Annotated in this window: 108 protein-coding genes and 2 tRNA genes (2 of these 110 running past the window's edge); 45 read left to right on the plus strand and 65 right to left on the minus strand. The window is 68.6% G+C overall.

Annotated features, from left to right (window positions below; all coding sequences use genetic code 11):
- Positions 1 to 721: the 3' portion of an NUDIX hydrolase gene (locus tag NB3_RS05550; protein WP_067797481.1), read on the plus strand. The gene continues 245 nt to the left of window position 1, outside the view; 721 of the gene's 966 nt are visible here — the last part of the coding sequence; its start codon lies off the left edge, out of view; its stop codon occupies positions 719 to 721.
- Positions 722 to 904: 183 nt separating this feature from the next.
- On the opposite strand, the gene NB3_RS05555 is transcribed toward NB3_RS05550, so the two are convergent.
- The 3 genes from NB3_RS05555 to leuC form a co-directional block, all read right to left on the minus strand.
- Complete coding sequence (locus NB3_RS05555; protein ID WP_067797483.1) at positions 905 to 1,558, minus strand: HU family DNA-binding protein; 654 nt, start codon at positions 1,556 to 1,558, stop codon at positions 905 to 907.
- Between the two features lie 156 nt (positions 1,559 to 1,714).
- Positions 1,715 to 2,323: a 3-isopropylmalate dehydratase small subunit gene (gene leuD, locus NB3_RS05560; RefSeq protein ID WP_067797486.1), complete on the minus strand. Its 609-nt coding sequence runs from the start codon at positions 2,321 to 2,323 to the stop codon at positions 1,715 to 1,717.
- Positions 2,324 to 2,362: 39 nt separating this feature from the next.
- Positions 2,363 to 3,784 (minus strand): 3-isopropylmalate dehydratase large subunit, encoded by a 1,422-nt coding sequence (leuC, locus tag NB3_RS05565; protein ID WP_067797489.1) that lies wholly within the window; start codon positions 3,782 to 3,784, stop codon positions 2,363 to 2,365.
- 156 nt (positions 3,785 to 3,940) lie between these two features.
- Here leuC and NB3_RS05570 point away from each other — a divergent pair, with 156 nt between their 5' ends.
- The 3 genes from NB3_RS05570 to NB3_RS05580 all read left to right on the plus strand — a co-directional run bounded on the left by NB3_RS05570 (position 3,941) and on the right by NB3_RS05580 (position 5,501).
- Positions 3,941 to 4,642: an IclR family transcriptional regulator gene (locus NB3_RS05570; RefSeq protein WP_067797491.1), complete on the plus strand. Its 702-nt coding sequence runs from the start codon at positions 3,941 to 3,943 to the stop codon at positions 4,640 to 4,642.
- 33 nt (positions 4,643 to 4,675) lie between these two features.
- Positions 4,676 to 5,176 carry a pyridoxamine 5'-phosphate oxidase family protein gene (locus tag NB3_RS05575; RefSeq protein ID WP_067797494.1) on the plus strand — a complete coding sequence of 167 codons (501 nt, stop codon included), beginning with the start codon at positions 4,676 to 4,678 and terminating at the stop codon, positions 5,174 to 5,176.
- A gap of 145 nt (positions 5,177 to 5,321) precedes the next feature.
- Complete coding sequence (locus tag NB3_RS05580) at positions 5,322 to 5,501, plus strand: DUF5302 domain-containing protein (protein WP_067797498.1); 180 nt, start codon at positions 5,322 to 5,324, stop codon at positions 5,499 to 5,501.
- 566 nt (positions 5,502 to 6,067) lie between these two features.
- Here NB3_RS05580 and NB3_RS05585 read toward each other — a convergent pair.
- The 4 genes from NB3_RS05585 to NB3_RS05600 all read right to left on the minus strand — a co-directional run bounded on the left by NB3_RS05585 (position 6,068) and on the right by NB3_RS05600 (position 8,751).
- A tRNA-Glu gene (locus NB3_RS05585) sits at positions 6,068 to 6,140 on the minus strand.
- A 146-nt stretch (positions 6,141 to 6,286) separates the two neighbouring features.
- Positions 6,287 to 6,358 (minus strand) — tRNA-Gln (locus tag NB3_RS05590).
- 115 nt (positions 6,359 to 6,473) lie between these two features.
- On the minus strand, positions 6,474 to 7,964 hold the full coding sequence (gene gltX / locus NB3_RS05595) for a glutamate--tRNA ligase (RefSeq protein ID WP_067797501.1): 1,491 nt from the start codon (positions 7,962 to 7,964) through the stop codon (positions 6,474 to 6,476).
- Positions 7,965 to 7,977: 13 nt separating this feature from the next.
- Positions 7,978 to 8,751 carry a fumarylacetoacetate hydrolase family protein gene (locus NB3_RS05600; RefSeq protein ID WP_067797504.1) on the minus strand — a complete coding sequence of 258 codons (774 nt, stop codon included), beginning with the start codon at positions 8,749 to 8,751 and terminating at the stop codon, positions 7,978 to 7,980.
- Positions 8,752 to 8,955: 204 nt separating this feature from the next.
- Here NB3_RS05600 and NB3_RS05605 point away from each other — a divergent pair, with 204 nt between their 5' ends.
- Positions 8,956 to 10,137, plus strand: coding sequence for an MFS transporter (locus NB3_RS05605; protein WP_067797507.1), 1,182 nt, complete (start codon positions 8,956 to 8,958; stop codon positions 10,135 to 10,137).
- 555 nt (positions 10,138 to 10,692) lie between these two features.
- On the opposite strand, the gene NB3_RS05610 is transcribed toward NB3_RS05605, so the two are convergent.
- Entirely contained in the window at positions 10,693 to 11,700 is a 1,008-nt protein-coding gene (locus NB3_RS05610; RefSeq protein ID WP_067797509.1) for a 3-isopropylmalate dehydrogenase, read from the minus strand.
- Positions 11,701 to 11,953: 253 nt separating this feature from the next.
- Positions 11,954 to 13,552, minus strand: a complete 1,599-nt coding sequence (gene serA / locus NB3_RS05615; protein ID WP_067797512.1) for a phosphoglycerate dehydrogenase — start codon at positions 13,550 to 13,552, stop codon at positions 11,954 to 11,956.
- Between the two features lie 142 nt (positions 13,553 to 13,694).
- Here serA and NB3_RS05620 point away from each other — a divergent pair, with 142 nt between their 5' ends.
- Together NB3_RS05620 and NB3_RS05625 are read left to right on the plus strand one after the other, a co-directional pair.
- The gene (locus tag NB3_RS05620) at positions 13,695 to 14,249 is read left to right on the plus strand and encodes a TetR/AcrR family transcriptional regulator (RefSeq protein WP_067797515.1); all 555 of its coding nucleotides are present in this window, start codon (positions 13,695 to 13,697) and stop codon (positions 14,247 to 14,249) included.
- Between the two features lie 77 nt (positions 14,250 to 14,326).
- Entirely contained in the window at positions 14,327 to 16,036 is a 1,710-nt protein-coding gene (locus NB3_RS05625; RefSeq protein ID WP_067797518.1) for an alpha/beta fold hydrolase, read from the plus strand.
- Positions 16,037 to 16,879: 843 nt separating this feature from the next.
- Here the strand turns inward: NB3_RS05625 and NB3_RS05630 are convergent.
- On the minus strand, positions 16,880 to 17,821 hold the full coding sequence (locus NB3_RS05630) for a LysR family transcriptional regulator (protein WP_244891779.1): 942 nt from the start codon (positions 17,819 to 17,821) through the stop codon (positions 16,880 to 16,882).
- A 77-nt stretch (positions 17,822 to 17,898) separates the two neighbouring features.
- On the opposite strand from NB3_RS05630, the gene NB3_RS05635 reads away from it, so the two are divergent.
- Complete coding sequence (locus tag NB3_RS05635) at positions 17,899 to 19,086, plus strand: MFS transporter (protein WP_067798413.1); 1,188 nt, start codon at positions 17,899 to 17,901, stop codon at positions 19,084 to 19,086.
- Positions 19,087 to 19,138: 52 nt separating this feature from the next.
- Positions 19,139 to 19,990, plus strand: coding sequence for a nucleotidyltransferase domain-containing protein (locus tag NB3_RS05640; protein WP_067797521.1), 852 nt, complete (start codon positions 19,139 to 19,141; stop codon positions 19,988 to 19,990).
- On the opposite strand, the gene NB3_RS05645 is transcribed toward NB3_RS05640, so the two are convergent.
- Positions 19,945 to 20,457, minus strand: a complete 513-nt coding sequence (locus NB3_RS05645) for a winged helix-turn-helix transcriptional regulator (RefSeq protein ID WP_067797524.1) — start codon at positions 20,455 to 20,457, stop codon at positions 19,945 to 19,947. The genes NB3_RS05640 and NB3_RS05645 overlap by 46 nt on opposite strands.
- A 109-nt stretch (positions 20,458 to 20,566) precedes the next feature.
- On the opposite strand from NB3_RS05645, the gene NB3_RS05650 reads away from it, so the two are divergent.
- On the plus strand, positions 20,567 to 21,205 hold the full coding sequence (locus NB3_RS05650) for a dihydrofolate reductase family protein (RefSeq protein ID WP_067797527.1): 639 nt from the start codon (positions 20,567 to 20,569) through the stop codon (positions 21,203 to 21,205).
- Positions 21,206 to 21,274: 69 nt separating this feature from the next.
- Here NB3_RS05650 and NB3_RS05655 read toward each other — a convergent pair whose 3' ends face one another.
- From NB3_RS05655 to NB3_RS05695, 9 genes are all read right to left on the minus strand, one after another.
- Entirely contained in the window at positions 21,275 to 21,478 is a 204-nt protein-coding gene (locus NB3_RS05655; protein WP_054814460.1) for a cold-shock protein, read from the minus strand.
- A gap of 468 nt (positions 21,479 to 21,946) precedes the next feature.
- A complete protein-coding gene (gene iolD, locus NB3_RS05660; protein WP_174553172.1) occupies positions 21,947 to 23,788 on the minus strand; it encodes a 3D-(3,5/4)-trihydroxycyclohexane-1,2-dione acylhydrolase (decyclizing) in 1,842 nt (613 codons plus the stop codon).
- On the minus strand, positions 23,785 to 24,675 hold the full coding sequence (iolB, locus tag NB3_RS05665) for a 5-deoxy-glucuronate isomerase (RefSeq protein ID WP_067797531.1): 891 nt from the start codon (positions 24,673 to 24,675) through the stop codon (positions 23,785 to 23,787). Before iolB ends, iolD begins: the two co-directional genes overlap by 4 nt.
- 94 nt (positions 24,676 to 24,769) lie before the next feature.
- Positions 24,770 to 25,663, minus strand: a complete 894-nt coding sequence (locus NB3_RS05670) for a Cgl0159 family (beta/alpha)8-fold protein (protein WP_067797533.1) — start codon at positions 25,661 to 25,663, stop codon at positions 24,770 to 24,772.
- 56 nt (positions 25,664 to 25,719) lie between these two features.
- Positions 25,720 to 26,658, minus strand: coding sequence for a 5-dehydro-2-deoxygluconokinase (gene iolC, locus NB3_RS05675; protein ID WP_067797536.1), 939 nt, complete (start codon positions 26,656 to 26,658; stop codon positions 25,720 to 25,722).
- Between the two features lie 13 nt (positions 26,659 to 26,671).
- Positions 26,672 to 27,454, minus strand: a complete 783-nt coding sequence (locus NB3_RS05680; RefSeq protein WP_067797539.1) for an ATP-binding cassette domain-containing protein — start codon at positions 27,452 to 27,454, stop codon at positions 26,672 to 26,674.
- Positions 27,451 to 28,494 carry an ABC transporter permease gene (locus NB3_RS05685; RefSeq protein WP_067798420.1) on the minus strand — a complete coding sequence of 348 codons (1,044 nt, stop codon included), beginning with the start codon at positions 28,492 to 28,494 and terminating at the stop codon, positions 27,451 to 27,453. Before NB3_RS05685 ends, NB3_RS05680 begins: the two co-directional genes overlap by 4 nt.
- A gap of 10 nt (positions 28,495 to 28,504) precedes the next feature.
- Positions 28,505 to 29,512 carry a sugar ABC transporter substrate-binding protein gene (locus NB3_RS05690; RefSeq protein WP_157111548.1) on the minus strand — a complete coding sequence of 336 codons (1,008 nt, stop codon included), beginning with the start codon at positions 29,510 to 29,512 and terminating at the stop codon, positions 28,505 to 28,507.
- 17 nt (positions 29,513 to 29,529) lie between these two features.
- Positions 29,530 to 30,417: a TIM barrel protein gene (locus tag NB3_RS05695; RefSeq protein WP_067797545.1), complete on the minus strand. Its 888-nt coding sequence runs from the start codon at positions 30,415 to 30,417 to the stop codon at positions 29,530 to 29,532.
- Positions 30,418 to 30,674: 257 nt separating this feature from the next.
- Between NB3_RS05695 and NB3_RS05700 the strand changes: the two genes are divergently transcribed.
- Together NB3_RS05700 and NB3_RS05705 are read left to right on the plus strand one after the other, a co-directional pair.
- Positions 30,675 to 31,676 carry a LacI family DNA-binding transcriptional regulator gene (locus NB3_RS05700; RefSeq protein WP_067797548.1) on the plus strand — a complete coding sequence of 334 codons (1,002 nt, stop codon included), beginning with the start codon at positions 30,675 to 30,677 and terminating at the stop codon, positions 31,674 to 31,676.
- Positions 31,677 to 31,723: 47 nt separating this feature from the next.
- On the plus strand, positions 31,724 to 32,740 hold the full coding sequence (locus tag NB3_RS05705) for a Gfo/Idh/MocA family protein (protein WP_067797551.1): 1,017 nt from the start codon (positions 31,724 to 31,726) through the stop codon (positions 32,738 to 32,740).
- Positions 32,741 to 32,789: 49 nt separating this feature from the next.
- Here NB3_RS05705 and NB3_RS05710 read toward each other — a convergent pair whose 3' ends face one another.
- The 5 genes from NB3_RS05710 to NB3_RS05725 all read right to left on the minus strand — a co-directional run bounded on the left by NB3_RS05710 (position 32,790) and on the right by NB3_RS05725 (position 37,174).
- A complete protein-coding gene (locus NB3_RS05710) occupies positions 32,790 to 33,236 on the minus strand; it encodes an NUDIX hydrolase (RefSeq protein ID WP_218020530.1) in 447 nt (148 codons plus the stop codon).
- A 965-nt stretch (positions 33,237 to 34,201) separates the two neighbouring features.
- Positions 34,202 to 34,894: an McrC family protein gene (locus NB3_RS33960; protein ID WP_371855882.1), complete on the minus strand. Its 693-nt coding sequence runs from the start codon at positions 34,892 to 34,894 to the stop codon at positions 34,202 to 34,204.
- Positions 34,785 to 35,408, minus strand: coding sequence for a 5-methylcytosine restriction system specificity protein McrC (locus NB3_RS36770; RefSeq protein WP_084485824.1), 624 nt, complete (start codon positions 35,406 to 35,408; stop codon positions 34,785 to 34,787). The genes NB3_RS33960 and NB3_RS36770 overlap by 110 nt, the downstream gene beginning before the upstream one ends.
- Positions 35,395 to 36,555 (minus strand): McrB family protein, encoded by a 1,161-nt coding sequence (locus NB3_RS05720; RefSeq protein WP_067797557.1) that lies wholly within the window; start codon positions 36,553 to 36,555, stop codon positions 35,395 to 35,397. Before NB3_RS05720 ends, NB3_RS36770 begins: the two co-directional genes overlap by 14 nt.
- 268 nt (positions 36,556 to 36,823) lie before the next feature.
- Entirely contained in the window at positions 36,824 to 37,174 is a 351-nt protein-coding gene (locus NB3_RS05725; protein WP_244891780.1) for a DUF6463 family protein, read from the minus strand.
- A gap of 30 nt (positions 37,175 to 37,204) precedes the next feature.
- Between NB3_RS05725 and NB3_RS05730 the strand changes: the two genes are divergently transcribed.
- The 3 genes from NB3_RS05730 to NB3_RS05735 all read left to right on the plus strand — a co-directional run bounded on the left by NB3_RS05730 (position 37,205) and on the right by NB3_RS05735 (position 39,528).
- The gene (locus NB3_RS05730; protein ID WP_084485826.1) at positions 37,205 to 37,918 is read left to right on the plus strand and encodes a TetR/AcrR family transcriptional regulator; all 714 of its coding nucleotides are present in this window, start codon (positions 37,205 to 37,207) and stop codon (positions 37,916 to 37,918) included.
- A gap of 654 nt (positions 37,919 to 38,572) precedes the next feature.
- Positions 38,573 to 39,076 (plus strand): hypothetical protein, encoded by a 504-nt coding sequence (locus tag NB3_RS34810; RefSeq protein ID WP_157111552.1) that lies wholly within the window; start codon positions 38,573 to 38,575, stop codon positions 39,074 to 39,076.
- Positions 39,077 to 39,084: 8 nt separating this feature from the next.
- Positions 39,085 to 39,528 carry a hypothetical protein gene (locus NB3_RS05735; protein ID WP_157111554.1) on the plus strand — a complete coding sequence of 148 codons (444 nt, stop codon included), beginning with the start codon at positions 39,085 to 39,087 and terminating at the stop codon, positions 39,526 to 39,528.
- Positions 39,529 to 39,699: 171 nt separating this feature from the next.
- Here NB3_RS05735 and NB3_RS05740 read toward each other — a convergent pair whose 3' ends face one another.
- The 6 genes from NB3_RS05740 to NB3_RS05765 form a co-directional block, all read right to left on the minus strand.
- A complete protein-coding gene (locus tag NB3_RS05740) occupies positions 39,700 to 41,124 on the minus strand; it encodes a vWA domain-containing protein (protein WP_244891781.1) in 1,425 nt (474 codons plus the stop codon).
- 299 nt (positions 41,125 to 41,423) lie between these two features.
- Positions 41,424 to 42,308 (minus strand): AAA family ATPase, encoded by an 885-nt coding sequence (locus NB3_RS05745; RefSeq protein ID WP_067797569.1) that lies wholly within the window; start codon positions 42,306 to 42,308, stop codon positions 41,424 to 41,426.
- A 247-nt stretch (positions 42,309 to 42,555) separates the two neighbouring features.
- Complete coding sequence (locus NB3_RS05750) at positions 42,556 to 42,795, minus strand: DUF6400 family protein (protein ID WP_067797573.1); 240 nt, start codon at positions 42,793 to 42,795, stop codon at positions 42,556 to 42,558.
- Between the two features lie 435 nt (positions 42,796 to 43,230).
- Positions 43,231 to 44,232 (minus strand): ketol-acid reductoisomerase, encoded by a 1,002-nt coding sequence (gene ilvC / locus NB3_RS05755; protein WP_174372187.1) that lies wholly within the window; start codon positions 44,230 to 44,232, stop codon positions 43,231 to 43,233.
- Between the two features lie 227 nt (positions 44,233 to 44,459).
- Entirely contained in the window at positions 44,460 to 44,963 is a 504-nt protein-coding gene (ilvN, locus tag NB3_RS05760; protein WP_040780853.1) for an acetolactate synthase small subunit, read from the minus strand.
- Positions 44,960 to 46,894 (minus strand): acetolactate synthase large subunit, encoded by a 1,935-nt coding sequence (locus NB3_RS05765; RefSeq protein WP_067797575.1) that lies wholly within the window; start codon positions 46,892 to 46,894, stop codon positions 44,960 to 44,962. Before NB3_RS05765 ends, ilvN begins: the two co-directional genes overlap by 4 nt.
- 426 nt (positions 46,895 to 47,320) lie before the next feature.
- Between NB3_RS05765 and NB3_RS05770 the strand changes: the two genes are divergently transcribed.
- Complete coding sequence (locus NB3_RS05770; RefSeq protein ID WP_244891782.1) at positions 47,321 to 47,830, plus strand: PH domain-containing protein; 510 nt, start codon at positions 47,321 to 47,323, stop codon at positions 47,828 to 47,830.
- 349 nt (positions 47,831 to 48,179) lie between these two features.
- Positions 48,180 to 50,021: a dihydroxy-acid dehydratase gene (gene ilvD / locus NB3_RS05775; RefSeq protein ID WP_067797577.1), complete on the plus strand. Its 1,842-nt coding sequence runs from the start codon at positions 48,180 to 48,182 to the stop codon at positions 50,019 to 50,021.
- Between the two features lie 71 nt (positions 50,022 to 50,092).
- On the opposite strand, the gene NB3_RS05780 is transcribed toward ilvD, so the two are convergent.
- A complete protein-coding gene (locus NB3_RS05780; RefSeq protein WP_084485914.1) occupies positions 50,093 to 50,974 on the minus strand; it encodes a DoxX family protein in 882 nt (293 codons plus the stop codon).
- Between the two features lie 119 nt (positions 50,975 to 51,093).
- Between NB3_RS05780 and NB3_RS05785 the strand changes: the two genes are divergently transcribed.
- Positions 51,094 to 52,200 (plus strand): PQQ-dependent sugar dehydrogenase, encoded by a 1,107-nt coding sequence (locus tag NB3_RS05785; RefSeq protein ID WP_067797581.1) that lies wholly within the window; start codon positions 51,094 to 51,096, stop codon positions 52,198 to 52,200.
- 634 nt (positions 52,201 to 52,834) lie between these two features.
- Here NB3_RS05785 and NB3_RS05790 read toward each other — a convergent pair.
- Positions 52,835 to 53,722 carry a LysR family transcriptional regulator gene (locus NB3_RS05790; protein ID WP_067797584.1) on the minus strand — a complete coding sequence of 296 codons (888 nt, stop codon included), beginning with the start codon at positions 53,720 to 53,722 and terminating at the stop codon, positions 52,835 to 52,837.
- Positions 53,723 to 53,801: 79 nt separating this feature from the next.
- Between NB3_RS05790 and NB3_RS05795 the strand changes: the two genes are divergently transcribed.
- The 3 genes from NB3_RS05795 to NB3_RS05805 all read left to right on the plus strand — a co-directional run bounded on the left by NB3_RS05795 (position 53,802) and on the right by NB3_RS05805 (position 56,395).
- A complete protein-coding gene (locus NB3_RS05795) occupies positions 53,802 to 54,743 on the plus strand; it encodes an EamA family transporter (RefSeq protein ID WP_307693706.1) in 942 nt (313 codons plus the stop codon).
- Entirely contained in the window at positions 54,740 to 55,372 is a 633-nt protein-coding gene (locus tag NB3_RS05800; RefSeq protein WP_067797587.1) for an NAD(P)-dependent oxidoreductase, read from the plus strand. The genes NB3_RS05795 and NB3_RS05800 overlap by 4 nt, the downstream gene beginning before the upstream one ends.
- Positions 55,373 to 55,450: 78 nt before the next feature.
- Entirely contained in the window at positions 55,451 to 56,395 is a 945-nt protein-coding gene (locus NB3_RS05805; protein ID WP_067797590.1) for an SMP-30/gluconolactonase/LRE family protein, read from the plus strand.
- Here the strand turns inward: NB3_RS05805 and gatB are convergent.
- From gatB to NB3_RS05835, 6 genes are all read right to left on the minus strand, one after another.
- On the minus strand, positions 56,392 to 57,897 hold the full coding sequence (gatB, locus tag NB3_RS05810) for an Asp-tRNA(Asn)/Glu-tRNA(Gln) amidotransferase subunit GatB (RefSeq protein WP_084485917.1): 1,506 nt from the start codon (positions 57,895 to 57,897) through the stop codon (positions 56,392 to 56,394). The two genes, NB3_RS05805 and gatB, sit on opposite strands and share 4 nt — an antisense overlap.
- A gap of 54 nt (positions 57,898 to 57,951) precedes the next feature.
- A complete protein-coding gene (locus NB3_RS05815) occupies positions 57,952 to 59,328 on the minus strand; it encodes an alpha/beta hydrolase family protein (protein ID WP_067797595.1) in 1,377 nt (458 codons plus the stop codon).
- A gap of 96 nt (positions 59,329 to 59,424) precedes the next feature.
- On the minus strand, positions 59,425 to 59,832 hold the full coding sequence (locus NB3_RS05820) for a type II toxin-antitoxin system VapC family toxin (protein WP_067797598.1): 408 nt from the start codon (positions 59,830 to 59,832) through the stop codon (positions 59,425 to 59,427).
- Positions 59,822 to 60,079 carry a type II toxin-antitoxin system Phd/YefM family antitoxin gene (locus NB3_RS05825; RefSeq protein WP_039799673.1) on the minus strand — a complete coding sequence of 86 codons (258 nt, stop codon included), beginning with the start codon at positions 60,077 to 60,079 and terminating at the stop codon, positions 59,822 to 59,824. The genes NB3_RS05820 and NB3_RS05825 overlap by 11 nt, the downstream gene beginning before the upstream one ends.
- 57 nt (positions 60,080 to 60,136) lie before the next feature.
- Positions 60,137 to 61,171, minus strand: coding sequence for an ATP-dependent 6-phosphofructokinase (locus NB3_RS05830; RefSeq protein WP_067797600.1), 1,035 nt, complete (start codon positions 61,169 to 61,171; stop codon positions 60,137 to 60,139).
- An 82-nt stretch (positions 61,172 to 61,253) separates the two neighbouring features.
- Positions 61,254 to 62,141 carry a serine hydrolase gene (locus NB3_RS05835; RefSeq protein ID WP_067797603.1) on the minus strand — a complete coding sequence of 296 codons (888 nt, stop codon included), beginning with the start codon at positions 62,139 to 62,141 and terminating at the stop codon, positions 61,254 to 61,256.
- A 124-nt stretch (positions 62,142 to 62,265) separates the two neighbouring features.
- Between NB3_RS05835 and NB3_RS34815 the strand changes: the two genes are divergently transcribed.
- The 5 genes from NB3_RS34815 (at position 62,266) to NB3_RS05855 (ending at position 65,776) form a co-directional block, all read left to right on the plus strand.
- Positions 62,266 to 62,415 carry a hypothetical protein gene (locus NB3_RS34815; RefSeq protein ID WP_157111556.1) on the plus strand — a complete coding sequence of 50 codons (150 nt, stop codon included), beginning with the start codon at positions 62,266 to 62,268 and terminating at the stop codon, positions 62,413 to 62,415.
- A 367-nt stretch (positions 62,416 to 62,782) separates the two neighbouring features.
- A complete protein-coding gene (locus tag NB3_RS05840; protein ID WP_067797606.1) occupies positions 62,783 to 63,250 on the plus strand; it encodes an SRPBCC family protein in 468 nt (155 codons plus the stop codon).
- Between the two features lie 146 nt (positions 63,251 to 63,396).
- On the plus strand, positions 63,397 to 64,668 hold the full coding sequence (locus NB3_RS05845) for a cytochrome P450 (protein WP_067797608.1): 1,272 nt from the start codon (positions 63,397 to 63,399) through the stop codon (positions 64,666 to 64,668).
- Between the two features lie 164 nt (positions 64,669 to 64,832).
- Positions 64,833 to 65,378: a cysteine dioxygenase gene (locus NB3_RS05850; RefSeq protein ID WP_218020531.1), complete on the plus strand. Its 546-nt coding sequence runs from the start codon at positions 64,833 to 64,835 to the stop codon at positions 65,376 to 65,378.
- Positions 65,375 to 65,776: a rhodanese-like domain-containing protein gene (locus tag NB3_RS05855; RefSeq protein WP_067797611.1), complete on the plus strand. Its 402-nt coding sequence runs from the start codon at positions 65,375 to 65,377 to the stop codon at positions 65,774 to 65,776. Before NB3_RS05850 ends, NB3_RS05855 begins: the two co-directional genes overlap by 4 nt.
- Before the next feature lie 9 nt (positions 65,777 to 65,785).
- On the opposite strand, the gene NB3_RS05860 is transcribed toward NB3_RS05855, so the two are convergent.
- The 3 genes from NB3_RS05860 to NB3_RS05870 all read right to left on the minus strand — a co-directional run bounded on the left by NB3_RS05860 (position 65,786) and on the right by NB3_RS05870 (position 70,272).
- A complete protein-coding gene (locus NB3_RS05860; RefSeq protein WP_067797614.1) occupies positions 65,786 to 68,071 on the minus strand; it encodes a serine/threonine-protein kinase in 2,286 nt (761 codons plus the stop codon).
- 70 nt (positions 68,072 to 68,141) lie between these two features.
- Positions 68,142 to 68,795 carry a response regulator gene (locus NB3_RS05865; protein ID WP_067798433.1) on the minus strand — a complete coding sequence of 218 codons (654 nt, stop codon included), beginning with the start codon at positions 68,793 to 68,795 and terminating at the stop codon, positions 68,142 to 68,144.
- A 163-nt stretch (positions 68,796 to 68,958) separates the two neighbouring features.
- A complete protein-coding gene (locus NB3_RS05870) occupies positions 68,959 to 70,272 on the minus strand; it encodes a sensor histidine kinase (protein WP_067797616.1) in 1,314 nt (437 codons plus the stop codon).
- A gap of 157 nt (positions 70,273 to 70,429) precedes the next feature.
- Between NB3_RS05870 and NB3_RS05875 the strand changes: the two genes are divergently transcribed.
- The 3 genes from NB3_RS05875 to NB3_RS05885 are packed head-to-tail and all read left to right on the plus strand — an operon-like array spanning position 70,430 to position 74,035.
- Positions 70,430 to 70,738, plus strand: coding sequence for a hypothetical protein (locus NB3_RS05875; RefSeq protein ID WP_067798437.1), 309 nt, complete (start codon positions 70,430 to 70,432; stop codon positions 70,736 to 70,738).
- A 53-nt stretch (positions 70,739 to 70,791) separates the two neighbouring features.
- Positions 70,792 to 71,499, plus strand: coding sequence for an ABC transporter ATP-binding protein (locus tag NB3_RS05880; RefSeq protein WP_067797619.1), 708 nt, complete (start codon positions 70,792 to 70,794; stop codon positions 71,497 to 71,499).
- Positions 71,500 to 71,542: 43 nt separating this feature from the next.
- A complete protein-coding gene (locus NB3_RS05885; RefSeq protein WP_067797624.1) occupies positions 71,543 to 74,035 on the plus strand; it encodes an FtsX-like permease family protein in 2,493 nt (830 codons plus the stop codon).
- Between the two features lie 10 nt (positions 74,036 to 74,045).
- Here NB3_RS05885 and NB3_RS05890 read toward each other — a convergent pair whose 3' ends face one another.
- A complete protein-coding gene (locus NB3_RS05890) occupies positions 74,046 to 75,821 on the minus strand; it encodes a serine/threonine-protein kinase (RefSeq protein WP_084485922.1) in 1,776 nt (591 codons plus the stop codon).
- A gap of 297 nt (positions 75,822 to 76,118) precedes the next feature.
- On the opposite strand from NB3_RS05890, the gene NB3_RS05895 reads away from it, so the two are divergent.
- A complete protein-coding gene (locus NB3_RS05895) occupies positions 76,119 to 76,967 on the plus strand; it encodes a serine hydrolase (protein WP_067797630.1) in 849 nt (282 codons plus the stop codon).
- Positions 76,968 to 76,974: 7 nt separating this feature from the next.
- On the opposite strand, the gene NB3_RS05900 is transcribed toward NB3_RS05895, so the two are convergent.
- On the minus strand, positions 76,975 to 77,640 hold the full coding sequence (locus tag NB3_RS05900; protein ID WP_039799687.1) for a response regulator: 666 nt from the start codon (positions 77,638 to 77,640) through the stop codon (positions 76,975 to 76,977).
- 375 nt (positions 77,641 to 78,015) lie between these two features.
- A complete protein-coding gene (locus NB3_RS05905) occupies positions 78,016 to 79,242 on the minus strand; it encodes a sensor histidine kinase (RefSeq protein WP_067797633.1) in 1,227 nt (408 codons plus the stop codon).
- A gap of 168 nt (positions 79,243 to 79,410) precedes the next feature.
- Between NB3_RS05905 and NB3_RS05910 the strand changes: the two genes are divergently transcribed.
- From NB3_RS05910 to NB3_RS05925, 4 genes are all read left to right on the plus strand, one after another.
- Complete coding sequence (locus tag NB3_RS05910) at positions 79,411 to 80,202, plus strand: hypothetical protein (RefSeq protein WP_067797636.1); 792 nt, start codon at positions 79,411 to 79,413, stop codon at positions 80,200 to 80,202.
- Entirely contained in the window at positions 80,199 to 81,569 is a 1,371-nt protein-coding gene (locus NB3_RS05915; RefSeq protein ID WP_067797638.1) for an alpha/beta-hydrolase family protein, read from the plus strand. Before NB3_RS05910 ends, NB3_RS05915 begins: the two co-directional genes overlap by 4 nt.
- A 54-nt stretch (positions 81,570 to 81,623) precedes the next feature.
- Positions 81,624 to 82,070 (plus strand): SRPBCC domain-containing protein, encoded by a 447-nt coding sequence (locus NB3_RS05920; RefSeq protein WP_067797641.1) that lies wholly within the window; start codon positions 81,624 to 81,626, stop codon positions 82,068 to 82,070.
- A gap of 67 nt (positions 82,071 to 82,137) precedes the next feature.
- Positions 82,138 to 82,356, plus strand: coding sequence for a hypothetical protein (locus tag NB3_RS05925; RefSeq protein ID WP_067797645.1), 219 nt, complete (start codon positions 82,138 to 82,140; stop codon positions 82,354 to 82,356).
- Positions 82,357 to 82,368: 12 nt separating this feature from the next.
- Here NB3_RS05925 and NB3_RS05930 read toward each other — a convergent pair whose 3' ends face one another.
- Positions 82,369 to 82,956: a TetR/AcrR family transcriptional regulator gene (locus NB3_RS05930; RefSeq protein WP_067797648.1), complete on the minus strand. Its 588-nt coding sequence runs from the start codon at positions 82,954 to 82,956 to the stop codon at positions 82,369 to 82,371.
- A gap of 108 nt (positions 82,957 to 83,064) precedes the next feature.
- Here NB3_RS05930 and NB3_RS05935 point away from each other — a divergent pair, with 108 nt between their 5' ends.
- Entirely contained in the window at positions 83,065 to 83,958 is an 894-nt protein-coding gene (locus NB3_RS05935; RefSeq protein WP_067797651.1) for an SDR family NAD(P)-dependent oxidoreductase, read from the plus strand.
- Positions 83,959 to 84,019: 61 nt separating this feature from the next.
- On the opposite strand, the gene gatA is transcribed toward NB3_RS05935, so the two are convergent.
- The gene (gene gatA, locus NB3_RS05940; RefSeq protein WP_067797654.1) at positions 84,020 to 85,540 is read right to left on the minus strand and encodes an Asp-tRNA(Asn)/Glu-tRNA(Gln) amidotransferase subunit GatA; all 1,521 of its coding nucleotides are present in this window, start codon (positions 85,538 to 85,540) and stop codon (positions 84,020 to 84,022) included.
- Positions 85,537 to 85,836 carry an Asp-tRNA(Asn)/Glu-tRNA(Gln) amidotransferase subunit GatC gene (gene gatC, locus NB3_RS05945; RefSeq protein ID WP_067797657.1) on the minus strand — a complete coding sequence of 100 codons (300 nt, stop codon included), beginning with the start codon at positions 85,834 to 85,836 and terminating at the stop codon, positions 85,537 to 85,539. Before gatC ends, gatA begins: the two co-directional genes overlap by 4 nt.
- 315 nt (positions 85,837 to 86,151) lie before the next feature.
- Here gatC and NB3_RS05950 point away from each other — a divergent pair, with 315 nt between their 5' ends.
- Positions 86,152 to 86,802, plus strand: a complete 651-nt coding sequence (locus NB3_RS05950) for an ACT domain-containing protein (protein WP_067797660.1) — start codon at positions 86,152 to 86,154, stop codon at positions 86,800 to 86,802.
- A 93-nt stretch (positions 86,803 to 86,895) separates the two neighbouring features.
- Here the strand turns inward: NB3_RS05950 and NB3_RS05955 are convergent, their stop codons facing one another.
- The 3 genes from NB3_RS05955 to NB3_RS05965 form a co-directional block, all read right to left on the minus strand.
- Positions 86,896 to 87,420, minus strand: a complete 525-nt coding sequence (locus NB3_RS05955) for a GNAT family N-acetyltransferase (RefSeq protein ID WP_067797663.1) — start codon at positions 87,418 to 87,420, stop codon at positions 86,896 to 86,898.
- 225 nt (positions 87,421 to 87,645) lie between these two features.
- The gene (locus tag NB3_RS05960) at positions 87,646 to 87,969 is read right to left on the minus strand and encodes a hypothetical protein (RefSeq protein WP_067797666.1); all 324 of its coding nucleotides are present in this window, start codon (positions 87,967 to 87,969) and stop codon (positions 87,646 to 87,648) included.
- Between the two features lie 20 nt (positions 87,970 to 87,989).
- The gene (locus tag NB3_RS05965) at positions 87,990 to 89,234 is read right to left on the minus strand and encodes an AAA family ATPase (RefSeq protein ID WP_067797669.1); all 1,245 of its coding nucleotides are present in this window, start codon (positions 89,232 to 89,234) and stop codon (positions 87,990 to 87,992) included.
- A 336-nt stretch (positions 89,235 to 89,570) separates the two neighbouring features.
- Here NB3_RS05965 and NB3_RS05970 point away from each other — a divergent pair, with 336 nt between their 5' ends.
- On the plus strand, positions 89,571 to 89,924 hold the full coding sequence (locus NB3_RS05970) for a hypothetical protein (RefSeq protein ID WP_157111558.1): 354 nt from the start codon (positions 89,571 to 89,573) through the stop codon (positions 89,922 to 89,924).
- Here NB3_RS05970 and NB3_RS05975 read toward each other — a convergent pair.
- From NB3_RS05975 to NB3_RS06005, 7 genes are all read right to left on the minus strand, one after another.
- Positions 89,917 to 90,957, minus strand: a complete 1,041-nt coding sequence (locus tag NB3_RS05975) for an S-adenosylmethionine:tRNA ribosyltransferase-isomerase (protein ID WP_067797674.1) — start codon at positions 90,955 to 90,957, stop codon at positions 89,917 to 89,919. The genes NB3_RS05970 and NB3_RS05975 overlap by 8 nt on opposite strands.
- The gene (locus NB3_RS05980) at positions 90,954 to 91,649 is read right to left on the minus strand and encodes an SDR family oxidoreductase (protein ID WP_067797679.1); all 696 of its coding nucleotides are present in this window, start codon (positions 91,647 to 91,649) and stop codon (positions 90,954 to 90,956) included. Before NB3_RS05980 ends, NB3_RS05975 begins: the two co-directional genes overlap by 4 nt.
- A gap of 68 nt (positions 91,650 to 91,717) precedes the next feature.
- The gene (gene ligA, locus NB3_RS05985; protein WP_067797682.1) at positions 91,718 to 93,832 is read right to left on the minus strand and encodes an NAD-dependent DNA ligase LigA; all 2,115 of its coding nucleotides are present in this window, start codon (positions 93,830 to 93,832) and stop codon (positions 91,718 to 91,720) included.
- 186 nt (positions 93,833 to 94,018) lie between these two features.
- Positions 94,019 to 94,378 (minus strand): hypothetical protein, encoded by a 360-nt coding sequence (locus NB3_RS05990; protein WP_067797685.1) that lies wholly within the window; start codon positions 94,376 to 94,378, stop codon positions 94,019 to 94,021.
- A gap of 105 nt (positions 94,379 to 94,483) precedes the next feature.
- Entirely contained in the window at positions 94,484 to 95,545 is a 1,062-nt protein-coding gene (locus NB3_RS05995) for a methionine synthase (protein WP_067798440.1), read from the minus strand.
- A gap of 139 nt (positions 95,546 to 95,684) precedes the next feature.
- The gene (gene mnmA / locus NB3_RS06000; RefSeq protein ID WP_067797688.1) at positions 95,685 to 96,800 is read right to left on the minus strand and encodes a tRNA 2-thiouridine(34) synthase MnmA; all 1,116 of its coding nucleotides are present in this window, start codon (positions 96,798 to 96,800) and stop codon (positions 95,685 to 95,687) included.
- Positions 96,800 to 98,026 (minus strand): cysteine desulfurase family protein, encoded by a 1,227-nt coding sequence (locus tag NB3_RS06005; RefSeq protein ID WP_067797691.1) that lies wholly within the window; start codon positions 98,024 to 98,026, stop codon positions 96,800 to 96,802. The genes mnmA and NB3_RS06005 overlap by 1 nt, the downstream gene beginning before the upstream one ends.
- 262 nt (positions 98,027 to 98,288) lie before the next feature.
- Here NB3_RS06005 and NB3_RS06010 point away from each other — a divergent pair, with 262 nt between their 5' ends.
- Positions 98,289 to 98,597 carry a hypothetical protein gene (locus tag NB3_RS06010; RefSeq protein ID WP_157111560.1) on the plus strand — a complete coding sequence of 103 codons (309 nt, stop codon included), beginning with the start codon at positions 98,289 to 98,291 and terminating at the stop codon, positions 98,595 to 98,597.
- 71 nt (positions 98,598 to 98,668) lie between these two features.
- Here the strand turns inward: NB3_RS06010 and NB3_RS06015 are convergent, their stop codons facing one another.
- The 4 genes from NB3_RS06015 to NB3_RS06030 form a co-directional block, all read right to left on the minus strand.
- Positions 98,669 to 99,661, minus strand: a complete 993-nt coding sequence (locus NB3_RS06015; protein ID WP_067797696.1) for an isopenicillin N synthase family dioxygenase — start codon at positions 99,659 to 99,661, stop codon at positions 98,669 to 98,671.
- Between the two features lie 81 nt (positions 99,662 to 99,742).
- A complete protein-coding gene (locus NB3_RS06020) occupies positions 99,743 to 100,762 on the minus strand; it encodes a lysophospholipid acyltransferase family protein (RefSeq protein ID WP_443093669.1) in 1,020 nt (339 codons plus the stop codon).
- Positions 100,759 to 101,586: a GNAT family N-acetyltransferase gene (locus NB3_RS06025; RefSeq protein WP_067797699.1), complete on the minus strand. Its 828-nt coding sequence runs from the start codon at positions 101,584 to 101,586 to the stop codon at positions 100,759 to 100,761. The genes NB3_RS06020 and NB3_RS06025 overlap by 4 nt, the downstream gene beginning before the upstream one ends.
- A gap of 261 nt (positions 101,587 to 101,847) precedes the next feature.
- Positions 101,848 to 103,140, minus strand: coding sequence for an NAD(P)/FAD-dependent oxidoreductase (locus NB3_RS06030; protein WP_067797702.1), 1,293 nt, complete (start codon positions 103,138 to 103,140; stop codon positions 101,848 to 101,850).
- Between the two features lie 113 nt (positions 103,141 to 103,253).
- Here NB3_RS06030 and NB3_RS06035 point away from each other — a divergent pair, with 113 nt between their 5' ends.
- A complete protein-coding gene (locus NB3_RS06035; RefSeq protein WP_039799706.1) occupies positions 103,254 to 104,111 on the plus strand; it encodes a LysR family transcriptional regulator in 858 nt (285 codons plus the stop codon).
- 35 nt (positions 104,112 to 104,146) lie between these two features.
- On the opposite strand, the gene NB3_RS06040 is transcribed toward NB3_RS06035, so the two are convergent.
- Positions 104,147 to 104,413: a hypothetical protein gene (locus NB3_RS06040; protein ID WP_067797705.1), complete on the minus strand. Its 267-nt coding sequence runs from the start codon at positions 104,411 to 104,413 to the stop codon at positions 104,147 to 104,149.
- 6 nt (positions 104,414 to 104,419) lie between these two features.
- A complete protein-coding gene (locus NB3_RS06045) occupies positions 104,420 to 104,974 on the minus strand; it encodes a hypothetical protein (protein WP_067797707.1) in 555 nt (184 codons plus the stop codon).
- A 381-nt stretch (positions 104,975 to 105,355) separates the two neighbouring features.
- Between NB3_RS06045 and NB3_RS06050 the strand changes: the two genes are divergently transcribed.
- From NB3_RS06050 to NB3_RS06075, 6 genes are all read left to right on the plus strand, one after another.
- Positions 105,356 to 106,249, plus strand: a complete 894-nt coding sequence (locus NB3_RS06050; RefSeq protein ID WP_067797710.1) for a helix-turn-helix domain-containing protein — start codon at positions 105,356 to 105,358, stop codon at positions 106,247 to 106,249.
- A complete protein-coding gene (locus NB3_RS06055; protein ID WP_067797713.1) occupies positions 106,246 to 106,455 on the plus strand; it encodes a DUF397 domain-containing protein in 210 nt (69 codons plus the stop codon). The genes NB3_RS06050 and NB3_RS06055 overlap by 4 nt, the downstream gene beginning before the upstream one ends.
- A 228-nt stretch (positions 106,456 to 106,683) precedes the next feature.
- Positions 106,684 to 106,893 (plus strand): DUF397 domain-containing protein, encoded by a 210-nt coding sequence (locus NB3_RS06060; protein ID WP_067797716.1) that lies wholly within the window; start codon positions 106,684 to 106,686, stop codon positions 106,891 to 106,893.
- A gap of 75 nt (positions 106,894 to 106,968) precedes the next feature.
- Positions 106,969 to 109,569: an ATP-binding protein gene (locus NB3_RS06065; RefSeq protein WP_169810644.1), complete on the plus strand. Its 2,601-nt coding sequence runs from the start codon at positions 106,969 to 106,971 to the stop codon at positions 109,567 to 109,569.
- An 83-nt stretch (positions 109,570 to 109,652) separates the two neighbouring features.
- The gene (locus tag NB3_RS06070) at positions 109,653 to 110,696 is read left to right on the plus strand and encodes an aminotransferase class V-fold PLP-dependent enzyme (protein ID WP_218020532.1); all 1,044 of its coding nucleotides are present in this window, start codon (positions 109,653 to 109,655) and stop codon (positions 110,694 to 110,696) included.
- Positions 110,693 to 111,625, plus strand: a complete 933-nt coding sequence (locus NB3_RS06075; RefSeq protein WP_169810645.1) for an aminoglycoside phosphotransferase family protein — start codon at positions 110,693 to 110,695, stop codon at positions 111,623 to 111,625. The genes NB3_RS06070 and NB3_RS06075 overlap by 4 nt, the downstream gene beginning before the upstream one ends.
- A 187-nt stretch (positions 111,626 to 111,812) precedes the next feature.
- Here NB3_RS06075 and NB3_RS06080 read toward each other — a convergent pair whose 3' ends face one another.
- On the minus strand, positions 111,813 to 112,824 hold the 3' portion of the coding sequence (locus tag NB3_RS06080; RefSeq protein WP_067797727.1) for a cobalamin-independent methionine synthase II family protein. It continues 44 nt past the right edge of the window; 1,012 of the gene's 1,056 nt are visible here — the last part of the coding sequence; its start codon lies off the right edge, out of view; it ends in the stop codon at positions 111,813 to 111,815.

A 112,824-nucleotide genomic window follows, 5' to 3' on the forward strand; every position in this document is an offset into this window, starting at 1 on the left:
GCTCGGCCGCTACCTCGGCCATGTGACCTACCCGATCCCCGGTCATCGCAAGCTGAAGCGGGTCGACTACTGGGCCGCCGAACAGGTGGGCGGGGAATTCACGGTCAACTCCGAGGTGGACGCACTCAGCTGGCATCCGCTGGATCGGGTGATGGACCAGCTGTCGTATCCGATGGATCGGCAGGTGGTGCGCGCCTTCACCCGGCTGCCTGCGCGCACCGACACCCTGCTGTTGGTCCGGCATGCCAAAGCGGGCCGCAGGGACCGCTTCAACGGTCCGGACGACCAGCGTCCGCTCGACCGCGACGGCGAGGCGCAGGCGCAGGCGCTCACGTCGAATCTGTTGGCATTCGGCGCATCCGAGGTCTACTCGGCTCCCCCGCTGCGTTGCGTGCAGTCCGTGGCGCCGCTGGCGGAGAAGCTCGGTGTCGAAATCACCGAGGAGCCTTTGCTTTCCGAAAACGGGTACGCCGAAAACCCGGACGAGGCCCGGGAGCGCTTTCGAGCCCTGGTGTCGGACAACGCCATTCGCGTGGTCTGCAGTCAGGGCAAAGTGATCCCCGATCTGCTGGGATGGCTGGCCGAACGCGACGGGATCGCGCTGCCGTCGGCGCGCAATCGCAAGGGCAGTGTGTGGGTGCTGTCGTTCGTCGACCATCGCCTGGTGGCCGCCGACCATCTGGATCGATCGCTGTCAGCCTACGTGGTGCGGTCGGATTAGACCGGCAGCCTCCGCGTCACCGCGCGGGTCGGCGGGCGCCGATCGGCGTCCACGGCCGTGCGATGCCGGTAGGCGGACAGCCGAAAACGGCCCCGGGTGTCTCCCGGGGCCGTCTCGACGTTGAGGCGAATGGGCCCGGTCGTGGGGCCACGCATTCAGCGCCGATCCGGCGGTGGCTCGAGATCAGCGGGTGCCGCGAGCCGGGGCCTTCTTGGCCGCCGTCTTCTTCGCGGTGGTCTTCTTGGCGGCGGTGGTGGTGGTCTTCTTGGCCGCCGTGGCCTTGGTGGCCGTCTTCTTGGCCGGAGCCTTCTTCGCGACCGCGGTCTTCTTCGCGGGCGCCTTCTTCGCAGCGGTCTTGGTGGCGGTCGTCTTGCGCGCGGTGCTCTTCGCCGGGGCCTTGGCGGCGGCCTTGCGGGCCGTGGTCTTGGCGGGCGCCTTGGTCGGCGTCGACTTCTTGGCGGCGGTTTTCTTGGCCGCCGTCTTCTTGGCCGCCGCCTTCTTCGCCGACACCGGCGCATTCACCCCGCGCTTGACGGCGGGCCCGGTCGCGGCCAGTTTCTGCTTACCCGCGATCACCGCCTTGAACTGGGCTCCGGGGCGGAACGCGGGCACCGAAGTGGGCTTGACCTTCACCGTTTCGCCGGTACGCGGGTTCCGTGCGACGCGAGCCGCACGCTTACGCTGTTCGAACACACCGAAACCGGTGATGGTGACGCTCTGACCCTTGTGCACCGCGCGCACGATGGTGTCGACCACATGCTCGACTGCCGCGGTGGCCGTGCGCCTGTCCGTACCCAACTTTTCGGTCAGAACGTCGATCAGTTCCGCCTTGTTCATTGAATCCTCCGCAGACTAATGGCCCGTCGTCGGACCGACTAGGTACCACGGTAAACCCACTTTGGGCAAGAGTCTATGTGCCACGCCAAAATTCATGTGGTTTAGCACACGTCCAGCTACCACAACTCCGGCTGCCCAGCTAACCGGCGGGGGTGATTACGTCTGCGAAATATGTGCTGGCAGGGTAGTGGGTTTCCATGTTGGCCTTGCCTTTTCGAACCGGGCGATCGCGTCCTCCCGGCGCAGCGTCAGCCCGATGTCATCCAATCCCTCCAGCAGACGCCACCTGGTGTAGTCATCAATATCGAACGGCAACACGACGGTTGCGGCCGTCACCGTGCGCGCCTCGAGGTCCACAACCAATTCCAAGCCGGGCTGTTCCTCGAGCAACTTCCAGAGCATTTCGACATCGTTCTGTGACATCTGAGCGGCGACCAGACCGCCCTTGCCCGCATTGCCGCGGAAGATGTCGGCGAACCGGGATGAGATGACCACCCGAAAGCCGTAGTCCGACAGCGCCCAAACAGCGTGCTCACGCGACGATCCGGTACCGAAATCCGGACCCGCCACCAAGACACTACCCCTGTTGTATGGCGGGGTGTTCAGAATGAAGTCGGGATCGGTCCGCCATGCGGCGAACAAGCCGTCCTCGAATCCGGTCCGCGTCACCCGCTTGAGGTAGACCGCCGGGATGATCTGATCGGTATCGACATTGGAGCGGCGCAGCGGCACCCCGATGCCCTTGTGCACAGTGAAGGCTTCCATAACGAATCTCCTGGGTTTGATTGAGGGAATCGGGGGCGGTCAGTCCAGATCCGCAGGCGACGACAGTGTTCCGCGGACCGCCGTCGCGGCCGCCACGAGGGGAGAAACGAGGTGCGTACGGCCGCCTTTGCCCTGCCTGCCCTCGAAGTTGCGGTTCGAAGTCGACGCGCAACGCTGACCCGGCTCGAGCTGGTCCGGATTCATTCCCAGGCACATTGAGCAGCCCGCTTGCCGCCATTCGGCGCCGGCCGCGGTGAAAATCTCCCCGAGTCCTTCTTTTTCCGCCTGTGCGCGAACCCGCATCGACCCCGGTACAACCAGCATTCGCACCCCGTCGGCGACATGTCGTCCCTTCAAAATCCCGGCCACCGCACGCAAATCTTCAATGCGTCCGTTGGTGCACGAGCCGACGAATACGGTGTCGATCGGCACTTGTCGAAGCGGAGTACCCGGCTCCAAGTCCATGTAACGCAGAGCTTTCTCCGCCGACTCCCTGGCCACCTCGTCGGCGATGGCGGCGGGGTCGGGCACCGCCTCGCCCAGCGGGGCGCCCTGCCCCGGATTGGTGCCCCAAGTGACGAACGGGGTCAGCGCGGAGGCGTCGATGTGCACCTCGGCGTCGAAAACGGCACCCTCGTCGGTCTTCAGCGCCTCCCAGGCGGCCACCGCGGCGTCCCAGTCGGCTCCCTGCGGCGCGTGCGGCCGTCCTTTGAGGAATTCGTAGGTGGTCTCGTCCGGCGCGATCATGCCGGCCCGCGCGCCCGCTTCGATGGACATGTTGCAGATCGTCATTCGGGCCTCCATCGACATGGCCCTGATGGCCTCGCCGCGGTACTCCAGGACGTAGCCCTGGCCGCCGCCGGTGCCGATCTTCGCGATGACGGCCAGGATCAGGTCCTTGCTCGTCACGCCGGGGGGCATGACGCCGTCCACCGTGATCGCCATCGTCTTGAACGGGCGCAGCGAGAGGGTCTGGGTGGCAAGCACATGCTCGACCTCGGAGGTGCCGATGCCCATCGCCAGCGCGCCGAACGCGCCGTGCGTCGAGGTGTGGCTGTCGCCGCACACCACGGTCATGCCCGGCTGGGTCAGGCCGAGCTGCGGCCCGACCACGTGCACGATGCCCTGATCCAGGTCGCCCATCGGGTGCAGCCGCACACCGAATTCCGCGCAGTTGCGCCGCAGCGTCTCCACCTGGGTGCGCGAAATCGGGTCGGCGATCGGCTTGTCGATGTCGATCGTCGGGACGTTGTGGTCCTCGGTCGCGATCGTGAGATCGGGCCGCCGCACCGGCCTGCCCGCCGCGCGCAGCCCGTCGAAGGCCTGCGGGCTGGTCACCTCGTGGACGAGATGCAGGTCGATGTAGATCAGGTCCGGTTCGCGCGAGGCACCCTCGCCCTCCCCGCGAGCGACGACATGCTGGTCCCATACCTTCTCGGCCAGCGTGCGCGGTTCGGCCATTGTCGATCACCTTTCGGACGAAGCAGCCGTTTCCGCGATCTGGACTCCGATGCGGCGACGGTTGCACAAGTTGGGATAGCTGCGCCTGGTCCGAACGCCGAGAGAGGTAATCCGCGAAGGTGGATTTCTCAACATCCGAGACGCTAGTATCGTTCTATGAGACAGCATAGCGGCATCGGCGTCCTCGACAAAGCAGTGGCGGTCCTGTACGCCGTAGCCGAGCATCCCTCGGGTCTCAACGAGCTGTGCGCGCGCACCGGCCTACCCCGCGCCACCGCACACCGTCTCGCCGTCGGCTTGGAAGTGCACCGTCTGCTCGCGCGCGACAGCAACGGCACCTGGCGGCCGGGCCCGGCTCTCGCCGAGCTCGCGACCAGCGCCAACGACCCGTTGCTCGACGCGGCGTCGGCCATTCTCCCCCGGCTGCGCGAGATCACCGGGGAGAGCGTCCAGCTGTACTGCCGCGACGGCAATGCCCGCGTCTGCGTCGCGGCGCTGGAACCCCCCGTCGGACTGCGCGACACCGTACCGATCGGGGCGCGGCTGCCGCTCACCGCGGGCTCCGCGGCCAAAGTACTGCTGGCGTGGGCCGACCCGGAGCTGCAGCGCACCATCCTGGCCGACGCGGTGTTCGGCGAACGCGCGCTGGCCGAGGTGCGCAAGCGCGGGTGGGCCCAGAGCGCGGCCGAGCGCGCCGCGGGCGTGGCCAGCGTCTCGGCGCCGGTGCGCGACGCCGGAGGCACGGTGATCGCGGCGGTGTCGGTGTCGGGACCGATCGATCGGATGGGCCGCAGGCCGGGCGCCCGGTGGGCGGCGGATCTGGTCGCGGCGGCCGAGGCCCTGCACAAGCGCCTGTAACACGTTTCAGTACGAACTCTCTAGAGTTGGCCCATGGGAGTCAACCAACGGGCACAGATCGTGATGTCCGACACCGAGATCACCGAGTTCCTGCGGCGCAGCCGGATCGCGACGCTGGCAACCATCGGCCCGAAGGGCACGCCGCACCTGACCGCCATGTGGTACGCGCTGATCGACGGCGAGATCTGGTTCGAGACCAAAGCGAAATCGCAAAAGGCGGTGAACTTGCGCCGCGATCCCCGGGTCACCTGCATGATCGAGGCGGGCGACACCTACGACCAGCTCAGGGGCGTGTCGATCGAGGGCCGCGCCGAGATCGTCGATGACGCCGAGAAACTCTTCGCCGTCGGCGTGAGCGTGTGGGAGCGCTACACCGGCCCCTACAGCGAGGAACTGCGGCCGATGGTGGAGGCCATGCTGCACAAGCGGGTCGCCGTGCGCGTGGTGCCCGAACGCACGCGCAGCTGGGACCACCGCAAACTCGGACTCCCGGCGATGCCGCTCGGCGGCACCACCGCACAGCCGCTGGACTGACCGAGCGTGCCCGGGTAGCGCGACGCGCCCGAAAACCAACTGACACAACCACCCGCACGGGCTAGCGTCGGGTGTTCGACAGCAATCGGCCGGGCAGCGCCGCCCGCAAGGACGCGCCGCGCGGCCGCGACGACGAGGAGCAGCGATGGCGGATTCTGGTAAGGCCACCGGCGCCGACGAGGTGAAGCGCAAGTTCCGGGAAGCACTGGAGCGCAAGAACCAGCAGAACGCCCGCGCGGCCGACCACCTCGACGGACGGTCGAAGGCGTCCGCGGCGCAGTCCGCGGTCGGCCACAAGCGGGAATTCCGGCGCAAGAGCGGATAGTCCGCACAGTCGGCGAAGGCCCTCCAGCAAGGTCGCTGGAGGGCCTTTCTTTTGCCGCTCCCCCGCGACCGCGTCAGTCAGGGGGCCATCTCACCTCGGCGAGCGGAACCGAGGGCGGTACGCACACCCCGCAGGGGGCCGACGCTTCCGGATCGTGGCCAGCGACACCGACTCCTCCGCACAACCCGAATGCGCCGCACCGCCGCCGTCGCAGCGGGGCCGGCCGTCGAACCCACCGCGCCCGGCGTCACCTGGCGGTGGCGCGTTCGGCCTGGGGCACACCGGAGCGGAGCCCCTGGGTGAGATACGACACACAGCAGGCAGTACAGCCGATGACCGCTAGCCGTCGAGGCGAAGGCGAACTCTCGTAGGGGGCGCCCCCATGCGGGCAACGTCCAGATCCGCACCCGACAACCGCACCGGACCACCACCGCCAGGCGGGGCGAAGCCCTCGCCGGGGGGTCCGGGGGCGAAGCCCTCCGGGCGGGGTGTGGGGGTTGCACCCCCACAAAACACTGCGAAACGAGAAAGGCCCATGCTCCATGAGCATGGGCCTTCCACTCGTGTAGCCCCGACGGGATTCGAACCCGCGCTACCGCCTTGAGAGGGCGGCGTCCTAGGCCGCTAGACGACGGGGCCAGGACTGCTTCTCGCTGTCGCGAGGAGCGCCATGGTTGATCTTTCGATCAGGAGGCTCGGCTAGCTTATCTGGCCGAGGCCCGGCGACCAAATCGCCAGGTGCTGAGTGATTTCGGCCGCGAACCGAAGTCGTACAACACTCTCCGCTGGGGTACCAGGACTCGAACCTAGAATGGCTGAACCAGAATCAGCTGTGTTGCCAATTACACCATACCCCAATGACCAGGTCTTTCCGCCTCGCGTCTGGGTGACTCGAGACCGTGTTCCGGGCCGAGAAGAAGAGTACCAAACGGCTACGGGTCAACTACAAATCGCCTGGTCAAAGCCATATTTTCAGGCTTCGGAGCCGGTCTGGGCCGCCTCCCGCCAGTCCAGCGCCGCGCGCAGCCGGTCCAAGGTGACGCCGCGACCGAGCAGTTCCAGGGACTCGTACAGCGGGGGGCTGATATGCGATCCGGTGACCGCGACCCGCACCGGGGCGAAGGCTTTGCGCGGTTTCAGCCCGAGATCATCGATCAGCGCCTTTTTCAGCGCCGTTTCGATCGCCTCGGTGGTCCACTCGGTCAGCGGTTCCACCGCGGTAATAGCGGCTTGCAATACCTCGGTCGCGTCGGGACCCAGATTCTTGGCTCCGGCGGCGGGGTCGATCGCGAACTCTTCCGCGGGCGCGAACAAGAAACGCAAGAGCTCCCAAGCGTCGGACAACACGACAATCCTGGTCTGCACGAGTTCCGCCGCCGCGGCGAACACCTTCTCATCGATTTCGGCGCCGATATGGCCCTGTCCGGTGAGATACTCCCGCAGTCGGTGGGCAAAATCACCCGGTGCCAGCAATCGGATGTGCTCAGCATTGAGCGCGTCCGCCTTCTTCTGGTCGAAACGGGCCGGATTCGAATTCACTTTCGAAATGTCGAAGGCCGCGACCATCTCCGCCATGGAGAACACGTCACGGTCCTCGGACAGGCCCCAGCCGAGTAGCGCGAGATAATTCAGCAAACCCTCGGGGATGAACCCGCGGTCGCGATGGGCGAACAGATTCGACTCCGGATCACGCTTGGACAACTTCTTGTTGCCCTGACCCATCACGAACGGCAGGTGACCGAACTCGGGAGTGAAATCGGCGACCCCGATCCTGCGCAGCGCGGCGTACAGGGCGAGCTGGCGCGGGGTCGAGGAGAGCAGGTCCTCGCCGCGCAGCACGTGGGTGATCCGCATCAGCGCGTCGTCGACCGGGTTGACCAGCGTGTACAGCGGCTGGCCGTTGCCTCGGGTGAGCGCGAAGTCCGGGACGCTGCCCGCCTTGAAGACGGTCTCCCCGCGCACCAGATCGTGCCAGGACAGGTCTTCGGCCGGCATCCGCAGCCGGACCACGGCGGGGCGGCCCTCGGCCCGGTAGGCCTCGATCTGTTCGGGGGTCAGGTCCCGATCGTAGTTGTCGTAACCGAGCTTCGGGTCGCGTCCCGCGGCGCGATGGCGGGCCTCGACTTCCTCCGGCGTGGAGAACGATTCGTATGCCTCGCCCGCCTCCAGCAAACGCCGAACAATGTCCTCGTGCAGTTCTTTCCGCTGCGACTGGCGATATGGCGCGTAAGGCCCGCCGACCTCGGGGCCCTCGTCCCAAGTGAGGCCGAGCCAGCGCAGCGCGTCGATTATCGCCAGGTAGGATTCCTCGGAATCCCGTGCGGCATCGGTGTCTTCGATTCGAAAGACGAATGTGCCACCGTGGTGGCGGGCGTAGGCCCAGTTGAACAGCGCCGTCCGGATCAGGCCGACGTGCGGTGTGCCGGTCGGTGACGGGCAGAATCGGACCCGTACTTCAGTCATGGCTCTCTTTCGATCAGCGTTTGGCGGCAACGGGATTGGTGAGGGTTCCGATGCCTTCGACGGTCACCGACACCTGCTGGCCCTCGCGCATCGGGCCGACGCCCTCGGGAGTGCCGGTGAGGATGACGTCACCGGGCAGCAGCGTCATCACGGTGGTGATCCACTCGATGAGCTTCGGAATGTCGTGCAGCAGAAGCGAAGTGCGGCTGCGCTGGCGCACTTCGCCGTCGAGCTCGGTGACGATCTCCAGATCCGAGGGATCCAAAGACGTTTCGATCCACGGGCCGAGCGGGCAGAAGGTGTCGTAGCCCTTGCCCCTGGTCCACTGGCCGTCGTGGCGCTGCTGGTCGCGGGCGGTGACGTCGTTGGCGGCGGTGTAGCCCAGCACCACGTCCAGCGCGCGGGCCGCGGGCACGTCCTTGCAGGGACGGCCGATGACGATCGCCAGCTCTCCTTCGTAGTCGACCTGAGATGAGCTGGGCGGCAGGATGATCGGGGCGTTCGGCCCCACGATCGCGGTGTTCGGCTTGAGGAAGATCACCGGGTCCGCGGGCGCGGGACCGCCCATTTCGGCGGCGTGGGCGGCGTAGTTCTTGCCGATGCAGACCACCTTGCTGGCCAGGATCGGCGCGAGCAGCCGCACGTCGGCCAGCGGCCAGCTCCGCCCGGTGAACGTCGGTGTGCCGAACGGGTGTTCCGCGATCTCCTTGGCCACGCTGTCGCTTCCGTCGCCTTCGATGCTGACGAAGGCGACTCCATCGGGACTGGCAACTCGACCTAGACGCATTCCCGGAGTCTATCGACCCGCCGCCACCTGCCCGAACGCGCCCGACCGGGTGGTACGGATTCCGGCCCGATCCGGCGTCGGCGCGCCTGTGAGCAGTTCGACAGCCGCAACCGCCGAATCGAGCCGCCACCGGGTGTACCGTGAGCAGCGAAGTTCACCAAGTGGGAATGTCGTACCAAATAATGAGATTTCGAGGTGAGGCCGATGGCGACCGTTACGCAGATCGACGAGGTTCGGCGCTGGTCCATGCTCGGTCTCGGCGTGTTCGCCCAGGCCTCCAGCGCGGTTTTCATCCACGGCGTTCCGTTCCTGCTGCCCGCGCTGACCGACCGCGGCATGCCGCTGGCGACGGCAGGTCTGCTGGTGGCGATGCCCACCGTCGGCCTGGTGTGCACCCTGATCGCGTGGGGCTATCTGGTCGACCGGATCGGCGAACGCAAAGTGCTGGTCGGCGGCCCGCTGCTGATGCTGGCGGCCGGGTGCGCCGCGGCGACCACGACGAACGACATAGCGCTCGGCGCGCTGCTGTTCCTCGGCGGCGTAGGCGCGGCCAGCACCAACGGCGCCAGCGGCCGGGTGATCGTCGGCTGGTTCCCGCCGCAGCGGCGCGGGCTGGCGATGGGCATCCGGCAGACCGCGCAGCCACTGGGCGTCGGCGTCGGCGCGCTGGCGATTCCGGCCGTCGCCTCCGCCCACGGCGTGCCCGCGGCCATTCTCGTTCCCGCCCTGATGGCGGGGGTGGCGGCCTTGGGTTGCCTGGCGGGCATCGTCGACCCACCGCGTCCTGACCGGGCCGCCGCCGATCCGGCGTTGCGCGCCAATCCCTATCGCGACAACGCGACGCTGTGGCGCATCCATCTGGTCTCGGTGCTGCTCGTCGTCCCGCAGGGCACCGTGTGGACGTTCGCACTGCTGTGGTTGCACCGTGACGTCGGCTGGTCGCTGGCCGCCGCCGGTGCGCTGGTGACCGTCACGCAGATCCTCGGCGCGCTGGGCCGCATCGGCGCGGGCGCGTGGTCGGACCGGGTCGGCAGCCGGATGGGCCCGCTGCGCACGGTGGCCGTCGCCGCCGTGCTGTCGATGGCCGCGCTGGCGCTGACCGCGTCGACCCACTGGTGGTGGGCCGCCATCCCGCTGCTGATCGCCGCGTCCGTCATCACCGTCTCCGACAACGGCTTGGCCTTCACCGCGGTCGCCGAGATCGCGGGGCCGTACTGGAGCGGCCGAGGTCTCGGCGTCCAGAACACCGGGCAGAACCTGGCCATGGCCGCGGTCCCGCCGGTGTTCGGCGCGCTGATCACCGCGAGCGGCTTCCCCGCGGCATTCCTGCTCGCCGCGGTCGCGGCGGTCGCGGCAGTGCCGCTGGTTCCCCGGGACCCGGCCTAGGTTCGCGCATCGGCCGCTTGCCGGCCCCGAGAAAAGAGCCGCACTACTTTTCCAGGTCGGCGCGGCCGATATCAACCGCCCTGTCGCTGTGCCACCGGAACCCGGTGGCACAGCACTGGCTTACCGAACCACGCCGGAGTCGCACGGTAGGCGGCGATACCCGCCGCTCTGCTGAGCGGCGTCCCCGTTACATTCCGGCGGAAGCTGCCGTCATGGTCCGACCGAGCCCGACCCAGCTGGGGTTTCGCGCACCGAACTATTGCCCGCCTCCGGGCAAGGCAGCGGTTCGCGCGGATCACCGGACCTAGGGGCGGGCCGAGCGGCCCCTGTCGGTCGGCGCATAGCAGGCCCCACGGGGCCGGGGCGTGCGGTATGCGGCCCTATCCGACGCGTCGGCAGTGTCCCCGATCGCCTCGGATGATCGACGAAGCCGCCCGCGAAATCGGCCCACTCCAGCGGAGTCCCGCCGGAGCCAGCACATGCAGTGCTTGTGACGCGTGAACGCGGGAAGGCCCCGTTCCTCTCGGGCGGGAGCGGGACCTTCCTACGCGACGGTCAGAGGGTGGCCGCGATGCGGTCGCCGATCTCCACGGTCGACGCGGCGCCGGAGCGCGACTCGAGATCCTTCGCGACCGCCGACTCGACGCGCGCGGCCGCCTCGGTGTCGCCGAGGTGGTTGAGCAGCAGGGCGACCGAGAGGATCGCCGCGGTCGGGTCGGCCTTGGACTGGCCCGCGATGTCTGGGGCGCTGCCGTGCACCGGCTCGAACATGCTCGGGTTGGCGCCGGACGCGTCGATGTTGCCGCTGGCGGCCAGGCCGATGCCACCGCTCACGGCGGCGGCCAGATCGGTGATGATGTCGCCGAAGAGGTTGTCGGTGACGATCACGTCGAACCGGCCCGGATCGTTGACCATGTGGATGGTCGCCGCGTCGATGTGCTGGTAAGCCGTTGTGACATCAGGGAACTCGGCCGCGACCTCGTCCACGGTGCGCTGCCAGAGCGAGCCGGCGAAGGTGAGCACGTTGTTCTTGTGCACCAGCGTCAGGTGCTTGCGCCGGGCCTGCGCCTTGGCGAAGGCGTAGCGCACCACGCGCTCGATGCCGAAGCGGGTGTTGGTGCTGACCTCGGTGGCCACCTCGTGCGGGGTGCCGACGCGGATCGCGCCGCCGGTGCCGGTGTAGGGGCCCTCGGTGCCCTCGCGCACGACGACGAAGTCGATGTCGGGGTTGCCCGCCAGCGGGCTGGTCACGCCGGGGAAGAGCTTGGACGGCCGCAGGTTCACGTGGTGGTCCAGCGCGAACCGGGTGCGCAGCAACAGGCCGCGTTCGAGCACACCGCTCGGCACCGACGGGTCGCCGATCGCACCGAGCAGGATCGCGTCGTGCTGCTTCAGCTCGGGCAGCACCGAGTCCGGCAGGATCTCGCCGGTCGCGTGGTAGCGGCGCGCACCGAGGTCGTACTCGGTCTTCTGGACACCGGGCACGACGGCGTCGAGCACCTTCAGCGCCTCGGCGATGACCTCGGGCCCGATCCCGTCGCCCGGGATGACAGCAAGTTTCATGACAAATGCTCCGTTCGATATTGCCGGTCGCGGCCGCCGCACCGTGCGGCCGGGAGGCGACCGTCGGCGTGCGCGCGACATTCCGGCCGGGTGACCGCAGCACCGTCACGCTACTCGGCGCGGCCGGATCGCCGAGCACCGGGCGCGCGGACGACGCGGCTCCGCACGCAGGTGAAGAGACCGGCGCCGCGCACGAGTGCTTCGTGCGCGGCGCCGATTCCGCGGGGTACCGGGACGCAACGCCCCGGATGGATCAGGACAGGTCGACCTGGACGACCTTGGCAGCGCCGACGGCCTCGGCGATCGCGTCCTGCACACCGGCGGGCACTTCGCGGGCCACGCGCAGCACCACGGTGGCGCCTTCCTTGTCGACGTCCTGGGTCAGCTGCGCGGCCAGGATGTCGACCTCGGCCTCGCCGAGCTTGGTGCCGATCTTGCCCAGCGCGCCGGGACGGTCCTCGTAGTTCAGGATGGCCAGGTTGAGGCCCTCGGCGCGCATGTCGTAGTTGCGGCCGTTGATGTTGACGATCTTCTCCACCAGCTGCGGCTCGGTCAGCGTGCCCGCCACGTTCAGGGTGCTGCCGTCGCCGAACACGGCGCGCAGGTCGACGACGCTGCGGTGGCTCGGGCTCTCCGAGGCCGTGGTGACCTCGGCGGTGATGCCCCGCTCCTTGGCCAGCGCGGGCGCGTTGACGAAGGTGACCTGGTCCTCGACCAGCGCAGAGAAGATGCCGCGCAGCGCGGACAACTCCAGCACGCCGACCTCCTGCGCGGCCAGCTCGCCGCGCACCTGCACCTCCACGCTGACCGGCAGCTCGTTGGACAGCGCGCCGAGCAGGGCGCCCTGCTTGCGGACGATGTCCAGCCAGGGGGCGACCTCTTCGCCGACGGCGCCACCGGTGACGTTCACCGCGCCGGGCACGAACTCACCGGCCAGCGCCAGCAGCACCGACTTGGCGACGTCGGTGCCCGCGCGGTCCTGCGCCTCGGAGGTGGAGGCGCCCAGGTGCGGGGTCACCACGACCTGCGGCAGATCGAACAGCGGGCTGTCGGTGCACGGCTCGGTCTCGAACACGTCCAGGCCCGCGGCGCGCACGTGGCCGGACTTGATGGCCTCGGCCAGGGCGGCCTCGTCGACCAGGCCGCCGCGGGCGGCGTTGACGATGATCACGCCGGGCTTGGTCTTGGCGATGGCCTCCTTGCCGATGAGGCCCTTGGTCTCCGGGGTCTTCGGCAGGTGGATCGAGATCAGGTCGGCGCGCTCGAGCAGCTCGTCCAGGCTGAGCAGCTCGATGCCCAGCTGCGCGGCACGCGCGGGCGACACGTAGGGGTCGTAGGCGACGATCTTCGTTTCGAAGGCGGCCAGGCGCGCGGCGAACAGCTGGCCGATACGGCCGAGGCCGATGACGCCGACGGTCTTGTCGAAGATCTCGACGCCGTTGAACTTGCTGCGCTGCCAGGTGCGCTCGCGCAGGGTCGCGTCGGCGGCGGGGATCTGGCGGGCGGCCGCGAGCAGCAGGGTGACGGCGTGCTCGGCGGCGGTGTGGATGTTGGAGGTCGGGGCGTTCACGACCATGACGCCGCGCTCGGTGGCGGCGGGCACGTCGACGTTGTCCAGGCCGACGCCGGCGCGGGCGACGATCTTCAGGTTCTTCCCGGCCTCCAAGACCTCGGCGTCGACCGTGGTCGCCGACCGCACCAGCAGGGCGTCGGCCTCGGGCACCGCGGCCAGCAGGGCCGGGCGGTCCGGTCCGTCGACCCACCGGACCTCGACACCGTCACCGAGCGCGTCGACGGTCGACTGGGCGAGCTTGTCGGCGATCAGAACTACAGGACGGCCTGCTTGGCTCACGTGGAGTACTCCTGGGGATGGGGTCGGCAATTACCGCCGACCAGCTTAGTGCGCGCGATTTCCGACCCGGCTACCACCTGGTAGGCGGCCGTCGTCAGTCCCGGCGCTGGCAAAAATATGAAGACCGGTCTACAGTCACTACATGGGCGTCAAAGGCACCGAGACTCGCGGCAAACTCGTCGACGCGGCGCGCACACTGGTGGAGCGGCACGGCTACTACGGCGCGGGGCTGAACCAGATCCTGGCGGCCAGCGGCGCGCCGCGCGGGTCACTGTATTTCCACTTCCCCGGCGGCAAGGACGAACTGGTCGCGGCGGCGATCGCCCAGGCGGGCAAGGAGATCACGGCGCTGATCGACACGATCGAGCCGGGCGACGCCGCCGCGGCCGCGAGCAGGCTGCTGCGAGCGTTCGGCGACCGGCTGGAAGCATCCGGCTGGCAGCAGGGCTGCCCGGTCGCCACCGTCGCGCTCGATGTGGCGGCGGCGAACGATCCCATTCAGTCCGAGTGCGCCGCCGCGTACGCGGCATGGGAGCAGGCGCTGCGCATCAGGCTGCGCGCCGATGGCCGCGACGACGCGGACGATCTGGCGGCCGCGGTGCTCGCGATGGTCGAGGGCGCACTGCTGCTGGCCCGTGCGCAGCGCAGCCGTGAACCTCTGGAACGGGTCGAACGCACCCTGCGCGCCATGATCTGAGCCCTCGAATCCGCCGCTCCGGCAACGATTTTCTTATATCCACAAAATATGTAGACCGGTCTAGTAAGGAGATTGACATGTCCGACAGCATCGTCTTCGGAGCCGCCGGATTCCTCGGCCGCAACGCCGTCGCCCGCCTGCTCCAGCACGGGCATTCCGTCACCGCCGCGCTGCGGGCGGGCAGCGAGGAACGGCTCATCGGGTGGTTGCGCAGACAGGGCGTGGACGAGCGCGGGCTGGAGATCCTTCCTTGCGACGTGACCGCGCCGGACCTCGGCCTGCCCGCAGACTTCGATCCGTCCGGCGTTCGCGACGTGTACAACTGCGCCGCCCGCTTCGCCTTCGGGCTCGCAGCCGAGGACGCGTACGCGGTGAATGTGACCGGGGCGCTGCGGGTGCTGGAATGGTCCGCCGCCCTCCCCGAGCTGCGACGCGTCGTGCACATCACCGGATACCGGATCACCGTCGAGGAATCCGAGGAGCAGCACTACGAGAACGGCGCGTACGGCGCGTCGAAGTTCGAATCAGATCCGCTGCTGCGCCGCCGGGCGGCCGAACTGGGCGTCGCACTGACCGTCGCGAACCCGAGCAGTGTGATCGGCCCCGGCCAATACATCGGACTGGCGAGCGTCGTCGAGGAGCTGTGGAACGGGCGGCTCCCGGCTCTCCCCGGCGGCCCCGACACCTTCGTGCCGATCGTCGATCTGGACTACTTCACGGATTTCTTGATCAGCCTGCCCGCACTGCCCGACACGGCGGGCCGGTCCTACACGGTTCTCGACGACCGAACTCCGGTGCTGCCCGAACTGATCCGGCTGCTGGCGGGTCACCTCGGCGTCCGCGCACCGCGGTTGTCGATCCCGGTCGGCGTCATCTCGAAGCTCCCTACCGCCCTGACCGGCGCCGATCCGGAGACGCTGAGCTTCATCGCCGACGACCGCTACGACACCTCGGCGGCGCGGGAGGTGGCGCGCCGCGCCGGGCTCACCATGCCGCCGACGGAAGCCACCTTGCTCGGATGGGCCGACCATCTGGTGGCCACGCGGTTCGGCGCGGCGGCCGACGACCCGACCGCCGGTTTCACCGACGGCGTCTGGGTGAGCGGTGAACGCGCACGCCCCGCTTACGTTCTCCTGCACGGCCTTCCGCTGGACGGCGAGTCCTGGAACGCGGTGCGCGCGGAACTGGACGGGCCCAGCCTGGTCGCGGACCTGCCCGGCCTCGGACGTTCGGCACCAGGGGATCGCGACGCGGTGCTGCCGAAATTGCTCGCTTCCGTGCACTCGCGTCCCGTTCTGGTCGGCCACTCGCTCGGCTGCGGCCCGGTGCTGCGGTACGCGGCGCGGCATCCCGAAAAGATCTCCGGCGTGACGCTGGTCGCGCCCGCGTTCTTGCAGCCGCGGTCGGGACGGCTGCTGCGCTCGCCACTCGCGACCGCCGCGATGCGCCGGATCTCGGCGGCGGCACTGGCGCAACGGCTCGGCGTGCCCGAGAGCGACGCGATCGCGAGTGCGGCGGCGAATCTGCGCAGGCGGGGTGTCGCGGGCCGAACGGTCGCCGCGCTACGGGAGGCGAGTGCCTCCGCGCGGCGCGAAGAGCTTCGGGCTCTGCTGGAAACAGTCGAGGTGCCGGTGCGGATCATCGCCGGTTCCGCCGACCCGGTCACCGGTGCGACCGCGCGGGAACGGGTTTCGATCGAGGGTGCGGGCCACTACCCGCAACTGACCCACCCGGCCCGGCTCGCGGCGGAACTCACCCGGATCTCCGCCGTCGCGGCGCACGGTTGATCCAGCACTCCGGCGTCGTGGTGGCCGGTCGATCCAGTACTCCGGCGCCGCGGCCCGCGGCCGATTCCGCCCGTCGGCGTCGCGGCACTCGGCTGACCCCGACCACCGGCGCCGCGGTGCGTGGCCGACCCCGACCACCGAGGTCGCAGCACACCGTCGGCCTCGGACTTGCGGCGTCAGGCCGGTCGGCGACACAGCGGCGGGCCCCCACACCATCGGGTGCGGGGGCCCGCTCGGTCACGCCGTAGGTCGGCGTGCGACCCGGTCGACCCTTTCGACCGTTACGTCGGTCAGCGGCCGCCGAAGGAACCCGTCCACAGGGTGTCGACCAGACCGTGCAGCGCGGCGCCGAGAGTGTCGAAAAGACCGTTCAGGGCAGCGCTACCGGTGTCGATGATAACGGGGATCATGGAAATACCTCTTCCTCGAAACTAATCCAGTCGAACTGGCTGACACGGGGCATGTCGAGACCCGCTCACCGACAGTTACAGAATTCGCCTATTTAGTGATCTAAACCACAAAGCAAATATAATGTGGTCGACGGCACTTCGGCGACGTGCGAGGAGCTGCGTATCAGGTCATTTGTCCAGGTCAGGCCGTCGAACGGACCTATCGATTTCCAGTGCGGATCAGAAATGCGAAGGCGCGTCCCATAGAAAATTTGGACGAATCTCGCACCCCTGCGGACATCGGGGCAACAAAGCAGTCTGAGCCGTGGCTCCAAATATCTCACAATAGATACTGCGAATAAGTTAGAACACGTTGTGGCGGCACCCGAGAAATACTTTCCGCCACATGGGCGGGCCTATTCGCCACTTCCCGGGACACCGCGGCGACGGATGGTCACGAGACCCCCACGGTGACCGATCGCACATCCTCCGCGGGCTTCGTGGCAGCGACAGCCCGGGAGAACGCACGTACCCGCGGGGTCTCGCGATACCGGTGCCACACCAGCCCGAGGCGCGACTCACCGATCCCGGTGACCGGCACGAAGGACACCGGCCGTCGGCGATGGGAATCCGCGGTGGGATGACACAGCAGCATCGCCCCGCGCCCGGCCGCCACGGCGGCGAGGCCTTCCTCCAAGGTGCCGACCTCAGGACCGGAGCGCACTCTTCGCCCGCCGGGCGTCACGTCCAGCGCTTGCGCCCTGCGCCAGTACTCCGGCGCGGGCGCGCGCACGCCGATCAACGCGACAGCGGTGAGTTCCTCCACCGATAGTTCCGCCCGGCTCGCGAGCGGATGGGAACTGGACAGGGCGAGCGTCTGCCGCTGCCCCGCGAACACCGAGCCGAGCACGAGATCGTCCTCGCCCATCGGCAGCAGCACGACGGCGGCGTCGACCTCGCCGCGCCGCACCGCGCCGAACGGATCACTGAGCGGTATCTCGACCAGCTCGGTCGCGCAGTCCGGGTGCCACTGCTGGAACAACTCGACCGCGGCCATCAGGTGATCGTTGCCCGCGCCTTGGAATCCGATGCGCAGGCTTCCGCGCGCACCGCGGGCGGCGGCGCGGGCGTCGTCGACCGTCGCGCGCAGCGCCGCGTAGGCGGGCCGGAGTTCGGCGAGGAAATCCGCACCGAGCGGGGTCAACCGGACGGTGCGGCTGGTCCGCTCCACGAGTTGTCCGCCGATGCGGCGCTCCAGCGCTCGCAACAGCTGACTCACCCGGCTCTGTGACACAAACAGCCGGGCGCCGGCCCTCCCGAAGTGCAGTTCCTCGGCGAGCGCGAGAAACGCCTCCAGCTCGCGGACCTCCAGCCCACCCATCAGCTTCCCTTCCACGGTCGATGAGTCCAGCTCATAGAACTATGAGACCTTCGCCGTTGTTTCCCGCCGCCGCGAGCCGTTGGCTGGACGGCATGACACAGGTTCGGGAAGTCGATGCGTCGCAATCGGTTTCGGCGCTACGCGGGTGGCTGGGGGTCGGCGCGGTGACAGCGGGCACGTTCACGGTGGTCACCGCCGAGATGCTGCCGGTCGGCCTGCTCACTCCGATCGGCTCGGCGCTGCGGGTGAGCGAAGGCCGCGCCGGGCTCGCGTTGACGGTGACGGGTCTGGTCGCCGCGCTGTCGGCGCCTTTGGTCACCGCCGCTGTGCGCCGAGTCGAGCGCAAGGTGGTGCTGTGCGGCTTGCTGGCGGTGCTCGCGCTCGGCAATCTCGGTGCGGCCGCGGCGCCGAGCTTCGGCGTGCTGATCGGGGCGCGGGTGCTGGTCGGCGTCGGCATGGGCGGGGTGTGGGCGATCGCGGCGAGCCTGGCGGCCCGGCTGGTGCCCGCGCGCTCGGTCACCGCCGCGACCTCGCTGGTCTTCTCCGGCGTCGCCGTCGCCTCGGTGCTCGGCATTCCCGCGGGGACGTTCCTCGGCGCGCTCGCCGGGTGGCGGATCGCGTTCCTGGCCGCGGCCTGCCTGGCAGTAGTGGTGCTCGTGGCCGTGGCGGTCTTGCTGCCGCGTCTGCCCGCGACGGAAGCCTTGGCGTTGCGCGGAGTGTTGCGGCTGACGTGGCAACCGGGCCTGCGGGTCGCCCTGCTCGTGGTCGCGTTCCTGGTCACCGGCCACTTCGCCGCCTACACCTACGTGCGGCCGCTGCTCGAGGAAGCGACCGGCGTCGAGGCGGAAACAATCGGCGCGCTGCTGCTGATCTATGGGATCGCGGGTGTCGCGGGCAATTTCGGGGCGGGAGCCGCGGCGGCACGGGCGCCGCGCAAGACCCTGATCACGATCGGCTCGGTTCTCGCCGCGGCCGCGATCGCCCTACCCGTGCTGGGCGTCTCGCTCCCGTGGGCCGTCGCGCTGATGATCGTGTGGGGCGTGTCCTACGGCGGCGTCTCCGTGAGCACGCAGAGCTGGGTCTTCGCCGCGTCGCCGCACGCGAAGGAAGGCGCGTCCGCCCTCTTCGCGGGTGTTTTCAATGCCGCCATCGCGCTGGGGTCGCTTAGCGGCGGCCTGGCGGCCGACGCACTGGGCGTCGCCGCCGCCACGTGGCTGGGCGGGGCGCTGGCGATCATGGCCGGATTCGTCGCCGCGCTCGGGAGCGCACGCAGGCCCTGAGCGACGAAAATGCGGCTGCGCCAACTGCGTTCGTCCACCTACCATCGCGTCCATGTCTCTACGCGCGATACCGGATTCGATGGACCCGGCGGTGGTCGGGTCGATCGACCGTGAGCTGTCCCGGGTCGAGCGGGAGCACCGGGTGTCGATCCGATTGGCCATCGAGAGCGGCAGCCGCGCTTGGGGATTCCCGTCCCCCGATTCGGACTACGACTGCCGGTTCGTCTATGTCGCCGCGCTGGACACCTACCTGTCCCCCTGGCGCACCCGCGACGTGGTGGAGACGCCGCTGGCGGGCCTGCTGGACGTGAACGGCTGGGATCTGGCCAAGGCCTTGCGGTTGCTGGTGGGCGGCAACGCCGTGCTGATCGAGTGGCTGATGTCGCCGATCGTGTATCGCGGAGACCCGGGGTTCCGCGACCGATTGCGCGCGCTGGCCGACGAGGTCGCCGACCGTAACCGGGTCGGCAGGCACTATCTGCACCTGGGCGCCAAGCAGTGGGCGCTGTTCGAGCGCACGGGATCGCTGAAGAAGGTGTTCTACGCGCTGCGCCCGGCGATGGCGCTGCGCTGGCTGCGCGAACATCCCTCGGCGGCGGTGGCGCCGATGCATCTGCCGACGCTGCTGCGGCAGTGCGATCTGCCCGCCGACCTGTCGGCGGCGGTGGCCGAGCTGACCGACCTGAAGTCGCGGACCCGCGAAATGGGCAGCGCGGCGGCCCCAGCACCGATCACGGCATTCATTTCCGATGAATTCGCTTGTGCCGCCGACATATTCGTCAAGTCCACGGGGCGCGATCTCACCCGCGCCCGTGCCATCACGGCGGAATTCTTCCGAGCGGAGGCACTGGCCGACGACTACGAGACGACTTCCCGGTCGTCCTCGGCAACCGCGTCGGCGTAAGCCTGAACGAGTCGCTGTGTGGCGGTCGGCCGATCCGGGTCCGGGCGCGGTATGCCGAGATGGCTCTCGCGCAATTCGTCCATGAACTCCGCCCACAGGCTCGGACCACCCGCCTCCAGCAATTCGGCCCGCACCCGGAGACGCCTGGTGGTGGGGCGGTGCCGCAGACCCCACGCGCCGAGCTGCGCCATGATCGGCACGAGTTGGATGGCCGGTTCGGTGAGCCGGTATTCGGCCTTCTGGCCGGGCCTGGTGTCCGCGCGGCTGAGCAGCCCGGCCGCCACCAGGCGCTTGAGCCGGTCGGACAGGATGTTGGAGGCGATGCCCTCTTCCGATCCGGCGAGCAGTTCGCGGAAGTGCCGCCGATCGCCGAACATCACGTCACGCAGCACGAGCAGCGTCCAGCGATCGCCGATCACCTCGATCGTCGCGTTGATCGGGCATCCCGAACGTCCCTCCTCGCGCATCCTGGCACTCCCGTCGTCGACAACTACTGCTTGCAATATACAACCAGCAGGCCGTACGCTGCCCAACAACCGATTGCGGATTGCAATCACTTAGGGAAGCGAGCGGACCATGCCGAAGTTGCGTGTACACAACCTGGCGATCTCACTGGACGGCTACGTCGCCGGTCCGAACCAAGGGCCGGACCACCCGCTGGGCGAAGGCGGGACGCGCCTGCACGAATGGGTCTTCGCGACCCCCTTTGCCAATCCGGAGGCCACGAACCAACCCGGCGTGGACGACGAATTCCTGGCAGCGGGCGATCGCGGCGTCGGTGCGACCATCATGGGACGCAATATGTTCGGCCCGGTTCGCGGGGCATGGCCGGATCACGAATGGACGGGTTGGTGGGGCGACAATCCGCCGTACCACCACGATGTCTTCGTGCTGACGCACCACCCACGCCCGTCGTTCGAGATGGACGGCGGCACGACCTTCCACTTCGTGGACGAGACGCCCGAGGCGGTGCTGCGCCGCGCGTTCGAGGCGGCGAACGGCCGGGACGTCCGTTTGGGCGGCGGTTGCGCCACGGTGCGCCAGTTCCTGCGATCCGGTTTGGTGGACGAGCTGCACCTGGCCGTCGTGCCGATCCTGCTCGGCGCGGGCGAGCGTCTCTACGACGAACTCGGCACGCTGCCGGGCTACCAGGTGGCCTCGGTGACGCACTCCCCCGCCGTCACCCATGTGACCTTCACCCGCCAGGAGTCGTGAGCGCGCCCCATACAAACGGAAAGGCCCCGCACCGTCCCGGTGCGGGGCCTTTCGAAAGTCAAGTCGCGATCAGAGAACGCGGACGTCCTGGGCCTGCGGACCCTTCTGTCCCTGGCCGATCTCGAACTCCACGCGCTGCCCCTCATCGAGGGACCGGAAACCCGCGCCGCTCACAGCCGAGTAGTGCACGAAGACGTCGGGCCCTCCGCCGTCTTGTGCGATGAAGCCGAAGCCCTTCTCGCTGTTGAACCACTTCACAATGCCTTGAGCCATTTCATACTTTCTGTAGACGAGCCAGGTAGGTGTTATCGAGATGCCCTGGTCTCGTAGATCAACGATGCCATGATCCGACGAATTACTCACGTTTCCCGCCCCCAACTGTGAGCTAACGCTCACCAGGGCGCTCTGCGCGAGTGCCCTCGCAACGCTCGCTCAGGGGCGGGCTGGTCTGTCACCTCCCACGCTCGGTCGGGTCCCGGTCACGCGACATCGCCGGGCCCGCCCGTCGGGTACCCGTACTTTTCGCCGGATAACGCTCGCCGCCCACCTCGACGAGCCTACCCCCACCGACCTGAGCAACCGCGCCGGGCGGTAGGGAGCGACTTTTGCGACACGGCTCGACACTGATACCTTCTTGCTACCAGTTAGCTTGTGTCGCAACGCATTTCAGCGTACCACGAGTAGACTACGACTTCAGCCTAGGTCCGTGTAGCGGCGGGCGCACTGTTCGTTAAGTTCTGTTCACGAGCGCGAGTAGCGCACCTGACGCGGTTTCGCCTCGGCGTAGGCGGCCCGGCCCGGCAGCTGCTCCGGCACGCCGACCTCCCACCAGGCGCCCGCGTCGGTCCATGCCGACGGCAGCGTCCGCACGACCAGCACGGCGGGACGCCGTTCGGCGCTCGCCGTCGCCCGCGCCCGCAGGTAGGCCTCCCGGAACTCATCGAGGTCGGTGGCGGTGAAGGCGGCGCATCCCAGAGCGGCGGCATGGGCGGCGAAATCGACTCGCGGCGACTGCTCGCGCGTGGTGCGGCAATCGGCATAGAAGTTGTTGAACGGCTCGCCGCCCTGCCCTTCTTGCAGCCGCGCGATCACGGCATAGCCGTCGTTGTCGCAGACCACCGCCACGAACGGGTGCCCGGCGAACGCCGCGGAGAACAATTCCGAGTTCAGCATCAGATACGAGCCGTCCCCGAGCAAGGTCGTCACCACGCCGTCGGCGCGCGCCATGGCCGCGCCCCACGCCCCGGCGAGTTCGTAGCCCATGCAGGAGAAGCCGTACTCCACGTCCATGGTCGGCGCGCCGCCGGCCGCCCGCCAGCCGCCGACGAGTTCGCCGGGCAGACCGCCAGAGGCCGTCATCACGTAGTCGCCCGGCTCGCTCAGGTCGTTCACGGCGCCCACCACCTGGGCGTAGCTCGGTGTGCCCCGGGTCGGTGCGCGCAGGTGGTCGATGTGCGCGTCCCAGGCGCCGCGCAGTGCGGCGGCTCGCGCGGTCCATTCGGTCTCCACGCGCCACTGCCCCGTCTGCGCGTCCAGCTCGCGCACGGTGGCCTCGGCGTCGCCGACCACCGCGAGGGCGCCGTGCTTGACGGCGTCGAAGCGCGCCACGTTGATCGCGACCAAGCGAACGTCCGGCGCGAAGACCGTCCAGGACGCGGTGGTGAAGTCCTGCAACCGGGTGCCGACCGCGAGGACCACGTCGGCGTCGCCCGCCATCGTGTTCGCCGATGCCGAGCCGGTGATGCCGAGCGGTCCCGCGTACAGCGGATGCCCGTGCGGCACCAGAGTGCGGCCCGCGGTGGTCTCGACGATCGGAACGCCGTAGCGCTCGGCGAAGTCGAGCACGGTGGGTCCTGCGCCCGAATACCGCACACCACCGCCGAGGATCAGCAGCGGGCGGCGGGCGGTGCGCAGCGCGGCGGCCGCGTCGGCAAGTGCGCGGTGGTCGGGACGTGGCCGCGTGAGACGGTGCACCACCGGCTCGAAGAGCGCGTCGGGGAAATCGTAGGTCTCGGCTTGGACGTCCTGCGGCAGTGCCAGGACGACGGGACCGGCATAGGCCGGATCCGTGAGCACCCTGGCCACCTGGGGCAACGTGGCAATCAGCTGTTCCGGGCGGGTGATGCGATCGAAGTAGCGGCTCACCGCGCGGAACGCGTCGTTGACCGTGACCGTCGGATCGCCGAAGTGCTCGACTTGCTGCAGCACCGGATCGGGCGCGCGTCCGGTGAAGGTGTCGCCGGGGAGCAGCAGCAGCGGGAGGCGATTCGCGTGCGCGACGCCCGCCGCCGTCACCATGTTGAGGGCGCCGGGTCCGATCGACGAGGTCGCGATACCGACCTGGCGTCGGTGGGTGGCCTTGGCGTAGGCGACGGCTGCCAGCGTCATTCCCTCTTCGGTGTGCCCGCGCCAGACGGGGAGTTCCGCGCGACGCTCGTGCAGCGCGGTGCCGAGGCCGAGCACGTTGCCGTGGCCGAAGATCGCGAAGACGGCGGGGAACAGCGGCACCTCGCTGCCGTCGAGTGTCTCGGAGCGCTGGGCGATCGCCCAGGCCACCAGCGCCTGCGCCGTGGTCAGCTTCATCCGATCCGTCCTTCGTGGGAGGTGACCGGACAGCGCGGGTCGAGCGGCTCGTCGTCCCAGCGCGCCCGTACCCAGCTGTGCGCGGGGTCGTCGCAGAACGCCATCGACCGTTCGGGCGCGGGACCGGCCAGCACATTGAGGTAGTACATGGGGTAGCCGGGGGCCGCGACACACGGGCCGTGATAGCCGCGCGGGATCAGGAACACGTCGCCGTCGCGGACCACCACGTTCTCGTTCACCGTGCCGTCGGCGGTGTAGGTGTGGTGCAGGCCGAATCCCTCGCGGGATGGAGTCATTCCGTTTCGTCCGGCGATGCGGAAGTAGTAGATCTCCTCGTTGACGACCTCGCAATCGCTCGCCTCGTCGTGCTTGTGCGGCGGGTAGGACGACCAGTTGCCGTCCGGGGTGATCAGCTCGCAGGCGTTGAGCTTGTCCGCGTGCTCCCAGACGCCGGGTACGCCGAAGTTGGTGACCTGGCGGGTCGCGCTCCCCGCGCCGCGGACTTCGACCGGCACCTCCTCGGCGGGGCCGTATCTCGGCTCGAGCCGCTTCCGGCAGCGGGCCATCGGCAGTGCCACCTCGAGATCACCGCCCTTGGCCAAGAGTTCCACCTCGGCGTCGCGCGGGACGTAGGCGAAATCCGTCACGCGGGTGAAGACCGATGCCCGGCCGGTCAGCGCGAAGGTCGTGCCGTCCACCCGCACCGTGCACGCTCCGGACAGCGGCAGGACGAACGCCTCGAACTCACCCGTCCCCACGATCCGCGACTTCTCCGCCTCGATCCGCAGCACCCGTAGCCCGGCGTAGGTCCATCCGGCGTCGTCGGGGGTCAGCAGGATCGGGTCACCGTCATCGCGCAGGGTGCCTTCCGGACGATGCAGTGTCATCGCGCCTCCTCCATGCTCGAGCCGGAACCGGCAACTCGATCACCTCGCCGGACGAACACATTCGGCCGTCCCGTTCGCCGACGACCATCCCGCCTCATCGGGCTTCCTTCAGCAAGCGGGCGGCGGTTTCGACCGCCCTCGCTACGTCGCCGTCCGGCGGGTAGAGCAGGGCGCGGCCGACGACGAGACCACGAACAACGTCGTGGCCGAGCGCTCCGCCCCACAGCGCTCGATCCACCGCCGGGTCCCCGGACGGCGCGCCGCCCAGCACGAGAACCGGCAGCGTCGTCGCGTCCAGCACCGAAACATCCTGTGGCGCGGGGATCTTCAGCCAGGTGTAGGCGGAGGTGACGCCGAGGCCGGAGGCCACCGTGATCGCCCGCGACAGGGAGACCGCGTCCTTGCTCATCACCAGCGCGCCGGAGCCGTTCCGGTGATACGGCAGCGGTTCGACCATCGCCATCAGTTCGTGCGCCGCCAGTTCCGAGACCGCTTGCGCGCAGGCTTGCAGCGTCGGCACGGTGCCCGCGTCGGAATCGACCAGGCGCAGCAGCATCTTGCCGCCGTCGAGCCGGAAGCGCGCGAGGGAATCCGCATCGTACCCGGTGAACCGGTCGTCGATCTCCCACTCCGCACCCGCCAGGCCGCCGCGGTTCATCGAGCCGATCACGACCTTGTCGTCCAGCGCGTCCAACAGCAGCAGTTCCTCGACGACGTCCGGCGAGCCGAGCACGCCGTCCACGTCCGGGTCGGCCAGCGCGATCAACAGCCGTTCCAGCAGCGTGCGCCGATCCGCCATGGCGGTGCGGTCCGCGCCGACGCCGAGCGCGCCGCGAGCCGGGTGATCCGCGGCGACGAGGAACAACGTCTGCTTGCCCGCCAGCAGGTCGGCGCGGCGCACCCGTTCGGCGTAGGCCCGCTCGACCGCGGCAGGGTCCGTAGCCCGCACGTGCAGTAGCTCACGCCAGCGTTCGTCGGTCACATGCATGACAGTTCCTCCTTTCCGCACCTCCGCCGCAGGCGCGACAGCTCCTTCCTCGCGACTCAGCCGCACAGCAGTTCCTCGATCTCCGCGGCCGTTGGCATCGCGTCCGCGCAGGCCAGGCGCGCGGCGACCAGCGCGCCCGCCGCGTTGGCGTAGGTGGCGATGCGCCGGGGGTCCCAGTCCGAGAGCAGGCCGTGGATCAGCGCGCCGCCGAAACCGTCACCCGCGCCGAGCCCGCACACCACGTCCACGCGGCACGGCGGCACCGTCCAGCGTTCCTCGGCGGTGGCCACCAGCACGCCATCGCCGCCCTGCTTGATCACCGCCAAGCGCACGCCACGGGCGAGCAGTCGATCGGCCGCCGCGTCCGGGTCGGCGGTGCCCACCGCCACCTCGGTTTCGGCACGGTTGCCGACCACCACGTTCACGTGGTCGACCATCCAGCCGATCTCGGCCCGCGCTGTCTCGACATCCGGCCAGAACATCGGCCGGTAGTCCAGGTCGAGCACCGTATGCCCGCGTCGTGCCCGCCGCAGCAGAATCTTCCGTTGCGTGCCGCGCGCCGGCTCCGCGCTCACCCCGGTGCCGGTCACCCACAGCAGCGGCACGGCATCCACCACTTCCCAGGGCACTTCGTCCGGAGTGATGGTCAGGTCCGGCGCGATCGGCGCACGGTAGAACAGCAGTGGCGGATCGGACGGCGGTGTGAGCTCGCAGAAGACCACGGGCGTCTGGAGCTCCGGCGCGGTCGTCACATAGCGGGACGAGACGCCGAAGCCCTCCAATGCCGTGCGCACGAAGTCGCCGAAGCCGTCGGGGCCCACCTTGGTCAGCACCGCCGTACGACGGCCGAGCCGGGCGGCGGCCACGGCGACGTTGGTCGCGGTGCCGCCGAGGAACTTCGCGAAACTGCGCACCTGCGCCAAGGCGACACCGCTTTGTTCGGGATACAGGTCCACCCCGACGCGGCCGATGGTCAACGCCTCCAGCTCGGTCACGGATTCGCCTCCTTCACGGTGTCACCACGCGTCGCAGTTCGTGCTGCAACGCCTCCAGTTCCGCTCCGCCGGCCATCTGCCGGGTCAGCTCGGGCAGGTCGATCTCGGATTTCTCGTACGAGCCGAGCATCGCGCCCCGCTTGAGCAGCAGGAACCGATCGCCGACCGGATAGGCGTGGTGCGGGTTGTGCGTGATGAGCACGACGCCGAGCCCGCGTTCGCGCGCCTGCACGACGTACTTCAGCACCACCCCGGCCTGTTTGACGCCCAGCGCCGCGGTCGGCTCGTCGAGAATCAGCACCTTCGCGCCGTAGTGCACGGCCCGCGCGATGGCGATGCACTGCCGCTGCCCACCCGACAGCGTGCCGACCGGCTGTTCCATGTCACGGATCTCGATACCCATGTCCGCCAGAGCTGTTCGCGCGATCTCGCAGCCCTTCTTGCGGTCCAGCAGCCGGAACGGGCCCAATCCGAACGTCGGTTCGGAGCCGAGCACGAAGTTGCGCCACACGCTCATCAGCGGCACCACCGCGAGATCCTGGTACACCGTGGCGATGCCGCGATCCAAAGCCGCACGCGGCGAGGCGAACCGCACCGATTCGCCTTCGACGCGCAATTCGCCCCGGTCGTGCTGATGCACCCCGGCGAGGATCTTGATCAGCGTGGATTTGCCCGCGCCGTTGTCGCCGAGCACGCAGGTCACCTCGCCCGCGTTCACCACCGTCGACACCTCGCGTAGGGCGACGACGCCGCCGTAGTTCTTGCCGAGGTCGACGGCCTCGATGAGGGAAGTCATCGGCGCACCCTTTCGGCTCGTTTCTGGAATCGGTTGTTGACCAACACCGCCGCCAGCAGCAGCACACCGAGAAAAAGCATGAACCAGTCGCTGTCCCAGCGAGCGAACACGATGCCTTGGCGCGCCATGCCGAAGATCAGCGCGCCGATCGCGGCGCCCACCGCCGAGCCGAAGCCACCGGTCAGCAGGCACCCGCCGACCACGGCCGCGATGATGTAGTGCAGTTCCAGCCCGACACCCTGGTTGGCCTGCACGCTCGCGAACCGCAGGATGTTGCACGAGCCGACCACCCAGCCGGCGAACGCGGTGCCCATGAACAGCAGGATCTTGGTGCGATCCGCGGGCACGCCCACCGCGCGGGCGCTGGGCAGCGCCCCGCCGACGGCGAAGATCCAGTTGCCGAATCTCGTGCGGACCAGAACGATCGCGGCGATGGCGGTGAGCACGATCCACCAGACCACCGACGCTTGGAGGTGCGCGTCCCCGATGTCGAGCGTCGAGGCGAACACCCAGCCCGCCGACTGATAGCCGTCCGCGCCCCGCACACCCGACACCTGCACCGTGTCGGTAACCAGCCGCGTCACACCGAGATTCAAGCCCTGAAGCGCGAGGAAGGTGCCAAGCGTGACGATGAAGCTCGGCAGGCCGGTCCGCATCACCACCCAGCCGTTGAACGCGCCGACGATCAGCGCGAACACCAGCGAGGCGAGCAGCGCGAACCACACGTTCCAGCCCGCGTGCACGGCGAGCAGCGCGGTGACCAGCGCCGTCGAAGCGGTCATCACGCCCGCCGACAGATCGAACTCGCCGCCGATCATCAGCAGGGCCACGGCCACCGCCATGATGCCCAGCGTGGAGGCGTCGTCCAGCCAGGTCGCGACGCCGAGCGGACTCAGGAACCGGTCGGTGACGACGGAGAAGAAGACGAACACCAGCAGCGCGCCCAGCGCCGCGCCGATCTCCGGCCGCACGGCCAGGCGTTGCAGCGGCGAGCGAACCGTGTCTCGCGCCGGGTCGGATGTCTTTGTGGCAACGATCATTTCATCCACCTCAGCGCGTGCCCTGCGCGACGAGCGCGGCGACGGCGTCCACATTGCTCTTGTCGACGAAGCCGGGACCGGTCTGCACCGGCGCGCCGCCTCCGACGGTGTTCAGATTCGTCCGGTGCAGTTTCAGCAGCACGATCGGCAGATAGCCTTGCTCGTACTGCTGCTGATCGACCGCGAACAGCAGCTTCCCAGCCCGGATCGCCTCCACCACATCGGAGTTCAGGTCGAAAGTGGCGACGGTGGCGGCCGATCCGGCCTCCCGCACCGCGTCCACCGCTCGCGCGGCGACCTGTGAGTTCAACGTCAGGACCGCGTCGATGGATCGATCGGCCTCCAACGCGCCTTTGATCCTCGATTGCGCGTCGGTGGGGTTGTTGATGTCCACCTGGAGTGTGGCGGCGTTGCCGAAGGCTTTGGTCGCGCCCGCGCAGCGCTCGTTCGCGCCGATATTGCCCGCCTCGTGGATGACGCACAGCATTTTCGTCCGCCGCGCCTCCGCGAGCCGCTTTCCCGCGGCCTGTCCGGCCAGCGATTCGCTTTGACCGACATGGACGAACGCGCCGAATCTCGCGCTCTCGGCCTCGCCCGAATTGATGGTCACCACCGGAATGCCGGCGGCGACAGCCTTTTCCACGGACGGACGCAACGCCTCGGGATTGGCCATCGAGACGACGAGCCCGTCGACGCCTTGCGCCACCGCGTTGTCGATCAGCTTCGCCTGCTGGCCGGGATCACCGGAGGCGTTGTACTCCACCCGGATTCCGAGATCCTTGCCCGCCGCTTCCGCGCCGTTCTTGACGACGTTCCAGAACGCGTCGCCAGGGCTGCCGTGGGTCACCACCGCGACGGATTCCACCGTCCCGGCGGCGATCGGAGTCTGCGAAGGGGTGGGCGCGTCGGCGCCGGGGCCGGTGCACGCGGCCAGAAGCGCGGCCGTGGCGATCCACGGCAGCAGGCGGCTCGATCGCCGCCATCTCGCGGTCACGCCGCGCTGTGGTGTCGGAGACATCGTTGTCGTCGCTTCCGCTAGATGCCCGCGGCGGCGAGCGTGATGTCCGCGAGGTGGCGCAGGCTGCGCGCGGTGTCGTCGCTGGCCTGTCGCGCCGAGTCGCCCCGGCGCAGCGCGGCGTCCTGCTCCAGCACGTACCAGCCTCGGTAGCCCGGGGTGCGCACGATTGCCGCGATGTCGACGTCGCCCGCACCCAGCGGCACATACAGGCCGCGGCACACGGCCTCGCTGTAGCTCAGCTTTCCGGCGCGGACCTGATCGGCCAGCGCGCCGCGCACGTCTTTGAGATGGACGTGCCCGATCCGCTCGGCGTGCCGCCGGGCGAGCCGAACCGGATCGGTGCCGCCGATGAGCAGATGCCCGGTGTCCAGGCAGATGTCGAGATCGGAATCGGCGAGGAACCGCTCGACCTCGGCCTCGCTCTCCACATGGGTGCCGACATGCGGATGCAGCACCGTGCGCAGCCCGTACGCGGCGGCGGCGTCGCGGATGGCGGCGGCCGTGTCGACCAACACGCTCCATTCGGAACCGTCGAGTTGCGGGCGCGCGTCGTACCCGCCGAGTCCGGTCGCCGCGGCGAGCACCAGGACTTCCGCGCCCGCGGCGGCCAGCTGGACGGCGGTGGCCTCGGCGCGGGCGACAGCGTCCTGCCGGTCGCGGTGCAGCACCACGGCGAGGAACCCGCCGACGGCGGTGAGCCCGAAGGTCTCCAGCAACCGGCGCAGCTCACCGGGATCGCGTGGCAGATAGCCGGGCGGACCGAGTTCCGTCGCGGTCAGGCCGAGCGCGGCCATCTCCGCCAGCACGGTGTGCGCGTCGAGCACGTGACCCCAGCCGGGGACCTCGCAGACTCCCCAGGAGATCGGCGCGGCCGCGATGCGCAGCGGGGAGAGGGATTCGGTCATCGGTGCTTCTCCGACCTTCGACGTCGAGGTGATCCGCTCTATTGGAGCGCTCCAACTATGTAACGCAGGTCATAGCGTGTCAAGAGTCGTCATCGCGTCGATCAAAGCGCAATTACCAGGCAATATTCCGCTCCAAATGCGCTATTTCTACCCGACACGCCACGCGGGAAGTCCGATTAGAGCGCTCTATTGCTCGGCCCGTGCGGAGCTTGTATCGTCCGACCCGAAAAGGCCTGCGAACCAGGAACGGAGGCGACATGGCACGACCGACCATGGAAGACGTCGCCGCCCGCGCGGGCGTCTCCCGCGCCCTCGTCTCGCTGGTCATGCGCAACTCTCCCAAGGTCAGCGAGCACCGCCGCCGCGCCGTGCTGGACGCGGCGAAAGACCTCGGCTACCAACCGCACATCATGGCCAGGTCGCTGGCCAGCCGGACATCCAACCTCGTCGGCGTCATGGTCTCCGACCTCCGCAACGCCTTCTTCGCCGACGTCGTCGAAGGCATGGACGCCGCCGCTCGAGCCCGCGGCCTCGAACTGATCCTCAACACCGGCAGGCGCACCGCCGCCCGCGAGCGCACCGCCCTGGAGAGCCTGCTCTCCTTCCGTCCCGGGGGCGTCATCCTACTGTCGCCGATCCTGCCCGCCGCCGCCATTCGCGCAGCGGCGCAGCAGGCTCCGCTGGTGCTGGTCTCGCGCACCTCGACCGTCGCGGAGATCGACACGGTCAACGACGACGGCGAGGCAGGCACCGGTTTGGCCGTCGATCACCTGGTCTCGCTCGGACATCGGCGCATCGTGCACCTCGACGGCGGCGGCGCTTTCACCTCCGCGCCGCGCCGCAAGGGCTACCGCGCCGCCATGCAGCGCCACGGCCTGGAACCGATGGTCGTGGCCAGCGAGCACACCGACTCCGCGGGCATGGCCGCGGTACGCAAACTGCTGAACCTGTTCTCCCACGACAACTTCCCCACGGCGCTGGTCTGCGGCAACGACTTCAACGCCGTGGGGGCGATGTCCGCGCTGGAGGAAGCGGGGCTGCGGGTGCCCGAGGACGTCTCGGTGGTCGGCTACGACAACACCTCACTGGCCGCGCTGCGCCACGTCGCCCTGACCACCGTCGATCAGCCCCGCGTCCGGATGGGTCACCTCGCGATCGAGGCGCTCGCCGAACGCCTCCGCGACGGCCGCACCACCCCGGTCCGCCGCCGCGTGGAACCGTCGCTCGTCGTCCGCTCCACCACGACCGCTCCACGCTGAACCACCGGCGCCCGCCAACACGTCGCGTCCATATATAAGGAGAGCCGATGTCATCTCGAGCCGTCACGCTGGGCCTCGCCGGAACCGGCCGCATCGGGACCTCACACGCCGAGACCCTGAAGAAACTCCCGAACGTGGCCGCCGTCCTGGTCGCCGACGCCGACGCCGACCGCGCCCGCACCACCGCCGCGGTCCTCGGCGTCGAATTCGCCCCCGACCTCGACGCCCTCTTCGCCGCCGACCTCGACGGCCTGATCATCGCCACCGCCACCGACTCCCACCCCGAACTCATCATCCGCGCCGTCGACGCGGGCATCCCCGTCTTCTGCGAGAAACCCGTGGCCGCCGACATCACCGGCACCCTCGCCGTCATCGACCACCTCCGCGACTCCCCCGTCCCGGTCCAGATCGGCTTCCAACGCCGGTTCGACGCCGGCTACCGCGCGGCGCGCGAAGCGATCCGCTCCGGCAAGCTGGGGTGGCTGCATACCTTGCGGGCGACCACGCTCGATCCGGCCCCACCGCCCGCCGAGTACATCCCGCGGTCGGGTGGGATCTTCCGCGACTGCGGTGTGCATGATTTCGACATCATTCGGTGGGTGACGGGCCGAGAGATCGTCGAGGTGTATGCGCTCGGGGCGAACCGGGGTGCGACGTTCTTCGCCGAAGCGGATGACGTCGACACGGCGGCCGTGGTGCTGCGTCTGGATGATGGGACGCTGGCCACCGTATCGCTGACCCGGTACAACGGGGCGGGGTACGACGTTCGGTTGGAAGCGTTGGGTTCCAAAGGAAATGCCATCGTCGGATTGGACGACCGCTCGCCGCTGACTTCCGTCGAACCCGATCACGGTCCCGCTACCTATCCTCCCTATGGGGGGTTCATGGAACGGTTCCGTCCGGCGTATGCGGAGGAGCTGGGGGCGTTCATCGAGGTCGCAACCGGGCGGCTCGACAATCCCTGCACTCCGGCGGAGGCGCTGGAGGCCTTCTATGTAGCAGAGGCGTGCGAGCTGTCGCGGCGAGATGGTCGGGCTGTCGAGATGGCAGAAGTACGGCGCTGAGAAATCGCCGAGTTCTTTGGAACCGAGATGCGCGTGAGCGAGCGGTACCTCAATGCTGAATCAAGCCGCCGACCGGAACCGGAGCGATGTGGCCGGTTGCCGGAAGGGTCTGCGCCAGGGCCAGACCGATATCGACGAGTGAAGACCGGCGCAGGCGAGCGACCTCGGGCATCGGAGTCCAGATCGAATCGGCGGTCTCACCATTGGGCTCCGGCCGCAGCCTGCCGCCGGTGGTGCGGACCTGGTAGAAGACGCCGACATTCTGATGCTCGCCCCCAGCCCGCGCAGCGGCCGCGGGAATCACCCGCGAGTCCACACCGAGCAGGCGTTCGACCACCCCATGGCAACCGGTTTCCTCAGCCAGCTCTCGGGTCACCGCGTCGAACGAATCCTCCGCGTGCTCGACCCCGCCACCTGGAAGAGTCCAGTTGGTCTCGCCGCTCCCCCGATACGTGACGGGCGAGCAGCACCCGCCCGCCCTGGATGCATACGGCATACGCCGCCAGTCTGAAACTCATCCCGAAACCTCCCGTCGGACCCTATCCCGAAGTCCTCCGCTCGACATACGTCGACGGCCGCGGCAAGCGCAGCAGCGGGAGTCGAGACCGCAGGGCCTCGAGTCCGTCTTCGCGTTCGAGTGCCCCAGCGGTGTCGTCGTGGGCAAGGTTCGAGCAGGTTGTCGAGATGCCGTTTCTCCAGGGAAACTGGCGGTCTGCCTGCGCGTGTACAGCCGCAGCTCCGCCAGATCTTCATCCCCTCGGGCAGCGTCGGAGGAATCACCGTTCCAGCCGAACTCGGCGCTTCCATCAAGGTTCACATGCAAGGGCGCGGCATTCGGCTCGGCCCGATCGTCTCGCATCCCCGATCGAAGCGGTGGACCTTCCTCGTCATACCGGATGTCCCCAACGACGACATGGCTCTGTTCGGCGAACTGTTCCGCCTCACGCATCCGTCGCCAGACTCGGCGTCCGAATCGCACTCCCATCGCCCGCCGACCGCCATGGATTTCGAGTGTGGGTACAGCCGCCACGTGACAGTTGCCGCCCGTCAGGGCTCGTCGTCATCGAAGCCCCATCCGGGCATGCGCCGTGCCGCGTCCACGCCGGGCCCGACATGCACACGCTGACCATTACGGGCGCACCACTCGCGCTGACATCAATTCCGACCGAAGTGGCGTCATACGAGGGCCAGACGGCGACACGCGGCGGATCGAGAGCACCGCAACCGATAGGTATCAACCATGACATGGAATCGACTGACGATCGGCAGTTTGGGCACAAGTAATGGCTGCCCGGTCAAAACCGTCATAAGTAGGGAATACGACTCCGTGACATTAGTATTCGGGTCATCCGGCAATGAATTCGAGCTCACGATGGATTCCGCAACGCTGACGGAGGTGCTTCGGCTCGGAGCGAAAGCATCCAGCATGCTGGGGAGCACTGTCGAGCGGTGAGAACAAGATCATCTATGCAGGATGGCGCGGGCGATGTCATCGATCTCGTGCAGCAGCTCGGTCGGTGGAACCCCGAGATCAAGCGCGCGACAGTGGATCGTAATGCCGGAGTTCACGAGTTCGTGCGTCTTCACCGGCCCATTGCCCTTCGCGTAGATCAAGTGGCCCTCCTCGAGACCGAGCGTCGAGCAGTATGCGAGCATCTGGTAGATATCGGCTTCGGGGAACCCCTTTGGCCGTTCTACCTTGTATTTCGCATCTACCACGGCGACCGGGCGATCGCTCGTGTCATACCAGATCAAGTCCGGCTTCAAAAGGATCGTCTTCGCCATGTCCATCCAGATTCGCCCCTGGGTGACCGCACGTCCGCCATATCGACGCATTGCCATGCTCAACGCGCTCGTGACGAAGTCCTCATAGATTTTCCACATGTCGAACATGAACCCGGTGACTGCCAGGCTTCCACTACGCTGGTCGAAGGAGCAGTTGTCAAGAATTACTTCAGACAGTCTCAGGACATCGTGATAGCGGACGTTCAGCCTGGTCGGCCGCCATACGGGTCGGGTGACGTTACGCTGAGGGGGAGCCACGTCATCCATCTGGTATCGAATGCGACTCAGCTTGTGCCGAGCGTCTGGACCGACCTGTGGCAATGCGCTCAAAGCCGTCACCGCAGCGAGAACGATCTGATTCTCGGCGATGTCGGTGGTGAAGTCGTCGTACTCGACCGCGACCGGCAACGGCAGGCAGGCCGTGCCGCCGAGTAATCTGCTCGGTGAAGTCGATCCGCCCTCGAACCACTTGGAGCGATTCATTTTTCGTTCGATAGCCCTGGAGAAGACCGCCCTCCAGTGCCCGCGCGGCCAAGCGCACGAAGGATTCCGAAACCGCCGGAAAGAGCCCATCGGCTTTGTCGAGGTGAACCACCTCTTCACGCCAGATCTTCGGGTTCGAGCAGTAACCTATGAAAAAGAGCAGCCTCCTCAGCTCAGTGATCTTCGGCCGAACGTCGATCTGCACACTGCCGACTCTGACCGAACCCACTTTCCCGCCGGGGGTGATCCGACATCTGCCCTGAACGGGGGGCTTGACATTGACGAAATTCGTATCTTTCAGAGCGTCGAATTCCCAGGGTGCCAGGTCGACAATCTTCCAAGCTCCATGTTCGATCAACTCAATCGGCGGTTTGGCCTCCATACCACTACACACCACCATCGATTCCGGCTCCGGCTCGTTCCGCTATGGACTCCAGCGAATAACGCTGCTCGACAACAATATTCGTGTCGCCAAAGTGATATTCCTGCAGAAGCGGGATGATGGATGTCCGCCAGGTGAGGTCCATCCCGTGCCGCGTGATAGCGGCTGGACGCATGAAATACGACGGACCGATCTTGAAATCCTCGTCTTCTATGGTGTCGTTCAGTACGTCTACGATATCGGCGATCGCCGTGTTGTGTCCGTTCGCCTGCAGCCAGGTTCGCAAGATGTTCCTGATCGGCTCATCGGAAGGATGCAGCGACATGAACGCGAACCGCCGCCGCATCGCCGAGTCCACAAGCGCGATAGATCTGTCCGCAGTGTTCATGGTGCCGATGATGGCGATGTTCTTCGGCAGCGCGAAGCTCTCCTTGCCGTCCGAGTACAGCAGGTCGATGCTCTCGTCCCGATACTCCAAAAGGTAGTACAGCTCCCCGAATATCTTCGCGAGGTTGCCCCGATTGATCTCATCGATGATCAGCGTGTACACCATGTCGGGATTCTTGCGCGCCTCGTCTGCCAGTAGGCGTAACGGCCCCTGCTGAAGGTGATACGCGAGGTGACCGTCTGTCGACTGAACCGGTCGAAATCCTTCAAAGAAGTCTTCATAGGAGTACGCGGGATGGAACTGGACGATCCTCACGTTCTCCGCGGCCGAGAGGTGCTCGGCCAACGCCTTGGCCAGGTATGTCTTCCCGGTTCCCGGCGGTCCGTAGAAAATCAGCTGCGGCCGATCGCGAAGAAGATCGATGCACTCCTGAAGCCAAGCCTTGGGCACATACAGCCGCGCAGCAAGTTCGTCAGTCGGGTCCGCGAATGTTGGGTCGACGTCCGAGTGTTGGCCTCCGTTGCGTTGCGGTCGCCACGTGAAGCCGAAGGCATCGGCGAAGACGTTCATCAACTCGGCGGCGTTCTCTAAAGTCAGTTGCAGCGACTGGCTGCTCTTGGGATGAGACTCACGCTGATCGGAGCCGAACGTGGACAGGTGAACGAGGGGTCTGTCGTCGAAGTCCTTGAGCACCTTGTACTGGCACGAGACAGCGTTCTCGAGCTTGTGCGGCCGAATCTCTTGGTGGCTCGGTACTATCTCGCGAATACGCGCCATCGGTTGGGGCTCCCGTCCAAGCGACGATACAAAATAATCGATGTTGTGCGGTACGGGGCGTCACGCTCGACCGAACCCGGTTGCCCGGGTATGGCGCGCGGGCTAAGAGGAGGTTCTCGATTGAACCGAAGGCGCGAACTTGTTCCTGCCGTGCCCTCCCCGAACCAGCCATGGCGACCAGAATAGCGGCGTATACCGACATCTTCGCCGAGACTGAGCATCGAAGGCCGATGGCCGTGCTCACCGCCGTGGCCGAGCGGGGTCCGGCTCACCCTGCCGGGATCGCGGCGACGCGGCGGTGGCGCATCCACCCGCGGACGCCGATGGCCAGCGGTATCAGGACGGTGAGAAACCCTGACACCGGCTCGAATACGAGGCCGAACACGGTGAGAACGGCGATTGCGGCGAGGATCGGCGCTGGTACGTAGCCGCGGGCGCGCTCGGTCTCGATCACGGCGACGCCGAAGGCGACGGCGGCGACTCCGAACGCGGTGAACCAGAAGGCGAGTTCGGTCTCCTCTCGACCGGTTGCCCAGATGACAACACCGAGCGCGGTGTGTGCCGATCCGATGAATGCGAGTAGGCCGCCCGTTATCGGGAACGCAGTTTTTGAATCCACATTCCTAAACATTGCCCTAGGCTGTCCCTCATGGCAAGACCCCGGCGATTCACCGATGACCAGGTTCTCGACGCCGCGCGCGACTTGCTCGCCGATCCGGCGACGTCCCGGCCCACCATCGCCGCGATCAGTGCCGCCTCCGGTATCCACACCGGATCGATCTACGTGCGCTTCGCCTCCCGCGAAGAGCTGCTCGCACGACTGTGGCTGCGCTCGATCCAACGCTTTCAGATCGGAATCGTCGCCGCGCTGGAGGGAGCCGACCCGCTGCTCACCGCCGCGATGCACCTGCCGCGGTACTGCCGCGAGCATCCCACCGAAGCTCGGGCGATGAAGATGTTCCGGCGGGAGGAACTGCTCGACGTGGGTTCTGCCGAGTTGCGCACCGAGATCGCGGGAGTCAACGACCGAATGAACGACGCGCTGCGCGCTGCCGTCGTGGCGGAGTTCGGCGACGCCGACGAGCATCGCATGGCGATCGCGGTGGCTGCCGTCAAGGCGATTCCGTACGGGCTCGTCCGCGAGTACATCGCGAACGCGGCGCCCATTCCGGACTGGGTCGACGAGGTCATCGCCACCGCGACGGCCGCCGTTGTCCACAGGTTGGGTCGGACGGACATCTATTGGGGCGGCACTGGTGTTGGGCGACGACCTCCGTCAACTGCTGGACGTTCCGACACTCGTGCATCGTCACACACTCCGCGTACACGTGGGCTGCCGAATCCCCCGTCGACCAGGACCTAGACGGTTTGGGATGCAGCCAGTAGGTGCGCTTCGCCCGATCAACGATCGTCTGCACCGCAGCGAGTTTCGGGGCCCCTGCGGTTCGTGCGGCGGTCACCGATGATGAGGACGGACGTACACGAACCGAGGGCGTCGGCGTAGTTGTCGAGAATCCTGGAAAGGCTCCGCCACAGTGGCGCGTACCGACCGGAAGGGAATGCATGAGCGGCGCATCGGACTGATGTAGCGCAGTCGACGTCTCCCTCGGGCGAGTACTGAATACCAACCAGTTCGAATGTGACTCAAGTCATCGCATATTGGATGGAACCATTCTTCGTAGGGCCCCGTCTAAATCAGTGAAAGGCGCAACAGGAAGCAGTCCGATTCGAGTAGACAAGGCCTGCCCGAGAGTGGGATGTCGGTCTTGGCTATGCGATCGCGCGATCCTGACGACTGTTGAAAAGGGGGAATGAGAATTGATCCAACGACCGGCGAAGCGCGGCACTTAAAGGACTTCTGCTGATCGTAATCAGCCTATCCAATCATGGAGTGGTCCCATTTTCGGCATCGGCAGTAACCGACCCACGCCGGTGCTGGCAAGGGTCGTCCTCACACACTTACACCAGCGCCGTGCTGCGCGCTGTTCACAGTTCGCAACTATTAGATAGGCAAGCGATGAACAATTTCTACAAGCCGAGGACCGAAAATACGACGGTAGCCGCCATGTCGGGACGCCGCCGCGCTCTGCTCGGCACCGCCCTTACCGCTGCCGTATTGGTTGGCTCGATGGCGATTCCGACTGTCGCGAGCGCCACACCGGAATATGCGCACTGCAGTGTCGAGATCGAAGCCAAACCGGAATACCCTCACGAATCGAAAGGGTCACCCGGATGGATTGTCGGCAAAGCCCGAATCAAATGTACAGTAGACACCGAGTCACTCACCGTTTTTGCGCAACTCCAGCGACGCGAAAACGGAAAATGGAAGACCGTTGCCGAAGGGACTCAAGAATATTTGGATGCGAAGGCGGATATGAAGTATACGGGTCAAGCGACTGTGAAATGCGATGACGGCGAGTACCGGACAGGCGCGAGCGGAAAGGGTGTGCATCGCGGCAAGCCGTCCGGCTCGATAGCCTGGGAATATTCGGACTCGGTTACCATCAAGTGCAAGAGTTGAGGAGTGTAATGTGCAACGATCTGACGTGGGAAGACTTGGTTCTCGAGATTTGTGATCTCGCAATCCGATACGGCGCCAACACACACCTGTCGGAAGGGCAGGTGATCTTGTCGTCGGGCACACCGCGACCATCCGATCAATCTGCGCGAAGCATCCTCATCACTCGTTTCGACGACGAAGCAGCCCGGATCAGGACAGGGTGGGGCATCGACGGCCTCGCCGACTACACCATCGGTAACCCCGGGCAGCTTTCACACGTGGCGAGTCTCATCGATGGGATTTGCGCTGGCGGGGCCGAAGAGCACGCCCTCCTGGATGCCGACGGTCACTGGATCGGGGTCGCGTGGCGTATTCGGAGCCCACAAGGTGGTGGGGCGACCGGCGGTGATTTCGACGGCCTGCACGCAAGAGCGATACACCGTCTGGAATCCTGGAAGGACGCTACCGGCTGATCTCTGACAAGCAAGAAGCTGGTTGCCGTTGCGGGCGTACGAACCGCAGCGGCAGACGGGCTCTTGCGGCAGTTGGGGCACTCACATACCGCGGGCTAGCCGCATGGGTGTGAGTGGAGAGGACCGGCCGAAGATTTTCGGTGCAAAATGTCCAGCGGATTGTCCACGACACTACGCAGGCAGCAACCGCGCGATGACCTCCGTCAACTGCTTGACGTTGCGGCACTCGTGCATCGTCACGCACTCCGCGTACACGTGGGCTGCGGAATCCCCTGTCGACCACGATCGAGACGGTTCGGGATTCAGCCAGTAGGTGTGCTTCGCTCGGTCAGCAATCGTCTGCACCGCAGCGAGATTCGGGGCCGTGCGGTTGGTGCGCCCGTCACCGAGGATGAGGACGGACGTGCGCGGCCCGAGGGCGTCGGCGTAGTTGTCGAGGAATCCTTGGAATGCCTCGCCGTAGTTCGAGCTGCCGAAGCGAGCCACCTTGGTGGAGCGGATGATTCGGGCGGCGGTGCCGGGGGTCGGCGGTTCGCCGGGCGTGAAGAAGTGGGTGATCTCGTCGCAGGTGTCGACGAAGCCGAAGCTGCGGACCTTGCTGAATTGGTCTTGCAGGGCCTGGATCAGGTGGAGAGTGAATTCGGCGAAGCCGGTGACCGAGCCGGAGATGTCGGCGAGGACGACCAGGTCGGGGCGGCCGTGTTTGCGGGCGCGCAGCACCGGGTCGATGGGGACGCCTCCGGTGGACATGGAGCGGCGCAGGGTGCGGCGTAGATCGATCTGGCCGCGGACGGCTTTGCGGCGGCGTACGGCGAGGCGGGTGGCGAGTTTGCGGGCCAATGGGTGTACCAGGCGGCGCATTTCGGCGAGGTCCTGTTCGCGGGCGCCGAGGAAATCGATTTGGTCGGTGCTCGATTCGACGCCGCGGCGGGCGATGTATTCGGTGCCGCGCAGATGTGCGGAGCGCAGCCGGGCCTCGGTCTGGACGGCGGTGCGGAAGGCGGCGAGCCTACGGTTGGCTTCGATCGTGTGGACGGTGGTGTCGAGCTGGGAGGAACCGTCCATGCCCGCCACGACGCGATCGACGAGTTCTTCCGGGCGTAGGGCTTTCATGGTCAGGTAGGAGGACCAGCCCGCGCCGGAGGCGGTGGTGACCGGCGCGGTGGACTGCCCGGCGCCCGCGCCGCCGTAGCCGCCGAGTTCGGTCAGCGCCTGGCGGGCCAGGTCGGCGACCGACTCCGAATCGTCCTGCGCCAGTGCGGCGACGAGCCGATCACGCAGTGCTTCGATGGATTCGGGTGTCGACGGCTCGACGGGCTGCGGCTGCTGAGCGGTCAGGAAGTAGAGGTCGAAGAGTTGATCGAACACGGCGCGTTGACCATTGCGGCGCAGCAGGCAGGCGGCCATGCCGGAGCGCAGGCGATCGCGATCCTCGATTCCCAGGGCGACCATCGCCTCAGCCGCGTCGATGGTTTCACTCGGCCCCGCGTTGATGCCGTGATCCCGCAGCAGTCCGACGAACTCGACGAGGCGATCGGTCATCGAGTCGGAGCCTCGGCGGCCCGTCTCGCCGAGGCGGCTTTCAGTGATGCTCATGCTCGACTCCGGCAACCTCGCGCCACATGCAGCACAATGATCCGCCCGGACGGTAAGCGAATGATGACCGAACGACTCTGCATCGCTGCTCTGTCGCAATGCTCGCCGTCCCGGTTGTGGCCTGCGCCGGATGTGAAATGGCGTCGCAATGCGATCCGCTGCGCCAGAGCGAATCCGCGAACGGGCGCGGCGACCTGAGCGGCGAAGAATACCGGTTCGCGGGAGCAGCCGCGCCGAGCCTCGCGGCGGATTGGGTTGCGAACGGCAGGAGTGGCGCGAGCCCGAGCGGGCGCTTCATCTCACCGCCCACCTTGCTCTGCATCCAGATCGAGCCCGAGCCGCTCGATCGCCACGCGGTGATCGGATTGGTACTTCAACAGCACACCGAGCGTCGAGCGGACGACGCCACCGGACAAATTGCGCGCACCGAGGGCGACGAGCGTCTTCGCCCAATCGACGGTCTCCGCGATCGACGGCGCTTTCCGCAACGAGAGCTGACGCAGCGCCCCGACCACACGGACCACCGGCTCCCCCAGCGCCTCGTCCAGCTCCGGGACCTTCATCCGCACGATAGCCCGCTCCAATTCGGCGGTCGGGTAGTCGATGTGCAGATACAGGCAGCGCCGCTTCAGCGCTTCGGACAGCTCCCGGTTGGCGTTGGACGTCACGATGACGAATGGCTTGCGCACCGCGGTGACGGTGCCGAGCTCGGGAATGCTCATCTGATAGTCGCCGAGCACCTCGAGCAGCAGACCTTCCAGCTCCACGTCGGCCTTGTCGAGTTCGTCGATGAGCAAAACCGTGGAACGCGGGTTGCGGATGGCGGCCAGCAGCGGGCGGGCGAGGAGGAACTCTTCGGTGAAGACGTGGTCGCGGGTGCTGTCCCAGCCTTCGTCGTCCGAGGCGGTGATGCGCAGCAACTGCTTGGCGTGGTTCCACTCGTAGAGGGCGCGGGCCTCGTCGATGCCCTCGTAGCACTGCAACCGCACCAGGTCGGACGTGGTCGCGGCGGCGACGGCCTTGGCCAGCTCGGTCTTGCCGACGCCCGCGGGGCCCTCGATCAGCAGGGGCTTGCCGAGGTGGCCCGCGAGGAACACGGCGGTGGCGATATCGAGGGACGGGAGATACCCGGCCTCGGTGAGACGCCCGGTCACCTCGTCCACCGATGCGAAGAACTTACTCATCGGTAACTAGTTTAGACCGGGCGCTTCGGCCTCAGCTCGGCGCAGGTATGCGGAAATGGCGCGGCGTCGCACGGCACGGCGCTCGCCACCGCTCGACCAGCGAGCGCAGTTCGACGAGGTGCCGGGCGCGCGTCCGGTGCGCGATCTTCAGAAGGGTGCGACGCGCTAGCCAGACGTGCGGAGTTTTGCTTCGGAGTGGTTAAAGGCTCCGAGCGCGATGAGAGGTTGAGAGGGCGGAGCAGTCACGTCAGGACTCGCCGGAGGTAATACGGCGCATCGATCGATCCGGCAGAACTCCGGCTCGGACGAGTTCCTCGTATATACGCTGCTGTTCGTCGTCGAGATTCGAGTACAGCATGTCGTAGGCCAGATCTTCCTCGGCGAGCACCGCGACCGGATCCCAGTCGTCACCGAGCGCCGCGACGACGGCGCTGCGTCGTCGTACTTCGTCCAAGGTGAGGTCGTAGGCGAAATTGTGGTCGGCCATTCGGGTATCTCCAGCGAGTTTCCTGCAACGAATTGACGACCATGACCCAACCGCGCCTTCGCGGGCAATGACCCGCGTCACGTTCCAGGGTTGCCTTTCGTCACAGTTGCCCACCGTGCGCGGCCTGGACCTCGGCAGAAAGAGGGCCGATTACCGGCTTCGCTTCCCCTCGCCGATCGAAATGACGCTGAGATAGAGCATTCGCGACACTGCGCAGGCAGTGACCTCGAGGTCGTAGCACTCGTGCGTCGTCACGCATTCCGCATTGATGAGTTGTCCCGGTTATCGGCGCGAACTTAGGGCCCTGAGCGGGCAAAAACGTTCCGGCAATTGGCATTTCACGAACTGCGGATCTGCCGTGTCCAGGAAGTCCGTGAAGACGCCGGTGGCCCGCTCCAGAACCGGAGCGGGCCACCGCGCGAATCGGCCCAAGTATCAGGCGGTCTCGGTGATCGGGCGATCGACCCAGCTCATCAGGCCGCGCAGCTTGGCGCCGGTGACCTCGATCGGGTGCTCGGCGTTCTTCTTGCGCAGCGCCTCGAGCTCCTTGTTGCCGCCCTCGACGTTGGCGACCAGGCGCTTGACGAAGCTGCCGTCCTGGATGTCCTTGAGGATGTCCTGCATCCGCTTCTTGGTGTCGGCGTCGATGACCCGCGGGCCCGACAGGTAGCCACCGAACTCGGCGGTGTCGGAGACCGAGTAGTTCATCCGCGCGATGCCGCCCTCGTACATCAGGTCGACGATCAGCTTCAGCTCGTGCAGCACCTCGAAGTAGGCCATCTCCGGCGCGTAACCGGCCTCGACCATGACCTCGAAACCGGTCTTGACCAGTTCCTCGGTGCCGCCGCACAGCACGGCCTGCTCACCGAACAGGTCGGTCTCGGTCTCTTCCTTGAAGGTGGTCTTGATGACGCCGGCGCGGGTGCCGCCGATGCCCTTGGCGTAGGACAGCGCCAGCGCCTGGCCCTCGCCCTTCGGGTCCTGGTCGATCGCGATCAGCGCGGGAACGCCCTTGCCGTCGACGAACTGACGACGCACCAGGTGGCCGGGGCCCTTCGGGGCGACCATGCCGATGGTGACGTTGGCGGGCGGCTTGATCAGGCCGAAGTGGATGTTGAGGCCGTGGCCGAAGAACAGCGCGTCGCCGTCCTTCAGGTTCGGCTCGATGTCGTTGGTGAAGATCGACGCCTGCGCGGTGTCGGGCGCGAGCACCATGATGACGTCCGCCCACTCCGAGACCTCGGCGGGGGTGCCGACGGTCAGGCCGGCCTCCTCGGCCTTCGGACGCGACTTCGAACCCTCGGCCAGACCGACGCGGACCTCGACGCCCGAGTCGCGCAGGCTCAGCGAGTGCGCGTGCCCCTGGCTGCCGTAGCCGATGACAGCGACCTTGCGGCCCTGGATGATCGACAGGTCGGCATCGTCGTCGTAGAACATCTCGACTGCCACTGTGGTTCCTTCCGGGATCATCCCCGCGCGAGGCGGGGCACACCGTGCTCGCGCCGGTGTGGATTTACGTTGTTCTGGATCGGATCACCTCCGCGGGCGCGGAAGAAGATCATTCCCGCGTGAGCGGGGAGGCGGCACGCCAACCGTCGATCGCAGAAAGACTAGCGTGTGGCCGCCGCCGGGCGGTCGGCCCCATCGGTGTGCCGCTGCTCAGCTCATCGGGTGGCGGTGATGGATTTCGGCCCGCGCCCCACCGCGACGACACCGGACTGCACGATCTCCCGGATGCCGTACGGTTCGAGCATCCGCAGCAGCGCGTCGAGCTTGGACCGGGTTCCGGTCGCCTCGACGGTGAGCGCGTCCGGCGACACGTCGATGACCTTCGCGCGGAACAGGCCGACGGCCTCGATCACCTGGGTCCGCACACTGGCGTCGGCGCGCACCTTCACCAGGATCAGTTCGCGGGCCACCGAACTGTCGGCGTCCTGCTCCACGATCTTGATGACGTTCACCAGCTTGTTGAGCTGCTTGGTGACCTGCTCCAGCGGCAGGTCCTCGACGGTGACGACGATGGTCATGCGCGAGATCTCCGGCAGCTCGGTGCCACCGACCGCCAGCGACTCGATGTTGAAGCCGCGGCGGGAGAACAGCGCCGCGACCCGTGCCAGCACGCCCGGCTTGTCCTCGACGAGAACGCTGAGGGTATGCGTGGTACTCATCCGTTGTTCACCTTGTTCTGATCTTGCGACATCGCCGTGTGGATGACGGCGGGCTCGGCGGCCTGCTCGTCGTCGTCGAACAGCGGGCGGATGCCGCGAGCGGCCATGATCTCGTCGTTGCTGGTGCCCGCGGCGACCATCGGCCACACCTGGGCGTCCTTGCCGACGATGAAGTCGATCACCACGGGACGGTCGTTGATGGACTGCGCCTCGCGGATCGCGGCCTCCACGTCCTCCTCACGCTCCACCCGGATGCCGTGGCAGCCGAGGGCTTCGGCGAGTTTCACGAAGTCGGGGATGCGCAGGGTGTGCGTGCCGAGATCGGTGTTGGAGTAGCGCTCCTGGTAGAACAGCGTCTGCCACTGGCGAACCATGCCGAGGTTGCCGTTGTTGATCAGCGCGACCTTGATCGGGACGCCCTCGACGGCGCAGGTGGCCAGTTCCTGGTTGGTCATCTGGAAGCAGCCGTCACCGTCGACCGCCCACACCTCTTTGTCCGGCGCGCCCATCTTGGCGCCCATGGCCGCGGGGACGGCGTAGCCCATGGTGCCGAGACCACCGGAGTTCAGCCAGGTGCGCGGCTTCTCGTACTTGATGAACTGGGCGGCCCACATCTGGTGCTGGCCGACGCCGGCGCAGTAGATCGCGTCGGGTCCGGCCAGGCGGCCGAGCGCCTCGATGACGAACTCCGGCGACAGCGAGCCGTCGGCGGGCGGGGTCCAGCCCAGCGGGTAGGCGTCACGCACGCCGTCGAGGTAGGTCCACCAGTCGGTCAGGTGCAGCGGCAGCGCGTCGCTCGCCGACGGGTCGGCCTTCAGGGTCTCGATGAGCTCGACGATCACCTCGCGGCAGTCGCCCACGATCGGGACGTCGGCGTGGCGGTTCTTGCCGATCTCGGCCGGGTCGATGTCGGCGTGGATGACCTTGGCGCCGGGCGCGAAGGAGTCCAGCTGCCCGGTGACGCGGTCATCGAACCGCGCGCCGAGGGTGATCAGCAGGTCGGACCGCTGCAAGGCGGCGACCGCGCCGACGGTGCCGTGCATGCCGGGCATGCCCATGTTCAGGCGGTGGCTGTCGGGGAACGCGCCGCGCGCCATCAGCGTGGTGACCACGGGAATGCCGGTCAGCTCGGCCAGCTGCAGCAGCTCGGCCGAGGCGTCGGCCTTGATCACGCCGCCGCCGACGTAGAGGACGGGGGCCTTGGCTTCCATGATCATCCGCGCCGCCTCGCGCACCTGCTTGCCGTGCGGCTTGGTGACCGGGCGGTAGCCGGGCAGCCGCATCTCCGGCGGCCAGGTGAAGGTGGTCTGCGCCTGCAGCACGTCCTTCGGGATGTCGACCAGCACCGCGCCGGGACGGCCGGACGCGGCGAGGTAGAACGCCTCCGCGATGATGCGCGGGATGTCGACGCCGTCGGTGATCAGGAAGTTGTGCTTGGTGATCGGCATGGTGATGCCGGAGATGTCGGCTTCCTGGAACGCGTCGGTGCCGATCAGGCCGCGGCCGACCTGGCCGGTGATGGCCACGATCGGGACCGAGTCCATCTGCGCGTCGGCGATCGGGGTGACCAGGTTGGTCGCACCGGGGCCGGATGTGGCCATACACACACCGACCTTGCCGGTGGCCTGGGCGTAACCGGTGGCGGCGTGACCCGCGCCCTGCTCGTGGCGGACGAGCACGTGGCGCACTTTGGTCGAGTCGAAAAGCGGGTCGTAGACGGGGAGAATCGCGCCACCCGGAATGCCGAATACGGTGTCGACGCCGAGCTCCTCGAGCGAACGGACGACCGACTGCGCGCCGGTGACCCGCTCGGGCGGGAGCTGGCGGCGGTTGGCCGCGGACGTCGCGTTGGCAGCGGGCGTGGCCTGCTGATTCGCCGAAGGCGCTGGCCTACGGGCCGAAGGCCCTGGCCGTGCGGTAGGTGCGCTCACCGTCTTCGTTCCTTACTGGTTGTGGTTCCGACCCCGGATGTTGTGCCAGCGGTGTCTTGCGCTTCGCCATGCCGGACATTAGTCCGAACATAAAAAAGCCCCCGACAGCGCAAGGCTGATCGAGGGTGGCGCGTCGCAACGCGAGCTGACGTATTCGACTCAGTGTGTCAGGCTCAACGCTGGACGCGCCGGCCGATTACGAGCAACTCGTTTCGATTCACGCGCACGACGTTAAGCGGGTGTGAACCGAAGAGTCAAACAGATGACCCCGTGTGTCCCATTATGTGGGACAGTGCGGTTGCTTGTGTCCGTTCATCAGGATGCGAGGATGGTGGTGTGTCATCACCGCATCAGTCCGTGCCACCGTCTGAATCGTCCCACACGCCCGCGGCGACAACCGATACGGGTGGCGTCTCAGAGGCCCGTGTGATCCGCATCCCACGGCTGGCCTTCCTGGGCGTGTTCATCCTGCTGATGTGCGTGTTCTTCCCCTTCGTCGGCTGGCCAGCCGGACTGTGGTGGCTGCTGCTGATCCCCGTCGCGGTGCTGGCGTGGGTACTGCGGACGCAGACCACCGTCTCGGACGCGGGACTGGACCTGCGGACGCTGTTCGGCTCGCGCCACCTGGACTGGGCGCAGCTGAAGGGTGTGCGCATCCCGAAGCGTGGATACGTGCGGGCCGACCTCACCGATGGCACCGAGGTGAAGTTGCCCGCGGTGAGCTACGACCGGTTGCGCGATCTGGCGGCGTTCTCCGGCGGACGGATTCCGGACCCGTTCGCGGAGCCTCGGGAACCCGCGACGGAAGAGGCCCCCGCCGAACCCGCGGACGGGAGTGACCGACCCTCGAACGCGAAAGGCGACCCGGCGACCAACGGGTTGGCGAAGTCCGGCGAGAACGCCGACGAAGACACGCCACGCGACAGCGCGACCTAGCAGTCGGCAATCCGGCGACCATCGGGCCGCAAGGACGGCGAACTCCCTGGCCCGCCCGGTCCGAGCGCCGACGCGGAACATTCGCCATCGTTGGGAGGTTACGGTCGAGTGATGGGATGATTTCCCCGGAGCAGTGATCCTCCGTCCAGTCCCACTCGACGTTCCGGCACCTCCGGCGTCACCGTCGTCGCACGCGACACCACGCACCGGCGACACACCCGACCCGGCCGACCGCGATGGGACGCCACACCACCGGTCGGTGTGCACGCCCACCGGGAGTAACGTGGTGCTCCGCCGAGCACGCTCCGCGCCCGTCGCACGTCAGCCCCCGCGACCCGAGGACATCGAAATGCCACCGCTTCGTTCACGAACCACGACCATCGGCCGCAATGCCGCAGGCGCACGCGCACTCTGGCGCGCCACCGGCATGACCGACACCGATTTCGGCAAGCCGATCGTCGCCATCGCGAACTCCTACACGCAGTTCGTTCCCGGCCACGTGCACCTGAAGAACGTCGGCGACATCGTGGCCGACGCGGTGCGCGCCGCCGGTGGCGTGCCGCGCGAATTCCACACCATCGCCGTCGACGACGGCATCGCGATGGGCCACGGCGGCATGCTCTACTCGCTGCCGTCGCGCGAGATCATCGCCGACTCCGTGGAGTACATGGTGAACGCGCACACCGCCGACGCCCTGGTGTGTATCTCCAACTGCGACAAGATCACCCCGGGCATGCTCAACGCGGCCATGCGGCTGAACATTCCGACGGTGTTCGTCTCCGGCGGGCCGATGGAGGCGGGCAAGGCCGTCGTCGTCGGCGGGGTCGCCCAAGCGCCGACCGACCTGATCACCGCGATCTCCGCGAGCGCGAATCAAGCGGTGTCGGAGGAGGGTTTGTCCGAGGTCGAGCGGTCGGCGTGCCCGACCTGCGGTTCCTGCTCGGGCATGTTCACCGCGAATTCGATGAACTGCCTCACCGAGGCGCTGGGTCTCGCGCTGCCCGGCAACGGCTCCACCCTCGCCACGCACGCCGCGCGCCGGGCGCTGTTCGAGCGCGCGGGCACCGTGGTGGTGGACATCGCCAACCGCTGGTACCGCGAGGACGACGCGTCCGTGCTGCCGCGCAACGTCGCCGATGCCAAGGCTTTCCGCAACGCGATGGCGCTGGACGTGGCGATGGGCGGTTCGACCAACACCGTGCTGCACACGCTGGCCGCCGCGCAGGAAGGCGAGATCGACTTCGATCTGCACACCATCGAGGAGATCAGCCGCCGGGTGCCGACGCTGTCGAAGGTGTCGCCCAACTCCGATTACCACATGGAGGACGTGCACCGCGCGGGCGGCATCCCCGCGATCCTCGGCGAGCTGCGCCGGGCCGGCCTGCTGGAGACCGACGTGACCACGGTGCACAGCGCGAGCTTCGACGAGTGGCTCGACACCTGGGACATCCGCTCCGGCAAGGCCTCTCAGGAAGCCATCGAACTGTTCCACGCCGCACCTGGCGGGGTGCGCACCACCGAGCCGTTCTCCACCGACAACCGCTGGTCGTCGCTGGACACCGACGCGGAGGGCGGCTGCATCCGCGACCTCGAGCACGCCTACACCAAGGAAGGCGGCCTGGTCGTGCTGCGCGGCAACATCGCGCCCGACGGCGCGGTGCTCAAGACCGCGGGCATCGATGAGGAGCTGTTCTCCTTCCAGGGCCCGGCCGTGGTGGTGGAGTCGCAGGAGGAGGCCGTGTCGGTCATCCTCGGCAAGAAGATCAAGGCGGGCGACGTCATCGTGGTCCGTTACGAAGGCCCCGCGGGCGGCCCCGGCATGCAGGAGATGCTGCACCCCACCGCGTTCCTGAAGGGCTCCGGGCTCGGCAAGGAATGCGCGCTGATCACCGACGGCCGCTTCTCCGGCGGCACCTCGGGCCTGTCGATCGGGCACATCTCGCCGGAGGCGGCCAGCGGCGGTGTCATCGGCCTGGTCGAGAACGGCGACCAGATCCGGATCGACGTGACCAGCCGGACGCTCGAGGTGCTCGTCGACGACGCCGTGCTCGCCGAGCGCCGCGCGAAGATGGAGGCGTCCGAACGGCCGTGGCAGCCGGTCAACCGGGACCGCCCGGTGACGACGGCGCTGCGGGCGTACGCGGCCATGGCGACCTCGGCGGACAAGGGCGCGGTCCGGCACGTGCCGTAAGCCCCACCCTGTCGACGACGAAGGCCCCTTCCTCCCGGTGCGGGAGGAAGGGGCCTTCGGTTCGGCTGGATTCAGTCGAAGGGACCGATGCCCGTCAGCGGGTTGCCGCCGTGCAGGTACCAATACGCGCCGACCGCGGCGGCCACGGCCAGCAGCAGGATGACGAACGAGCCCGCCGCGGGGCGGATGGCCCAGCCGCGGTTGCGATCGAAGGACAGGCGACCGGGACCGGTCAGGATGATGACGGCCGAGACGCCCGCGAGGACGCTTTCGTATTCCACCGCTCCCGGCCCGGCTTTGTACTGGAACCCGGGGGCCATGCCCTGTTTCCAAGCCCAGGCATCCAGGATGACCGCGAGCACCGCGCCCGCCGCCAACGGCGTGAACAGACCGAGGATCAGCAGCGCGCCGCCGCCGACCTCGCCCGCGGTGACCAGCATGGCGGACACGCTCGGGTGATCCCAGCCGCCGCGCTCCATCATGTCGCGGGTGCCGTCCAGGCCGGGGCCGTGGAACCAGCCGGTCAGCTTCTGCAGGCCGTGGTAGAGGAAGGTCGCGCCGATCACCAGCCGTAGCAGCAGCAATCCGAGATCGAGCGTGCCGCGGCGGACCTCGCCGTTGCGGCGGCGCAGGCGCGCGGTGTCGCTCGGCGGGGCCGGGGCGGGCGGGATGCTGGCGTAGTCGTAGGTCGGCGCCGCCGTCGCACCAGCCGGGGTCTTGCTCGCGCCGGTGGTCGGAACGTCCGGCTCCAGCCCGAGTTCTTCCTCGGTGCGCGGGACGTCCTTGGACAGTTGCGGCCGCTGGGCCGGATCGACCCGCTCGAACTGCTCGGTCGGCGAGTCGTACGGGCTGGTCACTCCCCGGCCGGTGGACGACACCGCCGCCTGCTCGGCCGTGGTGGGAGTGGCGTCCCCGGCCTTCGGTTCGGGCGTGTCTTTCGGCTTGTCGGTCACGGCCAATACCCTATGCCGCACCGCACCGGCGCGGGCAAGTACGGCGCGGCGTGTCAGTGCGCGGGCGACACCCCCACCCGGAAGGGCGCGGGCGACGGAATTTCCGTAACGTCTGGGCTATGAGTTTGGTTGTCGTGGGCCGCGTCGCGGCGAGCTTGGCGCTCGGCTCCGTCCTGCTGGTCGGATGCGCCCGGTTCGACGATTCGGCGTCCAGTCCGTTCACCCCCGAACCGACCCTGCACGGAGCCAACATCGACCCGAAGAAACCCAGCCAACCGCCCACCTCCACCACCAGACCGAGCGGCCCGTGCATCGATCCCGACCCGGCGGTGGTGGCGACCTGCCTGGACACCACCGGCGGCCTGGTGACGCTCCCCGACGGGGCGCTGGTCGCCGAACGCAGAACCGGACGCATCCTGAAGGTCGTGCCCGACCAGCCGCCGTTCGAGATCGCCAGGCTGGACGTGGACGGCTCCGGTGACGGCGGCCTCAGCGACCTCGCGCTGTCGCCCACCTACAACGAAGACGGCCTGATGTACGCGTACATCACCACCGGCAGCGACAACCGGGTGGTCCGCATCGGCGAAGGGGGCTCGCCGAAGGACGTGCTCACCGGAATCCCCAAGGGCGCAAGCGGGAATCACGGCGCGATCGAATTCGCCGCACCCGACCAGATGCTCGTGCTGACCGGCGACGCGGGCAACCCCGGCGCGGCCGCCTCGGCGGGCTCGCTCGCGGGCAAACTGCTGCGCGTGAACTCCCCCGTGCCCGGCCGCACGCCCGCGCCGGAGATCGCCGTCTCCGGCATCGGGACCGCGGGGGACGTCTGCCGGGACGGCAAGGACAGCATCTGGATCACCGACCGCACCGCCGCGGAGGACCGGCTGCAGCGGCTCGGCGGCGACGGCGCGGTCACCACCATGTGGACCTGGCCGGACCGGCCCGGCGTCGCCGGGTGCGCCGCCGCCGCCGACGGTGTCGCGATCTCGCTGACCCGCGCGAAGGCGCTCGCCATCGCCGCCGCCGACCCGACCACCCACGCGGTCACCGCGGCGCCGACGCTCACGGCGCAGGACAAGTACGGGCAACTCGGCGGCGCGGCGGTCGGCGCCGACGGCACCATCTGGGTGACCACGGTGAACAAGACCGACGGCCAGCCGGGACCGTTCGACGACCGAGTGGTCCGCATCCCGCCGCCGCAGGCCGGAGGCGGCGGCCCGGACTGAGTTGATTGGCAGCACCTTCGGCGCTGCGTGTTCGCGGCCCCTTCATGGCTCGCGCCCGAGCGACCACCGCTGGCGACTTCGTCGCGGACGCGGCGGCCACTCGGACGCGAGCCGGGCCGCGAACGGCGGATGCTCGGTCTCGCTTCGCTCGAAACCTGGGGTCGAGGTGCGCTGGGCGCGTCTGGCGGTGAGCGCACGACCTGACGGTTTGCCTTACCACGTGGGCGGCCGCTGGCTTTCCGCACGCACCACAGCCGCTCGAATCCCCCGCGATCCGGACTTGCTCGAGGCACGCGACCTGCGATGCGGGGTTCGGCAGCGGTTGCGGACGGCCGGTCCCTGGTGGAACCGCGGTGGTGCTGGTCATGGCTGCTGCGGTGTCGGGCGTTCGCAGGCGCGACGGCTTGCGGGCCGTTCTCGGGCGTCGCGCGGACTGACCGAGCTGCGACGTGCGTCCTGATTTCGCGCGCGACGGGCCGACGAGTCTGTTGAAGCAGTCGCCGCTTGCCGTTCCGAACACAGCAGGCGCCGGGTCAGGCCAATTGGCGGTACATGGCCGGGGGCGGCGGGTCCGTCAGGAGAGGTCCGCCGGTGTGCGGCGCGGCGCGGTTGTCGACTCGATAACGGGTTGTCTTCAGGAGTTGTCCGCGTTTCGCGCCGGGACGCCGATCACGGTGAGGAAGGCGGTGGCCGCGGGGGTGCGGCTGCGGCTCCAGATGACGTGTTCGACGCGGGCCGGGGCGTCGGTGACCTCGACGGTGGTCACGCCCTCCAGTTGCGGCACGTAGGCGGAGGGGAGCATGGCGACGGCGAGGCCGGGGCGGACGAGTCGGGCGATGTAGTCCGCGCTGGTCACTTCGAAGGCGACGTCGCGGTCCAGACCCGCGGCCGCGAAGGCTTGATCGGACTGGAGACGGCCGGCTGTCCCGGCCGGAAGATCCACGAACACCTCGGAGGACAACGTGCGCAGGTCGGTCGAGCGCTCCCCGGCGAGCGGATGGTCCGGCGCGACGACGGCGACCAGCCGGTCACGGGCGAATGCGTGCGCGACCACGCCCCGCGGACGCGCCGTGGTCGGCAAGCCGAGGAAAGCGACGTCGATGGCTCCCTGCTCGACCTGCTCCACCAGTTCCTCGCTCGCGCCCACCCGCAGGCTGATGCGCACCTGCGGGTGACGGCGGCGGAACTCGCGCAGCGCCTCCGGGACGTCCACCGCGGCGACGGTGGGTATCAGGCCGACGGCGAGTCGTCCGCGTACCTCCCCCACCGCGGCGGCCACCTCGGCGACGGCGCGCTCGGCCGCGTCCAGGCACTGACGGGCGGCCGGGAGGAACGCCGCGCCCGCCGGTGTGAGGCGCACCCGGCGGCTGGTGCGCTCGAACAGTCGCGCGCCCAACTCCCGCTCGAGCCGGGCGATCTGATGGCTGAGGGCGGACTGCACGACCAGGCATCGTTCGGCGGCGCGGGTGAAGCTGTTCGTCTCGGCCACGGCGATCACGTAGCGCATCTGCTGGAGCTCCATGGATCAATCGTGAATCACGATTGATCGAGTGACAAACATGTGTTGGACTCATTGATCGGTGCCGCGCGAGACTGCGAAGGTGAAAAGTTCAGGCACACAGGTGGTTCCCGGCGCAGACACGCCGTTGGGAACCCTGTCGCGCACCGTCCTCACGGCGCTCGCTCCCGTGTCATGGGGCACGACCTATGTCGTCACCACCGAGCTACTCCCCCCGGGACACCCGCTGTTCGCCGGGCTGCTGCGTGCCTTGCCCGCGGGGTTGATCGCGCTGGCGATCACGCGGACGCTGCCGCGCGGAGCCTGGTGGGGCAAGGCCGCGGTACTGGGCGTGCTCAACATCGGGCTGCTCTTCCCGCTGCTGTTCCTCGCCGCCGAACGCCTACCGGGTGGGGTGGCCGCGACCTTGGCGGCGGCCCAGCCGCTGGTCGTGGCCGTCTTGGCCGTGGTGGTCCTGGGGGAGACCCCCTCCGCCTGGCGCCTCGCGTGGGGAGTGCTGGGGATCGTCGGCGTCGGCTTGGTGGTGATCGGGCCGAACGCGGCCCTCGATCTCACCGGGGTCATGGCGGGTCTGGCCGCCGCCGCTTCGATGGCGCTCGGACTGACCCTGACGAAACGATGGGGACGGCCCGACGGGATCGGTCCCACCGCTTTCGCGGGCTGGCAACTCACTGCCGGCGGCCTCTTTCTGCTGCCCCTCACGGTCTTCGCCGAAGGGCCGCCGCCGGCGATCGACGCGCCCGCGGCCCTCGGCTACCTCTGGCTCGGGCTCGTCGGTGGCCTGCTCGCGTATGTCGTGTGGTTCCGCGGCATCGGCACCTTGCCCGTCACCTCGGTCGCGGTGCTCGTCCTGCTCTCGCCGCTGGTCGCGGCGGTTTTGGGCGCCGTTCTGCTCGGCCAGACGCTCGGCCCGGTCCAACTCGTCGGGTTCGGGCTCGCGCTCGCCGCGATCGTCGCGGGCCAGCTTCCCGCGCCCACCCGCTCGTCCGCTCCCATTCCAGCACCCGAAGGGATATCGAAATGAAGATCGCCGTCGTCGGAGCCGCAGGCATGGTCGGCTCGTGCGTCGTCGACGAGGCGGCGAGCCGCGGCCACAAGGTCGTCGCCGTCTTCCGGAAATCGAGGCGGACGGTCCTACCGCCCACGGTGACCGCCGTCGAGGGGGACGCGACCGACCGCGTCCGAATGAGCGAACTGTTCGACGGCGCCGACGCGATCGTGGCGGCGACCCGTCCGGCCGTAGGGCAGGAACACACCGTCACGGAGACCACGGCAGCCCTGCTCGACGCGGCCGCCACCACTGGAACGCGCATCCTCGTGGTCGGCGGCGCCGCCCCGCTGCGGGTTCCGGGACACCCCGAGCGGCTCGTGCTCGACACTCCGGAATACGTACCGGCACACGTTCGCACCATCGCCGCCGCGAGCGTCGCGCAATGGGAGACCTGCCGTGCGCATCCCGCCGACTGGGTCTATCTCAGCCCGCCCGCCCTGCTGGAACCCGGACAGCGCACCGGCAACTATCGGCGCGGCACCACCACCCTGATCACCAGCGCCGATGCCACGTCGCGGATCTCGGCGGAAGACCTTGCCGTGGCCGTCCTGGACGAGCTCGAAAGTCCAGGCGGAAACGAACATTTCACCGTCGGCTACTGAGTTCGGACCCGAACACTCGACACCGCACGAGCGCGTGGACAGGGTAGGACGGGCGACCACTGACAAAGGAACGATGAGATGAAGCGCGTCCTGGTGATCGCGGCCGCCCTCGCCTGCTTCGGCGCGGCCGCGTCGGTTTCCGCGCACCGGACGGCCGACCGTCCGGTCCTCGCCGCCGAGTTCGACCTACCCGCCGGATTCCAGCCGGAGGGCATCGCCATCGGGTCGCGACCGGTCGCATATTTCGGCTCGCGGGCCGATGGCTCCATCTACCGCGCCGACCTGGTGACCGGACGAGGCGACATGCTGAGCCCCGGGCCGGGGACACCGGCGCTCGGGCTCGGACTCGACCACCGCGGTCGGCTGTTCGTCGCCGGTGGCACGGGAGGCGACGCCCGCGTCGTGGACACCGGCACAGGGGCGGTGCTGGCGAGCTACCCGCTCGGCACGCCGCCGGACACGTTCGTCAACGATGTCGTGCTCACGCCAACGGGCGCGTGGTTCACCGATTCGCGGGCGCCTGTGCTGTACCACCTGCCCATGAGCGAGGACGGTGCTCTGCCCCCGCCGTCGGCGGTGGAGCGACGACCGCTGACCGGCGACATCCACTACGTGCCAGGAGCGATCAACGCCAACGGGATCGTGCGCACACCCGACGGCACCGGGTTGATCATCATGCAGTCCGCGACCGGCACGCTGTTCCGCGTCGACCCGGCGACGGGCGCGACACGGCAGATCGACCTCGGCGCGGAGACACTGCCCAACGGGGATGGGCTGCGGCTACGCGGCAACACACTTCTGGTCGTGCAGAACCGGTCCAACGCGATCGCCGTGGTCACGCTCGACAACGCGGGAACCACGGGATCGGTCATACGACGCGTCACCGACCCGCGCTTCGACGTGCCGACGACGGTCGCGGCGTACGGGGATCGGTTGTACCTGCCGAACGCGCGCTACACCACGCCGCCGACCCCGGCCACGCCCTACCGCGCCGTCGCGGTCGACCGCCTCTCGGGAATCTAGCCGCAGGCGGCGAGGACGAGTTCGCGGACTCGCGCCGCGTCGGCCTGGCCGCGGGTGGCCTTCATGACGTCGCCGACGATCTTGCCCGCGGCCTGGACCTTGCCGGAGCGGATCTTGTCGGCGATGTCGGGGTTGGCGGCCAGCGCCTTCTCCACCTCCGCTTGCAGGGCGCCCTCGTCGCTGACCATGCCGAGGCCCTTGGCCTCGACGATCTGCGCCGGGTCGCCCTCGCCGGCCAGCACGTGATCGACGACCTGCTTGGCCACCTTGTTGTTGATCGTCTTCGCGTCGACCAGCTTGATCACCTCGGCGACCTGGGCCGGGCCGATCGGCAGCTCCTCCAGCGAGACCTCGCGCTCCTTGGCCTTCTCGGTGAGGTAGGCGACCCACCAGGAGCGCGCCTCGTTGGCCGGGGCGCCCGCGTCGACGGTGGCGATGATCAGATCCAGCGCGCCCGCGTTGACCAGGTCGCGCATCACCTCGTCGGACAGGCCCCAGTCGGACTGGATGCGCGCGCGGCGCAGCCAGGGGTACTCGGGAATGGTGCCGCGCAACTGCTCGACCCACTCCGCGTCGGGCGCGATCGGCTCGAGGTCCGGCTCCGGGAAGTAGCGGTAGTCCTCGGCGGTCTCCTTGCGGCGGCCGGGCGAGGTGGTGCCGTCGGCCTCGTGGAAGTGCCTGGTCTCCTGCACCACCGTGCCGCCACCGGCGAGCACGGCGGCCTGCCTGCGCATCTCGTAGCGCACCGCGACCTCGACGCTGCGCAGCGAGTTGACGTTCTTGGTCTCCGTGCGGGTGCCGAATTCCGTTGCGCCGATGGGCATCAGCGAGACGTTCGCGTCGCAGCGCAGCGAGCCCTGCTCCATCTTCACGTCGGACACGCCGAGCGACTTCAGCAGGTCCCGCAGCGCCGTCACGTACGCCCGCGCCACTTCGGGGGCGCGCTCCCCCGCGCCGGTGATCGGCTTGGTGACGATCTCGATCAGCGGCACGCCCGCCCGGTTGTAATCGAGCAGGGAGTGGCTCGCACCGTGGATACGGCCGGTCGCGCCGCCGATGTGCACCGACTTGCCGGTGTCCTCCTCCATGTGCGCGCGCTCGATGTCGACGCGGAAGACGCTGCCGTCGTCGAGCACCACGTCCAGGTGCCCGTTCGTGGCTATCGGCTCGTCGTACTGGCTGATCTGGTAGTTCTTCGGCTGATCGGGGTAGAAGTAGTTCTTGCGCGCGAACCGGCCCCACGGCGTGATCGAGCAGTTCAGCGCCAGTCCGATCCGGATGGCCGACTCGACGGCCTTCTGGTTGACCACGGGCAGCGAACCGGGCAGACCGAGGCACACCGGGCACACCTGGGTGTTCGGCTCCGCGCCGAACTCGGTCGGGCAACCGCAGAACATCTTCGTCGCGGTGTTCAGCTCGACGTGGACCTCCATGCCGAGCACCGGCTCGAACCGGGCGATGACATCCGAGTAATCCATCAGGTCGACCGTGGGTGCGCTCATGGCCATCAGTTTAGGTAAGCGCTGCCGTCACAGCGCAGCGGCTCTCGCGTGCCGCTACTTCACCGGGACCCGCTGCCGCAGCCATCCGCTGACGTAGTCGAGCACCTCGGGAGCGATGGTGGTCTCGATGGCGCCGTACTCGCTGGGACGGCCGGTCTCGGTGGGCTGCATCAGGTGATTGAGACCAGGGAAGACGTGGACGGTCGCGTCGGGGTCGGCGGCGAGGTGCTCGCGCATCGGCTGCTCGCTCTGCGCCGGGGGCACCTGAAGATCCTTGCCGCCGAAGAAGGCGAGCACCGGAATACGCAACGCGGACAGGGCAGGCGCCGGGTCATAGGCGACGAGGGCGGCGAAATACGGCGTGATCTGCGCGGCGGCCTGATCGTCCGGCACGCGCTGGTCGGCTGGCAGGGCCTGGTTCTGCCGGACGGCCAGTTGCCGCGCGCCGTCGAGATCGCCCGCCTTCAGCAGGGCGGCCAGTTCGGCGGTGTCGCGGACGCGGGCCTCCACCTGGTCGGGAGGCGTGCCGTTGGCGGTGGCCAGCAAGCGGGTCTGTTCGACGAGCACGTCCGAGCCGGGGGCGCCGGGTCCGGCCATGAGGATCGCGAACGCGACGCCGCTGTCGGGGCGCGCGGCGACCAGCGGCGCGAGGTAGCCGCCCTCGCTGTGGCCGAAGAGCCCGACCCGCGCCGGGTCGATGTCGGAGCGGGCGCGCAGGAAGCGGACGCCCGCGGCGGCGTCGTCGGCCAGATCGGTGTAGTTCGCGTCGTCCAGCTTGCCGCCGGTGCCGCCGACGCCGCGGTCGTCGGTACGCAGCACGGCGTAGCCTGCGCGGGTGAAGGTGTCGGCCAGCAGCAGGAACGGCTTGTGGCCCATGAGTTCCTCGTTGCGGTCCTGCGCGCCGCTTCCGGTGATCATGAGGATGGCGGGGAACGGGCCCGGGCCCTGCGGTTCGGTCAACGTTCCCGCGATGGTGATGCCGCCGCTGCCGTAGCCGACGTCCTCGGTCTTGTACGGGAACGGCGGCTTCGGTTCCTGCGGATGGGCGGGCGGCACGACCTCGCCCCGGCTCAGCGCCAAGGGGAAGTTCTGGCCGGACTGGGTGAAATCGCCGGTGATCCGGTCGGGTCCCGACTCGTACTTGCCGTGGAACACCGGTTCGCCCGGGATGTCGGGGATCGCGAACGACACGCCGTCGCGGTCGGAGCTGACGTCCTTCAATCGCACGCCGCTCATGCCCTGGGACGGGATGTCGATCGTGGCGGTGCCGTCGGCGTGGAAGCTCACGCCGACCTGCACCGGCTGCCCTGGAACCTCGATCGCTCCGTGCCAGTCACCGGTGGTCGGCTCGGGCGGATTCGACTCCGAGCAGCCGCTCACCAGTGCCGCGATCACCAACAGTGCCAACGCGATCAGTCGCCCGCTGCGCATGCGACTCAGGGTACCGATGCGAGACAACCCGCTACGGAAACAGCCGAGTGAGTCGGCCGCTCATGAGAACTCTCTTCGCACCGGTCGGTACGCCGCTCATACCGGGACGACTGTCAGCACCTGCTCGAGCCCGTAGAAATCTTTGGGGTTACGGGTGAACAGCGACAGGCCGTGAATGGAAGCGATCGCGCCGATCATCAGATCGAACTTGCGTGGCTTCGGGCTTCGCCCTCCGGCCGCCAGCAAGCCTGCCATCAGAGTAAAGCGGCGGGCAGCCTCTGCCGTGAAAGGCAACGCTTCGAAGGTGCTTTCGAACTCTTGAAGACGTTCGGTGCGTAACAACCTCCTGGTGGCGTCAGGTGCTGCGGCTACACCCAACCCGAGTTCCGCGAGTGTCACGGTGCTGATCTTCGGTACGAGTGGAAGCTGCTCGTCCGAAATCTCGTCCAGATCGATCAGTACACAGGTATCCAGGAGGCCGGAGTCCAGCCGTTCACTGGTCATCGAGTCGGTCTTCCCCGAAGATCGCGTCAACCTGCGCCCGCTCCTCGACACTGCTGCCCGCGCGAGCAAAGCGAGCGAGCCGCCGCTTCAGCTCAGCTGTGGTGACCTCACGCGCCGGCGCCAACGGCCGCAACTCCCCTACTGGGCGGCCGTTACGGGTGATGATGAAATCCTCACCCGCTTCCAACGCATCCATCACAGCAGCGCTTCCGTTGCGTAGTTCAGCTTGGCTGATAGTCCGGGACACATCTCGACTATAGCTCCTGTTGCTATACGAGGCTATAGGCGCTGGACCCTCCCGCCGCTACCCGAAGAACGCCTCCGCCTCGCGGTAGCGCTCCGTCGGCACCCGCTTGAGTTGCTTGGTGGCCTCCGAGAGGGGGACCAGGTCGATGGTGGTGCCGTGCAACGCGACCATCTGGCCGAACTTGCCCGCGTGCACCGCCTCGGCGGCGTGCAGGCCGAAGCGGGTGGCCAGCACCCGGTCGTAGGGGGTCGGGCTGCCGCCGCGCTGCACGTGACCGAGCACGGTGGTGCGGACCTCCTTGCCGATGCGCCGCTCGATCTCCACGCCGAGCTGCTGGGCGACGCCGGTGAAACGCTCGTGGCCGAACTCGTCGATGCCGCCCTCGCGCAAGGTGAATCCGGAGTCGGGCGCCGGGTGCGACCCCTCGGCGACGACACAGATGAAGTGCTTGTCGCCGCGCTGGAAACGCCGCTTGATCATCGCGCAGACCTCGTCCACCTCGAACGGGACCTCCGGCACCAGGGTCAGGTGCGCGCCCGCGGCCATGCCTGCGCTGATCGCGATCCAGCCCGCGTGGCGGCCCATCACCTCGATGAGCATGACGCGCTGGTGCGACTCGGCGGTGGTGTGCAGCCGGTCGATCGCCTCGGTGGCGATGCTCAGGGCGGTGTCGTGGCCGAACGTGACGTCGGTGCAATCGATGTCGTTGTCGATGGTCTTCGGAACGCCGACCACCGGAACGCCCTCGTCGGACAACCAGCTCGCGGCGGTGAGCGTGCCCTCGCCGCCGATCGGGATCAGCGCCTCGATGCCGTTGTCGTCGAGGGTCTGCTTGATCCGGCCGAGACCGGCGCGCAGCACGTCGGGGTTGGTGCGGGCGGTGCCGAGGATGGTGCCGCCCTTGGTGAGGATCCTGTCGGTGCGGTCGTCGTTGCGGATCTGGATCTTGCGGTCCTCCAATAGGCCCCGCCACCCGTCTTCGAAGCCGACGATCGCGTCTCCATAGCGGCCGTTCGCGGTGCGAACGACGGCGCGGATGACCGCGTTCAGTCCTGGGCAGTCTCCGCCTCCGGTCAGAACTCCGATGCGCATGGCCGCTATCTTGCCCCTCATGTCCGATCTCGGCAGCCCCGCCCCCGTGAACGTCGCGTAACACCGACCTGGACAGATGACCTCACGAGGCCGGGCAGCGACCCCCGGACAGCTCGTCGAGATGCTGGGAGACGACCGCGGCGAGTTTGTCCAGGATGTTCATGCCATCGCTGAACGATCCCGACTCCGGCTGCACCGCGATCGCGATCGCGAGCTGCCCCGAAGGCACGTTCACGACCCCGAATTGCCGCACCAGGTAGTTGCCCGAGACGTCCGGTCCCCAACCGCCCTTGAATTCGGCGCCGCTGAACTCGCCGAGACCCCACCGCTGGCTGGTGACGACCTGTTCCATCAGCGAGGTGACGCGCTCGGCCTGGGGCAGGCATGGCAACCGCGACGCGAACCGCACCTGATCGGTCAGCGACCACTCCGCCTGGCCGAAGGCCGAGTGCTCGGCACGCGCGCGGGTGGCAGGCACGACGGTCTTGGTGTCCCCGCCTTCACGCAGCACCGCCTGCACGGCCTGCGCCGCCTCCTGCGGCGTGCCCAGCGACTGCCACAGCGCGTCGGCGGCGGCGTTGTCGGATTGGGTGATCGCCGCCGACGCGGCGTAGTTCGAGCTGCTCGGACTGCGCCGCAGCGCGGCGATGGTCAGCGGCACCTTCATCGTCGACCAGGCCGGACCGCTGGTCCATTCCCCGAAGGTGATCGCCTGCTCGCCGCCGACCGGCATGACGGCCATGCCCAGCTTCCCGCGCACGCCCGCGGCGAGCTCGGCATAGCTCGCGGCCAGGGTGCCCGGCACGATGATGGACAGGCCCTTCTGGTCGGTGCGTGCCGCGGCCTCGGTGATGGTGGGCTCGCTCGACGAATCCTCGGCGCGGTCGGTTCCGCATCCGGCTACCAGAGCCGCGGCGAGCGCCGCGCACCCCAGGATGTTTCGGACGCTACGGAATCGATCAGTAGACATTTTCGACACATTCTTCTCGCGAAATCCGCCGGCCCGGCGACCGGTGACCGCGACGGCATGGGCGCGGCCTCGGGTCGGCTGACTCTTGTCTCCCCGCCAGATGACGACGGCGCGGTCAACAAGCATGGACACCTCCACCTACCCGCCCGATGTCGCCGAGCGGCCGGGTTCGGAACCGGCGCTCGCCGCCGGCCTCACCCGAGAACTGCTTCTCGTTATCCCGGAGAACGTACTAGATGAATTGATCAAGCCCCAGTTCACCGAAAACCACTGACCGCCACGGCCGCTGCCGAACGGGTCGGCGCACCTCGCTCCCGCTCAATAGCATTCGAGTATTACCGCAGTATTTTTCGGGTTCCGGCGGTGCGTCGCGGCCAGTGCGGTTCCCGGTGCGCACGTTTGGCGGGCTTCACAGCGCGCGGCATCCACTCGACCGGATGCACATCGCGACGCCCAGCGCAAGCCCACCGAGGCCGAGGTGACAACAGCTACGCGAGTTCGGCGACCCCGGCGGGGCCCCGATCCGCAGCAATCTTCACGCAACCGGGACCGCGATTTCTCAGCGACATGCGAGGCGCGCAAACCGGCCTCGATGCCCTGGAACGCCATCTCGACGCCATGCCCGACGAGGAAGGACAGCCATGAGCCGGTCCCGAGCACGACTGCACACCATCGACGGCTACGTCCTGCGTTTCGAGCGCGACCTGGTGTGGCAGCCGCCGGAGCGGCTGTGGTCGCTGCTCACCGAGGAGCGGACTCCGGCGGTGGGCGGCCCCGCGCCGGTCCGGTCGACCAACGCGCACGTCGAGGCGGGCGAACTCGTCGGCGTCGAGCCGCCCCGACGGCTGGAGTACCGGTGGCGCCACGACGGCGCGGTGGCGGGCACCGTGCGGTGGTCCTTCGAAGCCGATCCCGACCTCGGCGTGCGGGTGGAACTCAGGCAGACCCTGCCGGACGGACTCGCTCGGCTGCGGCCCGAACTGCTGGCCGCCTGGCACGTACAGCTGGAATTGTTCTTCGCCGCTACGCAAGGCGATATCCGGTGCCCGTGGCCCGCCGATCGCGTCGCCGCGCTCACCGCACGGTACGCGGCGGGGCTCGGCGAATGAGCGGACGGCTCAAACCACCCCACCGCGGCGCCGGAACTGCTTACGATCCCGTAGCCACATCGGAAAACATGCGCCGGACCGGCGCGTAGCCGACCCGCGCACCCGCACTCGTCGGCGAAGAGCCTTCCCTTCTGGAGTCATGCCCTTTGTCCACGCCACCGTCCCCGCGATCCACTTCCGAAAGCACGAAAGTCTGTCCTGTTCAACATAATTCACCTCTCGACAGCGACGGGCCCCGGGTCGCGCTGTACACGGAGGCATTCGCCGCCGACCCCCATCACGCCTACCGGGAGATGCGCCGCCGTTACGGTTCGCTCGTCCCCATCGAACTGGCGCCGAACGTGCCCGCAACATTGGTGATCGGCTACTACACGGCGCTGCGAATCCTCAACGACCCGACGCATTTTCCCGCGGATCCACGCACCTGGCAGCAGAGCGTGCCCGGCGAGTGCCCGATCCTGCCGATGATGGAATGGCGACCGAACGCGCTGCGCAGCACGGGATTCGAGCACCAGCGCTACCGGCAGGTGAACGTCGCCGCTATCGACGCGGTCGATCTGCACGCATTGCACGCGACGACCGAACAGGTCGCGGGTCCGCTGATCAACGCCTTCTGCCAGGACGGTGCAGCGGATCTGATCAGCCAGTACGCGTTCCCGCTCACCTTCGCGGTGCTCAACGAGATGCTCGGTTGCCCGCCGGAGATCGGGCAGCAGGTGGCGATGGGCATGGCCGCCATCTTCGAGGGCGTCAACGCGGACAAGGGCAACGCGATGCTCGCCGACGCGCTGTTCGACCTGGTCCGGATGAAGCGGCGCGATCCCGCCGACGACATCACCTCCCGGCTGCTGCGGCACCCCGCTGGTCTCGACGACATGGAGATGATCCATCAGCTGGTCACCCTGTACGGGGCGGGAATCGAGCCACAGCAGAATCTGATCGCCAACACCTTGCGGCTGATGCTCACCGACCGCCGGTTCGCGAGCGGAATATTCGGCGGCAGCCTGTCCACCCGCGACGCGCTCGACGAGGTGCTGTTCGACGATCCGCCCGGCGCCAACTACTGCTTCAGCTACCCGAAACAGCCCATCCTGATCGATGACGTGTGGTTGCCGGCGCATCAACCGGTCGTGATCAGCATGGCCGCCTGCAACAACGATCCGGCGATCCACACCGGCGAGCACATCGACAGCCGAGCACACCTGGCCTGGGGCGCCGGACCGCACTCCTGCCCCGCCAGATCGATGGCGTATCTGATCGCGCAGGACGCCATCGACCAGCTACTCGACGCCCTGCCCGAGATACGCCTCGCGGTCGAGCCGGAAGAGCTGTCCTGGCGACCGGGGCCGTTCCACCGTGCCCTGGTGTCGTTGCCCGTCGTCTTCCCGGAATCTCCGCCGTTGCCCGGATTCGGATAACGAAGCGCGTTCCTGCCCGGTGTCCGATGCCGCGAGCGGGACGGGTGTGCGGCTCGCGCGAATTTTGTTCGCGCTGATCGTGATTGATGGCAAACCGGCCGTGGTGGCGGAGAATCACGCGGCAGCCGCGAACCGCTCATCCGACCGATCCCGCAGGAGCACACGTGATCACATCCGTTCCGGTGAACCTCAAGCACGCGCGCGACATCCATCCCGACATCGACGTGCCGGTGGTTCGAGACGCCATCCGCCCGGAGCGCGCGCTGTGGTCCCCCGCCGAGTTACACGGGCTGACCAGCCTGGTGGCCGCGGAACTGGCGACGCCGCTGCTGGACATCGTGCGCTTCGACGCCGAACAGCGCTGGTGGACCCGTCTGGCGCTGACCATGGGCGTCGAACTGTGGCTGCTGTCCTGGGCTCCGGGGCAGGGCACCGAACCGCACGACCACGGCGGCGCGTCGGGTGCGTTCACCATGACCGTGGGGGAACTCAGCGAGGAATACGCGCACCCGGGCGGGCCGGTCCGCAGAGCGGAGCGACGGGCGGGCGACACGGTCGGATTCGGTCCCGATCGAGCGCATCAGCTGCGCAACGACAAGCTCTGGCCCGCGGCGTCGGTGCACGCGTACTCTCCCCCGCTCCGGCCGGTGCGCGAATACCGTAGGCTGGCGGACTTCGCGGGAACGTCAGCGAGCGGAGTGGATGCATGACGAGTACAGGCGCCGACGAGATGGTGACCAGGGCCAGGGCGCGGCTGGAGCGGCTGACGCCCGAGCAAGCCGCTGCCGTGCAATCCCGGGGCGGCCTGATCGTGGACATCCGGCCGCACGCGAACCGCAGCGCCGAGGGCGAGATACCCGGCGCGGTCGTGGTGGAACGGATCGTCCTGGAGTGGCGTCTCGACCCGAACGGCGAACACCGGCTGCCCGGCGTCACCGCCGACACACCGGTGGTGATCGTGTGCAACGAGGGCTATGCCTCCAGCCTCGCGGCCGCCGACGGGCAGCGCCTGGGGCTCCGACAGGTGACCGACCTCGTCGGAGGATTCCGGGCGTGGCGGGCGGCGGGCTTGCCGGTGGTTCCCGGCGGCAGCCAGGCTGTGCCGTAGCCGACCTCGTCAGTAGACGTACACCACCGCGTTCTCACCGCCGCTGCACGTGACGAGCTGGCCTTCGGGCAGGCAGTTCATGGTGTAGGTGCGGCCGGTGACCGGGCTGGTCGCGACGACCGAGCGCGGCGCGTCACGAGTCGCGTTCTGCGCCTGCCCGAGCGCGGCATAGGCTCTGCGCACCTCTTCGGCGAACGCGCAGCTGGTCACGGGGGTGCCCGTCGCCGACTGGGTGAACGCCCCGGTGGCGGCCTGCCCCTGACCGCACGCCTTCGCACCCGCGGGCAACGTGACCTGGGACGCCTTCGGCGAGGTGGAGGTGGCCGACGGCGACGATGTCCGGCTCGGCGCCTGGGTGGTCGGCCGCGCCGCTGGCGCGGACGCCTCGGAGTGCGCGGCGGCGGAGGTGGTCTCGACCTGACCCCGGCCGAACGACTGCCAAGCGATCGCGCCGCCGACGGTCAGCGCGACGATGGCGAAGACGGCCACCATGATGGGCAGCGCGATGGAGCGACCCTGACGAGACGCGGAGTAACCGGGCTCGTCGTAGTCGTCATAGCCGTACTCCGGTTCGTCGCGGCCCAACGGGTCGCCGGTGCGCGCGGGGTAGTCGCCGTGCGGCGGATAGTCGGTGCGAGCCGCGCGTCCGTCGGGCTCCGACGGCGCCAGATACTGGGTCGGGGCCGAATCCGGTTCCGGCAGGAAGTCGGACTCGCCGTGCGGTGGGATCCAGCCGGATGGCTGTGCTGGATCCGAATCCTGCGGGTAGTTTCCGAGCCCAGGATGTCCCTCGTCGAAGGCGTTGCCGGGGGTCTGCGGATAGCCTTGGGGCATATCGGAATAAGCCTGCGCGACGGTCGGTTCCGCGTATACCCGGGTGGATTCCGGATCGGCATATGTGGATTCGTCCGGCTGTCGCGCGTTCGCGGGATCGAAATTCTGCGGTGCGGCGTAATCGGCATAACCCTGCCGATACCCGTCCGGCGGCGGGACCGGCTCCGGGTACACCCGGGTGGAATCCGAATCGTAAGTGGAGTCGTCCGGCTGTCGCGAGTAGGCGGGATCGGGGTGCTGCGCGGCGGGCGCGGCGTAACCCTGCGGGTACACCTGCGTGGGCGGCGCGGCGGGCTCCGGCGGCTGCGGGTATACCTGGGTCGGCGGCACGGCGGGCTCCGGCTGCGGATATCCCGCGGCCTCCAGATACGCCTGCGTCTCCGGATACAGATGCGCGTCCGGGAAGGGCCGCATCGGAGGCAGGTCCACCTCCGGCGGGTGCGGCGCTCGCGGCGGCTCCGGCGCATCCGACGGTGGCAGCGGCGTGAAATGGAACTCCGTCGGGCGAACCACCGTCGGTGCGCTCGGATGGATCACCGCGGGCAGCGACAATTCACCGGTCGATTCCGGCGCGACCGTCTGCTGTGACCGGTCGGGCGCACGCACCACCAGCGTCGGCCCGGACGGCGTCGAGGCGAGGGCGGCACGGGCGGCCCTGGCCAGCGCGGTCGCGGTCGGGAAGCGGTCGGCCGGGTCCTTGGCCATACCGCGATGCACCACCTCGTCCAACGCGGCGGGAATCCCGCCCGCCAGCGCACTCGGCCGCGGCGGCGGATCGGACATGTGCGACTTGATCAGCACGTTCATGCTGGCCGCCGGAAACGGCGTCGCTCCGGTCAGGCACTCGTGCAGCACGCAGGCCAGCGAGTAGACATCGGCGCGGCCGGTCACCGGACCGACGTCGAAGCGTTCCGGCGCCATGTAGATGTAGGAGCCGACGGCCATGCCGACCAGCGTCACCGCGCTGTCGCCTTCGGTGTGCGCGATGCCGAAATCGGCGAGGTACGCGAAATCCGCGTCCGTCACCATGATGTTCGCCGGTTTCACGTCGCGATGCACCAGATTGTTCGCATGCGCGGCGTCCAGGGCGGAGGCGATCTGCTCGATGATGCCGACGGCGCGAGCCGGACTCAGCGGCCCCTTGCTCCGCAGCAGGGTCCGCAGGTCGACGCCCCGCACCAGCCGCATGTCGATGAACAGCACCCCATCGATCACGCCCCAGTCGTGGATCGGGATGACGTGCGGTTCGGCCAGCCGCGCCGCGGCCTGCGATTCGCGGCGGAAACGCAGCTGGTACATCGGGTCTTTGGCGAGTTCTTCGGAGAGCAGCTTGACCGCGACCACCCGGTCCTTGACCGTGTCGTACGCCTCGTATACCTCCCCCATTCCCCCCTTGCCCAGCAACGACCGCAGTTCGTACGGCCCGAACCGCGTGCCGGTTCTCGGCCCGGATTCCTGCACCCGTCATCCTCCGCATCCCGGGCAGGGATCACACACCGAGATCACGCGGTACGCGACCGGAGGCTGCCCGTCACACAGTGGATTCTCCGGGTGTCACCACCCCGTGGTCAAACGCGAACACGATCGCCGCGGCACGATCCCGCAGCTCGAGCTTGCCGAAGATATGCCCCACATGACTTTTCACGGTCACTTCCGAGATGCCGAGTTCCCGAGCGATTTCCGCGTTCACCCGGCCGCGCCCGATCAGTTCGAGCACTTCGTATTCGCGCGCGGTCAGTTCGGACAGGCGTGCGTCGGTGGTGGTGCGCACCGGGCGGACGGTGCGGTAGGCCGACAGCACGCGGCCGGTGACGGCGGGGTCGAGCCAGGCGCCGCCGCCCGCGACCATCCGCACCGCGCGGATGAGGTCCTCGGCGGGCGAGTCCTTGAGGATGAATCCGGCCGCGCCTGCGCGCAGCGCCCCCGACAGCAGCTGGTCGTCGTCGAAGGTGGTGAGCACGAGGACCGGCGGAGCCCCGTCACGCGCCCGCAGCAACCGGGTGGCGTCGATGCCGCCGACCCGTTTCATCCGCAGGTCCATCAGCACCACGTCGGGGCGGGCCGCCGCGACGGCGGCGGGCACCTCGTCGCCGTCGGCGCACTCGGCGACCACGAAGCCGTCGCGTCTGCGCAGGATGCGCCGCAGACCGCCGCGCACGAGTTCCTGGTCGTCGACGACCAGCACGGTCACGGCGTCCTCGCCGCCCGCGGGCGTCGGCACGCTCACGACCACACCTCGCCTGCGCTCGACCCCGGCACGCTTCCTGCTCGGTCGACTCCTCGATACACAAGTCCTCCTCGCTGCCCGGCAGCGCGCGCTGCCGCGGACACGAATCGCCTACGCCGCCTCACGAACCCTCCCGTCCGGTCGGCGCCGCTCCCGGCAGCGCCGAACACGAGAATCCGCCGCGGCCCGGCGCGAGCGGAATGCCCGCGCGCACCGACCAGCCGCGGCCGGACGGACCTGCCGTCATGCGGCCGCCGAGCAGTTCGGCGCGCTGCCGCATACCGGACAGGCCCATGCCCGCGCCGCGCTGGGCGGGCAGCCCGGCGGGCACCGTGTTGTCCACCGTGAGGGTCACCATGGTCGTGTCCACCGCGAGCCGGATCGTGGCGGACGCGCCGTGCGCGTGTTTGACGACGTTCGCCAGCGACTCCTGCCCGATCCGGTACAGCGCGAGCCCGACCGCGGGTGAGACCGCGCCGATATCGCCCTCGCGGTCGTACCGCACGTCCAGCCCGGCCCGCACGAAATCGCCGACCAGATCCTCGATGTCCTCCACGCCCGGTTCCGGAACCTGCTTCCACGGGCGCGCGTCGAGCAGGCCGACCGTGCGGCGGATGTCGGCCATCGCCTGCCTGCCGAGCCGTTCGGCGTCGGTCAGCGCCTCCACGGCTTCGTCCACGTCGCGGTCGGTCTCCAGCGCGTGCCTGGCGGCGGTGAGATGCAACAGCGTGACGCTCAGCGAGTGCGCGATCACGTCGTGCACTTCCCTGGCGATCCGGTGCCGTTCCTCGTCGGCGGCCTGCGCGGCGCGGATGTCCTGATATCCGCGTTCCTGGTAGAGGAAGCGGCGCTGGTATTGCAGCATCAGCCCGGCCATCCAGCCGAAGGCGATGCCGACCAGATAGGTCGGCAGTCCTTCCGGCACATGGCCGATCAGCGCGAAGGCGACCAGTTGCAGCATCATCGCGAGCGTCACCGGGATGCTCACCCGTTTCGGCGCGATCGCCGCGATCTCCCCCGCGGCGGCCACCAGGACGAACGGCGCGAAATCGGCCTCGACCGGTTGGGCGAGGAACAACGCCTCGGCGGCCATGGCAAGCACGCCGAGCAGCAACGGGCGCGGCAGCACGCCGAGCAACGCGTGCAACGGACCGAAGGCGCAGGTCAGCAGGACGGCCACGATCGGAAGCAGGGTCGGGAAGTAGCTGTGCCGCTGCACCGCCGCCGCGACCGCGACGACGAAGACCGCGATATCCACGCTGACGATCACCGACGGCGGGTAGTCGTACGGCAGCTCCTCGACGCTGCGGCGGAAGGCCGCGACCGGATCGCGCGCGAACTCGGCGCACCGCTGCCCGACGCGCCGGATCGAGGCCCGCACGCGGCCCGCGCGAGGCGTACCTGGGGGTGCTTCGGATACGCCGGTCGAACCCATTCTGTAAGGCTAGCCGCCGCATTCCGGCCGGTACATCGTCCCGCGAGCGGGCCGAGGCTCCTACCGTGGTCGGAGACGCATTCGGGTCCCTGGCACGACGACAACAAGACGGTCGCGTCCGTAGCGTTGGCGGTATTCACAGAGGAAGGCGATGGCCATGTCCTGGACGGATCAGCACGCTCGAACCGACATCGTGCACACCGTACTCACCCGCGCCGCGCTCGACCCGGCCGATCCCGACCTGTTCGCGGGGCTCCCCGGTCTGGACCGGCTGTTCGGCGGCGAAGACGGGCTGCTGCTCGCGCTGCGCTACCGGTGGAATCTGCACTTCGCCGCGAAGCTCGACCAGGGATCTACGGCGATGGAGGCCTACTTGGAGCTCGCGGCCGAGCAGCCGGTGCTGCGCGCGGTGCTCGACGCGCAGTATCGTCGCCGCAAACTCGCGTCGGAGGCCATGGCGCGGTAACGCGCGACGAGGAACGAAGAATTTTGATCGACCATACGGAGCGGGGGACGACGATGCCGGAACCGGCGATGCTGGAACTATCGGGCGTGACGAAGGAGTATCGGGTCGGCGGCCAAGCGGTCCGCGCTCTCGACGACGTCACCTTGCGCATCGAGACAGGGGAATTCACTTCGATCATCGGGCCGTCCGGTTCCGGCAAGAGCACGCTGCTGCATCTGCTCGGCGCGCTGGACAGTCCCGACGCGGGCTCGATCCGGTTCCGGGGCGAGGAGATCGGCGCACTGGACGAGGAACAGCAGTCGGCATTCCGGCGTCATCAGGTCGGTTTCGTCTTCCAGTTCTTCAACCTGTTGCCCACGCTCTCGGCGTGGGAGAACGTGGCGATACCGAAACTGCTGGACGGCACGGGTTTGCGCAAGGCAAAGCCGCGCGCCATGGAATTGCTCGACCGGGTGGGCCTGGCCGCGCGCGCCGAACATCGTCCGGCCGAACTGTCCGGCGGGCAGATGCAGCGGGTGGCGGTCGCGCGGGCGCTGATCATGGACCCGCCGCTCATCCTGGCCGACGAGCCCACCGGCAATCTCGACTCCAAGACCGGCGCGAGCATCCTCGAACTGCTCGGGGAGATCGCCGGATCGGGCAGTTCGGTGGTGATGGTGACCCACGACATGGGCGCGGTGACCTACTGCGACCGCGTGATCACGCTGCGCGACGGCCGGATCGGCTCCAACGACAAGGTCGAGCGGACGGTCAACGCGTGAACGGTCGGTGGAACGCGATCGTGCGAGCGGGAAGGGGCACGGCATGATCGGCGCGGCGTGGGATCGCCTGCGGCTGTTCAACATCGGCGAACTGCTCGCCCATCGCGGCCGCACGTTCATGTCGCTGGTGGTGATGGGCGTCTCGGCGTCGCTGCTGGTGGCGGTGCTGAGCATCTCCGGCTCGGTCACCGGCTCGGTGGACAGACTGACCCGCGGCCTCGGCGGCAAGGCGCAACTCGAGGTCAGCGGGATCACCGACGCAGGCTTCGACCAGCAATTGCTGCGGCGGATCGCGTCCACACCCGGCGTCGCGGTGGCGGTGCCGATGCTGCGGACGCAGATCGGCACCGGCGCCGACCGCGCGTTGCTGATCGGCGCCGACTCGAACATCGGCGCGCTCGGCAGCGAATTGACCACGCCGATGAGCGCTTTCACGGGCAAGCTGCTCTCGGTGCCCAACGGAGTGCTGGTCGGCTCCGGACTCGGCCGCGTCGAGGGTGAGCAGTTCGCGCTGGGCGGCACGACGGTCACGGTCGCGGGCGTACTCGACGCCGAGACGTCCAAGAAACTCAACGACGGTCACCTCATCGCCGCTCCGCTGGGGCTGGCGCAGAAGATCACCGACCGGGCGGGGCGGCTGGACTCGGTGCAGATCATCCCCTCCGACGGCGCCGACCTCGGACAGGTGCGCGCGGCGCTCACCGACGTGGTGGACGGGCGCGCGGTGGTGGCCGAGCCGAGTCTGCGCACCGCGCAGGCGGGCGGCGCGGTGCAGATCGTCCGCTACTCCACCACCATGGCGTCGGCCGCCGCGCTGATCGTCTCGGCGTTCCTCATCTACAACGCGATGAGCATGGCGATCGCCCAGCGCAGGCCGATGCTGTCGCTGCTGCGCGCGATCGGCGGCAAGCGCGGCCCGATGGTGCGCGACCTGCTGGCCGAGGCGGCGCTGCTCGGCGTGCTCGGCGGTGCGGTCGGGGCGGCCATCGGCGTGTTCATGGGCAGCGTCGCGATCGGCACACTGCCCACCGCGATCGTGGAGTCCGTCGAGGCGCGCACCGAATACTCGGTGCCCTGGTATGTGATTCCGTTCGCCGTCGTGGCCTGCGTGTTCACCAGCGTGCTCGCGGCGTCGCTGGCCGCGCGCCAGGTGTACAAGGTGCAGCCCATCGAGGCGCTGGCTCCGGTCGGGGCGGCCGGGACCGACACGGGGAGCTCGTTGCTGCGCTGGCTGGCCTTCATCGCGGGCGGTGGGCTGGCCGGGGCGGCGGTGCTGATCGCGAGCAGCGATATCGGCCGCTATTCGCTGACCGCCATCTCGATGTCGTTCATCGCCGCGATCCTGATCTGTTTCGCCGCCACCGGCCCGATCGTGCGGGCCGCGGCGGGGATCGCGCGCTGGTTCCGCGCTCCCGGCGCCCTCGGCGCGACCACGCTGGAACGCTCGCCGCGGCGGGTGTGGGCCACGGCGATGACGGTGATGATCGGCGTCGGGGCCACCGTCGGCATGAGCGGCGCGTCCAGCAACATGATCGACTCGGCCACCGTCACTTTCACCGATCTGGCCCGCAACGACGTCTACGTCAGCCCGGCCTCGATGGCGCAGTTCCCGACCGGGCCGCTGCTGCCAGCGGATCTGGCGGGCAAGCTCGCGGCGGTGCCGGGCGTCGCGCATCTGAGCCCGGCGCAGATGGCCTTCGCCACGCTCGGCGGCAGTCGCGTGATGCTGCAAGGGTTTCCGCCCGACGCCAGGGAAACGCGGATGCGCATGCTCACCGACGAGTCGGTCGCCCGGTTGTCGGCCGGGGAAGGCGTGGCGATCTCGCGCGACGTGGCGCGCTCGCTCGGCGTCGGCGCGGGCGCGGAACTGACCTTGCCGACCCCGACCGGCCCCCATACCGTGCGTGTCCTGCAGGTGATTCCGTACTTCTCCGCCATCGCGGGCGTGGTGATGATGGACCTGGATCTGATGCGCAGCTGGTACGAGCGGCCAGGCGAGACGGTGATCGCGCTCGACATCGCGCCCGGCGCCGACCGAGCGGCGGTGTTCGCGGCGATCCGGCAGGTGGTGCCGCCGGAGCTGAACGTGGACACCGGCGCGGACACGGTGGTGGCCGCCTCGTCGAGCATCCGGCAGGGCATGGCGATGAGCAACTCCATTCTCTGGATCGTGGTGCTGGTCGCCACGGTGGCGTTGCTCAACACGTTGATGCTGTCGGTGCTGGAACGTCGCAGGGAGATCGGCGTGCTGCGCGCCATGGGCACCGGACCCAAGTTCCTGATGCGATCGGTGCTGGCGGAGGCCGCGGGCATCGGCATCGTCGGCGCGGTGCTCGGTCTGGCGCTGGGCGCGTCGGTGCAGTTCCTCGCCACGGTCGCCCTCGGCCACGCCTTGACCATCGACGTCACCTACCGGCCGAGTCCGATGCTGCTGGTCTACGCAGCGGTCGCGCTGGTGCTGGCGCTGCTCGGGTCGATTCCGCCCGCGTTGCGCGCGGCCAGGCTGCCCATCGTGGAGGCGCTCGCGGTCGACTGAGTTCGCCGGTTCACAGCGGCAGGTCGGCGAACCACGTCTTGAATCTGGCCGAGGTGATGCCGAATCCGGAGGTGGGCATGCTGTCGGTGAGGGTCACCGTGGCGAACAACAGGTAGTTCGACCGGGCCGGGTCGTCGAAACCGACGACGAGGTAGCCGTCCGGCAGTCCGCTGCCCTTCTCCTGCCACCGGTAGGTCGAATACGACTCGCCGTTGTTGCGTTCGGTGGCCGGCGTGTTCGACGGCAGGTCCCGCACCGCGGCTCGCGCGTCGGCGGCCGACTTGAACCCGATGAGGACGTAGTCGGGCTCGTCGATCGGTGTGCCCCAGCAGTTCCAGGCCGTCGCCCAGTTCGGGAAATCGGGTACGCCATTGGCGCTGGACACTTTGCTGCCCGGTTTGGCGGTGCCGAGGAAGCACGTCTTGCCGCCATAGCCCGGTCCGGAACCGATGTTGTATTTGGTGTCCACACCTTGCGGCAGCAGTTTCGGGAACGCTTTGGCCAGCTTGTCCGCGTCGGACGGGCCGGAGGGCACCTTGGTGGCGAGATCCAGCGGCGACGCGGAATCGGAGAATCCGACCTTCGCCACGAAGATGCCGACGCCCACCAGCAGCGCCACGATCACCAGGACGATCGTCACGATCAGGCCGGTGTTGGAGCGGCCTTGCGCCGGATAACTCGGCTGGTGCGGCGGATAGCCGATCGGTGCGGCGGAATGCGGCGGCGCCGCTGGGTAACTCGGCGGCGGAGCCGCCCCGGCATAACCGCTGGACGCCGGGAACTGCTGACCGCCCAGCGGATTCGGGGTGTACTGCGGCGGCGCGGTGTAGCCGGGTGCGGCTGCGGTGGGGACGTAGGTCGGCGGGCTCGCCTCCGGCACGGGATAGGACGGTTGCGCGAGCACGGTGGGCGCGGGCTGCGGCTGGTACTGCGCGGCGACCACCGTGGCAGCGGGTTCGGTGAGGGCTCGCCGTGCGGCGGAGGCGAATTCGGCGCAGGAGACGAAGCGGTCGTCGGGTCGCTTCGCCATGGCCTTGGCGATCACCGCGTCGAGCGCGGGCGAGAGACCGGCGCGCAGGGCCGCGACGGAGGGCGGCGGCAGCTGGAGGTGGCCGCGGATGATGTCGGCCGGTGCGGGCGCGTCGAACGGCGCGACGCCGGTCAGCAACCAGTACAGCGCGCAGGCCAGCGAATACTGATCGGAACGGTGGTCGAGGTGGGCCCCGGTCATCTGCTCGGGCGACGCGTAGGCCAGCGTCGCGGTGAACATGCCGGTCTGCGTCAGGTGGGTGGAATCCTCGCGCAGCCGGGCGATGCCGAAATCGGTGAGGAACACCCGCTCGCCGTGGCCGCCCACCGCGCGGGCCAGCATGATGTTCGCCGGTTTGACGTCGCGGTGCAGCACCCCCATCCCGTGTGCGTAGTCCAGGGCCGACGCGACGCCCTCGATGATCTGCACGGCGCGCTCCGGCGGCAGGCTCTGCGGGTTCACCGTCGCCGCGTCGACGCCGTCGACGTATTGCATGGAGATCCACAGCTGCTCGTCCTCGGTGCCGCGGTCGTACACCGCGACGATGTTCGGGTGGTCCAGCTGCGCCGCCAGGTCCGCCTCCCGCTCGAAGCGGGCCCGGACCTCGATGTCGGTGAACAACTCCCGGTTGAGCAGTTTGAGCGCGGTCTGCCGAGGAAGTCTGGGGTGACGGGCCAGATACACCGATCCCATGCCCCCCTGGCCGAGGAGCTTCTCTATGGTGAACCCGGCGAACACCGCACCGCTGTCGAGCAACACGCCCCCTTCAGGTGACCGCTTTCCTACCGATCCTGGAGCCTACCGGGTGACGCCGTGGCCACGGGGTTTCGAATTCTCCGGGAAGATCGGCAAAACTATGGTCGAGACATCGTGCCGTCGGCGCCGCCGTGCGCCGCGGTGATGTCTCCTGTCCGGTCACCGACCGGGCGGGCCCGATGAGAGATTTTGCACCGCCGTTCTACAGCGCGACGCGTCACCGGTGGTGGGGAGGACTCGGTGGTGAGGTCGACGAGATCTGCTTCGACGTGTCGTTCTGCGCTACGCGCCGGAGCGATGGTGGTGCTGCTCACGCTGACTTCGTGCACGCTGTTCCCCGGTGATCGGGCCGACACCGATCCCACGGCGGTGGTCGTCGACACCGCGGGAGCGTGGCGGCCACGGCTGGCCGTGTCCATGCCCGACTCGCTGGCCGCCGATTTCACCCAGTTGCAGCCGCAGCTGGGCGGACAGGTCGGCATGGCGATCATGCCCGTCGGCGGTGGCCGGATGACCGTCTTCGGCGACTGGGTCAGCGGCATCGCCTGGTCGACGATCAAGGTGCCGCTCGCGATCGCGGCGCTGCGCCACGACTCGCAGGAAGGCATCCTCCAGGAGGTGGAGGCCGCCATCACCTGGTCGGACAACGACGCCGCCGAGGCGCTGTGGGAGTCGCTCGGCGACGGGCTGCAAGCGGCCAAGGCGGTGCAGGACGTGATCGACGAGGCGGGCGACGCCACGACCGGGGTGGCCGGCCCGCGCACCACGCTGGACTACACCTCCTTCGGCGGCACCGAATGGACGCTCGCCAATCAAGTCCGCTTCGCCTCCCGGCTGCCGTGCCTGCCCGAGTCGTTCCACGTCACCGAGCTGATGACGGAGATAACGCCCGAGCAGGCGTGGGGTCTCGGCGTGCTGGAAGGCACCGCCTTCAAGGGCGGCTGGGGTCCCGACGACGAGACCGGCGTCTACACCGTCCGCCAGTTCGGCCTGGTGCCGGTGCGGTCCGGCATGATCGCCGTCGCGCTGGCGGCGACGGCCGATTCCGGCAGCTTCGACGACTCCACCGCCATCCTGAGCCGGATGGCGCGGCTGCTCGGCCGTCACCTCGACGAACTGCGCGGCGGATCCTGCCCGCCGATGTGAATCCCGCTCAGCCCGGGGTGACCAGGCCGGTTTCGTAGGCCAGCACCACCGCTTGCGCCCGGTCGCGCAGATTCAGCTTCGAGAACACCTTGGACACATGGGTTTTCACGGTCTGCTCGGCCACGAACAGCGTTTCGGCGATCTCGGAGTTCGACATGCCCTTCGCGATCAGCTCCAGCACTTCCCGCTCACGGGGAGTCAGCGCCGACAGCTGCGGCGACGGCTTGGCGCGCGCCGCGCTGCGGCGGCGGGTGACGTCAGCGATGAGCCTGCGGGTGACCGTGGGGGCGAGCAGCGCCTGGCCATCGGCGACCACCCGCACCGCGCGGACCAGTTCCTCGGCGGGGGCGTCCTTGAGCAGGAACCCGCTGGCGCCGAGACTCAGCGCCTCGTAGACGTAGTCGTCGATGTCGAAGGTGGTGAGCATCAGCACGCGCACCGGCGGGTCGAACCCGGCCGCGAGGATGGCGCGGGCGGCGTCGAGCCCGTTCATCTCCGGCATGCGCACGTCCATCAGCACGACATCCGGGCGCAGCCGTTTCGCCTCGGCCACCGCGACCTTGCCGTCCGCCGCGTCGCCCACCACGCTGATATCCGGCTGCGCGGCCAGCAACGCTCCGAATCCCTGACGGACCATCGCCTGGTCGTCGGCGATCAACACCGTAATTGCCACCCGCTCACCCTAATTGCCCGGTACGACTGCGCGCTGCGTCCGTTCGCCCGGCCGACGCGGTGACGTGTGCTCGACGCCGATCGACCAGCGGCGCGGCGTCGAAGGCCGGAGGAGTGCTCCAGGCGGTGCCGGTACCGATATCGGCGTTCGCGGCGCTCGAGGATGCGACGGAATCTCCGCACCGCTGCATTGCGCGGTTCGATGTCGGGGCCTCCCTCGTGTCCGCGCCGGTTGGAGCCGCCGCATGCGCCTTGGGCCGCACACCGCGCCGGTTGCCACGCCTGCGGGCGGAGGCGACAGCGCGGCGGCCCACCGCTCGCCATCGGGGTCCCGGCCTCCGATCGACGTCGCCTTGATCACCCGGCGGCAGCGGAGTCAACGTGTTGGTTCGCCGTGCACTGCGGCAGCGCCGACAGCGGCGGCAGCGTCTTCCGGCGTGAGCGGAAAGCGCGCGTGCACCCGGAAGCCGCCGTCCGCGCGCGGCCCCGCAGTCACTTCGCCGCCCACGGCCACCGCGCGCGCCTGCATACCCGCGATGCCGTGGCCGCCGTTGCCGACCGCACGGGCGGGCGTGGCGCCCGGCGCGTTCTCGACGTCGAGCAGCAGCTGCGCGCCGCGGACGATGCGCACCTGGACCGGCGCGCCAGGGGCATGCCGGGAGGCGTTGGACAGCGACTCCTGGACCACGCGGAACAAGGCGAGGCCGGTGGTCTCCGGGACGGTGTCCAGCGCACCGTCGACGGTCCACTCGATACCGACGCCGGCGCGGCGCGCGCCCTCGAACAGGCCGACCACGTCGGCCGCCGTCGGCTGGGGCGCGTGCTCGGGCAACTGGCCGTCGCTGCGCAGCACGCCGAGCATGCCGCGGATCTCGTTGAGAGCTTCGCGTGCCGTCGCGCCGATGGACTCGAATTCGGCGCGCGCGGCCGGGGTGACGCCGTCGACCCGGTACGGCGCGGTCTGCGCCTGCACCACCACCAAGGACATGTGGTGTGCCACGACGTCGTGCAGATCGCGGGCGATGCGCGCCTTCTCTTCCAGGATGGCGCGGCGGGCGCGCTCGAGTTCGTTCTCCTCCTCCTGACGCACCAGCTGCCGCCGCGACAGCGCCAGCCAGCGGACGAGCAGGCCGAACAGCACCAGCGCGGCCAGCGCGACGGGCCAGCCCCATGCGGCGTTCGCGAACGCGTCGCCTTCGCCGGGCATGGTGGTCGCGAACAGCAGGGCCGTCGCCGCCCATGCCACCGCCACGATCTGCCCCGGGGCGCGCACCGCCACCGCGAACAGCAGCGCCAGCAGACACAGCACGTGCACGACCTGGAACGGCAGCTCGTTGCCCGGCTGATGCGGGATCGCCAGCGCGATCACCAGCGCGGAACCCGCCGAGATGGCCCAGCCCAATGCCGGGTTGATGCGGACCAGCAGCACCGGGAACGCGGCGAGAGCCGCGATGAACGGCTGCGCCGCGGCGGGCACCGCGTGGGTCAGGTGCAGGGTCGGCCAGGCCACCGCGTACCAGATCAGCGCGACCAGCACCGTGCCGAGGTCGAACCAGGTCCGCGCGTCCAGCCGTCGCGTCCAGCCGCGAGTTTCTCGGTTCATGCCTACGACACTAGGAACTCGCAGTTCACCGCGGCCTCATACCCACGGGTGATTTCCGCACCGATACCCGGGTACGAGACGTCGCGGCGGGCTCCCCCGGCGGCACGGCCCGCGAAACGTTCCCGGGCGTGAGGCGAGCGCGGGAAGCCGGTCCCTAACGTCGTCGCCATGAGCACACCGACCAGCGCCGGGCGCGAGACCCGGTTCGCATCGGCCGCAGGAGCCCGAAAGCATTCCGCCGCAGCGTCTTCCGACACCGCGCGGGCGCGGCGCTACGCCGCGCTCACCGCGACGGCGCTGACCACCATGGCGGCGACGGTCTTCCTCTCCCCCGCCCCGCGGGCGGTCGCGGCGGCAGCGCCGATCGAGAGCCCGCAGGCCGGCGCCGCCGTCGCCGAACTGACCGCGGGCGGCCCCGGCGCGCTCACCGCGATTCCGGCGGACTTCGCGGCGTCGTTCGGCTACCGGCCGAGCACGGTGGACGGTCTGCTGGTCGATCCGGACGGCGACTGCTCGTCTCCGGTGACGCTGCCCGCCGAGTTCGACACCGCGTGCAAGGCCCATGATCTCGGCTACGACCTGCTGCGCTACGCCGACCGGCGCGGCGAACCGCTGGGCCCGTGGGCGCGCCAGGCGCTCGACGCGACGCTGGACCGGCAGATGCACCAGGCCTGCGCCGCCCGCGTGGACTCGTTCTCCCGCGCCCGCTGCGACGCGATGGCATCGATCGCCCACACCGCCGTCGATCTGAACTCGCGACGGCAGGACTACGGCGCGCCGGTGGTGGAGCCCCTGTTCGGCGCCGTCGAGTCGGATTCGGCGTCGAGCCGCAAGCTGTTCGGTGTGCTCGCCGCCGGAATCACCGGTCTCGGTGCGGTTTTCCTCGTCCGCAACCGGCGGCGCGGCTCCGGTCTCGCGGCTGTCGTGCCGCCCGCCCCCGTCGCGGCGGTGCGGCGATGACGGGCCCCGGGTTCCCGAGCCGTCGTCGCGGATTCCGGATCGGAACGCCACGGATCGGCACCACGCTCGGCATCGGGGTGGGAACGCTGGCGTCGTTGGCTCCGGGCCTGCTTCCTCGCACCCCGGGCGCGCAAGCCGTGCTGACCGGGCTCATCGCGGCGCTGACGCTCGGGGTGGCAGGAGCACTGCGAATCCTTCTGCGGCGCTGGGGTTTCGACGTCGATCGTCGGCATGCGTGGCTGCGGCTGCCCCTGCTGATCGCGACATCGGTGCTGGTGCTGGGAGTCGCGGCGAACGCGGGACACTGGCAGAACCGGCTGCGCGCCGCGATGGGCACGCCGCCGATCGGCGCCGACTACTGGGTTCGGTGCGCGCTCGGCGCGGCGCTGATCATCGGACTGCTCGCCGCCGCTACCCGCTCGATCGCCTGGGGTTGGCGGAAGCTGGGCTGGGCGCGGGGAGTCTCACTGGCCGCCGTGGCAGCGGTGCTGTTGTATCTGGTCGGCGTGCCCGCGCTGGCCGGATGGCAGGAGTCGGCGTACGCGCGGGCGAACGCCGAGCTGGATCCCACTGTGGTACGACCCGTTTCACACGCCGGGTCGGGGACCGCCGAGTCGGCGGTGAGCTGGACCTCGCTCGGCGCCGAGGGACGCAAGTTCGTCGGCGACGCGTCGGTGCGCGCCGTGCGGGTCTACGTCGGGGTGGCCTCCGCACCCGACCTGGACAGCCGCGTCGCGCTGGCGATCCGGGAACTGGAACGTTCGGGCGGCTTCGCGCGCTCGCATCTGGTCGTCACGGTGCCCACCGGATCGGGCTGGATCGACGCGAACGCCGTGGCGGGGTTCGATCGGCGCTTCGACGGGGATGTGGCGCTGGTCGGGCTGCAATACTCCTATCTGCCCAGCTGGGCGACGTTCGTGTTCGGCCGGGACGCGGCGGTGACGGCGACACGCGCCTTGTTCGCCGCCGTCGAACGCCACATCCAGAGCCTGGAGCGCAAGCCGAAGCTCTACCTGTACGGGCAGAGCCTGGGCGCCATCGGCGGCAACGCCGTCTTCGCCGACGACGCCGAGCAGGATGCCAGGACCTGCGCGGTCCTCTGGGCCGGCCCACCCGCCAATCGGGTCCATCGCGGCGGCGCGACGGTGCTGGCCAACAGCTCGGATCCGGTGATCCACTGGTCGCCTTCCCTGCTGTGGCGCGCGCCCGACCTGATGGGCGCCCGCGTCGACGCTCCGGTTCCGCAATGGCTTCCGGTGATCAGCTTCGCGCAGACCACCGCCGACCTGCTCGCCGCACTACACGCTCCACCGGGCCACGGCCACCGCTACGGCCGGGATCAAGGGACACTGATGGGCTCGTGCTGAGCCGTTCGGCACGGCACCGCACACCCCCGACATAGAACATGTTCTAATTTGCTCATGGCCTTCGTCATCGATCTCGCCGCCGACATCGACGCCCCCGCCGACCTGGTGTGGCAGGTGATCACCGACTTCCCGCGCTACGGCGAGTGGAATCCCTTCGTCCCGGAATGCCGTAGTTCGCTGGTACCCGGCGAGCCGATCGACATGCTCGTCCGGATCTCCGGCTCGAAGCCGCGCAAGCAGCGGGAATGGATCCGCTCGCACACCCCCGGCAGCGAGCTGAGCTACTCGATGAAACCCGTGCCCCTCGGCGCGCTGCACAGCCTGCGCTCGCACGTCGTGATGCCGCTACCGGACAACCGCACCCGCTACGAATCGCACTTCGAACTCGGCGGATGGCTGCACCCCGTGGTCGTCGCCTCGCTCGGCAAGAATCTGCGCCGGGGTTTCGAGGGCATGACCGACGGCATCAAGAAGCGGGCCGAATCGCTGCGCGCTTCCTGAGGGCCGCCATCCGACCGGACCGGAGAAACTCGATGAAAGCTGTTGCGAACGCGAAGGAGACGGCTCGATGACGGACGATCGATCAACCCCACCCGAGCCGTCGATCGACGACGATGACTACGACGTCGGCCTGGAAGATCCGGTCATCGAGGGCGACGCGCCGACGACGTGGCAGGAATTCGCCGCGGACGCCCGCACGAGTGGATCCAGCGATCTCGCGCCGATCGTGCGGAGCATGGCAGCCGGGGACGCCACCCTTCCGTCCAACGCCCGCCTGAACGGGTAGACACCCGCGGACTCACGCACGCAGATAGGCCAGCGCGGCGTCGAGCGCGGCGTCGGCATAGTCCTCGGTAAGGCCACCGAGGCCGAGGGACCACCGCATCTGCACCGGACCGAGCAGCAGATCGATGGCGAGCTCGAGATCCAGATCCGCGCGCACTTCGCCCGCGGCGACGGCGGCGGCCAAGCGGTCGGCGACAGCGGCGCGCTGGGGCAGCAGCAAACGCTCACGGTAGGCGTTGCCCAACTCGGCGTCCTGCTGGATTTCGATGTACATCGCACGGAGGAAGGATTCGAAACCCGGCTCCGTCAGCGCGACGACCGAGCCGCGCAGTAACAGGCGCAGATCGGCGGCGATGTCGCCGGTGTCGGGCAAGGCGGGACCTTCCGGCCCCGAATCGGATTCGAGCATGGCGTCGAACACGACCGCGCCTTTCGACGGCCACCAGCGGTAGATCGTCTGTTTGCCGACACCCGCGCGAGCCGCGATGGCCTCGATGCTCAGTTTCGCGTAGGACATCTCGCGGATCAGCGCGGCGGTCGCGGCGAGTATCGCGGCACGGGCGCGCTCGCTGCGGCGCGCGGCGGTGGGAGTGGCGGTCATCGGGTCACAGTAACAGAAAACGAGACGATACGTCTCGTCTTGACAATGCGCGCGCGACTTGGCACCGTATCCGGCGAGACGGAGCGTCTCGCGACGAAAGGATCGCCCATGACCCGAACGTGGTTCATCACCGGAGCAGGCCGCGGACTCGGCCGCGCCTTCACCACGGCCGCGCTGGCCGAGGGCGATCGTGTCGTCGCGACCGCCCGGGACCCGCGGTCCCTCGCGGACATCGCCGACGACCGCCTGACCGTGCTGCCTCTGGACGTGCGCGACCACGCGAGCGTGATCACCACCGTGGACAAGGCATTCGCACTGATGGGCACGATCGATGTGATCGTGAACAACGCCGGTTACGGCTTGGTCGGCGCCGTGGAGGAACTGACCGAGGCGCAGATCCGCGACCAGATGGACACCAATTTCTTCGGCGCCCTGTGGGTTTCCCGAGCGGCGCTGCCCCATCTTCGCGCCCAGGGCTCGGGGCACATCGTGCAGATCTCCACGGTCGGAGCCGTGGGCAGCCTGCCCCTGTTCAGCATGTACAACGCGAGCAAATGGGCACTGGAGGGATTCAGCGCCTCGCTCGCGGACGAACTGCGCCCCTTCGGCATCCGGGTCACGCTCGCGCAGATGGGCGGCTTCGACACCGACTGGGCCAAGTCGAGCATGCGATTCGCCACCGGCATCCCCGCCTATGCGGAGTTGCGCAACGCCATCCTCGGTATGCCGGACTACCCCGCCGAGGCGACTGCCGCTCCCACGACCGAAGCCGAGCCGGGGAACACGTCGAACGCCACGGAAGAGCAGGCCGCCGACACCGAATCCGAGTGGATCGAAGCGTCACCCGAAGTCGGCGCCGCGGGCCTGATCGAGTTGGTGAACATGCCGAACCCCCCGCTACGCAAGATCATCGGACCCGGCGCGCACCAGATGGTCGCGCTCGCGTTGGAGCAACGTCGCGACGACTACGCCCGAGATCCCGAATTCACCTGGCCCGCATGATCGCTCGCACAGCCGCTCGGTACCGCGCAGGCGGGAGACCGATCGGCTCGGCGAGCAATCGTCAGGCGATGGGACCGCGGGCGGCCTCGTAAGCCGCGCCCACCCGGTAGAGGCGATCGTCGGCGAGGGCGGGGGCCATGATCTGGAGGCCGACGGGCATGCCGTCGTCCTTGCTCAGACCGGACGGGACCGACATTGCGGGGTGACCGGCCAGGTTGGTCGGCAGGGTGCACAGGTCGGACAGGTACATGGCCAGCGGATCGTCGACCTTCTCGCCCAGCTTCCACGGCGTGAACGGGCTGGTCGGCGAGACGAGCACGTCGACCTGCTCGTAGGCCTTGTCGAAGTCGCGCGCGATCAGCGTGCGCACCTTCAGCGCCTGGCCGTAGTAGGCGTCGTAGTAGCCCGCCGACAGCGCGTAGGTGCCGATCATGATGCGCCGTTTGACCTCGGGGCCGAACCCGGCCGCGCGGGTGGCCGCCATGACCTGCTCGGCGCTGTGCTGCCCGTCGTCGGCGACGCGCAGGCCGTAGCGCATGGCGTCGAACCGCGCGAGGTTCGAGGACACCTCCGACGGCATCACCAAGTAGTAGGACGACAGCGCGTATTCGAAGTGCGGGCAGGACACCTCGACCACTTCCGCGCCGAGATCCTTCAGCACCGCCACGGCGGCGTCGAAGGAGGCGAGCACGCCGGGCTGATAGCTGTCGGAGTGCAGTTCCTTCACCACGCCGATCCTGACCCCGCGCAGATCGCCCTGCGCCCCGGCCCGCGCGGCGGCCACCACCGGCGGCACCGGCACGTCGCGGGAAGTGGAGTCGCGCGGGTCGTATCCGGCGATCACCTCGTGCAGCAGCGCGGTGTCCAGCACGGTCCGACCGCACGGACCGCCCTGGTCCAGCGACGACGCGCACGCGACGAGGCCGAAGCGCGACACCGTGCCGTAGGTGGGCTTGGTGCCGACGGTGGCGGTGACGGCCGCGGGCTGGCGGATCGACCCGCCGGTGTCGGTGCCGATGGCCAGCGGGGCCTGATGCGAGGCCAGCGCCGCCGCCGAGCCGCCGCCGGAGCCGCCCGGGATGCGGGTGGTGTCCCACGGGTTGCGGGTGGGGCCGTAGGCGGAGTTCTCGGTGGAGGAGCCCATGGCGAACTCGTCCATGTTGGTCTTGCCGAGGATCGGGATGCCCGCGTCGCGCAACCGCGTGGTGAGCGTCGCGTCGTAGGGCGAGACCCAGCCTTCGAGGATCTTCGACGCACAGGTGGTCGGCATGTCCGTGGTAGTGAAGACGTCCTTGAGCGCCAAAGGAACTCCGGCCAGCGGCGAGGCGGGCTCGGCGCCGGAGGCGATCGCGGCGTCCACCGCGGCCGCGGCCTCCAGCGCCCGCTCGCCCGCGACGTGCAGGAAGGCGTGGTACTCCCCGTCGACCGCGGCGATCCGGTCCAGGTGCGCCTGGGTGACCTCGACCGAGGACAGTTCGCGGCCGTGGATCTTCTCGGCCAGCTCGGCCGCCGACAGGGTGGTCAGGTCGGACCCACCCGTCGCACCGCCCCCCACGGAATCGCCATGCGATGCTGCGCTCATTCGCCCTCCCCCAGGATCTGCGGCACCATGAACCGCTGCTCGTCCACCGCGGGCGCGCCCGACAGCGCCTCCCGCGGCGTCAGGCCCGGCACCACCTCGTCGGGACGGGTCACATTGGTCGCCGGGTTCGGCGACGCCGTAGCCGGGACGTCGGCGGCGGCTACCTCGGAAATGGTCCGCACATGGCTCAGGATCGAATCCAGCTGTCCGGCGAACTGATCCAGTTCCGCGTCGGACAGCGCGAGCCGGGACAGCCGGGCGAGGTGTGCGACCTCGTCGCGGGAGATGGCGGGCACCGCGGGACCCCTTTCGGCTTCGTTATCAACAGTGCTCAACCCACACAGCCTAGCCACCGGGGCCCGGGTCACCACCCGGCACCCGCGCTTCGCAGGCGCGGCGGGGAAACCGTCGCGCAGCAGGCCCCTGGCAACCGCCTCCGGCCCGCGACACGTCCGTGCGAACCAGCCCGACACGCCGGTTTCGCGCGAATTCGCCGAGTGGCGCATGTCACTCGCCGGGCTTCGACTCGATAACCGGCCGTAAGGGGTGTAAGTATTGCGTCACCCGGGTATCCGTTCAGAGCCTCGGCCGCCCTAAGAAAGGAAACGCACGTGTCGTATCTGCTCCGCGTGCAACTTCCGGATCGACCGGGAAGCCTCGGTGCGCTCGCCCTCGCACTCGGCTCCGTCGGCGCCGACATCCTCTCGCTGGACGTGGTGGAGCGCGGCGCGGGCTACGCCGTCGACGATCTGGTCGTGGAGGTGCCCTCCGGCGCCCTCCCCGACACCCTCATCACCGCCGCCGAGTCGATCGGCGACGTGCACGTGGACTCGATCCGCCCGTACTCCGGCGTGCTCGACACCCACCGCGAGCTCGAGCTCATCGATCAGGTGGCCAGCGCTCGCGACGACCGGATGCAAGTGCTGGTCGACGGCGTGCCCCGGGTGCTGCGGGTCGGCTGGAGCACGATCATCGACATCGGGCCGCACGGGGCCTACCGCGTGGTGGGCAGCCCGAGCGCACCACAGACACAAGCGGGTTCGGCGCCGTGGATGCCGCTGGAGAAGCCGACGGTGCTCGATCCGGAAGCCGAGTGGGTGCCCGAGATCTGGCGCGACATGGACACCAAACTCGCCGCGGCTCCCCTCGGCAACACCGGCAAGGTGCTGCTGCTCGGCAGGCCGGGCGGTCCCGACTTCCGGCCCTCCGAGGTCGCCCGCCTCGGCTACCTCGCCGGGATCGTCGCCACCGTCCTCGGCTGATCCCAACGGGCGCCGCGGCTTTCGCGGCGCGAATCGGCAGGAACTCGGCTCGGCCCCTTCCCGCACGCTTCCGGCACGTCCTGCCGGACGAACCTAGGCGGAATCGCCGGAAGAGCCGAGCGGTAGCCGAAGTACGTGCAGCAACTCCCCCGCTGAGGTACGCCAGTCCCGGCTCGGCACGGGACGGAAGCCGAAGCGTTCGTATATCCGCCGGGCGTCGACCATGGCGGCCATGGTGGTGAGGGCGACCGCCGCGCAACCTTCCGCGCGGGCGAGGTCGATCACGCTGCGCACCAACGCCGTTCCCGCGCCGAGTCCGCGCGCGGCCTTCGCGACCGCGAGCATGCGGAACTCCAGTTCACCCGGCAGCGCGATCTCCGCGTACGGGTTGCCCGCCGGTGCGACCGTCAGCGAGCCGACGATCCGGACCGCGTGTGTGGCGACCAGGACCCGGGCCGACGCGGCGCGACGCGCGGTGTCGGCCAGTTCCCCCGCGTACCAGCTGCCCGCCGCCACATAGCCCTCGCCGACGTAGACCTCCACCGTCAGCTCGCCGATCGCCGCGTACTCCTCCGGCCGCGCCGCCCGGACGACGACATCCGCGTCACGCACATCCATACCGGCATGATGCCATCGGCCGTAGGGTGAGCTACGGCACGTCGTCCTCGGCGCGGGGCATACTCACGCTGGGCACCCGCGACGGCATGTCGCCCGCCGACTCGGCGCCCCCGCACGGGCCGGGCCTTCCGGAAAAATGACGCAAGGGCCCCGCACGGCGTCGGCGGACGGGTCGAGCAACAAGCGTCTACACCCGCGGCCGCTCCCCCGAGCCGAGGCGACCGATCAGCCGGAACGAGAGATCTGCCAGTGGTCGGGCTTGCCCGCCGGATAGACGACGGTGAGCAGGTCGCCGATCGACGGCCAGGACCGTGTGTCCCAGACGAAACGGCCGTACACGATCTTGCCCGGGACCGAGGGACCGGTCAGCTTCCCGGTGATCGTCACGTACTGCTCGCCGGGAGCGTCCGGACGGGGGCTCACGCCGGTGATGTACAGCGTGCCCTCCTCCGGGTTCGCCGGGCGGTAGCCGCGCTTGCCGCGGATGGCGAACACGATCAGCGACACCAGCACGGCGGTCAGGGTCACCAGCGCGACGAACTCCAGCATGTCCCCATGCTAGGTGCGCGTCACACCGGCGTGAGTTCGCTGGCGCCCTGTGCGGTGCGCCGGACCTGCCAGACCGACGTGCGGGTGCGCTGCGAGCGCCCGTTGCCCCGGTCGATCAGCGTCCGATCGTTCGTGGTGAAGATCAACTGCGCCCCGCGCGCATTCGTCTCCGGGTTCTGGAACAGCTGGATCAATCGATCGGTCTCCTCGGCGGGCAGGCACGCGCCGATGTCGTCGACGGCGAGCACCCGGCCCTCGTCCAGCGCGTCGAGCATGGCGGGCAGCACCCGCAGCAACGACAACGTCGCCGAGGACTCGTCGCCGATCCCGAACGGGGCGTCGATGCCGTCGTGCACCAGGCTCAGGCCGACGCCGCGCCGGGCCACCATGCGCGTGTACAACGCGTCGCGCGCGGCCTTCAGATTGGTCAGCTCGCGCTCGAGCAGCACGGCCGTCAGACCGTTGTCGCGCAGCAATTGGTCGGCATAGGCGGGCGAGGAGGCGCACAGGTCGATCTGTTTGCCCAGGCCCGCGATGTCGGCGTCCAGGTCGCGCAGGTAGTCGGCGTACATCGGGTCGGGTTCGGCGACGAGCAGGTCGGTGATGCCCAGCTCGGCCGTGCGCAGCAGCAGCAGCAGCCGCGCCGCGTTGTCCGGCGACCGGGAGATGTGGCTGCCGAGCCGGTGAGCGACGGCGTCGGGTTCGACGGGACCGCGCTGCACCTCGAGCATGGATTCGAACCAGCGGTAGGCGGGCACCAGCGCGTCGGAGTACATCTGCCCGGCCAGGCTGAGCAGCAGGGCGTTCGGGCGCACCAGCGGAGCCAGCGCGGTGATGCCGTAGCGCGCCGCCTCGAACATCGGGCCGATCTTGATCTGTTCGCCGTTGCGCTCGAACACGATTCGCTTGCGCGACCGCGGTTGGGTGTGCAGCCATTCCGCGGTGACGTCGGCGTTGTCCAGCCGGAACCCGTAGGTGTACGGCACGCCCTCGGCGACGAATGCGGCCACGAATTCCGAAGGCCGTTCCGGGAATCCGAGATGCGGCGCCCGGACCGGACCCGCGTACGGGTCCCATCCGGTCACCGAGTGCAACACCGCGTCGCGCATCTGCCAGAGCGCATCGATCAGGTTCGTCTTCCCCGCGGCCGCGCCGCCGTGCACCGCGGTCACCGGCACCGCCACCGGCCCGCTCCCCTTGGTGAGCCGCAACTCCTGCTCGTCGGCCAGCGATCTGTGATTGGTCACCTGAAAACTGCGCAGCATGCCGCCATACTTCCGTCTGCGCGACGAGTCAGCGATGGCAACCCGCCGGTACAGCCCATCTGTCGCCCGCAAGCACCCGCACACCCGCTGCCCCACCGGTGGGCAACCGTTGCCGGGCTCCGGCATACGACTACGGATGGACCTGGCAAAACGTTGACCGGGTGACCGCATCCCGGTGCGCTACGCGGATGCCGAACTCGCCGTGGACGACCTGTTGTGCAGCCGGTAGCCACCTCCCTCACCGGGACAAGCGCGGTGATAGCGGGTTAGCATGCCTGCACGCCGCGGTCCCGCCGCGGCGTACTGCCGAAGTTGTGCGATGGGATGAGGGTAACGATGGGATCGACGGTTCGTCGTGTGGTGGGCGGAGGCTCCGTCGTCGCCGCGCTCGCGCTGGGCTCGCTGGTCGTGGCGCCGGAAGTGGTGGCGGACGCGCCGTGTCCGGAGGGCACCGCGCGTGTGTTCCTGGCCAACAGCACGAACACCTGTCAGGGCGGTGGAACGGTCAGCTACGACCCGCCCGGCGTGGTGTCGAAGGTCTGCTCGACGGCGAGCGCGGACGTGTCCGCCGAGGCGACGTTCAAGAACCGCCGCGGCAAGATCATCACCCAGAAGCTCGACCTCAGCGACGGCCGCTGCGGGCGGTTCGACATCGCGGGCCAGCTGGGCGCCACCGTCACGGTCAGCTGAGCGCACCACGCCCGAACAACAAGGCGCTGTCGCCGAACTCGTGCCACAGATAGCCGGTCTCCACGGCCGTGGCGTAGGCGGCGGCGACGGTTTCCGCTCCGGCCACCGCCACCAGCAGATCGAGGTGTGACGCGCCGGGCGCGTGCCAACCGGTGATCAGACCGTCCACCACGTGGGCCGGTCGCCGCGCGCCGAGCACCAGGTCGGTCCACCCGCGCGACGCGTGGACCAGGCCCGACGGGTCGGCGGCGGTCTCCAGCGCCCGCGTGACCGTCGTGCCCACCGCGACGACTCGCCCACCGGCGTCTTTCGTGTCGTTCACCAGCCGCGCCGTCGCGGCGGGGACGGCGAACCGCTCCGGGCTCGGCGGTTCTCCGGTCTCGGGCGACGACACCCCGGCGTGCAGGGAGATCGGCGCGAGAGCGACGCCCGCGGCGATCAGATCCAGCACCAGGCGCTCGGTGAACGGGCGTGCGGCACTCGGCATTTCCGCGCTACCGGGCACGCGGCCGAAAACCGTCGTATAGTAGTCGGCCGACCACCGTTGCGGCACATAGGAATACGTGATGGGACGGCCGTGGGCGGCGAGCAACAGGGGCACGTCGCCGGTGACCTCCGCACTCCAGAGCCTGCGTCCACCGGCGAGCCAGGGCGCGCGCAATGTCGCCGCCGCACCCGGCAATCGCAGCACGGTCCCGGCCGAGAGCCGCTCGGCCGGATAGGGAGTGCGCTCGGTGGTCCGCACCTCGACCACCCAGCGGCCGTCGTCCAGCCAGGTGGAGAAATGCAGCACCACCGGCTCGCCGTCCGCCGTGGCGTCGACCGCCGACGACATGGTCGCCGAGTTGTTCACCACCAGGAGGTCGCCCGGGCGCAGGCGGTCGGGCAGCTCCCGGAATCGGGAGTGCGTCAGTCCGTCGTCGGCGACGAGCAAACGCACATCGTCACGCGCCATCCCCCTCGCCTCGGGCGGGACGGTGGCGTGGCGTTCCACGGACAGTTCGAAAGTCGGCAGTTCGGTCCGCACCGTCATGACGCACGCCCGGCCACGAAATCCGCGGCGGTGTAACGCCCGTTCTTCGGCTTCTCGACGAGCAGCCGCAGCAGCGCGGGCACCACCGTCGCAGGCTCCGGACGGTCGGAGATGTCGACGCCCGGAAACGCCGCCTGATGCATCTCGGTGCGCATGTCGCCGGGATCGAAAGCATAGATGGACAGGTCCGGATGTTCCGCGCCGAGAATCGCGGTGAGCTGATCGAGCGCGGCTTTGGACGCGCCGTATCCACCCCACGTGGGATACGGCTCCACCGCCGCGTCGGAGCTGATGTTCACCACGGCCCCGTCCGGCCGCAGCAATGGCAGCGCGATCCGCGTGATCGCCAGTGGCGCGACCACATTCGTGCGCAAGACGCGCTCGAACTCGTCGAGTGGGTAGTCCGCAAGGCGGGGCAGCGGACTCGGTCCGAGACGGCTGGCGTTGTTCACCACCAAGGCGAGTTCCCCCGCACCGCGCGCGGCGTCCGCCAACCGGGCGCGATCCGCCGGATCGGTGACGTCGCCGGGGACCGCGAGGAACGACGGCCCGAGTTCGGCGGCCACCCGCGTCAACCGGTCGGCGCGACGGCCGGTCCCCAGTACCCGCCACCCTTGTTCGATCAGCGCCCGCGCGAGCGCCGCGCCGAATCCGGCCGACGCGCCGGTGATGAGCGCGGTAGGACGAGACATGATGACCTCCTGGTAGTCGCCTACCGGTCGATCCTCATACCTCAACGTATCTTCAGGTCAAGCGCCGATCACTCTTCGGCTTCGGCGTCCTCCGCGGCCATCTCCGGCGTGACCGCCTCCGGTCCGCCGGCCAGCAGCCGTTGAAACCCCTCCTCGTCCAGGATCGGCACACCGAGTTCCTCCGCTTTGGCGGCCTTGGATCCCGGCGCGTCGCCGACCACCACGAACGCGGTCTTCTTCGAGACCGAACTGGCCGCCTTGCCGCCGCGCACGAGGATCGCCTCCTTGGCGCCGTCGCGGGTGAAGCCTTGCAGCGAGCCGGTCACCACGATGGACAGGCCCTCCAGGTTGCGTTCGATGGATTCGTCGCGTTCGTCCTCCATCCGCACGCCGGCGGCCCGCCACTTCGCCACCACGGCGCGGTGCCAGTCCACGGTGAACCACTCCGCCACCGCGGCCGCGATGGTGGGGCCGACGCCGTCGGCGGCGGCCAATTCCTCCACCGACGCCGCCTCGATGCGGTCCAAGCTGCCGAACTCGGCGGCCAGCGCCCGGGCCGCGGTGGGGCCGACGTGCCGGATGGACAGCCCGACCAGCACCCGCCACAACGGCCGGTTCTTGACCGCGGCCAGGTTCTCAAGCAGTCGCTTGCCGTTGGCGGAGAGACTGCCGTTCTTGTTGGCGTAGAGCGAGGTGGTCAGCAGCGTCGCCTCGTCCAGGTCGAACAGGTCGCCCTCGTCGGTGATAGCGCCGGACTTGAGCAGATCGATCGCACCCTCGTAGCCGAGGGCCTCGATGTCGAACGCGCCGCGGCCTGCCACGTGGTAGACGCGCTCGCGCAACTGGGCCGGGCAGAACTGCTGGTTCGGGCAGCGGATGTCGGCGTCGCCCTCCTTTTCCGGGCGCAGCTCGGTGCCGCACTCCGGACAGTGCGTCGGCATGACGAACTCGCGCGCGTCTTCGGGACGCGCGTCCACCACCGGACCCAGCACCTCCGGAATCACGTCGCCCGCCTTGCGGATGGTGACCGTGTCGCCGATCAGCACGCCTTTGCGCTTCACTTCGGCGGCGTTGTGCAAGGTGGCCATCGCGACCGTCGACCCGGCGACGGACACCGGCTCCATCACCGCGAACGGCGTCACCCGGCCGGTGCGGCCGACGTTCACCTGGATGTTCAGCAGCTTGGTCGTCGCCTCCTCGGGCGGATACTTGTAGGCGATCGCCCAGCGCGGCGCGCGGGAGGTGGAGCCGAGGCGGCGTTGCAGCGCGGTCTCGTCGACCTTGATCACCTGGCCGTCGATCTCGTGCTCGATGTCGTGGCGGTGCTCGCCCCAATAGGCCACCCGCTCGATCACCGCGTCGATGCCCTGCACCCGCCTGGTGTGCTCGGACACCGGCAGGCCCCACGCGGCGAGCGCGCGGTACGCCTCGTACTGGGAGGTCGGCGTGTAGCCCTCGATCCGGCCGAAGCCGTGACAGATCATGCGCAGCCTGCGCCGCGCGGTCACCGCCGGGTCCTTCTGCCGCAGCGAACCGGCCGCGGTGTTGCGCGGGTTCGCGTAGGGCGGCTTGCCCTCGGCCACGATGGCGGCGTTGAGCGTCTCGAAATCCTCCAGCCGGAAGTACACCTCGCCGCGGACCTCGAGCAGCCCCGGGATCGGGAACTCCTCGCTGGGGGTGAGCTCGCCGGGGATGTCGTCGATGGTGCGCGCGTTGAGCGTCACGTCTTCGCCGGTGCGTCCGTCGCCTCGGGTGGCGCCGCGGATCAGCCTGCCGTTCTGGTAGACCAGGTTCAGCGCGACGCCGTCGATCTTGACCTCGCACAGATAGTGCAGGTCCGGTCCGGTCTCGGCCTCGACCCGGGCGGCCCAGGCGCGCAGTTCGTCGACGTCGAACACATTGTCCAGCGACAGCATCCGCTCGAGGTGGTCGACGGCGGTGAAATCGGTCGCGAATCCGCCGCCGACGAGCTGGGTCGGCGAATCCGGCGTGCGCAGGTCGGGGTGCTCGTCCTCCATGGCCTGCAACCGTCGCAACAGCGCGTCGAACTCCCCGTCGGAGATGATCGGCGCGTCCCGGACGTAGTAGCGGAACTGGTGCTCACGCACCTCGTCCGCGAGTTGCTGCCACTCCACCCGCTGCTCTGGCGTCGCCGGGGCCGCCGCGCTCTCGCTGTCACTCACCCATCGCACATTAGCGGAGGCCACCGACAGGCAGCCGCCGTGTTCGCGCACGTCGCCGCCCTGACGGACACGAATTCCGGCCGGTCCGTTTCTCGGCGCCGGCACAGCGCTCGGGCGGCATCGACGCGCGGCCTGTCCGTCTCGACGGTGTGGCGCCCACACCCGGCGGATCGGGTTCGCGCGGTGTCATCCCGGCGAACAGACCTGCCCCGATGGTCCGGACAACACGATGACCAGGCCGAACCCACACATCATCGCGAGAACTCCGAAGCCGCTGGAGAAGTATCGAACCCGGCTGATCCGAGGGCGATGAGCCGACAGATCGGCGAGTAGAGCGAACCCGGCGACCAGCATGACGCCCGCGCCGGTGATTTGAAAGCCCTGCGCCGCCCGGAACCCGCCGTCGCCTGGAGCGAACTCGCAGTAATCCATGATCCCGCGCGTGAAAAGTAGATAACCGCCCAGGTAGATGGCCGGACCGAGCAGGACAGACCCAACGGTGTAGATCATGCTGAGTACGACCGGGCGCTCCAAGGGCTGCACCATGGGCACCGTAGTTCACTCCCAGCGCTGAAGGCACGCGAGCAGAACCCGCCCGGAGTCGCGGATAGGATCGGGTGCGGCGATCCATCTCTTCCGTTACCGAGAACGTCAGTCGAAGGAAAGCTCTTCCGGCTCTTCCGCATACGCGCGCGCGACCTCCGCGGCCAAGCGCAGTGCGCGCCGACTCCACTCCAGCGGAACGCCCGCGAGACCGCACGCGGGACTGACCGCGACCCGTTGCGCCAGCGTGCGGCGGCCGAAGCCGAGCCGGTCGACCAGCCGGACACCGGGCTCGGCGAGATCGCGCCAGGTGACCGGAGTCGCGGGTACTTCGGTCGGGACCACACCGAGCACCAACTGTTTGCCCGCTTCGACGGTCTCCCCGACTTCGTCGAGTTGCCTGGTGCCGATCGTGCTCAGGTCGAAGCCGATCGCGGCGGCGGCGCTGCGACGCAGCAAGCCCAACGCGGGCGGCTCCGCGCAACTGTGCACCAGCACCGGCGCGGACTGGGCGGCGATCACCGTGTCCAACAGCGCGAGCGCTTCCGGTTCGGGCACAGCGCGCACCGTGTTCAGTACGCTCACCCCGCGCAGCGAGCCTTCCAGCACCGCGGTCAGCGACGGTTCGTCCAGTTGCAGGACGACGCGCGCGCCGAGCCGCTTGCCCACCTCGGCGACGTGCTGCGCCAGCCCCTCGGCCAGCGAGTCCGAAAGATCGCGCACCGCACCGAAATCGGTGAGCACACGGTGCCCGCCGGGCAGTTCGACCTGCGCGGCCAAGGTCAGCGGCCCCGCCGCCTGCACCTTGACCAGCCGGTCGCCGCCGGACAAGCCCGCGTTCTCCCACGCTTCCTCGAGCGCGTCCAGATCCGTGCGCAGCAGATCGCGGGCCCGGCGCGAGACCGCGCCCGGCCGCGGCGCGAGCCGGTAGCCCCTCGGCGTCGTGTCGAAGCGCAGGTCGACCAGCAGGGCGGAGGCCCGGCCGATCAGGTCCGCGCCCGCGCCGCGGCCCGGCAACTCCACCAGGTGGGGCAGCTCACCGAGTTCGCCGACGATGGTCGCCGCGGCCTCACGCGGATCGGTGCCCGGCCAGGAGCCGATGCCGGTGGCGATGCCGCCCGGAAAGCGGACCGGCTCGGTCGCCGTACCCGTCCCACTGTCTCGCGCCACGTCAGCCGTGCCGGTCTCGTCCACCCTCGTCGTACTCCGTCCGCTCGATTCCGCCGTTACGCGACCGCGCCGCGTTCAGCGGCTGGACCGTCCTCGGATGCACTGTCGCACGGGCAACCGGGGAGACGATGCCCGAAGATCACCGCCGCGCGTCGACCCGCGCGTCGCTCGGGACCGGCTCGCGGGCGGTACCGGAAATAGTGCCACTTCCGATCACCTCGTCGCCCGCGGGATCCGGGCGGTACAGCACCACGGCCTGGCCGCGCGCGACACCGGTCAGCGGCTCACGCAGCCGCACGCGCAGTCCGTCGCCCACCGCCTCGGCGACCGCGGGCGCGATGCCGCCGTGCGCGCGCACCTGCGCCACGCACTCGATCGGACCCGTGGGCGCGGAGCCGGAAGTCCAGATCGCACGCTCCGCCTCGACCGTCCAGACCCGCAGGTCATCGGCCGATCCGACGCGAACCGTGCCGGACTCGGGATCGATCCCGGTGACGTACCGGGGCTTGCCGTCGGCGGCGGGACCCGGCAATCCGAGACCCTTGCGCTGGCCGATGGTGAACCCGTGCACGCCCTCGTGCCGCGCGAGCTCCCGCCCATCGGCGTCGACGACGGCGCCGGGCCGGATGCCGATCTTCGCGCCCAGGAAGGCGCGGGTGTCGCCGGAGGGGATGAAGCAGATGTCGTGGCTGTCGGGCTTGTTCGCGACGGCGAGTCCGCGCTCGGCGGCCTCGGCGCGGATCTGCGGCTTGGGGGTGTCGCCCACCGGGAACATCGCACGGGAGAGCTGCTGCGCGGTCAGCACCGCCAGCACATAGGACTGGTCCTTGTCGGCGTCGACGGCGCGGCGCAGCACGCCGTCGTCCAGCCGCGCGTAGTGACCGGTGACCACGGCGTCGAAGCCGAGCGCCACCGCGCGGTCGGCCAGCGCGGAGAACTTGATCTTCTCGTTGCAGCGCAGGCACGGATTCGGCGTCTCACCCGCCGCGTAGGCCGCGACGAAGTCGTCGATGACGTCTTCCTTGAAGCGGTCGGCGAAATCCCAGACATAGAACGGAATACCGAGCACGTCGGCGGCGCGCCGAGCGTCACCGGCGTCCTCCTTCGAGCAGCAACCGCGCGACCCGGTGCGCAGCGTGCCCGGTGTCGCCGACAGCGCCAGATGCACGCCGACCACCTCGTGACCGGCGTCGACGGCACGCGCCGCCGCCACGGCCGAATCCACACCACCGCTCATCGCGGCGAGTACCCGCATCAGACACCTCCTTTCGCACCGGCCAGGCCCGCGGCCTTGGCCCGCTCAACAACCTGTGGCAAGACTGCCAGGACCGCGTCGACGTCGGCGCGCGTCGAGGTGTGCCCCAGCGAGAAGCGCAGCGATCCGCGCGCCTGCCACGGCTCGACGCCCATGGCGATCAGCACGTGACTCGGCGTGGCGACGCCCGCGGTGCACGCCGAACCCGTCGAGCATTCGATTCCCGCCGCGTCCAGCAGCATCAGCAGCGAATCCCCTTCGCAGCCGGGGAAAGTGACGTGCACGTTGCCGGGCAGCCGCCCTCCGCCGACGGGACCGTTGAGCATCGCGTCGGGCGCGATCGCGCGGATACCGTCGATCAGCGCGTCTCGCAACGTGACCAGCTCGGCGGTCCTGGCGTGGCGTTCGATCGAGGTCTGGCGCAGCGCGGCGGCCAGCCCGATGGCGGCCGCCGTGTCCGAGGTGCCCGACCGCAGGTCGCGCTCGTGCCCGCCGCCGTGCAGCAGGGGCACGCACGGCACCTGCCTGCCGAGCAGCAGCACCCCGATACCGTGCGGTCCGCCGACCTTGTGCCCGGCGAAGCTGGCCGCGGACAGGCCGCTCGCGCCGAAGTCGATGGGCAGTTGCGCCGCCGCCTGCACGGCGTCGCTGTGCATCGGCACGGCGAATTCCGCCGCGACGGAGGCCAGCTCGCCGATCGGCTGGATCGTGCCGACCTCGTTGTTCGCCCACATGACGGTGACCAGCGCGACGTCGTCGGGGTGGGCGGCGAGCGCGGCGCGCAGCGCCGCGGGGGCGACCACGCCGTCGGCGTCCACCGGCAGCCAGGTGACCTCAGCGCCCTCGTGCCGCTCCAGCCACTCCACCGCGTCGATCACCGCGTGATGCTCGACCGAGCTGGCGATGATCCGGTTGCGGCGCGGATCGGCGTCGCGGCGCGCCCAGAAGATGCCCTTCACCGCCAGGTTGTCGCTCTCGGTGCCGCCGGAGGTGAAAACGACCTCCGATGGCCGTGCGCCCAGGTCCGCCGCGATCGACTCGCGCGCCTCCTCCAGCAGCCGCCGGGCGGCGCGGCCCGAACCGTGCAGCGAGGACGCGTTGCCCGTGCTGCGCAGGGCAGCCGTCATCGCCTCGATGGCCGCGGGCAACATCGGTGTGGTGGCCGCGTGATCGAGGTAGACCGTCTGGGGCGCACCGTTGACCGGACCCGAAAAAGCCGACTTCATGACCAGTTAAGGATAGCTGTCACGCTCAGCCGGTTATTCCCCCCTGCTCGAGCGCCCGCGCGGGGTCCGTTCCCCGGGGCCGCGCCCGGCCGAAGGCCCCCCGACCGGGGAAATCTCAGGGTATTCACCTATTGAATGAGCCGCTGAATAGCGGTACGTTGTTCAGCGTGTTGATCGCTGATCCGCTCATTCCGTGGAGCGGATGGCGGGGGCGGAATGCCGAGCGGTCGACTCCGGACGAATCGATAGTGAGGTAGTTCCGATGAACCCACGCACCCATGGACGCACGCGACGTGTGCTGGCGCGCGCCGCCGCCGCGTCGGTGCTCGCTCTGATGCCGGTCGCCGCCGTCGCGGTGCCCGCGCTCGCCGACCCGATCGTGCTCGAGCCCGCCGACCAGCTCGACGCGACCCATGGCCGCCACGGCCACGACGACTGGAATCGCGGCAGGCACAACGACTGGGACCGCGGCCGCCACGACGACTGGTTCCGCGGCCGCGACCGCCACGACGACTGGGACCACGGCAGGTGGGACCACCGGTGGCGTCCGCCGACGGGAAGCGGCTTCTGAGTTCTCCTCCCTGTGTCTCCGGGGCGGGCCGGCATCGGCTCGCCCCGGATTCATGTGCGGCCACGAAAGTGTCAGTAGGCGCCGATGGCCTCGCCCGGGGTGATGCCGTGGTGCAGCAGCGCGACGTCGGGGTGGGCGCGGGTGCGGGATTTCCACGCGTTCGCGCCGTAGGTGTCGAAGATCGGGTTGTCCGGGTCTGCCTCGACGCCACGGGAGTGGGCTGCCAGCTCGGGCGGCAGGGTGATGATCGGGATGGTGGCGTCCAGGGCCGGGTTGAGGAAGAAGGGGATCGAGACGCGGTCGGCGCCCGGCTCCGGCGCGAGTACGCGATGGCGGGTGGCGCGCAGATATCCCCTCGTGGCGACCTCGAGCAGTTCGCCGATGTTGACGATGAACGCTCCTGACAACGGCGGCACGTCCACCCACTCCCCTGGCGACAGCTCCGCCTGCAGTCCTCGCGAATCCAGCTCCACCAGCAGCAGCGTGAGCACACCCGAATCCTTGTGCGCCCCAACGCCCTGCGGATTCTCCGCGCTGCCCGGATACCGGACCACTTTGATCAGCGTGGCGGGCTGGTCGGCGAACGCGGCGTCGAACAGGTCAGCGGGCGCGCCGAGGGCAGCCGCCCACTGCCGCAGCAGTCGCAGGCCCACCTCGGACAGGGATTCGCTCCACGCTTCGAACACCTCGCGCAGCTCCGGTAGCGCGGAGGGCCACAGGTTCGGTCCTTGCAGGTGCCAGTACCCCTCGGCGCCGTCGATCACCGCGCGCTCGGGACCGATATCGATCTGCTCGCGCCAGTCCACCTCGCCGTTGGTCAGCTCACCGCCGAGCCGGGAGTACCCGCGGAACTGCGGACTCTTCAGCTGACTGATCTCGTCCTTGGCGGCGGCGGGCAACGCGAAGAACCGCCGCGCGACCGCCAGCGCCTCGTTCGACCGGTCCACGTCGATACCGTGACCGATCAGATAGAAGAATCCGGTTTCGTGCGTTGCCGACAGCAGATCGGACCGGAACCGTTCCGGATCGCGGTCGGCCTCGGCGAGATCGAGAACTGGAAGCATACGTACCACTATCGCGCGGAATACCGCGCGACGGCGTCCGTGCGGTGCGGTCGTCGCCAACGCGCGGCCGCAGCGCCACGCCTACCGAGCGGCCGTAGCGCTGCGCCTACCGCGCAACACGCGCCGCGGTCTGCGCACTTCCGGTGCGTCGGCCGTGAGCGACGGGTCCTGAACCCGCGTGTGCCCCGCCTCGATCCACTCCGTGCCCGCCGGCGCCTCATGCGCGGCGCCGCGGACGGCGGCCTCGCAGCGGCGGGCCAGTTCGCGCCGGTCGGCGCCGGGTTCCAGCACCGGCTCCAGCACCACTTCGGCGACCATTCCGCGCGAACGAAGTACGCGCCGGGCTGAGGAGGCGAAGGTGTCGACGCCGACGAAGGCGGGCACCGTGCACGGCACGCCGTGCCGGTCCAGGTACCGCAACCGCACCGGCTGCACGGGGGTGCCGGTGTCCACCGCCGCCTGGAACAACGCGGGTCGAATGGTGCCGTAGGCACGGCCACACCACGTGGTGCCCTCGGGAAAGACGCCGACCCGCTCACCGGCGGCCAACCTGGCTCCGATCGCGGCCACCACGCCGGGCAGCCCGCGCAGGCTCTCGCGTTCGATCGGAATGACCCGCATCAACTTGGCGAGGTTGCCGATCAGCGGCCAGTCCACCATGTCGGCGCGGGCCACGAAGCCGAGCGGCTGCACCGAAGCCAGCGCGACGATGTCGGTCCAGCTGATGTGCCCGGCGACGACGAGCACACCCCGGTCCGCGGCGCCGAAACCGGCGGGTGCGAGCGCGATGTCGCCCTCATCGACGACAACGCGCTCGTCCGCGGCCACCCGGTTGTCGACCACGCGCAACCGCAGGCCGAGGCAACCGAGCAGTAGACGCGCATAGCCGCGCTGCAACGGCGCACGCTTGCCGCGCGGGGTCACCGTGTGCGCGATCGGGTAGCTGAGCAGCAGGCCGGCGATTCCGGCCAGCCGGGCGGCCACCCGTGCGGCGCCGACCTCATCGATCGCGTCGATGCAGCCGGGACCGCAGGGGCTCGACGGCATCCATGCGTGCGCCGCGGACGTGGCGGGTGGCGCGTCGAAGACCACGGTCCTCACCGTCCCCCGTCGAACGACGCGGCGGCGTCTTGTAGTCGCTCGAGGTAGCGGGTGTTGATGGTGTTCAGTCCGAGCAGCGCGACGAAGTCGGCGACCGCGAAAGCGGGATCGTGGGCGGGCTCGCCGCAGATCTCCGCGCCCAGCCGCAGGTAGCCGCGCACCAGCGGGGGCAGTTTCGGCCGCGACGGCGGTGTCAGTTCGTCCAGGGTCTTCCCGTCGACGATCACCGGGTTGTACGGGTGCACCCGGCGCTCCGGGTCGGAGGCGTGCCTGCCCAGCAGCATGTCGCGCACACCGCGCACGTTGACCCCGGGCGGATCGGCCGGGGTGTCCCGCATCGGCACCGACACGCAGCCCATGACCCACTCGTAACCGGTGAGCTGGATGTAGTGCAGGATCCCTGCCCACATGAGGGTGAGCACCGAGCCGTTGCGGTGATCGGGGACCACGCAGGCGCGGCCCATCTCGACGATCCGCATGTCTTCCGGATCGAGCTGCGTGAGGTCGAATTCCGTCGCCGTGTAGTAGCCGCCCGCCGCGGCGACCTTGTCCGGCGGCAGCATCCGGTAGCAGCCGACGAACTCGCCGCTGGCGTCGTCGCGCACCAGCATGTGGTCGCAGTGCTCGTCGAAACGGTCGGCGTCCAAACCGGTTCCGTCGTCCGGGATCCGGAAGCCCGGCTCGTTGGCGAACACGTTGTAGCGCAGGCGTTGCGCGGCGACGCGGTGATCGAGGTCGGAGGAGACCACCAGCGAGTAGCGCGACCGTCCCTCCCCGGAGTCCGTCGGTCGAGCCGGGGCCGTCAGCACGGACGAAATAGTCATATCCACGATGTAGCCAGTCCGACAATGCGTCCCAGCAACCTCGAAGTGTCGCCGCGATGCCGGTTCGGTGAACGAGACGGCTGTCACACCGAGCGTTCACCGAACAGTTCCGCCGCGTTCGCCCCTCCGCATCGAAACCGCCTCCGACATGCGGTTTACCGCGCGAATCGCGCTCGAGGCCGATGCGGTGCGACAGCCGCGCACACCGTGAATCGCGCCGCCTTCGACCGTGCGCGGCGCGATTCTCAGGTGCGGGAACCTTTACGCGGCGCGACTCTCCGCGGCGAGTACCTTCGGCGCGGTCGTGTCCTCTTCGGCGAAACCGGGACGCCCGGTGAAGATGAACGCGACCAGCCAGGACGCGACCGCGGCGAAGCGGTTGCGGAAGCCGACCAGGTAGAACAGGTGCACCGCGAGCCAGATGAACCAGGCGATCACGCCGCGGAAGGTGATGCGGTCGTTCAGCTTCGTCACGGCGCTGAACCGGCTGATCACCGCCATGCTGCCCTTGTCCCAGTAGGTGAAGGGGGTGCCGGGCTGCTTCTTGCGGCGGATGATGTCGGCGGCGTGCCTGCCCTCCTGCATGGCCACCGGCGACTGGCCGGGGTAGCCGTTGAGCGAGGTCATGTCGCCGATGGCGTAGATGTCGGCATAGCCGCCGACGGTGAGGTCCGGGTTGATCAGCAGCCGGCCCGCGCGGTCGGTCGCCACGCCCGTGGCCTCGGCCAAGATCTTCGCGAACCCGCCCGCCTGCACGCCCGCCGACCAGACCACGGTCTCCGCCGCGATGGCGTGCTCGACGCCGTCGGCGCTCTTGACGGTGACCTTGCCGTGCTCGATGTCGGTGACGAAGGTGCCGAGAAGCACCTCGACGCCGCTGCTGGTCAGCGACTTCTTCGCGTACTCGGACAGTCCGCCGCCGAACGGGGGGAGCACCTCGCCCGCGCCCTCGACGAGCGTGACCGAGACCTCCTGGTGGAAGTGCCGCTTCGCCAGCTCCTTCAGCTGACCGGCCACCTCGACGCCGGTCGCGCCCGCGCCGACCACGACGAAGCTCAGCAGCCTGCGCCTGGTCTGCTCGTCGGCCTGCGCGGCCTCGGCGAAGACGCGCGCGATCTGCGCGCGCAACCGGCGCGCGTCATCGATGGTCTTGAGGGAATAGGTCTTCTCCGCGAAGTCGTCGCGGCCGAAGTAGGACTGGCTCGCGCCGGTGGCCGCGATCAGCGAGCCGTAGCGGATGCGGTGGGATACGCCCTCGTGTTCGTAGGTGACGATGGCGCGGTCGGGATCGATGCCGACCACGGTGCCGAGGCGAACGTCGGCCTCGCGATGGCGGCGCAGGATGCCCGCGATCGGCGGGGCGATCTCCTCCGATGTGAGCACACCGGTCGCTACCTGGTACAACAGCGGTTGGAACAGATGCTCGGGCGTGCTGGAGATCAGCACATAGTCCACCCCCGACTTGGCCAGTTGCTTGGCGGCGGCGAGCCCGCCGAACCCCGATCCGACAATGACGACACCCGCGGTTTCGATTCCCGCGTCCACGTACTGCATGACAGCCTCCTTCTCTCATTACGAACCGCGATCCGGAGGGCGGATATTTCAGGTGTGTGGGCGCATAATTCAGATGACTCTTATCTCGATTCGTAATTAATGAGGAGGCGGCCGTGGAACTTCGGCAGCTCACCTACTTCGTCGCGGTGTGCGAGGAGCTCAGCTTCAGCGGCGCCGCGGCGCGCTGCTTCATCTCCCAGTCGGCGATCAGCCACCAGATCTCCCGGCTCGAGCGCGACCTCGGTGTGCAACTGTTCGAGCGCTCGACCCGCTCGGTGGTGCCCACCGACGCCACCGCACGGCTACTTCCCCTTGCGAAACAAATGCTGAGCCTGGAGTCGGCGATCCGCGCCGCCGTACGGACGGTCGGACCGCGCATCCGCCTGGCCGCGAACATGTCCTTCGCCACCCGCTCGCTCTCGGCGATCGCGGGGGCGCGCGCCGCGCATCCGGAGGCGGAGATCGAGTTCGTCATCAAACCCTTCCGCCAGCGCATCACCGCGGTGACCGACGGCGACTGCGATCTGGCCCTGATCCGCGGCCGCGTCGACCAGCCCGGACTCGTGGTCGAGCAGCTGTGGGTGGAGGATCTGGTAATCGCCACCTCCAGCGCGCATCCGCTGGCGACGAAGGACGCGGTGACGCTGGCGGATCTGGCCTCCTACCCCCTGCTACTGCCCCCGGAGCAGGAGCAGGTCCTCCTGCACACCGTCATTCGCAACGCCTTCGCCGAACTCCCCACCGGGCCTACGTTCGGGCCGCCCATTCCGCCGGACCACACCGCGACGATGGAGCTGATCAACCGCCCGGACGCGTGGACCGTGCTCTACGCCGAAAGCACCACCGAAGGACTCGTCGTCCTGCGATTGGCCGAGAACAAGCTGCGGATTCCGGTGTCGGCGGTGCTGCGCGCCGACGCCAAACGCTCACCGATCCTGGACACCCTGCTCACCGCGCTGCACCGCTGCTGAGCGGCACGCGGCCTGTTACCCGGCCACCCACGTGCTCACATCCAGCCGTCGACACAGGCGGTGGAAGGTCGATGGCCGGGCAGGAGCTGTGACCAGAAGTCGTGGCGAACCGCGTCCCATAGTCCGGTCAATTCCGGCATCAGTTCGCGGGCTTGCGCGAGGTCGGGGTAAGAGCCGGGGTGGTACGAGGCGATCGGCGTCATGTCGGATGCGTCCCGCACGACCAAGATCGCGATGCGGTGGCCTTCCGGTCGCCAGGTAGCCCGAAAGCCCTCGGCTTCGGTGTGATGGATGTCGCGCATTCCACATCAGTCCCGCTCGCTGTGCGCGACTTCGGGCGGACGGGATACCGGCGTTCGGGAATCCGCGACGGAGGCGGCGAGCGCGTCCAGCACATTCAGCAGTGTTTCCAGGCTGGGGCCAGCCGAGAAGGACAGTCGATCGGCGGGTTCGAACGCCAGACCACGAGCCGCGGCGCGTTCGCGTGGGCTCGAAACCGGCGGAACGAGCTTGCCCGCCCGCACCAGGCAGCTGAGCGCCGACGCCTTCCGTGGACAGGTGGCGGCACGACATCCTCTGTGCTGCTGCATGATTCGATGCGACTCGCCGATGGTGAGCGGGTGGTCAGGGTGGGTATGGCCAGGGCCGATCACACCGGGCTCGGCGCGCGCCCAAGTTACCGCAGGGCACACCGTTTCGAGGTCGCATGTCTCGCAGACCCGCGCGGGGGTGTTGTCCACGGTGGTCAGGTCGTGGACGACGAGGGCGGCAGCGTGCACGCCGACCGCGACGGCCAGCGCGTACCCGACCGGATCGACTTCCCCTTCCTGCGGCCGGACGGTGTAGAGGTAGTGGTAGCCCAATCGTTCGGCGTGGCGGCGTATTTCGATCGCGTGCCGTGGGGCGTGCGGTCCGGATATCTCGGTTCGTATCAGTCCTACGGCATTCGGTGGCTGCCTCCTATGCGTGGCGAGCCGGCCGGTTGTCCCGATCTTTTGGGCGTGCATCATCTCTTCCCGATCATGTTGACAGCGTGCGTGTTTGGATTCACTTTCCTGAGGCGCGGCCCCCTGCGCGGGTTTCCGCCTCGAACGCCGGAAACCAGCACACCACCCGTGACCAGCGAATACGCTCGAAAACGAGCACCCACTCCTGATCGGCTCAATTGCCCAGGACGGTGCTCGGTTCTCGAGCTGACCGAGATCGGTTTGCAATCCCGCACGACTCACTTTTAGGAGACCTGCGTGACCAGCCTTGATGAAGAAGGCCCCTCATCGACCCTGCCCCGTCGCCAACTCGGACGCTTCCTGCGCGACCGCCGCGAAGCGGCTGGCTTCACCATCGCCGAGGCGGCAAAACTCGTCGATCTGTCCCGGGCGGTACTCCAGCGCATGGAGACCGGACAGATTCAGAAGGTCCGTAAACAGGACGTCCAGGCGCTATGCGAGCTGTACGCCGTGGAGGCCCCGGATACCGAGGCAGCGGTGGACCTTGCGGTGCAAGCTAGAACGAAGAGCTGGTATCACGCGTATGGCGGTCTATACAGCGGCGCTTTCAACATGTACGTCGGGCTCGAAGCGGCCGCGCGGCGACTGACCACGTACCACGAACACGTCCCTGGGTGGTTGCAGACCGCAGACTACGCGCGCGCAGTGATCGGGGCATATCCGGAATTCAGCAGGGAAGACATCGAGCGGCGTGTGGAGCACCGACTCAGGCGGCAAGCCATAGTCACTCGCAAGACCAAGCCGGTTGCGTTGGAAGTCCTGCTGCATGAGTCGGCACTGCACCGCATGGTCGGAGGGCCGAAGATCATGTCGGTCCAGCACCGGCACATGGCCGAGATTTCGAAGCTGCCCAACGTCACACTGCGGATCCATCCCTTCAGCGCCGGGATGGCTTGGGGGATGCCGCACGGCCTGTTCATCATCATGGAGTTCGACTCGAACGCCAGAGGTGTGCCGATCGAACCGCCGATCGTTTACCTGGAGGGAGGCCCGGCGCAGGATGTATACCTGGAGAAAGCCGAGGAGATTCGGCTCTATAGTGAGCTCGCCTCGGTCATCCGGGACAAGTGCCTGGGTGAAGTGGAATCGCGAGACCTGCTCCGGCGGGTGGCAAGGAGTTACGAGCGGTGAACGGTGACCTATCCGAGGCGAACTGGTTCAAGAGCAGCCGCAGCGCCAGCGGTTCGCAATGCGTCGAAGTGGCATGGCTCCACGGCGGCATGATCGGCGTCAGGGACAGCAAGAACCCGACCGGCCCGGCGTTGGTGTTCGCACCAGGTGAGTGGGACGCCTTCACCACAGGCATGCAGAGCGGCGAATCGAACCGCCCCGCCTGACCAGGATCGCACAACTAACGGAATCGACCGGCCCCGCATCGCCCACCACACGGGCGGAGCGGGGCCGCTGCAACTTGTGTCCTTCGAACTGCCCACCGTCTACTTGGAGAGGACCAGCGCAGGGGACCTCGACTCTGTTGTCAGCCTGTTCAGGCCTTGACCGGGTACGTGCCTGGGTGAAGTGGAATCGCGAGACCTGCTCCGGCGGGTGGCAAGGAGTTACGAGCGATGAACGGTGACCTATCCGGGGCGAACTGGTTCAAGAGCAGCCGCAGCGAAAGTGGTTCGCAGTGCGTTGAAGTGGGCTGGCTCGACGGCGGGATGATCGGCGTGCGGGACAGCAAGAACCCGACCGGCCCGGCGTTGGTGTTCGCACCAGGCGAGTGGGACGCCTTCACCACAGGCGTTCAGGGCGGCGATTTCAACCGCCCCGCCTGACCCCCCATCGCACAACCAACTGAAACGAACGGCTCCGCCCCGTTTGATACACAACCGGGAGCTGGTCCCCTCGTCTTGTCGGGTTCGGCGATCGACGCAAGCAGTTCGCAGCCGACGAACGGGTCACTGGCGGACGTAGCATGCGCCGCCACAGAGCACACCACGCCTCAGCATTGCAGAATCGTCGGCGTAAACTCGAGCACAACGAATTATCGGTCGCTGAACTATAATTCACGGTCACAGACGTCCGCGGGAGCGGGAGGGGGAGCGTTGACTGGCCCTGTTGCGCCGGCGCCTCTGGTCGATCGCATCGATGAGCTGGCGCAAATGCTGGATCGAGTCGACCGGGCGATCGAAGTAAACGTGCCTGCCGTGATCGTGCTGCGAGGTGAGGCGGGCGTCGGGAAGACCAGCCTGCTCTCAACGTTCGCACATCGTGCGGTACAGCGGCACGCCGAGTCGGGATTGTTGTCCGGATACGGGCAGGCAATGCTGAATTCACTCGCATCGGACTCATTTCAAGCGGTGCGCGAGTGCCTACGGTCGTTGACGTCGTCCGCTGAGCGCTTCGGTTCGCGTACGAGGTTGGAACGGGTGGTGTCCTCGTTCCGGCAGCATGCGCCGGATTGGATCGAGTCGGTACCGATCGTCGGGCAAGTGCTGGCGGCGAGCGTGCGCACGGGGCAGACCTTCGTCGCGTCCGGCCGGGCAAAGACCGAGATCGATAGCCGCCTAGACCAATTGTTGCGGCTGATCGAAGACCTGCTCACCGACAGTCCGGTTCTGATGATCCTCGATGATTTGCACTGGGCCGACACTGCGACCATCGACCTGCTGACCACGATCGCCTTACGCATGAACGGTCCGCTGATCCTCGTCCTGGCCTACAGGCCGGATCAATTACGTTCCGCCGAGCAAACTCACCCTCTGCAGCGTGCGGTGTTTCGGCTGTGCCGGTACCGACCGGAGACCGTGGTGATGGATTTGCCACGACTGTCGAACGCGGATACCGAACGGCTGGTCCGTCAAGCCGCGAGCGGCGTCGCGGTGCCGCACCGGCTGGTGTCGCGAATCGTCCGGCTAAGTGCGGGCAATCCGCTGTTCGCCGAGTCTCTGGTTCGCTTGGGCGACCGCGCCGACGGGGCAACCCCGCACCAGATCACCGCGGTATTGGAAGAGCGGCTGTCCTACTTGGCCGGAGCCGACCTGCAGTTGCTCGAGATCGCGGCGTTGATCGGCTACAGCTTCGAGGTCGACTATCTGGCACGGCTGGCCCGCATGGACGTCGATGACGTCTACGAGCGACTGCACGTGCTGTTCACCGAACATGGCCTGGTCCGTCCCGCCGAACCACGCGGGGACTTCGACCGGTATCTCATCCACCATCCGTTGTTCGCCGAAATCCTCCGTGAACGCGGAGCGGCCAACGCGCCGCGGTGGCGGCGGCAGCACGCTCGTCTGCTGCAAATTCTGGAAGGTGAACCCGAGTGGGACGACGAACTACAGGTCCGCGCCGCAGCGGTGGCTGTCGCTGCCCGTGATCGCGCGAAGGCCGGTGCACTCGCACTGGCAGCGGCACGCCGCCAGTTCGCTTTGGGCTCGGTGTCCAAAGCGCGTGACCTCGCTCGGATCGCGGTCGACCAGACACCGTCGTTTTCGGTGTATGCGCTCCTGGCCGAATGTCTCTCGGCCGAGGGCGATCATGTGGGCGGCACCGAGGCCTGCGCCGCGGCGCTCGCTCGCGTCGAGATCGAAGAGGTGGCGTCGACGCTCACGGTGCCCGTGCGTCTACTGTGGGCCCGTAACTTGCGCATGATCAGTGACTGGAACCAAGCCAGTCGAGTGCTCGACGACCTGATCGCGGCTCACCCGGAACCGAGCGAATTACGGGCAGAGGCGCTGATCCTCCAGGCCGAGGTCGAATTGTGCGGTCCGGTGCAGGACACCGTCCGGTGCATCGAGCTTTGCGACGCGGTCGCCGCGATGAGCGTCGAGTCACAGATACGGTCGCGCGCGTATGGGCATCGTGGACTGGCACATCTGGCCGCCTACGAGTCGGCGGCCGCGGAGTACTGGCTCCAGCGCGCGATCGAGATGGCACAGACCACCGGGCACCCGTATGCCGAATACGAAGCGTTGCATTGGCTGAGCAAGAAGACGATGGCCTGCCTCGAGCTGGATCGTTCCTGGCAGCTGCTCGAACAGCTTGCTCGCATGTCTCGCACCTCGGGCGTGGCAAGTGAGAATCCACCGCACCTTCGCGATTCCAGCCGGGTACTCGGCTTGCAGCAGCGCTTCGCCGAGTCCGCCGAAGCCTTCAGCCGTTATCTCGATGTCAGCCTGCCGACTGCGCTCGGCCGTGTCGCCACCACACTCGCCTGCCAGCTCCGCGAGCTCGAAGACCTGTATGGGCGCACCGTCGCGAACCGCCTGCTCACCGAGCTCCGCGGGGTCTGCCGAAACGACGTGCTAGCGGCCGATCGCTGTGAAAGACTCACCGCCCACCTGCATACGCTGGAGCATCGCCCGCAGGGCTGGACCGCGGTCGGCTTTGCCATCGCCGAGCTCGGCGTCACAGCCGAAGACGCGCAGGCGGCGGACGCGATCTTCCGGTTCGATGTGGCGAGTCTGCCCCGGCTACGTGCCACCCTTCACCACAATGAGGCCGGGGCGTGAAACCGGTAGCGTACGAGAAATTCACACTGGCCTCCGGGCTGATCCAGCTCAATCACGCGTCCTACGGACTCGCGTCGCGGGAGGTGCTGGCCGCAGGTGAACGCCTTCGTGCTCAGCTCGAGTCCGACCCGACCCGCCACCTCGGGGCCGAGCTCATCGGGCGGCTGGAGACGCAGACCGCCCTCGCGGCCACAGCGCTGGGCCTCGACGCGGACCGAACCGCTTTATGCGCCAATGCCACCTCCGGGGCAGCGGCAATCATCGCGTCGCTTCCGTTGTCTTCGGCAGACACCGTCGTCACGCTGGGTACCGAGTACTCCTCTATCCAGCGCGCTTGGCAGATCGCATGCGCGCGGGCCGCCGCGCGCTTGATCACAATCCCGGTGGCGCTACCGTTCCACAGTCCAGACCAGCTACTAGCCGATCTCGAAGCCAATGTGCCGAACGATGTGACCTATCTACAGGCCAGCCTCATCTCATCATCCGCAGCCATTCAATTCCCGGTCACGGTCCTCGCGGATTGGGTGCGCGGCCGTGGCGGCGAGCTGATCCTCGATGCCGCGCACGCACCGGGCCACATTCCGCTGACCCCTACGAAATGGAATGCTGCGGCGGTGTTCGGCACCCTGCACAAGTGGCTGCCCACGCTACGACCGGTCGGATTCCTCTCGCTCGCGCCGCACCTGCTGGACCGGGTCCGGCCAGCCGAAGTATCGCTGACTTGGGATGCCGGCAATCTCGTTGAACGATTCTCCTGGCCGGGCACGTTCGACCCGGTGCCGCGGCTGTGCTTGGACACCGCACTGACGCAATGGAGCAGATGGTACGCCCGGGGCGATTTCGACGAGTGTCGGCGCTTGGCCGACACCGCCTCGGATGCACTGGCCCAGATCGGCGCGCGACCGACCGCCACCGCGAAATACTCGCCACCGCGGATGCGGTCGTTCATCCTGGACACTGTGACCGTGACCGAGGTCGTGACGGCGTTGCAGTCCGCTCGCTTGCGCGCATGGGTCGGGCCAGGTGCCCGCGGTGAATGCTTGCTGCGAATCGCGACGCACGTCTACAACGACCAGCACGACATCGACGCGTTGACCAACCAGATACAGGAGGTACTGTCCCGATGATCGTGCCTCCAATTCCAGCCCGGTTGGAAAAGGCCATAGTTTTCATGCGCGGCGAATCCGATGGGCGAGCATGGCTCGACGCCATCCCAGAACGGATCGCCAACTACGCCGAACGGTGGAACCTTGGTCTCGAGAGCATCGCCGACAGCGGTGCCATGTCATGCTGCGTCTACTGTTCGACACCCGACGGCACACCGGCCGTGCTGAAGATTCCCGTGGACCGAGAATCCGGTTGCATAGAAATCGCCATGCTGCGGCGATGGTCCGCAGCACACGCAGCGCCTGCGGTCCTGCAATATTCAGCTGATTCCGGCGTGTTCCTGATGACGCGGGTCATCCCCGGCGTCATCGCGTGGCCGGACAATTACGCCAGCGACTCGACCGAGTTCGGGAAACTGCTTACTCGGCTGCATCAACCCGACCTGCCGAAGCCGCCCGACCTCAAAGACCTCGCCGAGATCGCGCGAATGCGTCTGGACTGGGCCAGAGAACGATTCGCCGATCCGCAGTACACCGAAGCGATGGACCGTTTCGACGCCATGCCCCGGCTCGCCGAAGCCGAGAGTTTACTGGACGTCTTACTGCGCACCACCGTGACTCATCACGTACTGCATGCGGACCTGCAAGCCAAGAATATCCTGCGCGGCCCCGACCGCTGGTACGCGATCGACCCACTCGGCGCCGTTGGCGACGTCAACGCCGAAGCTGCCCTGTGGGTGGCGATCCAGAACGGCCCGGTGTCGATAAGAGAACGAATTGACCAACTCCACGACCATCCGTTGCTCGACCACGCCCGGTTGCGCAGTTGGACATACGTTTTCGCTGTAGCAGAGTACCGTCCCTACACGCCTGCGTCCGCCGAACGCATGGACATCTTCGTACGGGAAACCGACCCTATCCAGTACATCGATGAAGTTGGGCAGGGGTGATCTCGTCGCTTCGACGATGCCGGACACGATACGCTGCCTGTCCGAACCGCAGTGCCCGGCTTCAGGTGAGGGCTACATCGACATTTCTCCTTCACGATAAGGTGTTACTACCTGTCCGTTAGCAGCTCCGGACGGTACCGATCAAGTGCGCGCGCACGACCCTAGCCCTTGCGCATCTGTCGCCCTTTCAGACGCGCAATTCCGTCGACGCCAGCGCCGTGCCCTCGATGCGCGCGCGGATCTTGGCGAACGCGGTCTCCCGTGAGGTGGAGGTGTCGTCGGCGAATGGTGAGAAGCCGCAGTCGTCGCAGGTGCCCAAACGGTCGACGGGCAGGAAGCGCGCGGCGAGCAGTACCCGGTCGCGGACCTGTTCGGGTGTCTCGACCTGCGGGTCGATCGGGTCGGTGACGCCGATGAACACCCGCGCCTCGGCGGGCAAGTGTTCCGCGACTACGGCGAGAACCTTCTCCGGTTCCGGTTCGCTTGCGAGCTGGAGGTAGAACGCGCCGACCCGCAGTTGCAGCAACTTCGGCAGCAATTGGACATAGTCCACGTCCAGGCTGTGCGTGGAGTCCTGGTCGCCGCCGGGGCAGGTGTGCACGCCGATCCTGGCTCGTTCCTCATCCGAGAAGCGTTCGAGCACCGTGTTGTTCAGCTCGATGAACTGGTCGAGCACCCCGCCGCTGGGATCGAGCTTGAGCGACAGCCGCCCTTCGGTGAAGTCGAGCTGCACCAGGTGCGCGCCCGCGTCCAGGCAGCCACGGATGTCGGCCTCTGCCGCGTCGGCGAGGTCGGCGAGGAACTGCTCGCGGGGGTAACCCTCGATCCCGTCGGCCGGGTACAGCAGGCTCAGCGCCGACGGCGCGATGACGGCCTGCTTCACCGGAACGGTGGCGTGCTGCTGCGCGGCGCGCAGATAGTCCGCCGCGTGCGCGGCATAGCGGAACGGGCCCGAGGTCAGCCGGGGCAGCTGTCTCTGATGCCCGTCCGCGAACGGGATGACCGCCCCGTCCGGGGCCAGATTGTCCAGCCCCGCGATCGGATAGGTGGCGAAGCTCGGCTTGGTCTGCTCGCCGTCGGTGACGACGGGAGAGCCGAGTTCCTCCAGCTTCCGGATGGTCTCGGCGACCGCGCGCCGCTGGAGTTCGGCGAGCGCGGCGGCGTCGCCGGATTCGTCGGCCATAGCGGCCAACAGGTCG

This window comes from Nocardia beijingensis NBRC 16342 (genome assembly GCF_001612785.1).
GTDB lineage: Bacteria > Actinomycetota > Actinomycetes > Mycobacteriales > Mycobacteriaceae > Nocardia > Nocardia beijingensis.

What these genes read in the sequence shown, in the direction of transcription:
- NB3_RS05935 (WP_067797651.1), top strand. Translation starts at nt 83,065, where the DNA reads ATGACCCGAACGTGGTTCATCACCGGAGCAGGCCGCGGACTCGGCCGC.
- NB3_RS05730 (WP_084485826.1), top strand. Translation starts at nt 37,205, where the DNA reads ATGGCAAGACCCCGGCGATTCACCGATGACCAGGTTCTCGACGCCGCG.
- NB3_RS05650 (WP_067797527.1), top strand. Translation starts at nt 20,567, where the DNA reads ATGCCGAAGTTGCGTGTACACAACCTGGCGATCTCACTGGACGGCTAC.
- NB3_RS05635 (WP_067798413.1), top strand. Translation starts at nt 17,899, where the DNA reads ATGACACAGGTTCGGGAAGTCGATGCGTCGCAATCGGTTTCGGCGCTA.
- NB3_RS05670 (WP_067797533.1), bottom strand. Translation starts at nt 25,663, where the DNA reads ATGCATGTGACCGACGAACGCTGGCGTGAGCTACTGCACGTGCGGGCT.
- NB3_RS05740 (WP_244891781.1), bottom strand. Translation starts at nt 41,124, where the DNA reads ATGAGCATCACTGAAAGCCGCCTCGGCGAGACGGGCCGCCGAGGCTCC.
- gatB (WP_084485917.1), bottom strand. Translation starts at nt 57,897, where the DNA reads ATGAGCGCACCCACGGTCGACCTGATGGATTACTCGGATGTCATCGCC.
- NB3_RS05750 (WP_067797573.1), bottom strand. Translation starts at nt 42,795, where the DNA reads ATGGCCGACCACAATTTCGCCTACGACCTCACCTTGGACGAAGTACGA.
- NB3_RS05815 (WP_067797595.1), bottom strand. Translation starts at nt 59,328, where the DNA reads ATGCGCAGCGGGCGACTGATCGCGTTGGCACTGTTGGTGATCGCGGCA.
- ilvD (WP_067797577.1), top strand. Translation starts at nt 48,180, where the DNA reads ATGCCACCGCTTCGTTCACGAACCACGACCATCGGCCGCAATGCCGCA.
- NB3_RS06040 (WP_067797705.1), bottom strand. Translation starts at nt 104,413, where the DNA reads ATGCGCGACATCCATCACACCGAAGCCGAGGGCTTTCGGGCTACCTGG.
- NB3_RS05785 (WP_067797581.1), top strand. Translation starts at nt 51,094, where the DNA reads ATGAGTTTGGTTGTCGTGGGCCGCGTCGCGGCGAGCTTGGCGCTCGGC.
- NB3_RS05880 (WP_067797619.1), top strand. Translation starts at nt 70,792, where the DNA reads ATGCCGGAACCGGCGATGCTGGAACTATCGGGCGTGACGAAGGAGTAT.
- NB3_RS05980 (WP_067797679.1), bottom strand. Translation starts at nt 91,649, where the DNA reads ATGTCTCGTCCTACCGCGCTCATCACCGGCGCGTCGGCCGGATTCGGC.
- ilvN (WP_040780853.1), bottom strand. Translation starts at nt 44,963, where the DNA reads ATGAGTACCACGCATACCCTCAGCGTTCTCGTCGAGGACAAGCCGGGC.
- NB3_RS34815 (WP_157111556.1), top strand. Translation starts at nt 62,266, where the DNA reads ATGGACACCTCCACCTACCCGCCCGATGTCGCCGAGCGGCCGGGTTCG.
- NB3_RS05905 (WP_067797633.1), bottom strand. Translation starts at nt 79,242, where the DNA reads ATGAACCGAGAAACTCGCGGCTGGACGCGACGGCTGGACGCGCGGACC.
- NB3_RS05875 (WP_067798437.1), top strand. Translation starts at nt 70,430, where the DNA reads ATGTCCTGGACGGATCAGCACGCTCGAACCGACATCGTGCACACCGTA.
- NB3_RS06060 (WP_067797716.1), top strand. Translation starts at nt 106,684, where the DNA reads ATGAACGGTGACCTATCCGGGGCGAACTGGTTCAAGAGCAGCCGCAGC.
- NB3_RS36770 (WP_084485824.1), bottom strand. Translation starts at nt 35,408, where the DNA reads ATGGTGGTGTGTAGTGGTATGGAGGCCAAACCGCCGATTGAGTTGATC.
- NB3_RS05655 (WP_054814460.1), bottom strand. Translation starts at nt 21,478, where the DNA reads ATGGCTCAAGGCATTGTGAAGTGGTTCAACAGCGAGAAGGGCTTCGGC.
- NB3_RS05970 (WP_157111558.1), top strand. Translation starts at nt 89,571, where the DNA reads ATGGGATCGACGGTTCGTCGTGTGGTGGGCGGAGGCTCCGTCGTCGCC.
- NB3_RS05695 (WP_067797545.1), bottom strand. Translation starts at nt 30,417, where the DNA reads ATGACCGAATCCCTCTCCCCGCTGCGCATCGCGGCCGCGCCGATCTCC.
- NB3_RS34810 (WP_157111552.1), top strand. Translation starts at nt 38,573, where the DNA reads ATGAACAATTTCTACAAGCCGAGGACCGAAAATACGACGGTAGCCGCC.
- NB3_RS05685 (WP_067798420.1), bottom strand. Translation starts at nt 28,494, where the DNA reads ATGATCGTTGCCACAAAGACATCCGACCCGGCGCGAGACACGGTTCGC.
- iolD (WP_174553172.1), bottom strand. Translation starts at nt 23,788, where the DNA reads ATGAAGCTGACCACGGCGCAGGCGCTGGTGGCCTGGGCGATCGCCCAG.
- NB3_RS05870 (WP_067797616.1), bottom strand. Translation starts at nt 70,272, where the DNA reads ATGGGTTCGACCGGCGTATCCGAAGCACCCCCAGGTACGCCTCGCGCG.
- NB3_RS05735 (WP_157111554.1), top strand. Translation starts at nt 39,085, where the DNA reads ATGTGCAACGATCTGACGTGGGAAGACTTGGTTCTCGAGATTTGTGAT.
- NB3_RS06075 (WP_169810645.1), top strand. Translation starts at nt 110,693, where the DNA reads ATGATCGTGCCTCCAATTCCAGCCCGGTTGGAAAAGGCCATAGTTTTC.
- NB3_RS06015 (WP_067797696.1), bottom strand. Translation starts at nt 99,661, where the DNA reads ATGCTTCCAGTTCTCGATCTCGCCGAGGCCGACCGCGATCCGGAACGG.
- NB3_RS05855 (WP_067797611.1), top strand. Translation starts at nt 65,375, where the DNA reads ATGACGAGTACAGGCGCCGACGAGATGGTGACCAGGGCCAGGGCGCGG.
- NB3_RS05920 (WP_067797641.1), top strand. Translation starts at nt 81,624, where the DNA reads ATGGCCTTCGTCATCGATCTCGCCGCCGACATCGACGCCCCCGCCGAC.
- NB3_RS05570 (WP_067797491.1), top strand. Translation starts at nt 3,941, where the DNA reads ATGAGACAGCATAGCGGCATCGGCGTCCTCGACAAAGCAGTGGCGGTC.
- NB3_RS05960 (WP_067797666.1), bottom strand. Translation starts at nt 87,969, where the DNA reads ATGCTGGAGTTCGTCGCGCTGGTGACCCTGACCGCCGTGCTGGTGTCG.
- NB3_RS05555 (WP_067797483.1), bottom strand. Translation starts at nt 1,558, where the DNA reads ATGAACAAGGCGGAACTGATCGACGTTCTGACCGAAAAGTTGGGTACG.
- NB3_RS05930 (WP_067797648.1), bottom strand. Translation starts at nt 82,956, where the DNA reads ATGACCGCCACTCCCACCGCCGCGCGCCGCAGCGAGCGCGCCCGTGCC.
- NB3_RS05990 (WP_067797685.1), bottom strand. Translation starts at nt 94,378, where the DNA reads ATGGTGCAGCCCTTGGAGCGCCCGGTCGTACTCAGCATGATCTACACC.
- NB3_RS05645 (WP_067797524.1), bottom strand. Translation starts at nt 20,457, where the DNA reads ATGCGCGAGGAGGGACGTTCGGGATGCCCGATCAACGCGACGATCGAG.
- NB3_RS05975 (WP_067797674.1), bottom strand. Translation starts at nt 90,957, where the DNA reads ATGACGGTGCGGACCGAACTGCCGACTTTCGAACTGTCCGTGGAACGC.
- NB3_RS06005 (WP_067797691.1), bottom strand. Translation starts at nt 98,026, where the DNA reads ATGAAGTCGGCTTTTTCGGGTCCGGTCAACGGTGCGCCCCAGACGGTC.
- NB3_RS05805 (WP_067797590.1), top strand. Translation starts at nt 55,451, where the DNA reads ATGAAGCGCGTCCTGGTGATCGCGGCCGCCCTCGCCTGCTTCGGCGCG.
- gatA (WP_067797654.1), bottom strand. Translation starts at nt 85,540, where the DNA reads ATGAGCGCAGCATCGCATGGCGATTCCGTGGGGGGCGGTGCGACGGGT.
- NB3_RS05745 (WP_067797569.1), bottom strand. Translation starts at nt 42,308, where the DNA reads ATGAGTAAGTTCTTCGCATCGGTGGACGAGGTGACCGGGCGTCTCACC.
- NB3_RS05830 (WP_067797600.1), bottom strand. Translation starts at nt 61,171, where the DNA reads ATGCGCATCGGAGTTCTGACCGGAGGCGGAGACTGCCCAGGACTGAAC.
- NB3_RS05605 (WP_067797507.1), top strand. Translation starts at nt 8,956, where the DNA reads ATGGCGACCGTTACGCAGATCGACGAGGTTCGGCGCTGGTCCATGCTC.
- NB3_RS05620 (WP_067797515.1), top strand. Translation starts at nt 13,695, where the DNA reads ATGGGCGTCAAAGGCACCGAGACTCGCGGCAAACTCGTCGACGCGGCG.
- leuD (WP_067797486.1), bottom strand. Translation starts at nt 2,323, where the DNA reads ATGGAAGCCTTCACTGTGCACAAGGGCATCGGGGTGCCGCTGCGCCGC.
- gltX (WP_067797501.1), bottom strand. Translation starts at nt 7,964, where the DNA reads ATGACTGAAGTACGGGTCCGATTCTGCCCGTCACCGACCGGCACACCG.
- NB3_RS05705 (WP_067797551.1), top strand. Translation starts at nt 31,724, where the DNA reads ATGTCATCTCGAGCCGTCACGCTGGGCCTCGCCGGAACCGGCCGCATC.
- NB3_RS05885 (WP_067797624.1), top strand. Translation starts at nt 71,543, where the DNA reads ATGATCGGCGCGGCGTGGGATCGCCTGCGGCTGTTCAACATCGGCGAA.
- NB3_RS05700 (WP_067797548.1), top strand. Translation starts at nt 30,675, where the DNA reads ATGGCACGACCGACCATGGAAGACGTCGCCGCCCGCGCGGGCGTCTCC.
- NB3_RS05835 (WP_067797603.1), bottom strand. Translation starts at nt 62,141, where the DNA reads ATGTCTACTGATCGATTCCGTAGCGTCCGAAACATCCTGGGGTGCGCG.
- NB3_RS05710 (WP_218020530.1), bottom strand. Translation starts at nt 33,236, where the DNA reads ATGCCGTATGCATCCAGGGCGGGCGGGTGCTGCTCGCCCGTCACGTAT.
- NB3_RS05720 (WP_067797557.1), bottom strand. Translation starts at nt 36,555, where the DNA reads ATGGCGCGTATTCGCGAGATAGTACCGAGCCACCAAGAGATTCGGCCG.
- NB3_RS06030 (WP_067797702.1), bottom strand. Translation starts at nt 103,140, where the DNA reads ATGCAGTACGTGGACGCGGGAATCGAAACCGCGGGTGTCGTCATTGTC.
- NB3_RS05820 (WP_067797598.1), bottom strand. Translation starts at nt 59,832, where the DNA reads ATGACCAGTGAACGGCTGGACTCCGGCCTCCTGGATACCTGTGTACTG.
- mnmA (WP_067797688.1), bottom strand. Translation starts at nt 96,800, where the DNA reads ATGCGGGTACTCGCCGCGATGAGCGGTGGTGTGGATTCGGCCGTGGCG.
- leuC (WP_067797489.1), bottom strand. Translation starts at nt 3,784, where the DNA reads ATGGCCGAACCGCGCACGCTGGCCGAGAAGGTATGGGACCAGCATGTC.
- NB3_RS05925 (WP_067797645.1), top strand. Translation starts at nt 82,138, where the DNA reads ATGACGGACGATCGATCAACCCCACCCGAGCCGTCGATCGACGACGAT.
- NB3_RS05640 (WP_067797521.1), top strand. Translation starts at nt 19,139, where the DNA reads ATGTCTCTACGCGCGATACCGGATTCGATGGACCCGGCGGTGGTCGGG.
- NB3_RS05580 (WP_067797498.1), top strand. Translation starts at nt 5,322, where the DNA reads ATGGCGGATTCTGGTAAGGCCACCGGCGCCGACGAGGTGAAGCGCAAG.
- NB3_RS05680 (WP_067797539.1), bottom strand. Translation starts at nt 27,454, where the DNA reads ATGACTTCCCTCATCGAGGCCGTCGACCTCGGCAAGAACTACGGCGGC.
- NB3_RS05610 (WP_067797509.1), bottom strand. Translation starts at nt 11,700, where the DNA reads ATGAAACTTGCTGTCATCCCGGGCGACGGGATCGGGCCCGAGGTCATC.
- NB3_RS05800 (WP_067797587.1), top strand. Translation starts at nt 54,740, where the DNA reads ATGAAGATCGCCGTCGTCGGAGCCGCAGGCATGGTCGGCTCGTGCGTC.
- NB3_RS06010 (WP_157111560.1), top strand. Translation starts at nt 98,289, where the DNA reads ATGAACCCACGCACCCATGGACGCACGCGACGTGTGCTGGCGCGCGCC.
- iolB (WP_067797531.1), bottom strand. Translation starts at nt 24,675, where the DNA reads ATGACACTGCATCGTCCGGAAGGCACCCTGCGCGATGACGGTGACCCG.
- NB3_RS05625 (WP_067797518.1), top strand. Translation starts at nt 14,327, where the DNA reads ATGTCCGACAGCATCGTCTTCGGAGCCGCCGGATTCCTCGGCCGCAAC.
- NB3_RS05840 (WP_067797606.1), top strand. Translation starts at nt 62,783, where the DNA reads ATGAGCCGGTCCCGAGCACGACTGCACACCATCGACGGCTACGTCCTG.
- NB3_RS05690 (WP_157111548.1), bottom strand. Translation starts at nt 29,512, where the DNA reads ATGTCTCCGACACCACAGCGCGGCGTGACCGCGAGATGGCGGCGATCG.
- NB3_RS05915 (WP_067797638.1), top strand. Translation starts at nt 80,199, where the DNA reads ATGACGGGCCCCGGGTTCCCGAGCCGTCGTCGCGGATTCCGGATCGGA.
- NB3_RS05965 (WP_067797669.1), bottom strand. Translation starts at nt 89,234, where the DNA reads ATGCTGCGCAGTTTTCAGGTGACCAATCACAGATCGCTGGCCGACGAG.
- NB3_RS05895 (WP_067797630.1), top strand. Translation starts at nt 76,119, where the DNA reads ATGGTGGTGCTGCTCACGCTGACTTCGTGCACGCTGTTCCCCGGTGAT.
- NB3_RS05910 (WP_067797636.1), top strand. Translation starts at nt 79,411, where the DNA reads ATGAGCACACCGACCAGCGCCGGGCGCGAGACCCGGTTCGCATCGGCC.
- NB3_RS05600 (WP_067797504.1), bottom strand. Translation starts at nt 8,751, where the DNA reads ATGCGTCTAGGTCGAGTTGCCAGTCCCGATGGAGTCGCCTTCGTCAGC.
- ilvC (WP_174372187.1), bottom strand. Translation starts at nt 44,232, where the DNA reads ATGTTCTACGACGACGATGCCGACCTGTCGATCATCCAGGGCCGCAAG.
- NB3_RS05955 (WP_067797663.1), bottom strand. Translation starts at nt 87,420, where the DNA reads ATGGATGTGCGTGACGCGGATGTCGTCGTCCGGGCGGCGCGGCCGGAG.
- NB3_RS06025 (WP_067797699.1), bottom strand. Translation starts at nt 101,586, where the DNA reads ATGACTATTTCGTCCGTGCTGACGGCCCCGGCTCGACCGACGGACTCC.
- NB3_RS05575 (WP_067797494.1), top strand. Translation starts at nt 4,676, where the DNA reads ATGGGAGTCAACCAACGGGCACAGATCGTGATGTCCGACACCGAGATC.
- NB3_RS05790 (WP_067797584.1), bottom strand. Translation starts at nt 53,722, where the DNA reads ATGGAGCTCCAGCAGATGCGCTACGTGATCGCCGTGGCCGAGACGAAC.